This window comes from Mycolicibacter nonchromogenicus, from assembly GCF_002101775.1.
In the GTDB taxonomy this organism is placed as follows: Bacteria; Actinomycetota; Actinomycetes; order Mycobacteriales; family Mycobacteriaceae; genus Mycobacterium; species Mycobacterium nonchromogenicum.
Window position 1 is genome coordinate 55,911 of record NZ_LQPI01000032.1, and the last position, 115,343, is coordinate 171,253.

General features: G+C 68.2%; 101 protein-coding genes, 1 pseudogene and 2 riboswitches (2 of these 104 cut by a window edge). Of the genes and pseudogenes, 61 read left to right on the top strand and 41 right to left on the bottom strand.

All coding sequences use genetic code 11. The annotated features are described in order from the left end of the window. Positions 1 to 677: the 3' portion of a glucose-6-phosphate dehydrogenase (coenzyme-F420) gene (fgd, locus tag AWC18_RS05815; RefSeq protein ID WP_085138062.1), read on the top strand. It extends 358 nt beyond the left edge of the window; only the last 677 of its 1,035 coding nucleotides appear in the window; its start codon lies off the left edge, out of view; its stop codon occupies positions 675 to 677. Here fgd and AWC18_RS05820 read toward each other — a convergent pair. Genes AWC18_RS05820 through glnX form a run of 4 tightly spaced genes read right to left on the bottom strand, consistent with a single transcriptional unit; the run spans position 668 to position 5,707 of the window. Then, a complete protein-coding gene (locus tag AWC18_RS05820; protein WP_234784570.1) occupies positions 668 to 1,096 on the bottom strand; it encodes a cupin domain-containing protein in 429 nt (142 codons plus the stop codon). The two genes, fgd and AWC18_RS05820, sit on opposite strands and share 10 nt — an antisense overlap. 11 nt (positions 1,097 to 1,107) lie before the next feature. Then, positions 1,108 to 3,462 (bottom strand): serine/threonine-protein kinase PknG, encoded by a 2,355-nt coding sequence (locus AWC18_RS05825; protein WP_234806436.1) that lies wholly within the window; start codon positions 3,460 to 3,462, stop codon positions 1,108 to 1,110. After that, entirely contained in the window at positions 3,405 to 4,388 is a 984-nt protein-coding gene (locus AWC18_RS05830; RefSeq protein ID WP_064999571.1) for a glutamate ABC transporter substrate-binding protein, read from the bottom strand. Before AWC18_RS05830 ends, AWC18_RS05825 begins: the two co-directional genes overlap by 58 nt. Further along, positions 4,388 to 5,707 (bottom strand): protein kinase G-activating protein GlnX, encoded by a 1,320-nt coding sequence (gene glnX, locus AWC18_RS05835; protein ID WP_064999570.1) that lies wholly within the window; start codon positions 5,705 to 5,707, stop codon positions 4,388 to 4,390. The genes AWC18_RS05830 and glnX overlap by 1 nt, the downstream gene beginning before the upstream one ends. A 165-nt stretch (positions 5,708 to 5,872) precedes the next feature. On the opposite strand from glnX, the gene AWC18_RS05840 reads away from it, so the two are divergent. Beyond that, positions 5,873 to 6,334, top strand: coding sequence for an NUDIX hydrolase (locus tag AWC18_RS05840; RefSeq protein ID WP_064999569.1), 462 nt, complete (start codon positions 5,873 to 5,875; stop codon positions 6,332 to 6,334). A gap of 98 nt (positions 6,335 to 6,432) precedes the next feature. Here AWC18_RS05840 and thiE read toward each other — a convergent pair whose 3' ends face one another. Then, a complete protein-coding gene (gene thiE / locus AWC18_RS05845; RefSeq protein ID WP_085138063.1) occupies positions 6,433 to 7,107 on the bottom strand; it encodes a thiamine phosphate synthase in 675 nt (224 codons plus the stop codon). A 62-nt stretch (positions 7,108 to 7,169) separates the two neighbouring features. Between thiE and thiO the strand changes: the two genes are divergently transcribed. From thiO to AWC18_RS05880, 7 genes are all read left to right on the top strand, one after another. Continuing rightward, on the top strand, positions 7,170 to 8,186 hold the full coding sequence (thiO, locus tag AWC18_RS05850) for a glycine oxidase ThiO (RefSeq protein WP_085138064.1): 1,017 nt from the start codon (positions 7,170 to 7,172) through the stop codon (positions 8,184 to 8,186). Further along, a complete protein-coding gene (thiS, locus tag AWC18_RS05855; RefSeq protein WP_064999566.1) occupies positions 8,183 to 8,380 on the top strand; it encodes a sulfur carrier protein ThiS in 198 nt (65 codons plus the stop codon). Before thiO ends, thiS begins: the two co-directional genes overlap by 4 nt. Then, positions 8,373 to 9,134, top strand: coding sequence for a thiazole synthase (locus tag AWC18_RS05860; protein WP_076049746.1), 762 nt, complete (start codon positions 8,373 to 8,375; stop codon positions 9,132 to 9,134). The genes thiS and AWC18_RS05860 overlap by 8 nt, the downstream gene beginning before the upstream one ends. A gap of 90 nt (positions 9,135 to 9,224) precedes the next feature. Continuing rightward, positions 9,225 to 9,983, top strand: coding sequence for an SGNH/GDSL hydrolase family protein (locus AWC18_RS05865; RefSeq protein ID WP_085138120.1), 759 nt, complete (start codon positions 9,225 to 9,227; stop codon positions 9,981 to 9,983). 78 nt (positions 9,984 to 10,061) lie between these two features. After that, positions 10,062 to 11,519 (top strand): M28 family metallopeptidase, encoded by a 1,458-nt coding sequence (locus AWC18_RS05870; RefSeq protein ID WP_085138121.1) that lies wholly within the window; start codon positions 10,062 to 10,064, stop codon positions 11,517 to 11,519. Then, entirely contained in the window at positions 11,516 to 12,973 is a 1,458-nt protein-coding gene (locus tag AWC18_RS05875) for a M28 family peptidase (protein ID WP_085138065.1), read from the top strand. Before AWC18_RS05870 ends, AWC18_RS05875 begins: the two co-directional genes overlap by 4 nt. A gap of 134 nt (positions 12,974 to 13,107) precedes the next feature. Continuing rightward, a complete protein-coding gene (locus AWC18_RS05880; protein WP_165607262.1) occupies positions 13,108 to 14,391 on the top strand; it encodes a TetR/AcrR family transcriptional regulator in 1,284 nt (427 codons plus the stop codon). Positions 14,392 to 14,413: 22 nt separating this feature from the next. Here the strand turns inward: AWC18_RS05880 and AWC18_RS05885 are convergent, their stop codons facing one another. Continuing rightward, entirely contained in the window at positions 14,414 to 15,898 is a 1,485-nt protein-coding gene (locus AWC18_RS05885) for a flavin-containing monooxygenase (protein ID WP_085138066.1), read from the bottom strand. Positions 15,899 to 16,171: 273 nt separating this feature from the next. Here AWC18_RS05885 and fabH point away from each other — a divergent pair, with 273 nt between their 5' ends. Beyond that, positions 16,172 to 17,173 carry a beta-ketoacyl-ACP synthase III gene (gene fabH / locus AWC18_RS05890; protein WP_064999563.1) on the top strand — a complete coding sequence of 334 codons (1,002 nt, stop codon included), beginning with the start codon at positions 16,172 to 16,174 and terminating at the stop codon, positions 17,171 to 17,173. Between the two features lie 10 nt (positions 17,174 to 17,183). Here the strand turns inward: fabH and AWC18_RS05895 are convergent, their stop codons facing one another. The 3 genes from AWC18_RS05895 to thiC all read right to left on the bottom strand — a co-directional run bounded on the left by AWC18_RS05895 (position 17,184) and on the right by thiC (position 20,280). Then, the gene (locus AWC18_RS05895; RefSeq protein WP_085138067.1) at positions 17,184 to 17,801 is read right to left on the bottom strand and encodes an alpha/beta hydrolase family protein; all 618 of its coding nucleotides are present in this window, start codon (positions 17,799 to 17,801) and stop codon (positions 17,184 to 17,186) included. Next, positions 17,798 to 18,637 carry a bifunctional hydroxymethylpyrimidine kinase/phosphomethylpyrimidine kinase gene (thiD, locus tag AWC18_RS05900; protein WP_064999561.1) on the bottom strand — a complete coding sequence of 280 codons (840 nt, stop codon included), beginning with the start codon at positions 18,635 to 18,637 and terminating at the stop codon, positions 17,798 to 17,800. Before thiD ends, AWC18_RS05895 begins: the two co-directional genes overlap by 4 nt. Then, positions 18,637 to 20,280, bottom strand: a complete 1,644-nt coding sequence (gene thiC, locus AWC18_RS05905) for a phosphomethylpyrimidine synthase ThiC (RefSeq protein WP_064999560.1) — start codon at positions 20,278 to 20,280, stop codon at positions 18,637 to 18,639. Before thiC ends, thiD begins: the two co-directional genes overlap by 1 nt. Then, a riboswitch (TPP riboswitch) is annotated at positions 20,275 to 20,381 on the bottom strand. Its footprint overlaps the gene before it by 6 nt. Before the next feature lie 143 nt (positions 20,382 to 20,524). On the opposite strand from thiC, the gene AWC18_RS05910 reads away from it, so the two are divergent. Then, positions 20,525 to 22,273 carry an MFS transporter gene (locus tag AWC18_RS05910; RefSeq protein WP_085138068.1) on the top strand — a complete coding sequence of 583 codons (1,749 nt, stop codon included), beginning with the start codon at positions 20,525 to 20,527 and terminating at the stop codon, positions 22,271 to 22,273. Positions 22,274 to 22,520: 247 nt separating this feature from the next. Next, positions 22,521 to 22,689: riboswitch (M-box (ykoK) riboswitch) on the top strand. A 230-nt stretch (positions 22,690 to 22,919) separates the two neighbouring features. Beyond that, positions 22,920 to 23,129, top strand: a complete 210-nt coding sequence (locus AWC18_RS05915; RefSeq protein ID WP_085138069.1) for an Rv1535 family protein — start codon at positions 22,920 to 22,922, stop codon at positions 23,127 to 23,129. Positions 23,130 to 23,152: 23 nt separating this feature from the next. Here the strand turns inward: AWC18_RS05915 and AWC18_RS05920 are convergent, their stop codons facing one another. The 6 genes from AWC18_RS05920 to AWC18_RS05945 form a co-directional block, all read right to left on the bottom strand. Continuing rightward, positions 23,153 to 23,428: a hypothetical protein gene (locus tag AWC18_RS05920; RefSeq protein ID WP_064999558.1), complete on the bottom strand. Its 276-nt coding sequence runs from the start codon at positions 23,426 to 23,428 to the stop codon at positions 23,153 to 23,155. Next, complete coding sequence (locus tag AWC18_RS05925; RefSeq protein WP_420093315.1) at positions 23,425 to 27,885, bottom strand: cation-translocating P-type ATPase; 4,461 nt, start codon at positions 27,883 to 27,885, stop codon at positions 23,425 to 23,427. Before AWC18_RS05925 ends, AWC18_RS05920 begins: the two co-directional genes overlap by 4 nt. Positions 27,886 to 27,926: 41 nt before the next feature. Then, positions 27,927 to 28,418, bottom strand: a complete 492-nt coding sequence (locus tag AWC18_RS05930) for a hypothetical protein (protein ID WP_085138071.1) — start codon at positions 28,416 to 28,418, stop codon at positions 27,927 to 27,929. 106 nt (positions 28,419 to 28,524) lie between these two features. Then, a complete protein-coding gene (locus AWC18_RS05935) occupies positions 28,525 to 29,328 on the bottom strand; it encodes an exodeoxyribonuclease III (protein ID WP_085138122.1) in 804 nt (267 codons plus the stop codon). 109 nt (positions 29,329 to 29,437) lie between these two features. Beyond that, entirely contained in the window at positions 29,438 to 30,376 is a 939-nt protein-coding gene (locus AWC18_RS05940; RefSeq protein WP_085138072.1) for an N-acetylglutamate synthase, CG3035 family, read from the bottom strand. 5 nt (positions 30,377 to 30,381) lie between these two features. After that, on the bottom strand, positions 30,382 to 30,975 hold the full coding sequence (locus AWC18_RS05945; protein ID WP_064999554.1) for a peptide deformylase: 594 nt from the start codon (positions 30,973 to 30,975) through the stop codon (positions 30,382 to 30,384). Between the two features lie 262 nt (positions 30,976 to 31,237). Here AWC18_RS05945 and napA point away from each other — a divergent pair, with 262 nt between their 5' ends. The 5 genes from napA to AWC18_RS05970 all read left to right on the top strand — a co-directional run bounded on the left by napA (position 31,238) and on the right by AWC18_RS05970 (position 34,587). Beyond that, positions 31,238 to 31,546 carry a nucleoid-associated protein NapA gene (napA, locus tag AWC18_RS05950; RefSeq protein ID WP_024440118.1) on the top strand — a complete coding sequence of 103 codons (309 nt, stop codon included), beginning with the start codon at positions 31,238 to 31,240 and terminating at the stop codon, positions 31,544 to 31,546. A 65-nt stretch (positions 31,547 to 31,611) separates the two neighbouring features. Continuing rightward, complete coding sequence (locus AWC18_RS05955) at positions 31,612 to 32,082, top strand: LytR C-terminal domain-containing protein (protein ID WP_109470474.1); 471 nt, start codon at positions 31,612 to 31,614, stop codon at positions 32,080 to 32,082. A 9-nt stretch (positions 32,083 to 32,091) separates the two neighbouring features. Next, positions 32,092 to 32,802: a superoxide dismutase[Cu-Zn] gene (gene sodC, locus AWC18_RS05960; RefSeq protein WP_085138073.1), complete on the top strand. Its 711-nt coding sequence runs from the start codon at positions 32,092 to 32,094 to the stop codon at positions 32,800 to 32,802. Beyond that, positions 32,759 to 33,946 carry a glutamate--cysteine ligase gene (locus AWC18_RS05965; RefSeq protein WP_085138074.1) on the top strand — a complete coding sequence of 396 codons (1,188 nt, stop codon included), beginning with the start codon at positions 32,759 to 32,761 and terminating at the stop codon, positions 33,944 to 33,946. The genes sodC and AWC18_RS05965 overlap by 44 nt, the downstream gene beginning before the upstream one ends. Beyond that, positions 33,946 to 34,587 (top strand): LON peptidase substrate-binding domain-containing protein, encoded by a 642-nt coding sequence (locus tag AWC18_RS05970; RefSeq protein ID WP_085138075.1) that lies wholly within the window; start codon positions 33,946 to 33,948, stop codon positions 34,585 to 34,587. The genes AWC18_RS05965 and AWC18_RS05970 overlap by 1 nt, the downstream gene beginning before the upstream one ends. A 4-nt stretch (positions 34,588 to 34,591) precedes the next feature. Here the strand turns inward: AWC18_RS05970 and AWC18_RS05975 are convergent, their stop codons facing one another. Then, the gene (locus AWC18_RS05975; protein ID WP_085138076.1) at positions 34,592 to 35,173 is read right to left on the bottom strand and encodes a TetR/AcrR family transcriptional regulator; all 582 of its coding nucleotides are present in this window, start codon (positions 35,171 to 35,173) and stop codon (positions 34,592 to 34,594) included. A 125-nt stretch (positions 35,174 to 35,298) separates the two neighbouring features. Between AWC18_RS05975 and AWC18_RS05980 the strand changes: the two genes are divergently transcribed. The 3 genes and pseudogenes from AWC18_RS05980 to AWC18_RS05985 all read left to right on the top strand — a co-directional run bounded on the left by AWC18_RS05980 (position 35,299) and on the right by AWC18_RS05985 (position 37,416). Then, on the top strand, positions 35,299 to 36,579 hold the full coding sequence (locus AWC18_RS05980; protein ID WP_085138077.1) for a cytochrome P450: 1,281 nt from the start codon (positions 35,299 to 35,301) through the stop codon (positions 36,577 to 36,579). Positions 36,580 to 36,624: 45 nt separating this feature from the next. Beyond that, positions 36,625 to 36,972: pseudogene (locus AWC18_RS21960) on the top strand (bleomycin resistance protein); the annotation flags it as partial. Continuing rightward, complete coding sequence (locus tag AWC18_RS05985; protein ID WP_234806439.1) at positions 36,973 to 37,416, top strand: SRPBCC family protein; 444 nt, start codon at positions 36,973 to 36,975, stop codon at positions 37,414 to 37,416. Between the two features lie 2 nt (positions 37,417 to 37,418). On the opposite strand, the gene AWC18_RS05990 is transcribed toward AWC18_RS05985, so the two are convergent. Next, the gene (locus AWC18_RS05990) at positions 37,419 to 39,611 is read right to left on the bottom strand and encodes an AAA family ATPase (protein WP_085138079.1); all 2,193 of its coding nucleotides are present in this window, start codon (positions 39,609 to 39,611) and stop codon (positions 37,419 to 37,421) included. A 75-nt stretch (positions 39,612 to 39,686) separates the two neighbouring features. Here AWC18_RS05990 and AWC18_RS05995 point away from each other — a divergent pair, with 75 nt between their 5' ends. Beyond that, positions 39,687 to 40,250, top strand: coding sequence for a chorismate mutase (locus AWC18_RS05995; RefSeq protein ID WP_085138080.1), 564 nt, complete (start codon positions 39,687 to 39,689; stop codon positions 40,248 to 40,250). A gap of 9 nt (positions 40,251 to 40,259) precedes the next feature. On the opposite strand, the gene pssA is transcribed toward AWC18_RS05995, so the two are convergent. The 4 genes from pssA to AWC18_RS06015 are packed head-to-tail and all read right to left on the bottom strand — an operon-like array spanning position 40,260 to position 44,036. After that, entirely contained in the window at positions 40,260 to 41,156 is an 897-nt protein-coding gene (pssA, locus tag AWC18_RS06000) for a CDP-diacylglycerol--serine O-phosphatidyltransferase (protein WP_064999545.1), read from the bottom strand. After that, entirely contained in the window at positions 41,153 to 41,860 is a 708-nt protein-coding gene (locus AWC18_RS06005; protein ID WP_085138081.1) for a phosphatidylserine decarboxylase, read from the bottom strand. Before AWC18_RS06005 ends, pssA begins: the two co-directional genes overlap by 4 nt. A 20-nt stretch (positions 41,861 to 41,880) precedes the next feature. Continuing rightward, positions 41,881 to 43,098 carry a molybdopterin molybdotransferase MoeA gene (gene moeA / locus AWC18_RS06010; protein WP_085138082.1) on the bottom strand — a complete coding sequence of 406 codons (1,218 nt, stop codon included), beginning with the start codon at positions 43,096 to 43,098 and terminating at the stop codon, positions 41,881 to 41,883. A 14-nt stretch (positions 43,099 to 43,112) separates the two neighbouring features. Next, positions 43,113 to 44,036 (bottom strand): SDR family NAD(P)-dependent oxidoreductase, encoded by a 924-nt coding sequence (locus tag AWC18_RS06015; RefSeq protein WP_076049720.1) that lies wholly within the window; start codon positions 44,034 to 44,036, stop codon positions 43,113 to 43,115. A gap of 99 nt (positions 44,037 to 44,135) precedes the next feature. Between AWC18_RS06015 and AWC18_RS06020 the strand changes: the two genes are divergently transcribed. Then, positions 44,136 to 44,672, top strand: a complete 537-nt coding sequence (locus AWC18_RS06020; protein WP_109551961.1) for a PH domain-containing protein — start codon at positions 44,136 to 44,138, stop codon at positions 44,670 to 44,672. Positions 44,673 to 44,716: 44 nt separating this feature from the next. Next, a complete protein-coding gene (locus AWC18_RS06025) occupies positions 44,717 to 46,171 on the top strand; it encodes a PH domain-containing protein (RefSeq protein WP_085138123.1) in 1,455 nt (484 codons plus the stop codon). Between the two features lie 34 nt (positions 46,172 to 46,205). On the opposite strand, the gene AWC18_RS21620 is transcribed toward AWC18_RS06025, so the two are convergent. From AWC18_RS21620 to AWC18_RS06045, 3 genes are all read right to left on the bottom strand, one after another. Further along, a complete protein-coding gene (locus tag AWC18_RS21620) occupies positions 46,206 to 49,112 on the bottom strand; it encodes a PE family protein (RefSeq protein ID WP_208858323.1) in 2,907 nt (968 codons plus the stop codon). Between the two features lie 377 nt (positions 49,113 to 49,489). Beyond that, positions 49,490 to 52,003 carry a PE-PGRS family protein gene (locus tag AWC18_RS21420; protein WP_165757977.1) on the bottom strand — a complete coding sequence of 838 codons (2,514 nt, stop codon included), beginning with the start codon at positions 52,001 to 52,003 and terminating at the stop codon, positions 49,490 to 49,492. Positions 52,004 to 52,297: 294 nt separating this feature from the next. Beyond that, positions 52,298 to 53,998 (bottom strand): DEAD/DEAH box helicase, encoded by a 1,701-nt coding sequence (locus AWC18_RS06045; RefSeq protein WP_085138083.1) that lies wholly within the window; start codon positions 53,996 to 53,998, stop codon positions 52,298 to 52,300. 55 nt (positions 53,999 to 54,053) lie between these two features. Here AWC18_RS06045 and AWC18_RS06050 point away from each other — a divergent pair, with 55 nt between their 5' ends. The 3 genes from AWC18_RS06050 (at position 54,054) to cobU (ending at position 58,127) form a co-directional block, all read left to right on the top strand. Beyond that, the gene (locus tag AWC18_RS06050; RefSeq protein WP_085138084.1) at positions 54,054 to 54,755 is read left to right on the top strand and encodes a M24 family metallopeptidase; all 702 of its coding nucleotides are present in this window, start codon (positions 54,054 to 54,056) and stop codon (positions 54,753 to 54,755) included. A 339-nt stretch (positions 54,756 to 55,094) separates the two neighbouring features. Further along, positions 55,095 to 56,720, top strand: coding sequence for a chaperonin GroEL (gene groL, locus AWC18_RS06055; RefSeq protein ID WP_064996454.1), 1,626 nt, complete (start codon positions 55,095 to 55,097; stop codon positions 56,718 to 56,720). A 69-nt stretch (positions 56,721 to 56,789) separates the two neighbouring features. Next, entirely contained in the window at positions 56,790 to 58,127 is a 1,338-nt protein-coding gene (gene cobU / locus AWC18_RS06060) for a bifunctional adenosylcobinamide kinase/adenosylcobinamide-phosphate guanylyltransferase (RefSeq protein ID WP_085138085.1), read from the top strand. Here the strand turns inward: cobU and AWC18_RS06065 are convergent. Beyond that, the gene (locus AWC18_RS06065) at positions 58,108 to 58,509 is read right to left on the bottom strand and encodes a pyridoxamine 5'-phosphate oxidase family protein (protein WP_085138086.1); all 402 of its coding nucleotides are present in this window, start codon (positions 58,507 to 58,509) and stop codon (positions 58,108 to 58,110) included. The two genes, cobU and AWC18_RS06065, sit on opposite strands and share 20 nt — an antisense overlap. A 26-nt stretch (positions 58,510 to 58,535) precedes the next feature. Next, entirely contained in the window at positions 58,536 to 58,919 is a 384-nt protein-coding gene (locus AWC18_RS06070; protein ID WP_085138087.1) for a pyridoxamine 5'-phosphate oxidase family protein, read from the bottom strand. Between the two features lie 62 nt (positions 58,920 to 58,981). On the opposite strand from AWC18_RS06070, the gene AWC18_RS06075 reads away from it, so the two are divergent. Further along, complete coding sequence (locus AWC18_RS06075; protein ID WP_085138088.1) at positions 58,982 to 59,998, top strand: aldo/keto reductase family protein; 1,017 nt, start codon at positions 58,982 to 58,984, stop codon at positions 59,996 to 59,998. Between the two features lie 4 nt (positions 59,999 to 60,002). Here AWC18_RS06075 and AWC18_RS06080 read toward each other — a convergent pair whose 3' ends face one another. Together AWC18_RS06080 and AWC18_RS06085 are read right to left on the bottom strand one after the other, a co-directional pair. Next, positions 60,003 to 60,815: a class I SAM-dependent methyltransferase gene (locus AWC18_RS06080; protein WP_085138089.1), complete on the bottom strand. Its 813-nt coding sequence runs from the start codon at positions 60,813 to 60,815 to the stop codon at positions 60,003 to 60,005. A gap of 35 nt (positions 60,816 to 60,850) precedes the next feature. Next, complete coding sequence (locus AWC18_RS06085; protein WP_085138090.1) at positions 60,851 to 62,584, bottom strand: N-acyl-D-amino-acid deacylase family protein; 1,734 nt, start codon at positions 62,582 to 62,584, stop codon at positions 60,851 to 60,853. Positions 62,585 to 62,629: 45 nt separating this feature from the next. On the opposite strand from AWC18_RS06085, the gene AWC18_RS06090 reads away from it, so the two are divergent. The 5 genes from AWC18_RS06090 to AWC18_RS06110 all read left to right on the top strand — a co-directional run bounded on the left by AWC18_RS06090 (position 62,630) and on the right by AWC18_RS06110 (position 67,202). After that, the gene (locus AWC18_RS06090) at positions 62,630 to 63,007 is read left to right on the top strand and encodes a VOC family protein (protein ID WP_085138091.1); all 378 of its coding nucleotides are present in this window, start codon (positions 62,630 to 62,632) and stop codon (positions 63,005 to 63,007) included. An 11-nt stretch (positions 63,008 to 63,018) separates the two neighbouring features. Continuing rightward, the gene (locus AWC18_RS06095; RefSeq protein WP_085138092.1) at positions 63,019 to 63,555 is read left to right on the top strand and encodes a mycothiol transferase; all 537 of its coding nucleotides are present in this window, start codon (positions 63,019 to 63,021) and stop codon (positions 63,553 to 63,555) included. A 53-nt stretch (positions 63,556 to 63,608) separates the two neighbouring features. Continuing rightward, on the top strand, positions 63,609 to 65,129 hold the full coding sequence (locus AWC18_RS06100; protein WP_085138093.1) for an aldehyde dehydrogenase family protein: 1,521 nt from the start codon (positions 63,609 to 63,611) through the stop codon (positions 65,127 to 65,129). Next, positions 65,129 to 65,959 (top strand): hypothetical protein, encoded by an 831-nt coding sequence (locus tag AWC18_RS06105; RefSeq protein ID WP_085138094.1) that lies wholly within the window; start codon positions 65,129 to 65,131, stop codon positions 65,957 to 65,959. Before AWC18_RS06100 ends, AWC18_RS06105 begins: the two co-directional genes overlap by 1 nt. A gap of 91 nt (positions 65,960 to 66,050) precedes the next feature. Continuing rightward, entirely contained in the window at positions 66,051 to 67,202 is a 1,152-nt protein-coding gene (locus tag AWC18_RS06110; protein ID WP_064996465.1) for a hypothetical protein, read from the top strand. On the opposite strand, the gene AWC18_RS06115 is transcribed toward AWC18_RS06110, so the two are convergent. After that, positions 67,199 to 69,241 (bottom strand): prolyl oligopeptidase family serine peptidase, encoded by a 2,043-nt coding sequence (locus AWC18_RS06115; protein ID WP_085138095.1) that lies wholly within the window; start codon positions 69,239 to 69,241, stop codon positions 67,199 to 67,201. The genes AWC18_RS06110 and AWC18_RS06115 overlap by 4 nt on opposite strands. 65 nt (positions 69,242 to 69,306) lie before the next feature. Here AWC18_RS06115 and exaC point away from each other — a divergent pair, with 65 nt between their 5' ends. From exaC to lpdA, 5 genes are read left to right on the top strand one after another with little or no spacing between them, the layout of a single operon-like run. Then, the gene (exaC, locus tag AWC18_RS06120; RefSeq protein WP_064996467.1) at positions 69,307 to 70,830 is read left to right on the top strand and encodes an acetaldehyde dehydrogenase ExaC; all 1,524 of its coding nucleotides are present in this window, start codon (positions 69,307 to 69,309) and stop codon (positions 70,828 to 70,830) included. Positions 70,831 to 70,843: 13 nt separating this feature from the next. Beyond that, entirely contained in the window at positions 70,844 to 71,248 is a 405-nt protein-coding gene (locus tag AWC18_RS06125; RefSeq protein WP_064996468.1) for a DUF779 domain-containing protein, read from the top strand. Between the two features lie 29 nt (positions 71,249 to 71,277). Next, complete coding sequence (locus AWC18_RS06130) at positions 71,278 to 71,556, top strand: putative holin (protein ID WP_064996469.1); 279 nt, start codon at positions 71,278 to 71,280, stop codon at positions 71,554 to 71,556. After that, positions 71,549 to 72,097 carry a hypothetical protein gene (locus AWC18_RS06135; RefSeq protein WP_082960915.1) on the top strand — a complete coding sequence of 183 codons (549 nt, stop codon included), beginning with the start codon at positions 71,549 to 71,551 and terminating at the stop codon, positions 72,095 to 72,097. Before AWC18_RS06130 ends, AWC18_RS06135 begins: the two co-directional genes overlap by 8 nt. Positions 72,098 to 72,130: 33 nt before the next feature. Beyond that, complete coding sequence (lpdA, locus tag AWC18_RS06140) at positions 72,131 to 73,525, top strand: dihydrolipoyl dehydrogenase (protein ID WP_064996470.1); 1,395 nt, start codon at positions 72,131 to 72,133, stop codon at positions 73,523 to 73,525. A gap of 15 nt (positions 73,526 to 73,540) precedes the next feature. On the opposite strand, the gene AWC18_RS06145 is transcribed toward lpdA, so the two are convergent. Genes AWC18_RS06145 through ramB form a run of 3 tightly spaced genes read right to left on the bottom strand, consistent with a single transcriptional unit; the run spans position 73,541 to position 76,965 of the window. After that, complete coding sequence (locus tag AWC18_RS06145; RefSeq protein WP_165757978.1) at positions 73,541 to 74,995, bottom strand: DUF92 domain-containing protein; 1,455 nt, start codon at positions 74,993 to 74,995, stop codon at positions 73,541 to 73,543. A 6-nt stretch (positions 74,996 to 75,001) separates the two neighbouring features. After that, a complete protein-coding gene (locus AWC18_RS06150; protein WP_064996472.1) occupies positions 75,002 to 75,541 on the bottom strand; it encodes a carboxymuconolactone decarboxylase family protein in 540 nt (179 codons plus the stop codon). Continuing rightward, positions 75,538 to 76,965, bottom strand: a complete 1,428-nt coding sequence (gene ramB / locus AWC18_RS06155) for an acetate metabolism transcriptional regulator RamB (RefSeq protein WP_064996473.1) — start codon at positions 76,963 to 76,965, stop codon at positions 75,538 to 75,540. The genes AWC18_RS06150 and ramB overlap by 4 nt, the downstream gene beginning before the upstream one ends. A gap of 85 nt (positions 76,966 to 77,050) precedes the next feature. Here ramB and AWC18_RS06160 point away from each other — a divergent pair, with 85 nt between their 5' ends. The 3 genes from AWC18_RS06160 to AWC18_RS06170 all read left to right on the top strand — a co-directional run bounded on the left by AWC18_RS06160 (position 77,051) and on the right by AWC18_RS06170 (position 80,489). After that, positions 77,051 to 77,866, top strand: a complete 816-nt coding sequence (locus tag AWC18_RS06160; RefSeq protein WP_085138097.1) for an acyl-[acyl-carrier-protein] thioesterase — start codon at positions 77,051 to 77,053, stop codon at positions 77,864 to 77,866. A 311-nt stretch (positions 77,867 to 78,177) separates the two neighbouring features. Then, complete coding sequence (gene aceA, locus AWC18_RS06165; RefSeq protein ID WP_064996475.1) at positions 78,178 to 79,464, top strand: isocitrate lyase; 1,287 nt, start codon at positions 78,178 to 78,180, stop codon at positions 79,462 to 79,464. Between the two features lie 170 nt (positions 79,465 to 79,634). Beyond that, a complete protein-coding gene (locus AWC18_RS06170; protein WP_208858324.1) occupies positions 79,635 to 80,489 on the top strand; it encodes a 3-hydroxybutyryl-CoA dehydrogenase in 855 nt (284 codons plus the stop codon). 24 nt (positions 80,490 to 80,513) lie between these two features. On the opposite strand, the gene AWC18_RS06175 is transcribed toward AWC18_RS06170, so the two are convergent. Both AWC18_RS06175 and AWC18_RS06180 read right to left on the bottom strand, forming a co-directional pair. Beyond that, positions 80,514 to 80,969 carry a hypothetical protein gene (locus AWC18_RS06175; RefSeq protein ID WP_085138099.1) on the bottom strand — a complete coding sequence of 152 codons (456 nt, stop codon included), beginning with the start codon at positions 80,967 to 80,969 and terminating at the stop codon, positions 80,514 to 80,516. Between the two features lie 151 nt (positions 80,970 to 81,120). Beyond that, the gene (locus AWC18_RS06180) at positions 81,121 to 81,870 is read right to left on the bottom strand and encodes a TetR/AcrR family transcriptional regulator (protein WP_085138100.1); all 750 of its coding nucleotides are present in this window, start codon (positions 81,868 to 81,870) and stop codon (positions 81,121 to 81,123) included. A gap of 241 nt (positions 81,871 to 82,111) precedes the next feature. On the opposite strand from AWC18_RS06180, the gene AWC18_RS06185 reads away from it, so the two are divergent. The 6 genes from AWC18_RS06185 (at position 82,112) to deoC (ending at position 86,087) form a co-directional block, all read left to right on the top strand. Beyond that, positions 82,112 to 83,488, top strand: a complete 1,377-nt coding sequence (locus tag AWC18_RS06185; RefSeq protein WP_420093314.1) for a DUF445 domain-containing protein — start codon at positions 82,112 to 82,114, stop codon at positions 83,486 to 83,488. 87 nt (positions 83,489 to 83,575) lie between these two features. Then, positions 83,576 to 83,968: a helix-turn-helix domain-containing protein gene (locus AWC18_RS06190; protein WP_064996640.1), complete on the top strand. Its 393-nt coding sequence runs from the start codon at positions 83,576 to 83,578 to the stop codon at positions 83,966 to 83,968. 54 nt (positions 83,969 to 84,022) lie between these two features. Continuing rightward, the gene (locus AWC18_RS06195; RefSeq protein WP_085138101.1) at positions 84,023 to 84,652 is read left to right on the top strand and encodes a heparin-binding hemagglutinin; all 630 of its coding nucleotides are present in this window, start codon (positions 84,023 to 84,025) and stop codon (positions 84,650 to 84,652) included. 61 nt (positions 84,653 to 84,713) lie between these two features. Continuing rightward, a complete protein-coding gene (locus AWC18_RS06200; protein WP_207504712.1) occupies positions 84,714 to 84,974 on the top strand; it encodes a DUF2516 family protein in 261 nt (86 codons plus the stop codon). A gap of 4 nt (positions 84,975 to 84,978) precedes the next feature. Next, positions 84,979 to 85,386, top strand: a complete 408-nt coding sequence (locus AWC18_RS06205; protein WP_064996637.1) for a DUF2599 domain-containing protein — start codon at positions 84,979 to 84,981, stop codon at positions 85,384 to 85,386. Beyond that, a complete protein-coding gene (gene deoC, locus AWC18_RS06210) occupies positions 85,386 to 86,087 on the top strand; it encodes a deoxyribose-phosphate aldolase (protein ID WP_064996636.1) in 702 nt (233 codons plus the stop codon). The genes AWC18_RS06205 and deoC overlap by 1 nt, the downstream gene beginning before the upstream one ends. 21 nt (positions 86,088 to 86,108) lie before the next feature. Here the strand turns inward: deoC and AWC18_RS06215 are convergent, their stop codons facing one another. Beyond that, the gene (locus AWC18_RS06215) at positions 86,109 to 86,699 is read right to left on the bottom strand and encodes a cysteine hydrolase family protein (RefSeq protein ID WP_085138102.1); all 591 of its coding nucleotides are present in this window, start codon (positions 86,697 to 86,699) and stop codon (positions 86,109 to 86,111) included. A 66-nt stretch (positions 86,700 to 86,765) separates the two neighbouring features. After that, positions 86,766 to 87,458, bottom strand: coding sequence for a winged helix-turn-helix transcriptional regulator (locus AWC18_RS06220; RefSeq protein WP_085138103.1), 693 nt, complete (start codon positions 87,456 to 87,458; stop codon positions 86,766 to 86,768). A gap of 135 nt (positions 87,459 to 87,593) precedes the next feature. On the opposite strand from AWC18_RS06220, the gene AWC18_RS06225 reads away from it, so the two are divergent. The 5 genes from AWC18_RS06225 to AWC18_RS06245 are packed head-to-tail and all read left to right on the top strand — an operon-like array spanning position 87,594 to position 91,947. Beyond that, entirely contained in the window at positions 87,594 to 88,583 is a 990-nt protein-coding gene (locus tag AWC18_RS06225) for a ferritin family protein (RefSeq protein ID WP_085138104.1), read from the top strand. Next, complete coding sequence (locus AWC18_RS06230; protein WP_085138105.1) at positions 88,583 to 88,933, top strand: MmoB/DmpM family protein; 351 nt, start codon at positions 88,583 to 88,585, stop codon at positions 88,931 to 88,933. Before AWC18_RS06225 ends, AWC18_RS06230 begins: the two co-directional genes overlap by 1 nt. Beyond that, positions 88,930 to 90,432 (top strand): ferritin family protein, encoded by a 1,503-nt coding sequence (locus AWC18_RS06235; protein WP_064996631.1) that lies wholly within the window; start codon positions 88,930 to 88,932, stop codon positions 90,430 to 90,432. Before AWC18_RS06230 ends, AWC18_RS06235 begins: the two co-directional genes overlap by 4 nt. Further along, a complete protein-coding gene (locus tag AWC18_RS06240; RefSeq protein ID WP_133054982.1) occupies positions 90,429 to 91,478 on the top strand; it encodes a 2Fe-2S iron-sulfur cluster-binding protein in 1,050 nt (349 codons plus the stop codon). The genes AWC18_RS06235 and AWC18_RS06240 overlap by 4 nt, the downstream gene beginning before the upstream one ends. Positions 91,479 to 91,518: 40 nt before the next feature. Next, positions 91,519 to 91,947 carry a rhodanese-like domain-containing protein gene (locus AWC18_RS06245; protein ID WP_207553360.1) on the top strand — a complete coding sequence of 143 codons (429 nt, stop codon included), beginning with the start codon at positions 91,519 to 91,521 and terminating at the stop codon, positions 91,945 to 91,947. Positions 91,948 to 91,982: 35 nt separating this feature from the next. Here AWC18_RS06245 and AWC18_RS06250 read toward each other — a convergent pair whose 3' ends face one another. The 4 genes from AWC18_RS06250 to AWC18_RS06265 are packed head-to-tail and all read right to left on the bottom strand — an operon-like array spanning position 91,983 to position 95,140. Beyond that, positions 91,983 to 92,747, bottom strand: coding sequence for an LmeA family phospholipid-binding protein (locus AWC18_RS06250; RefSeq protein ID WP_064996404.1), 765 nt, complete (start codon positions 92,745 to 92,747; stop codon positions 91,983 to 91,985). A 9-nt stretch (positions 92,748 to 92,756) separates the two neighbouring features. Next, a complete protein-coding gene (locus AWC18_RS06255) occupies positions 92,757 to 93,794 on the bottom strand; it encodes an LmeA family phospholipid-binding protein (protein ID WP_234784340.1) in 1,038 nt (345 codons plus the stop codon). Then, positions 93,791 to 94,609, bottom strand: coding sequence for a carbon-nitrogen hydrolase family protein (locus AWC18_RS06260; protein ID WP_085138107.1), 819 nt, complete (start codon positions 94,607 to 94,609; stop codon positions 93,791 to 93,793). Before AWC18_RS06260 ends, AWC18_RS06255 begins: the two co-directional genes overlap by 4 nt. Before the next feature lie 9 nt (positions 94,610 to 94,618). Next, on the bottom strand, positions 94,619 to 95,140 hold the full coding sequence (locus tag AWC18_RS06265) for a DUF2505 domain-containing protein (RefSeq protein ID WP_085138124.1): 522 nt from the start codon (positions 95,138 to 95,140) through the stop codon (positions 94,619 to 94,621). Here AWC18_RS06265 and AWC18_RS06270 point away from each other — a divergent pair. Continuing rightward, complete coding sequence (locus AWC18_RS06270; RefSeq protein WP_085138108.1) at positions 95,128 to 96,225, top strand: UDP-N-acetylmuramate dehydrogenase; 1,098 nt, start codon at positions 95,128 to 95,130, stop codon at positions 96,223 to 96,225. The two genes, AWC18_RS06265 and AWC18_RS06270, sit on opposite strands and share 13 nt — an antisense overlap. A gap of 59 nt (positions 96,226 to 96,284) precedes the next feature. Further along, positions 96,285 to 97,586, top strand: a complete 1,302-nt coding sequence (locus AWC18_RS06275) for a L,D-transpeptidase (RefSeq protein WP_064996399.1) — start codon at positions 96,285 to 96,287, stop codon at positions 97,584 to 97,586. A gap of 4 nt (positions 97,587 to 97,590) precedes the next feature. On the opposite strand, the gene AWC18_RS06280 is transcribed toward AWC18_RS06275, so the two are convergent. Then, complete coding sequence (locus tag AWC18_RS06280; protein WP_064996398.1) at positions 97,591 to 98,352, bottom strand: SDR family NAD(P)-dependent oxidoreductase; 762 nt, start codon at positions 98,350 to 98,352, stop codon at positions 97,591 to 97,593. 209 nt (positions 98,353 to 98,561) lie between these two features. Here AWC18_RS06280 and AWC18_RS06285 point away from each other — a divergent pair, with 209 nt between their 5' ends. From AWC18_RS06285 to AWC18_RS06320, 8 genes are all read left to right on the top strand, one after another. After that, positions 98,562 to 99,845: an ROK family protein gene (locus AWC18_RS06285; RefSeq protein ID WP_064996397.1), complete on the top strand. Its 1,284-nt coding sequence runs from the start codon at positions 98,562 to 98,564 to the stop codon at positions 99,843 to 99,845. A 22-nt stretch (positions 99,846 to 99,867) separates the two neighbouring features. Beyond that, positions 99,868 to 101,214, top strand: a complete 1,347-nt coding sequence (gene mshA, locus AWC18_RS06290) for a D-inositol-3-phosphate glycosyltransferase (RefSeq protein ID WP_234806438.1) — start codon at positions 99,868 to 99,870, stop codon at positions 101,212 to 101,214. Then, entirely contained in the window at positions 101,211 to 101,723 is a 513-nt protein-coding gene (locus tag AWC18_RS06295) for a type III secretion system chaperone family protein (protein WP_064996396.1), read from the top strand. The genes mshA and AWC18_RS06295 overlap by 4 nt, the downstream gene beginning before the upstream one ends. A 13-nt stretch (positions 101,724 to 101,736) precedes the next feature. Continuing rightward, positions 101,737 to 102,486, top strand: a complete 750-nt coding sequence (locus AWC18_RS06300; RefSeq protein WP_085138109.1) for a phosphoglyceromutase — start codon at positions 101,737 to 101,739, stop codon at positions 102,484 to 102,486. Positions 102,487 to 102,616: 130 nt separating this feature from the next. Continuing rightward, positions 102,617 to 103,798 carry a sensor histidine kinase gene (locus tag AWC18_RS06305; protein ID WP_085138110.1) on the top strand — a complete coding sequence of 394 codons (1,182 nt, stop codon included), beginning with the start codon at positions 102,617 to 102,619 and terminating at the stop codon, positions 103,796 to 103,798. A 52-nt stretch (positions 103,799 to 103,850) separates the two neighbouring features. Continuing rightward, the gene (locus AWC18_RS06310) at positions 103,851 to 104,534 is read left to right on the top strand and encodes a winged helix-turn-helix domain-containing protein (RefSeq protein WP_064996393.1); all 684 of its coding nucleotides are present in this window, start codon (positions 103,851 to 103,853) and stop codon (positions 104,532 to 104,534) included. A gap of 170 nt (positions 104,535 to 104,704) precedes the next feature. Beyond that, the gene (locus AWC18_RS06315; RefSeq protein ID WP_085138111.1) at positions 104,705 to 111,850 is read left to right on the top strand and encodes a type I polyketide synthase; all 7,146 of its coding nucleotides are present in this window, start codon (positions 104,705 to 104,707) and stop codon (positions 111,848 to 111,850) included. Then, positions 111,847 to 115,343, top strand: the 5' portion of a protein-coding gene (locus AWC18_RS06320) for a non-ribosomal peptide synthetase (RefSeq protein ID WP_085138112.1). The gene runs 1,891 nt beyond the window's last position; 3,497 of the gene's 5,388 nt are visible here — the first part of the coding sequence; the start codon lies at positions 111,847 to 111,849; its stop codon lies beyond the right edge, outside the window. Before AWC18_RS06315 ends, AWC18_RS06320 begins: the two co-directional genes overlap by 4 nt.

Consider the following 115,343-nt stretch of genomic DNA (forward strand, 5'->3'; position numbering starts at 1 on the left):
GCGAGTGGCCCGAATTCAAGGAGCGGTTCGGGCGGCTGCGTGAGTCGGTGCGGCTGATGCGCGAACTGTGGCGCGGTGACCGGGTGGACTTCGACGGCGACTACTACAAGCTCAAGGGCGCCTCGATCTACGACGTGCCGGAGTCCGGCGTCCCCGTCTACATCGCCGCGGGCGGGCCGGCGGTGGCGAAGTACGCGGGGCGGGTGGGCGACGGCTTCATCTGCACCTCCGGCAAGGGTGCGGAGCTCTACACCGAGAAGTTGATGCCGGCGGTGTCAGAGGGTGCGGCCATCGCCGAGCGAGACTCTGCCGCGATCGACAAGATGATCGAGATCAAGATCTCCTACGACCCGGATCCTGACCTGGCTCTCAACAACACCCGGTTCTGGGCCCCGCTGTCACTGACTGCCGAGCAGAAGCACTCCATCGACGATCCCATCGAGATGGAAAAGGCGGCCGACGCCCTGCCGATCGAGCAGATCGCCAAGCGCTGGATCGTCGCCTCGGACCCGGACGAGGCGGTGGAGAAGGTCGGTGAATACGTGAACTGGGGCCTGAATCACCTGGTGCTTCATGCTCCGGGCCACGACCAGCGCCGTTTCCTGGAGTTGTTCAAGACCGACCTGGAGCCGCGGCTGCGCCGGCTGAGCACACCGTCCGGGGCGGGTCAGGCGTAACCGCAGCCGGGGTCCGGCGCATCCTCGAAGAACGGGGCGTCGATCGGCAACAGGTACACGGCTTCGAGTACCACCGGAGTCGACCCCAGATTGCGGCCGATGTGCGCATGCTCAGGCCCGCCGGGTTCGGTCATCGGGTCGCCGGGTCCGTAGATGCCGTCGAGACTGCAGTCGGCGCGGTTATGGGTCAGGGTGCCCTGTCGCACCACACCGAAGACGGTGCCCCCGTGCCAATGCCAGCCGGTGCTGCCACCGGGTTCGATGGTGATCTCCCTCAGGAAGTAGTCGCGGCCCTCGCCCGTGGTCTGCGACAGCGTCACTCCGTGGGTCTTGTCGCTCGGCGTCGCGCCGGCCGACGGCGCCAGCACGACCGCAAGAGTCGCCGAGATCGCCGCGGTTCGCCACATCCAGTCGGTCACGGTCATCGAATCTAGAACGTGCTCATCGGACGCACTGCGTTGGCGGTGTCGACCAACCGGTAGCGGTGCTCCTGGGTGGGAGCCAACCGGGCCAGGGCGCGCAGCGCCATCTCCACCCCGAGTCGGAGCCCGTGCTCGGTGAAGGGGAAGCCGAGGATGTGGTTTGTGCTGGCCTCGTGCTCGGTCAGCCAGTCCATCGCCGCCCCCAGCACCAGGGCCCGGATCTGCAACACTCGCGGTTCGGTTTCCGGCAGCGCCTCCACCCGGCGTGCGGCGTCACGTATCTGGGCCTCGGTGATTTCGCTGGACGAACGTCCCGACAGCAGCGTCACCGCACTGGTCAACCGAGCGGTGGTGAAATGCCTTGACGTGGCGGGAACTTCGTCAAGGGTGCGAACCGCGGCGTCCCGGTCGCCTTCCGCTGAGAGGGCGCGAGCCAGGCCGAAGGCGGCCGAGATCACACTGTCGTCGGTGCGCCACACCGCCTCGTAGAAGTCGCGTTCGTCGTCGGTTCCGGCCAGCTCGGCGGTGGCGGCCAAGGCCATCTTCGGTGCCAGCTCGCCCGGGAACATGTCCAGCACTTCGGTGAAATCTTTGCGGGCGGCCTCGTAGTCGCCGGTGAGCAGCTCAGCCACGCCCCGGAACCAGACCAGTCGCCACCGCCAGCCCACCTGCTCAGCGAGCTCCTCGAGTTTGCTGGTGGCTTTGGTGACGTTGCCGAGGTCGAGCAGGGCCCGCACCTCCATCAGCGGCAGTCCGATGGACTCCGACAGGTCGATGCCGTCGGATTCCAGTGAGCTGTTACGCACGGCGCGCAGCGAATCCAGGGTCTGCACCGGCTCGCTGAGCTCCATCGACGTCAACAGCGGGGCGGCGACGTCGCCCGGGTCGATCAGCGGTACCTGCAGGGCGGTCACGATCTCACGCGCGGTCAGGTTCTGGGAATGCACATGCCCGTCCAGGTAGACGTCGGTGTGCGCGACCAGCAGATGCTCGCCGAAGGTGGAACGCGAACGGGTGAACACCGTCGACAGGCCGGGTCGGGGTATGCCGGTGTCACGGGCGACCACCTCGCGCAGCACGCCCATCAGCTGTGCCGACATCTCCTCGGCGGAGGTGAACCGCCGGCGCGGGTCGGGATCGATGGCCCGGCGCAGCAGCCGGCGGTAGGAGTCGTACTTCTTCAGCACCGGGTCGTCCTCGGGCAGCCCGTCGACGTAGCGGCCGTCACGGGTGCGCAGCTTCAGCGTCAGCGCTGCCAGGGTCCGGCCCACGGTGTAGATGTCGGTCGCCACGGTCGGCCCGGTGCGGACGATGTCGGGTGCCTGGAAGCCCGGGGTGCCGTAGAGGTAGCCGAATGAGTTGGCGCGTGCCACCGCGCCCAGGTCGATCAGCTTCAGCTGCTCTTCGGTCAGGACGATGTTCTCCGGCTTGAGGTCGTTGTAGACCAGGCCCAGTGAGTGCAGATAGCCCAGTGCCGGAAGGATTTCCAGCATGTAGGCGATGGCCTGCGCAACCGGCAGCCGATTGCCGCCGCGCTGTTTGAGCGACCGGCCGCCGACGTACTCCATCACGATGTAGCCGACCGGGTCGCCGTGGGAGTCGGGGTGTTGCACGAAGTTGAAGATCTTGACGATCGACGGGTGGGTCACCTCGGCCAGGAACTGCCGTTCGGCCATCGCGATGGCCTGCGCCTCGGCGTCGCCGGAATGCACCAGGCCCTTGAGCACCACCGGGCGCTCGTTGACGTTGTGATCGACCGCCAGATACACCCAGCCCAGACCGCCGTGGGCCACGCACCCCTTGATCTCGTACTGCCCGGCCACCATGTCGCCGGGTTTCAGCTGCGGCAGAAAGGAATACGGACTACCGCAGTGCGGGCACCAACCTTCGACGTCGCCCTTCGTGTCCCCGCTGGACCGGCCCACCGGCCGCCCGCAGTTCCAGCAGAAGCGCTTGGCCTCGGCGACCTCCGGATTCTCCATGAGCGCGGCGAGGGGGTCGATCGGGGGAACTTTGGGGATCTCGACCAGGCCACCGCCCAATCGCCGCCGCGGAGCCACGGTACGCACCACGGTCGTTTCGTGGGATTCGGCGGTGCCCGGGAAGTTCAGGCCCTCCCGGGGCCGGAAGATCGCTTGGGTCGACATCGGCCGGCGTACCGACGACGATTCGGCCAACACGTCGGCCCGCTGGGTGGCCGGGCCCTCGTCTTCGGAATCGGTTGCCGATTGCTCCGTTACGTCCTCGTCGGCAGTGCCGGGCAGTTCCTCCGCGTCGCTGCGTTCGGCATCGTCGTGGTGCGCCATCAGTCCGAATACCTCGGTGTCGGGGGCACCGGCGCCGGTCCCAGCACCGTCAACCACTTGCGGTACAAGGTATTCCACGTACCGTCGCGGCGGATGCGCTCCAGCGTTCCGTTGACGAAACGCACCAGCCCGGTGTTGTTCAGGTTGATGCCGATTCCGTAGGGCTCCTCGTCCATGCTCGGTCCGACGATGTGCAGATAGGGGTCTTGGGCCATCAGGCCGGCCAAGATCGAGTCGTCGGTGCTGACGGCGTCGACCTGACGCTGTTGCAGCGCCACCAGGCAGTCGGCCCAGTTCACCACCGACACGATGATCGGCGCCGGCGCGATGCTGCGGATTCGCCGCAGCGACGTGGTGCCCTGCGCCACACAGACGCGTTTGCCGGAGAGGTCTGCGGCCTGGCGGATCGCGGAGTCGCGCGGTACCAGCAGACGCTGGTTGGCCACCAGATACACCGTCGAGAAGTTCACCAACTCCCGGCGGCTGCAGGTGATGCTCATGGTCTTGACCACGATATCGACTTCGGACTTCTGCAGGGCCGCGATCCGCTCGGCCGACGCCAGGATTCGATATTCAACCTGCGACGGGGTGCCGAAGATGTCGCGGGCCACCTCGCCGGCGATGTCGACGTCGAAGCCGGTGATCTCACCGGTGATCGGGTCGCGGAAGCTGAACAGGTTGCTGCCGATGTCCAGGCCCACGATCAGCCGGCCGCGATGGCGGATCTTGTCCACCGCCGCATCAGCCTCGGCCTTGGTGCGGAACGGACGCAGGCTGGCGGTGGCGTCGCAGTCCTCGGTGCGCGGATCGGGCGGTTGCGGCGCCTCCGGCGGCAGCTCCTGCATGCCGGCCGGGGTGGGCGGCGGCAGCGTGGGCATCGCGGACGCGGAGACGAATTCGGCGCGCCCGCAGCCGGTCAGGCCGGACAGCACCAATGCTGCGCTCAGCGCGCACAGCATCAACCGGGGCCGACGGTAACTCATCATCTGTACTCGTTCAGTCGAGGCCACAACCCGAGCGCGACCGCGATCGCGGCACCCATGCTGAGTACCGCGCCCCCCACCGGGGCCACCGACAGTACCCGGCGGGCATTGAGGACATCACCGCGCAGCTGATTGCGACTGTGCTGCAGCGCCTTGTCCAGGGCCGCATCGAGCTGATCGAAGGCGGGAGTCGAGTCGTCACCGCTGCCGCCCAGCGCCACCTGGGTGGCCGCCCGATAGTTGCCGACGCTGATGTAGGCGTTCATTCGGTCATTGGCCTGGCGCCAGCGGTCCAGCAGCTGCCCGGCGTTGGCCAGGTCCGCCCTGTCCACCGCGTCCCCTCGGACCAGGTACTCCTCCAGCTGCTCCTCCATGGAGTCGAGGCGCTGGTAAAAGGTCTGCTTACGGGTCTCCTCGTCGCCGCGCCGGATCAGCGACAGGGTCTCGTCGGCGCGTGCCTGCTGCGCGGTGATCGCCAGATTCGTGATCGCCTTGAGCGATTCGGCGCCGGTGTCCTTGGCGTTGCGGCTGCCGGCGGTGGAGATCACCAGCACCGTCCCGACCCAGATGATCATCAGCAGAATCGCCAGGCCGCCGGCCACCAGCCCGGGGTTGATCCGGCGCCGGGTGTGGCGAGCCAGCCAGCGGTGCGCGAACGCGCCGAACAGCACGGTGGTCGCGACCACCAGGATCACCGGGGCCGGCACCCGCGTCGACGCCGTCGTCTGCTGGTCCACGGTCGCCGAAGTGGCCTGATACAGGCGCTGGGCGTCGGGCAGGATGGTGTGTTGCATCAGCTCGGAGGCTTCCGACAGATACGACGAGCCGACCGGATCGCCCGAGCGGTTGTTGGTTCGGGCCGTCTCGATCAGTCCGGTGTAGACCGCCAGCTCCGCATTGATTCGGCCCAGCAGCTGCAGCAGCGGCTCGTCATCCAGGCCGCCAGAGGCCCTGGTCACCGCGACCGCGGCCGCGGTGATGGCCTGTTCGTAGCGTTCCCGCACCGCTCGCGGTTCGCCCTGCGCGATGAACGCTGTGGCTGCTGCGGCGTCGGCGACCGACAGCGTGGTGTAGAGCTGCCCGGCGGCATACGCCAACGGCTCGGTGTGGTCGAGGACCGTGGTCAGCGTGTGCTGCCGATTGTTGATGGTGCTGGCGGTGGCGAAGGCGCTGAGACCGCCGAGGGAGGCGAGGATGAGTCCGATGGCCAGAATTTTTCCGGGGGTGGTGGTGAAGAACCACCAGCGGGGTCGGGCAGGTTCGGTCGGCGACCGTAGCCCCGCCGGCTCGGTTGACGGGTGCGCCAACTCAACGGTCACGTCTGTTCAGACTCCATCCCTGCGGCTGCTCGCGGCACCAACGATAATAAAAGGATTCTAAGAGCGCGGGTGGTGTCTGCGCGGTCTCTCGCGCCGGTTGGTGTCGAAAACGTCGCGTGATCTCGCCAGAACCGAGACCTTGCCCGCCCCGATACGCTTCCATGCGTGCGTGGTGACGGCGATGGCTGGGCGTTTTCCGATACCGGCGCCCGATTCTGGGGTCGGCACGGTGCGGCAGGTCTGCTTCTGCGGGCCCCGCGCCCCAATGGCGCCCGCACCGTACTGCTACAACATCGCGCGTGGTGGAGCCATCAGGGCGGCACCTGGGCGTTGCCCGGCGGCGCCCGCGACAGCCACGAGACCCCTGAAGAGGCCGCCATCCGGGAGGCCCAGGAGGAAGCCGGTCTGCCCGCGGATCGGATTATCGTGCGCGCCGCCGTCGTGACGGCGTCGGCCAGCGGCACCAGCTGGACCTACACCACCGTGGTCGCCGATGCCGACGAGTTGCTTCCGGTGGTGCCCAACGGGGAGAGCACCGAACTGCGGTGGGTCGACGAACACGAGGTCGCCGGGCTGCCGTTACACCCGGGCTTCGCGGCTAGCTGGGAGTTGCTGCGGGGTTTGTGACGCCGGCGTTGGCATCGCTGCCTCAGCGATCGTGCACGCAGGATGAAGAACGTGGGGAAATTTCGGGCTCAGTACACGATCGGCGGGGGTAGGTCAGGTCAGTGTGTGAGCCCGGCCCGCAGTGCCGCCGCCGCGGCCCGCGGATCTTCGGCCGCGGTGATCGCCCGCACCACCACCACCCGGCGGGCGCCGGCCTCCACCACCTGCGGCAATCGCTCGATGTCGATGCCGCCGATGGCGAACCAAAGCTTGAGGTCGGGTTGGCCGGCGGCGAACCGCACCAGCTCCAGCCCCGGTGCGGTGCGGCCCGGCTTGGTCGGGGTCGGCCAGCACGGCCCGGTGCAGAAGTAGTCGACCGACTCGGCCAGGGCGGTGCCTACCTGATCGCGGTCGTGGGTCGAGCGGCCGATCAGCACGTCGGGTCCGATGACCTCGCGCGCCGCGGGCAGCGGCAGGTCGTCTTGGCCCAGGTGCAACACGTCGGCGCCGGCGGCGCGGGCGATGTCGGCACGGTCATTGACCGCCAGCAGCGCCCCGTGTCGTCGCGCGGCGTCGGCCAGGATCTCCAGTGCCGCCAGTTCGCCGCGGGCCTCCAGGGGGCCGAACCGCTGCTCGCCGGCCGATCCCTTGTCGCGCAGCTGAATGATGTCGACGCCGCCGGCCAGGGCAGCGTCGGCGAACTCGGCCAGGTCGCCGCGTTCCCGGCGGGCATCGGTGCATAAGTAGAGGCGCGCATCAGCGAGTCGGGCGAGACGGTCGGAGCGTTTGTGCACACCGCGACGCTAGCGGCTAGCTTGGGTGTGTCGACACGCGAGCAGGCGGAAGGGAGCAACGCATGCCCGGACCCTCGCTCGGTTCGCTGGCCGTGATCGGCGGTGGCGTCATCGGGCTGTCGGTGGCCCGGCAGGCCGCCCGGGCCGGGTGGACGGTGCGGGTGCACCGAACTTCTGAATACGGCGCCTCCTGGGTGGCCGGTGGCATGTTGGCCCCGCACAGTGAGGGCTGGCCGGGTGAAGAGCGGCAACTGCGGCTGGGGTTGCGTTCGCTGGAGTTGTGGCACGACTTCCTCGACGGGCTGCCGGCCCAGGTGGTGACCGCGCGTGAGTCACTGGTGGTCGCCGCCGACCGAGCCGACGTCGCCGACCTGCGTACCGTCGCCGACTGGCTGTCCGCGCAGGGCCACCCGGTGATCTGGGAGTCCGCGGCCCGCGACGTCGAACCTCTGCTGGCGCGCAGCATTCGGCACGGTTTCCGGGCCCCCACCGAATTGGCGGTGGACAACCGCGCGGTGGTCACCGCCCTGGTGGACGCCTGCGAGGATCTGGGCGTGAGTTGGGCCCCGCCGGTGCGTGACCTGGCCGAGGTGGCCGCCGACGACGCGGTGGTGATCGCCAACGGTATCGATGCCCCCGCGCTGTGGCCGGGCCTGCCGGTCCGCCCGGTCAAGGGGGAGGTGCTGCGGCTGCGCTGGCGTAAGGGCTGCCTGCCCCCGCCGCAGCGGGTGATCCGGGCCCGGGTGCACGGTCGTGCGGTCTACCTGGTGCCGCGGCCCGACGGCGTGGTGGTGGGGGCGACCCAGTACGAGCACGGCCGCGACACCGCGCCGGCGGTCTCCGGGGTGCGTGATCTGCTCGACGACGCCTGCACACTGGTTCCGGCGCTGGGGGAGTACGAGCTGGCCGAATGCGCGGCGGGTCTGCGGCCGATGACGCCGGACAATCTGCCGCTGGTGCATCGTCTCGACGAGCGGACCTATGTCGCTGCCGGGCACGGCCGCAACGGGTTCCTGCTGGCACCGTGGACTGCCGAACAGGTTGTGTCCGAACTACTTCCGGTTGGAGTGCAGCAATGATCGTAAATGTCAACCAGAAGCAGGTGGAAGTGGCCGAGTCGACCACGGTCGCGACACTGCTGGCTTCGATGGGTTATCCCGACCGCGGTATCGCGGTGGCGGTGGATCAAGCGGTGCTGCCGAAATCCCGCTGGACCACCCCGCTGGCCGACGGTGCCTGTCTCGACGTGGTGACGGCGGTGCAAGGTGGTTGATGACGCGAAGCTGACCATCGCCGGACGGGAGTTCAGCTCTCGGCTGATCATGGGTACCGGTGGGGCACAAAGCCTGACGTCGCTGGAAGAGGCGCTGGTGGCATCCGGCACCGAGCTGACCACCGTCGCGATGCGCCGCGTCGACGCCGAAGGCGGAACCGGCATGCTGGATCTGCTGAGTCGGCTCGGGATCACGCCGCTGCCCAACACCGCCGGCTGCCGCAGCGCCGCGGAAGCGGTGCTGACCGCCCAGCTGGCGCGTGAGGCGCTCGGGACCGAATGGGTCAAGCTGGAGGTGATCGGCGACGAGCGCACCCTGCTGCCCGACGGCATCGAATTGGTGCGTGCCGCTGAGCAATTGGTCGACGACGGGTTCGTGGTGCTGCCCTACACCAATGACGATCCGGTGCTGGCCCGTCGGCTCGAGGATGTCGGATGCGCGGCCGTGATGCCGCTGGGCTCACCGATCGGCACCGGGCTGGGCATCGCCAATCCGCACAGCATCGAGATGATCGTTGCGGCAGCCGGGGTGCCGGTGGTGCTCGACGCCGGCATCGGTACCGCCAGCGATGCGGCGTTGGCAATGGAGCTCGGATGCGATGCGGTGCTGCTGGCCACCGCGGTGACGCGGGCGGCCGACCCGCCGGCCATGGCCGCGGCCATGGCGGCCGCTGTCACCGCCGGGTACCTGGCCCGTCGCGCCGGACGAATCCCGAAGCGATTCTGGGCGCAGGCCTCGAGCCCGGCCCTGTGACGCCCATTCCCCGCGAGGGTGCGTGTCTGTACACGACACGCCGCGAGAATCGGTGCAACCGTGCACGGTCGCGGTCATGAAACGCTGGTCATGAAACGCTATGTCGCCCTCGGTAGTTCGATGGCGGCCGGCCCCGGAATCCGGCCTGGTGTCGCAGGCGCCCCGCGGGCTGCGCGCCGCTCGGCGCGCAACTACCCGCACCTGGTCGCCGACGCGCTGAACCTCGATCTGGTTGACGTCACATTCTCCGGCGCAACAACCGCCCATCTGTTGAGTGAGCGCCAACACGGCGTGCCGCCGCAGCTCGACGCCCTCGAGGGTTCGGAATCCCTGGTGACCATCACCATCGGTGGCAACGACGTCGGCTACGTGCCGCTGTTGATGGCCGCGACGCTGCCGGGGATTTTTCAGCGGCTGCCGGCCGTCGCCGCGCTGTTAGATCCGGAACAGCGCGAGCGGGCGCTCGGTGAGGTCGAAGCAGCGCTGCGGGCCGTGGGCGCCGCGGTGCGGGACCGCGCGCCGCAGGCCCGAGTGTTCTTCGTCGACTACCTGACTCTGCTGCCACCGGCCGGGGTGCCCGCCGGAAGGCTGCCGCAGCACGTCGTGAACCTGGCCCGGCACGTCGCCGACGAGTTGGAGCGCAGCACCGCCACGGCGGCCGCCGCGACGGGCTGTGAACTCATCCGTGCCGGAGAGGCCAGCCGCGACCACCATCCATGGTCGGCGCACCCCTGGACGGTGGGCGCCGGCCTGCCGCTGCCGTGGCGGCCGTGGCCCTTTCACCCCAACGCCGCCGGCATGGCGGCGGTCGCCGAGTTGGTCGTCGCGCGCGGTGGCGGCCGGGCCTGACCTCGTCGCGGCGGCGTACCCACTAACGTGGGGTCGGTGGACTACAAGTCGAAGTTGATCCCTGCCCTCGGCGCCGTGATGGTCGGTGCGCTGTTCAGCGCCGGCTGCAGCCGCACCCCGGAAACCACCGAGCAGGGACCAGATCCCGCCGCAGCCGCCGAATTCGCCGGCAGTCTGCGCGACAAGGTCACCGTCGACGCCATGATGGGCCACCTGCAGAAGTTGCAGGACATCGCCGACGCCCACGACGGCACTCGTGCCATCGGCACCCCGGGATACGACGCCAGCGTCGAGTACGTGGCCAACGCCCTGCGTGAACGCGGCTTCGACGTCGAGACCCCGGAGTTCGTCGCCCGGGTGTTCAAGTCCGAGCCGGGCTCGGTGAGTCTCGGCGGCAAGACGATCGAGGCCCGGGCACTGATGTACAGCCTCGGCACCCCGCCCGACGGTGTCACCGGCCCACTGGTCGCGGCGCCGGCCGACGAGAGCCCGGGCTGCAGCACCGAAGACTACGAGGGGCTGACGGTCAAAGACGCTGTGGTACTGGTGGACCGCGGCACCTGCCCGTTCAAGGAGAAGATGGCCGTCGCCGTCGAACTGGGTGCGGTGGCAATGGTGGTGGCCGACAGCATCGACGAACCGAAGATGGGCGGCACGCTCGGTGAGCAGACCGAGGTCAAGATTCCGGTCGTCAGCGTGACGAAGGCCGACGGCGCGATGCTGCGTGATGGACACGGGGCGATGACGGTCAAGCTCGACGCGCACACCGACGAGATTCCGTCCCGCAACGTCATAGCCCAGACCAAGACCGGATCGACCGAGAACGTGGTCATGCTCGGCGCGCACCTGGACAGCGTTCCGGAGGGGCCGGGCATCAACGACAACGGCTCCGGTGTGGCGGCGGTGCTGGAAACCGCCCTGCAGCTGGGAGATTCGCCCGAGGTGCGCAATGCGGTGCGGTTCGGTTTCTGGGGTGCCGAGGAGCTCGGACTGATCGGGTCGCGGAAGTACGTCGAGTCGCTCGATGAGGAGCAACTCAAGAACATCGCGCTGTACCTGAACTTCGACATGCTCGGGTCGCCGAATCCGGGCTACTTCACCTACGACGGCGACCAGTCGCTGCCGACGGACAAACGGGGCCAGCCGGTGGTACCGGAAGGTTCGGCCGGCATCGAGCGGACCATGGTCAGCTACCTCAAGTCGGCCGGCAAAGAGCCGCGGGACACCTCGTTCGACGGCCGGTCCGACTACGACGGGTTCACCCAGGCAGGTATTCCGTCCGGCGGGCTGTTCTCCGGTGCGGAGGTGAAGAAGACGCCCGAGGAGGCCGAGCTGTGGGGCGGCACCGCCGATGAGCCCTTCGACCCGAACTATCACCAAAAGGGCGACACCATCGAGAACATCGACCGCGATGAATTTGCCATCAACGGCGGCGGGGTGCCCTATTCGGTCGGGTTGTACGCCCAGGATCTCAGTGGCCGCAATGGGGTGCCGGTGCGCGAGGATCGCACCCGGCACATCCTCACCACGCCATGATCCGTCCGGCGGGCGCGCTGCTGGTCGCTGTCGGCGTACTGGCGGCCTGCTCGCCGGAGCCCGCCGTGCCACCGCTGTCGAATCGGCTGGCGAACCAGGTCACCGTCGAGGCGATACTCACGCATCTCCAGCGCCTGCAGGAGATCGCCGACACCCACCAACGGAATCGGGCTGACGGCACCCCGGGATACGACGCCAGTGTCGACTACGTGGCCAACGCGCTGCGCGACAAGGGTTTCGAGGTCGCGACACCGGAGCTCCTCAGGTTGGACACCGTCTCGGCCGGCAATCCCACGCTGACCGTCGCCGGGGTCAGCTACCCGGTCGATCAGGCCTCGCTGCTGGTGCGCACCCCGGCCGGCGGGGTCAGCGGCCCGGTGGTGCGGCCTACGCGGTCGTCGGGATGCGCACCCGCCGACTACCCGCCGAAAGTGCCCCGCGGGGGCATCGCCGTGGTCAGCGACGCAGGCTGCTCGGTGGTGGACAAGCAGAACGCGGCCGCCGAGCGTGGCGCCGCAGCTCTGGTGGTGGTGAGCCCGCCGAGCCGTAACGGTGCGCCCGCGGGGTTGTTCCCTGCCGGGTACTACGACCAACTCACCATGCCGGTGGCGGTGGCCGGACGCGACGGTGACAATGCCCTGCGTCGCGCGACGGGGACGGTGCGGCTCGTGCTGGATGCCCACACGGTGAAGATCACCTCGCGAAATATCTTGGCGCAGACGAAAACCGGTTCGCCGCGCGACGTGGTGATGGTCGGCGCGCACCTCGACAGTGCGCCCGGAGGCCCGGGGATCAACGACAACGGCTCCGGGGTCGCTGCGGTGCTGGAGACCGCGCTGCAGCTCGGTCCGGAGCCGGAGGTGGCCAACGCGGTCCGGTTTGCCTTCTGGGGTGCCGAGGAACAACAGCTCGGTGGTTCCAGTGATTACGTGTTCGGGCTCGACCGTGACCAGCTCAACGACATCGCGCTGTATTTGAACTTCGACATGCTGGGGTCCCCGAATCCCGGTTACTTCACCTATGACGGAGATCAGTCCGCGCTGCCGAGCCGTGACATCAACCCGGACGACGTGCCGGAGGGATCGGGCGGAATCGAACGCACCTTGGCCGGCTACCTCAATCTGGCGGGCGTGCGACCTGCTGATATGCCGTTGAGCAGCGACACCGGCTACAGCCCGTTCGTGGTGGCCGGGGTGCCCGTCGGAGGTATCACCACCGGTGCTTCTCAACTCAAAACCACCACGCAGGCCCGATTGTGGGGAGGAAAGGCCGGCGCGGCGTTCGACCCGAACTACCGCGGCCCCGGCGACACAGTCGAGCAGATCAACCAGCGTGCATTGGCGCTCACCGGTGCCGCGGTGGCGTTCGCGGTGGCCAACTACGCGCAGTCCATCGGCGGACCCAACGGGGTCCCGGCTCGCGACGCCCGGCACCGGGCACCGCTGGGACCATGAGTCCCGCCACGGAGCGGGGCTCATCGGGCGACGTACAGGCGGGCTCTATATATTGTGTTGCCATAGCCCGTTTTCCCAGTTGTGTTCATAATGCTGTGCACGTGACAGAGCTGGCCTGAGTTGATCGGGGGGTGGTGACCACGCTTGGTGCCACGAACGACCCTGGCGGACGCAATGGCGCCCGCATAAAGCGGCGCCCCAAAGACCGCAAGGCGCAGATCACGCGCGCTGCCGCGGAGACGTTCAGTGCACAGGGCTACCACGCGACCAGCATGGAAGCGATCGCCTCCAAGGTGGGGATCTCCGCGCCGGCGCTCTACCGGCACTATCCCAGCAAGTACGAGATGTTCGCGGTGGTCGTCGGCGCGCTCGGACAGCAGTTGGTGGACTGCACGGCGTTCGTCGACGAGTTGTCCGATGCTCAGGTTCAGGCCGACGCCGCGGCAGTGCTGGACCAGGCCGTGGACGGGCTCATCACGTCCTCGATCCTCAACCGCGAAGCCAGCGGGTTGTTCCGGTGGCAGGCGCGCTACCTGCAGCCCGAGGACCACGCCAAGCTCATGGCGCAGCTGAACACGCTCGGTTCGCGCCTGAAGCGCCCCATCAGCGTCCTGCGGCCGGAACTGAACTCGCTGGAGCAGTGGACTCTGACGGTGGCGCTGGTCAGTGTCGCCGGCAGCATCATCGGTCACCGGCTGCAGCTCCCGGACGACGAGATCAAGCCGTTGCTCATCGCGGCCGCGCGCTCGGTGGCCGCTGCGCAGCTGCCGAAAGCCGAAGACCTCGGGGTCAATCGGCCCTCGGTGTGGCGGATCTTCACGCCGGACGCCGGACCCTACGAGGCGCTGCTGCACTCGGCGGTCCTGTTGTTCGGCAAGCAGGGCTATGCCGAGACCGGTGTCACCGAGATCGCGGATGCCGTCGGCGTTCCGGCCTCCGGTGTCTACCGCTATTTCTCCAGCAAGAGCGACATTTTGACGACCGGCCTGCAGCGTGCCGTGGACCGGATAGCCGGGGAGATGGCGGCAATCGCCGGTGTCTTCGCCGAGCCGGACGAGGCGCTGCGCCGATTGATCGAGGCATACGTGGCCACCGTGTTCGCCAACCCGGAGTTGGCCTCGGTCTATGACACCGAGCGGGTGAACCTGGCGCCGGCGGAGCGCGAGCTGTTGCGCGATTCCGAGCGTGCGTTCATCGAAACCTGGGCTCGACCGCTGATGGCGCTGCGGCCCGATTTGGACGTGATGCACGCGAAGTTCCTGGTGCATGCGTTGGCGGCACTGGTGGACGACCTGGGCCGCGTTGCCCGCGGCGGCGAGATTCCGGGCCAGGGGTTCTTGGCCGGGGGCCCGGGTTACGCGCAGGCCTGCCTGCGCCGGCTGATGGAGTCCATCGTGTTCGCCGGAGTCGACGCCTGAGGCTGCCGAATCGCCTGACGGCTCAGGCGATGTCGTAATCCTCCAGCGGGAAGTGAGAGCCGTCGTGCACGGCGTCACGCACGGTGGTGGGCCGCAGCAGGGTCGCTTCGCCGCTCGGGTTGAAGTAGTAGGAGCGTGATCCTGCGCAGTTGCCGGCGTAGAACACCGAGCGGTCGAGCCGCTTGGTCATGTCGTCGAGGAACCGGGTGTTGGCAGCCTCGGTGACTTCGAAGGTGGTCGCGTTGCGGCGCTGCAGCTCGCCGAACAGCCGGCCCATGTGGCGCATCTGGTATTCCATCGTGTTGAAGAACGACAGGCCGCAGAACGCGTAGGGGCTGGCCAGGCTCAGGAAATTCGGGAAGGCCGGAATCGACACGCCCTGGTATGCCTGGAAGCGGGTTTCGCGCCACCACTTTCCGAGATTGCGACCTCCGCGTCCGACGATCTCGATCGCCGGGAAGTTGGCCTCCCACATATCGAAACCGGTGGCCAGCACCAGCGTGTCGATCTCACTCTTACGTCCGTCCAGAGTCACGATGCCGTCCGGCTCGATGTGATCGATCCCGGCCGTCTCCAGGTGCACGTGCTCCTTGGTGAAGGTGCGGTAGTAGTCGTTCGACCAGCTGGGCCGCTTGCAGCCGATGTCGTAGCTCGGGGTCAGCTTGGCGCGCAGTTCCTTGTCGCGGATCGAGATGAACCGGTGGATCTTGCACAGGTCCATCGCGCTGATCGACAGCCTGCGGAAGTAGGGGAAGTTCAGAATCCCGACGAACGTCATGAACCCCAGCAGTCCATCGGTCACATACCGCACCAGGCGCTGGGTCAGCGGGATCCGGGCGAACAGGCGCTGCACGGCGGGGGCGATCCCGAAGTCCAGCTTGGGAGCCACCCAGATCGGTGTGCGCTGGTACACCGTCAGGTCACTGACCGTCTTGGCCAGCTCCGGGATCAGCTGCACCGCGGTGGCGCCGGTGCCGATCAGACCCACCCGGCGACCGCGGAAGTCGTGACTGTCATCCCATGCGGTGGTGTGCACCACCTTGCCGGCGAAGGTGTCGATGCCGGGGATGTCCGGCGTGTGGGGCTGAGACAGGAACCCCGTCGCGGTGATCAGGTAGCGGGCGCTCAGGGTAGAGCCGTCGGACAGGCTCACCTGCCAGCGCTGGGCCTCTTCGTCCCAGCGGGCACCCTCCACCGTGGTGTTGAAGCGCATGTGGCGGCGCACGTCGTACTTGTCGGCCACGTGCTCGGCGTAACGCTTGAGCTCCGAGCCGGTGGCGAACAGCCGTGACCAGTACGGATTCGGTTCGAACCAGTAGGAGTAGGTGGTCGACGGGATGTCGACCGCCAGGCCCGGGTAGCGGTTGACGTGCCAGGTTCCGCCGAGGTCGTCTTCACGCTCGAGTAGGACGATGTCGTCGTAACCGAGCTTCTTGAGCTCGATGGCCGCGCCCATGCCGCCGAACCCCGCACCCACGATTACGACGTCGAACTGCTCCATACTCATGAAAATTAAGGTACCTGACTCACCGGTAACCAGCGAAGCTCCCAGACCGCCCGGCCACGGGGCGACAATGCGCCTGCAGGCCGGTCACGAGGTGGGGAAGGCGGTCATGACCAGCCGCGATGTCGATGCCAGCAACGCAGAACCGGCCGACCAGGCGGTGCAGCGGACTACGAGCGCTGACGGCTTGCCGGTGTGCAGGCCCGCCCGACGCGCCCGGGACGTTAGGGTTGGACGCTGCAGTAGCTGTTGGGCCCACGACCGAGAGATGTCTACTTGAGCGAGATTCGCCATCCTGCGGGAACCCGAGCGATCGGCCTGCTCGGCGTCGGCGCTGCTCGCCCGGCGCGGGTGGTCACCAACGACGAGATCTGCCTGCGCATCGACTCCTCCGACGAATGGATCCAATCCCGCACCGGAATCAAGACGCGCCGGTTTGCCGAGGCGACCGACACGGTGGCGAGCCTGGCCATCGAGGCCGGTCGCACCGCCTTGTCGCAGGCCGGACTCGACGGATCCGGGGTGGACGCGGTGATCGTCGCGACCAGTACCAACTTCCGCCAGACCCCGTCGTGCGCGCCGGCCGTCGCGGTCGCCCTCGGCGCGCGGGGCGTGCCCGCCTTCGATGTGGCCTCTGGATGCGCGGGATTCGGCTACGCCCTGGGGGTGGCCGCCGACCTGCTGCGCGGCCGGACCATCAACACCGCATTGGTCATCGGTTCTGAGGTGCTCTCCCCGACGATCGACATGACGGACCGCTCGAACTGCTTCATCTTCGGCGACGGAGCCGGCGCGGTGGTGGTGGGGGAGACGCCGGCGCAGGGCATCGGCTCGACTGTCTGGGGCAGTGACGGTGCGAACTGTGAGGCGATACGCCAAGACATCGACTGGATCAGCTATACCGAAAACCCGGACGGTCCACGTCCCTTCCTGCGCATGGACGGCGGCACGGTATTCCGTTGGGCGGCTTACGAGATGAGCGACGTCGGGAGACGGGCCATCGCGGCAGCCGGGTTGCAACCCCACGATATCGACGTGTTCATTCCGCACCAGGCCAACAGCCGGATCAACGCACTGATCGCCAAGAGCCTTGAGTTGCGCTCCGACGTCGTCGTCGCCAACGATATCGAGAACAGCGGCAACACCTCCGCGGCATCCATCCCGCTGGCGATGGAGCAACTGCTGTCGGCCGGGAGCGCCAAGTCCGGTCAGCTCGCCCTGCTGCTGGGCTACGGGTCGGGTCTGAGCTACGCGGCCAGCGTCGTCGTCCTGCCCTGATCTGCGGGACTCAGCCCAGCAGCCGCAACGCCGCGTCGACGGCCAGCGCCGGCACATCCAGCGTCTTCGATGCCAGATCGTGGCGGGCGCCGGTGATCTCGACGACCTCATGGGGCGCGGGAATCAGCGCGGCTGCAGCACGAATCTCAGCACCGGTGCCGAAGCTGTCGGAGCTGCCGTGCGTGAACACCGTCGGCACACCGATCTGGGGCAGGTGCTCGGTGCGGATGCGCTCGGGCTTTCCCGGCGGATGCAGCGGATAGGAGAACAGCGTCAGCAGGTCGACCGTTACGTCGCCGGCCGCCACCACCATCGAGGTCTGCCGCCCGCCGTACGAATGCCCGCCGATGATCAGCGGACCGCTGTCCAGGGCGCGGGCATACTCGATCGCCTCGGTGATGCCCTCACGGTCGCCGGCGCCCGACCCCGACGGTGGCCCCTTGGGGCGACGCCGGCGGAAGGGCAGGTCGTAGCGGATCGCCAGGAAGCCGCGACGCGCCCATTCGTCACAAAGACGTTGCAGCATCGGCGAATCACGATTGCCTCCGGCGCCGTGCGTCAGCAACACCACTCCGGCGGGGGCGCCGGCCGGACGGTGTTCGATGCCGGCTATCTCCTCCAGGCTCACGGGGCTGCGAGTCCCAGCCGGAACAGCGGCGAAACGGGGCCGTGGCCGTGGCCCAGCGGGTAGGCGGCACGCAGGCACTCGGTCACCCAGCGCTTGGCGAACGCCACCGCGTCCGGAACGCTGAACCCGTGGGCGAGAGCGGCCGCCGAGGCCGCGGCGAGCGTGTCACCTGCGCCGTGGTCGTCGCCCGTGGCCACCCGCGGCCCGGGGAACTCCAGAAAGTCCTTGCCGTCGTAGAGCAGATCTGGACTGTGCTCCGCCGAGGGCAGATGCCCGCCCTTGACCAGCGCCCACTGCGGTCCCAGCGCATGCAACGCGCGCGCGGCCGCACGTTGGGACTCGGCGTCGACCACGTCGATACCGACCAGGAGTCGCACTTCGTGCAGGTTCGGAGTCACCAGAGTCGCCAGTGGAAACAGGCTGTCGCGCAGTGCATCCAGCGCCGAAGTTGCCAGCAGTGCGTCGCCGTGCATGGATGCCGACACCGGGTCGACCACCAAGGGGACCGTCAATCCGAGATCGCGCCATGCCTCGGCCACCGCGGTGATGATCTGCGCCGACGCCAGCATTCCGGTCTTGGCCGCCTGGATCCCGATATCGGGCACCACGGCGGCGATCTGGGCGGCGACGGTGTCGGCGGGAACCTCATGAAAGTGCTTGACTCCCATGGTGTTCTGCACCGTCACAGCGGTAACCGCGACGCAGGCGTGAACCCCGAGCAGCGCACACGTGCGCATGTCGGCCTGGATGCCGGCGCCGCCACCGGAGTCCGATCCGGCCACGGTGAGGATGCGTACCGGTGTGGCCCGCGGCGGGGCCAGTGGCAGGAAATCCACTAGGAGGTGATGGGCAGGTACACCCGGTTGCCGTGGTCGGCGAACTCGGCCGACTTCTCTTCCATTCCCTTCGCAATGGCGGCGTCGATATCGTCCTGGGTCTGCAGCCCGTTTTCGCTGGCGTAGTCGCGCACATCCTGACTGATCCGCATCGAGCAGAACTTCGGGCCGCACATCGAACAGAAGTGCGCGGACTTGGCCGGCTCGGCGGGCAGCGTCTCGTCGTGGTACTCGCGTGCGGTGTCCGGGTCCAGGGACAATGCGAACTGGTCGTACCACCGGAATTCGAAGCGCGCCTTCGACAGTGCGTTGTCACGTTCCTGAGCGTGCGGGTGTCCCTTGGCCAGGTCGGCGGCGTGCGCCGCGATCTTGTAGGCGATCACGCCGTCCTTGACGTCCTTGCGGTCGGGCAACCCGAGGTGTTCCTTGGGGGTGACGTAGCACAGCATCGCGGTACCGGCCTGGGCGATGATGGCCGCGCCGATCGCCGAGGTGATGTGGTCATAGGCCGGGGCGATGTCGGTGGCCAGCGGTCCCAGGGTGTAGAACGGCGCCTCGTCGCACCATTCCTCTTCCAGCCGGACGTTCTCGACGATCTTGTGCATCGGAACGTGGCCCGGGCCCTCGATCATCACCTGTGCGCCGCGGGATTTGGCGATCTTGGTCAGCTCACCCAGGGTGCGCAGCTCGGCGAACTGCGCTTCGTCATTGGCGTCGGCAATGGAACCGGGGCGCAGTCCGTCGCCGAGGGAGAACGTGACGTCGTAGCTGGCCAGGATGTCGGCCAGTTCTTCAAAGTTGGTGTACAAGAAGGATTCCTGATGCCGCGACAAGCACCACGCCGCCATGATCGAGCCGCCGCGCGAGACGATGCCGGTGACCCGCTTGGCGGTCAGCGGCACGTAACGCAGCAGCACGCCGGCGTGCACGGTCATGTAATCCACGCCCTGCTCGCACTGCTCGATCACAGTGTCGCGGTAGAGCTCCCAGGTCAGCTTGGTCGGGTCGCCGTTGACCTTCTCCAAGGCCTGATAGATCGGCACGGTCCCGATCGGCACCGGCGAGTTACGCAGAATCCACTCGCGGGTCTCGTGGATGTCCTTTCCGGTGGACAGGTCCATGACGTTGTCGGCGCCCCAGCGGGTCGCCCACACCAGCTTGTCCACCTCTTCGGCGATGGAGCTGGTCACCGCGGAGTTGCCGATGTTGGCGTTGATCTTCACCTTGAACGCCTTGCCGATGATCATCGGCTCCAACTCGGGGTGGTTGTGGTTGGCCGGGATCACCGCTCTCCCGCGGGCGACCTCGTCACGGACCAGTTCTGCCGGAACCCCTTCGCGGGCGGCGATGAAGGCCATCTCGGCGGTGATCTCGCCGGCCTGGGCGCGCTGTAGTTGGGTGCCGCGATCGGTCACCACTCCGGGCCGCGGCGGCAGCCCGCGGTGCAGGTCGATCTCGGCATTGGAGTCGGTGTAGGGACCGGAGGTGTCATAGACGTCGAAGTGCTCGCCGGTGGTCAGGTTGATTCGCCGGAACGGCACCTTCATCGTCACGCCGCCGGGAGCTTCGATCTCGCGGTAGACCTTCTCGCTGTAGGGGATGGGCCCGGTGGTGACCTGCGGCTCCACGGCGACGTCAGTCATAGTTCGTCCTCTCCCTTGCCGGCATTACCCGGTCAGGTTCGTACGGTCGACGGCCCCGGCCGTCCTCTCAGCGCACTCGTTGCGCTCCCGCGGTGTCTGGCATTTCTGCACGGCTGATTCGTGCACTGCCACGCTATCGCAGCAGAGCGGCCGTTGTAAGGCACCGAGGCCGCCGGGCGCGAATTAGGTAACCGATCGTTTGCTTAGCTAACATATTCGCCGGGGTAGAGGTCGCGGGAGGGTCATGACGGTGCAGATGGAGCAGGCGGACGCCCAGGATCCGGGCGCTGTTGCCACCGATCGCCGTCGGCGACGCATCGGCCGCGACCACCCGCACTACAAGTGGGTCGCGCTGTCCAACACCACGCTCGGCATCCTGCTGGCCACCATCAACGGCTCGATCGTGCTGATCTCGATGCCGGCGATCTTCCGGGGCATCGGCCTGAACCCGCTCGAACCGGCGAACGTCAGCTACCTGCTGTGGATGTTGATGGGCTATCTGCTGGTGTCGGCTGTGCTGGTGGTGTTCTTCGGCCGGCTCGGGGACATGTTCGGCAGGGTGCGCATCTACAACCTGGGCTTTGTGGTGTTCACCGTCGCGGCGATCGCGCTGTCGATCGATCCGTTCGACATGGGCCGCGGCGCCCAATGGCTGATCGCGTGGCGGGTGGTACAGGGCGTCGGCGGGGCGATGCTGATGGCGTCGTCCGCGGCGATCCTGACCGACGCCTTCCCGGCGAATCAGCGCGGCATGGCACTCGGCGTCAACCAGGTGGCCGCGGTCGCCGGGTCCTTCGTGGGCCTGTTGATCGGCGGCGCGCTGGCGGAGTGGGACTGGCGGGCGGTGTTTTGGGTGGGGGTGCCGATCGGTGTGCTGGGCACCGTCTGGTCGATGCGCTCGCTGCGGGAACTCGGTGAGCGGGCGCCGGCGAAGCTGGACTGGGCGGGTACCGCGGCGCTCGGGCTGGGCCTGACCGTGGTGTTGACCGCCATCACCTACAGCATTCAGCCGCATGGATCGTCGCCCACCAGCTGGACCAGTCCGGCCGTCCTGGGTTCGTTGGGACTCGGAGCGGCACTGCTGGTGCTGTTCTGCCTCATCGAGCTACGGGTTGCCGCGCCGCTGCTCGACGTGCGGCTTTTTGCGATTCCGGCGTTCGGGTTGGCCAACGCGGCCGGGCTGCTGTCGGCGATCGGGCGCGGCGGTCTGCAGTTCATGCTGATCATCTGGTTGCAGGGCATCTGGCTCCCGCTGCACGGCTACAGCTACGAATCGACGCCGTTGTGGGCGGGTATCTATCTGCTGCCGCTGACGGCGGGGTTCCTGTTGGCCGGTCCGGTGGCCGGGACACTGTCGGACCGCCGCGGCGCCCGTCCGTACACGGTCGGCGGCATGCTGCTGATGGCGGCGACCTTCATCGGGCTGGTGCTGCTGCCGGTGAACTTCGACTACTGGATGTTCGCTGTGCTGGTGTTCCTCAACGGCCTGGGTGGGGGGATCTTCACCGCGCCCAACAGTGCCGTGATCATGTCCAGCGTCCCGGCCGACCAGCGTGGCGCGGCCTCGGGGGTGCGGGCGACGTTCTTCAACGCCGGCACGTCACTGTCGATCGGAATCTTCTTCTCGCTGATGGTGATTGGACTGGCCAACACGCTGCCGGAGGCTCTGGGCGCCGGGTTGCAGCAGGAGGGTGTCGCTGCCGGTGTGGCCGATGAGGTGGCCAACACCCCGCCGGTGGGCAGCCTGTTCGCGGCGTTTTTGGGCTACAACCCGATCGCCGAACTCTTGGCGCCGTCGGGAGCGCTGGACGCACCCGGGGTCAATGCCGAGGCGCTGACCGGGCACAGCTTCTTCCCGCAGCTGATCTCTGGACCGTTCCATACCGGACTCGCGGTGGTCTTTGCCGCCGCCGCGGCGATGATGCTGCTCGGAGCCCTCGCGTCGTGGCGTACACCGGGGCGCTATGCGGTCGAGCCGCTGAACACGGACTAGGACGGCGTGACGGCCCGCTCCCGACCTGCTGTGGCGCCTGCGCGGATGGTCACTGCGGCACCGTCTGTCGGCATTGCTGATTCCGTCGCGGAACTGGGTCGTCAGAGTCTCGTTCTGGTACCAAAGTGACTGATGTGACAATGCGTACGCAAGGGGTTTGGGCGCATCGCTGCACGTCAGAGGCCCTCGACACGCCCGGTTGGGGTGGAGTTGACCGCGCCCAGTCGGTAGTGCACTATGGACCGTGCAAGCACCTCGTTAGGTGAGGCGTCTGCACGGACATAGGCCACTGACCCCGAACGTCGAAAGACGCCCCGGGTCAGGACAGCTCTTCCCGGCTTAAGGGTTGAGCCCAAGTGGCTTCCCGATTTGGGACACGCCGTGCAGTGCCAAAACTCTGACGAGAGGGGTGCGGTATTCCGACGGTCGTCGGAGCTGCCCTCCTACGCATGCGGTGAAAACCGGCGCGCCGTTGCGCGCCCGCGACCGAGAGGAGGTGTGGGACGAATGAGTTCCGGTGATAGTCCGAGCCGATATCTGACGTCTGTTCCGTCCCCATCCGAACGGTCGCATACCGCCTCCAGCTGAGCCACGACTCCGGTCGCCAGCTGAGCGCGTAGCGCCGTGACGCGACTAGGAGGCCATCATGGTTGCAATCGCTTACACCGACATCACGGCTCCGGCCCCGCGCGACATCCGCACCGCGAAGAAGCTGGACCACCGTCCTGCTGCTGCCGCTCCGGCCGCGCCTGCCTCGGACCCGGTGGTCGACATGACCACTCGGCTGCTCAGCGGACCGCTGCACCAGATGTACGCATTCCTGTGGCGCGTCGGAGTGCTGACCGTCGACAACTGAAGCCCGCCGGGGCTAGACCTCTTCTAGACCTCTTCTAGGGCCTCGCCGAGTTGTTCGAGCACCTCGCTGCGGTGGTTGCTGGCCAGGATGTGGCCGGCAGCCACCGCCACGGCCACTGGCCAGTCGATGATCTCGAAAGCCGCCAGCAGTGCCAATCCGCCGTAATAGGCCAATTGCTCAGGCCGCGGCACCGTCACCTTGCCGACCAGCGGCAATTGCACAGCGAATCCCTCGGCCTCGCGAATGTGGGCTACGGCCTCTCGCTGGGATGCGCTGCGCCGCGGCTTGTCCGCCATTATGAACCTCCTGGTGGCGACGGGTCGCCGGATGATCGAGCCGCGACAGTTCCGCGGCGAGAGTCGGTGTCCTCATTGTGCACAAGCCGCAGCCGCGGCGCGGGCTGACCGTCCGATGACGCCTGCGGGCGGTCGGGCCGGCGCGGCCCGGGAACGATGAACTCTTTCGGCTGAGCCGCATGGTCCTGCGCCTTCGACAGCAGTCGAGGCACCACCGCTGCGCCGGCAGTGGCCACCGTCGCCGTACCCAGAGCCTGCGCCCAGCCCAACGGTCCGATCGGGGTGCAGCCCAGCAGCTGGCTGATACCGGGGATGGTGATCAACGTCCCCATCACACCCAGTGAACCGACTGCGGTCGCCACCACCAGCGGATCCCGCGAGTCCAGCAGGGTCTGCCCCAGCTGCGTGGCGACCAGCGACACCAACGCCACCGTCGATGCCCGCTGCTGTCGTCCGGTGAGCGAAGCCAGCCCCCAGGCGCCTACGGCGGCCGAGGCCGTCGTCACCCCGCGCACGGCCACCGTGCGCCACAGCGCGCGCTCGTCGGGGCCGTGCCCGGCGCCGGCGGCGGCCTGCTCGTTGAGCGAACTGACCGCCAACGCGGTGGCCGGCAGTGCGTCGGTCAGCATGTTGACCAGCAGCAGCTGGCGCGCGTTGAGCGGCGAGCTGCCGGTCAGCGCGCTCCCGATGATCGCGAATGCCACCTCGCCGGCGTTGCCGCCCAACAGTACCGCCACCGCCGCCTGCACCCGCTGCCACAGCTCGCGGCCTTCGTCCAGCGCGTCAAGAAGGGTGTCGATCCGCTCGTCGAGCAACACCACGTCGGCGGCGGTGCTGGCCGCCTCACTGCCGTGCGCGACCACCGCGATCCCGACGGTGGCCGCCCGGATCGCCGCGGCGTCGTTGGCCCCATCGCCGACCATGGCCGACACCTTGCCGGTGCGCTCCAGAGTCTGGACGATCTGCACCTTGTTCTCCGGAGACATCCGGGCGAACACCACCCGCTCGGCCACTGCACGCTCTTGGCCCTTGCGGGACAGCGCATCCCACTGCGCCCCGCTGATCACCTGATCGCTGTCGACCTCCAGGCCCAGTTCCCGGGCGATCGCGGTGGCGGTCAGCGGGTGGTCGCCGGTGATAAGCAGCGCGGGGATCCGGCGACGCTTGAGGTCGGCCAGCAGCTCGGCGGCCTCGTCGCGCGGGGTGTCGGACAACCCGAGCAGACCCACGAATGCCAGTCCCTCACGGCAGTATTCGGCGATCTCCTCGGGTTCGGGGTCGTCGCCGAGCGCTGCCAGTTGTTCGGGAGTCAGTTCCCGGCGGGCCACCGCGATCACCCGTAGGCCGTTGCCGGCCAAGGCGGCCACCGACTTCTTGATGTCCGGGCCGGACCCGGTGCACGCCAACACCATTTCCGGGGCGCCCTTGAGAGTCAGTTCGGTACCCCGGATCGAGGCCGAGTACGGACGCCCGGAGCGGAACGGCAGATGCGCGGCAAGCCCGGGCGGTGCCGATGCGCCGGCCGCGTCAGCGCCCTCCACGATGGCGGTGTCGGTGGCATGCACCTGGGGGGCGCCGTTGGACACCGGGGCGGCGCTCGCAGCGACGCGCAGCACGTCTTGGTCGGTGAAACCCTCCGCCGGGTGCACCTGTGCCACCCGGAGCCGGTTCTTGCTCAGGGTGCCGGTCTTGTCGAAGCAGACCACGTCCACGCGGCCCAGGGCCTCCACCGAACGCGGCACCCGCACCAGCACGCCGGCCTTGGTCAACCGCCGGGCCGATGACTGCTGTGCCAGGGTGGCCACCAGCGGCAGCCCCTCGGGGATGGCTGCGACGCTGACCGCGATCCCGCTGGCCACCGCCTGACGCAACCCGATCCGGCGGGCCATGCCCAGGCCGGTCACCAGCGCCCCGCCGGCCAGGCTGATCCGCCACGCCTTGCTGGTGAGCAGGCTCAGCTGATGCTGCAGACCGATCGCCGACTGATCGCCCGCCACCAGCTCGGCGGCCCGTCGCCCGTGCGTGTCGCCGCCGGTGGCGGTCACCAGCGCCACTGCGGTTCCGGTCACCACGGTGGTCCCGGCGTACACCATGCACTCGCGATCGGCCAGATCGGCACCGGGAGTGGCCTCCACCTGCTTGACCACCGTCAGTGACTCACCGGTCAGCGACGACTCGTCGACCTCCAGATCGATCGCTTCGATCAACCGGCCGTCAGCGGGCACCACCTCGTGGGCGCGCACCTCGATCACATCCCCGGCGAGCAGCTCCTCAGCCAGGACCTCACAGGTAGTGCCGTCGGGCAGTACTTTGCGGGCCGGGGGAATCTGGCCGCTCAACAGCACGCTGAGCCGGCGTTCGGCGATGAGTCGCTGGGCGGCGGCCAACATGGCGTTGCCGCTCAACACCGAACCGACCAGAATCGCGTCGACGGGCGAACCCAGCACCGCGCTGGCCGCGGCTCCCAGCGCCAGCACCGGTGTGATCGGGTCGGACAGTTCACTGCGTACGGCCTGGGCGAACTGCCGCAGCAGTCTCGGTGGTGCAGTTGCGTGCGCCCCGCGGCGGGCCAGATCCACTGCGGCCAGCGCGGCAGCCGTGGCCGGTGCATGGGGGGTCGTGGTCGGCTCTTCCAGCTCCGGTGGCGGCAACACGGCCCGTACCTGGTCGACCGACATCGCGTGCCATTCGTGCACTGCCGCCGGCCGAGGCGCAGCGGCGTCCACGGCGCGGCGCGCCAGCCAGTACCCCGACAGTGCGCCGGCCGCCGCACCCGTGGTCACCGGCCCCGGTCCGCGGCCGCGTACCCCGGGCAGCATCAGCAGCGAGCCCAATGCTGTAGCGCCGATGGCGATCTCGACTCCCCGGTGGCTGGCGGAGCGGGCGGCGGGCAGGGCGTGCAGCACCCGCCACGCCGCAGCCAGGTCGGTCAGCAGGACGTCGGCGCACCATGGCGGGACGCCCTGCCCCGGCAGCACGCCCAGTGCCACATCGGCCGCCGCCAGCGCCTCGACGGCGACAGCGGACAAAACTGCCACGTCATGTCCCTCGGCCTGATAGGCGGTTACCGCCGCGGTCAGCGCCTGGTCTACCGAGGCGCCATCCAGCGGCCGGATCTCGTCGAAGACCGGGCGCAGTTCTCCGAGTGACTCGGCCTCCACCGAGACCACCTCGACGTCGGCGCGTCGCGCCTCGGTCACCACTGCGGGTGCCAGGGGCAGCAACGCGGGCTGGAACGAGGCCTCCACCCCGGCACGGGGGCCGATTCGGTGCCATCCCGGGGTGAGGTCGGCGTCGGTCAGGCGGGCCTGCGCCTGCTCCCACGCGGCGCGCAGCTCGTCGTCGTCGGCACCGCGCACCTGCATCACACGCAAGGTCTCTCCGCACAGCACGCGGGGGTCGATGACCACGGTGTCGACTCGGTCGAGCTCGCGCAGACTGCCCGGCCGCAGCACCACCGTGTCGTGATGGTCGGCCAGACCGCGGCCCAGGGTGGCGGCGAACGACTCGCGGGCGGTGCGGGTGGCCTTCGGCGCCGTCACCACGGCTGCTGTCCCGGCCAGATCCGGATTGCTGGTCGCGGCGCCGATCACCCCGGCGCCCACGGCTTGCGCCCAGCCGCTGCGGGTCAGGTGGCGCTCCACCGGACCCGGCGGGCGCGGTGCCGGTCGCTGCGGGACGGGCACCGGCGGATGCTCGGCGTGAGCAGCGAGCTGCGGCTCGTGGCGGCGCCAGGCCCGTGCCTCGGCGCGTTCCTCCCCGGCGCGCATCGCCTCTACCGACAGGTCCACCGCGAGCGAGGTAGGCGCCTGGTTGAGGGTGTGCACGCCGGCACTGGCCAGCGCCAACAAGGCATCAGTGGCCTGCTTGCCGATGTTGTTCTCCAGCAGTCGGCGCAGCCGAGGCTGATAGTCGATGACGACCACGCCGGCCTCCAGGCCCAGCGGCAGGCCGGGCAACCGCAGCAGGCGGCCAACTGTCGCTGCGCCCAAGCCGGCGATATTGGCGCCGAGTGTCAGGGCACGCAGCGTTTCCGTCATCGCATCACCGGGCAGGCTCACCGCCGCACGGCCACGGGATCCCGTCTCTCGGTAGCGGCTCTCGGTGTCAGACACCACCTGGCACAGTTCACGCACCGAAACCACGTCGTTGTCGGCGGCGGCCGTGTCCAGTCCTACCACCAGGCGAGACAACGGGTGGTTCAGGCGGACCGAGACCACCCCGGGCAGCGCGCGGGCAGCATCCAGGACGGCGGTCGCCAGTTCGTCGCCGGCGGGTCCGTCGAGGCCGCGGACCTCCACCCAGGCGCGCCCCTCGCCGCGGAAACACCGTCGGGACAGCTTCGGGCCGCCATCGCCGTTCGGCAGAATCGCGCCGGCTACCCCGGTAGCGGTCTGGAACGAGGCATCGATCAGGTTTGACGTCAGGTGGACACCGAAAGTCGCTGCGCGCAGCGGCAAAGAGTGCCGAACGGCACGGCCTAAACTCACTCGCACCCCGGCTAGTGGCGGGTACGCGTGCGGGTGCTGCTGGCGGGGCCGCTGCGCGATTGCCGCGCCGCCGTCTTCTTCGCCGGCGCGCTGCGACGCGCTGCCGTCGAAGAGCTCGCCGACTTCACCGGCTTGGTGGCCTTTGCCGTCGGCGCCGTTTTCAGCGACCGCACCGCGGCAGTTGGGGCATCCGCCGGCGCGTCGCTGCCTTTGGACCGATTGGTCAGTTGCTTGACCACCAGGGCGGTGCCGCCCACCGCAACCAGCACCGGCCACTCGACCAGTCCGGTCATGCCGAGGGCGCCGAGTGTCAGCGCGGCTGCGGGAGTCGAGTGGCTGCCGGCACGCAGGCCCTGCTGCACGCCGCCGGCCGCACCCTTGACGCCGCCGAGCACTCCGCCGACTGCGGCTCCGCTGAGCGCTCCGGCTGCCTCTGTGGTCATGGTGACCGCGCGGTTCGCCGCTCCGGCCACCCTTCGTACCGTCCCTGCGACGGCGTTCATGGGAATTCCCTGCCCTTCAAATGAGCAAATTGGATAATCCGCCTATCTTATGCGCGATTTCGCGATCGGGCCGAAATCCACACGGAATTCATAGAACTGCGGGCCGTCAGTCCCGCCGGATCTCGACCAGCACCGGCGCGTGGTCGCTCGGCGACTTGCCCTTGCGTTCCTCGCGGACGATCTCGGCATGCGCGACGCGCGTCGCCAGGGCGGGCGAACCCAGAATGAAATCGATGCGCATGCCCTGCTTCTTGGGGAACCGCAGCTGGGTGTAGTCCCAGTAGGTGTAGACACCGGGGCCCGGGGCGAAGGGGCGCACCACGTCAAGGAACTGCGCGTCGGCCATCGCCTGGAAGGCCAAGCGTTCGGGTTGCGAGACGTGGGTCGCTCCCTCGAAGAACTCCATGCTCCACACGTCGTCGTCCTGTGGAGCGATGTTCCAGTCGCCCACCAGCGCGATCGGCGCGGACGGATCGTCACGCAGCCACCCCTCAGCGGTATCGCGCAGCGCGGCAAGCCAATCCAGTTTGTAGGTGTAATGCGGATCATTCAGGGCGCGTCCGTTGGGCACGTAGAGGCTCCAGACCCGCACCCCACCGCAGGTGGCACCCAGAGCACGCGCCTCCACGAGGGGATCGGCGTCGGCCTTGGCCCACGCCGGCTGGCCGGGAAACCCGATCTCGACGTCATCCAGCCCAACCCGCGACGCGATCGCCACCCCGTTCCACTGATTCAGTCCGACGTGGGCAACCTCGTAGCCCAATTCGTGAAACGGCAGCGTCGGAAACTGGGCATCGGTGCACTTTGTCTCCTGCATGGCCAGCACATCGATATCGGCGCGGGCCAGCCAGTCGGTGACCCGATCTACCCGAGAGCGAATGGAGTTGACGTTCCAGGTGGCCAGTCGCAGCACAGTCACGCAGCCACCCTAGTTCGACGGCGGCGACCCGCTGCGCGTGACTTCGTCGCGCTGGCGATCGCCGCTGGTTCGACGGCGGCGACCCGCTGCTCGCGCCTGGCTACGCCACCAGCAACCGGGCATCGAGGTAGCGCGTGCGGTGCTGGCCCGCGAAACCGATCGCCTCGAAGAAGGCGAATGCCTGGGCATCGGTGCTCGGCACCTGGGCATAGCCGCGGGTGGCGCCGTGATCAACACCCCAGGCCAGCAGTGCGGCGCAGATCGCCCGCCCGAAGCCCTGACGGCACCGGTCGGGGGCCACCCGAACAGACGACAGCCCCAGCCAGCGGGTTCCGTCCTGACCTTTGGTGACTGCGCCACGCCCGACCGCCACCCCGGGAATCGACGCGAAGATCACCTCACCGTCGACCACCGCGGCCAACACGTCCACCGGCAGCTCGTGACCGAACGTCGCCAGCCAGTCGCCATCGGGCTCGGCGGCCAGGGCCACCGCACCGGGCCCCGCGCCGCCGGCACCGAGGTCGCACACCAGGGTGCGGGTCTCGTGGCGCGTCGGGATGTCCTCGGGCAGTCGCTGGGAGTACCTGCCGCCTGCGGGGGAGAGTCGCTCTGGGACCGCCAGCGACGGCGGCAGGCCGCGCTGCGCATACCAGTCGATGATCGCCGCGATGGTGTTCGCGTGGGCAAACATGTCGAGGGGCACAGCCGAATTGGCGGCGAGGTCGGCGCCGGGCCCCGCTCGCAGCAACCAACCCTCCAGCCATTGATGCTCGCTGCCGGGCCAGGCCAGTGCGGCGGCATGTTCGACGGAACGAATCGTGGAGTTCTTCACCGGCCGATCGGTCAGCTGGCGCACGTACAGCACATCGGCGTGCCGGAACTCGTGCACCACACCGCCGGCCGAGCGGACCCGCACCAGCGGCCCGACCTGCACCAGATTCCCGATCACATCGCCCATCGGCGGGGAGGAGCCCGGGGCGCGCAGGTAGCGCAGACTCACCCGGACGCCGATCTCAGGGAGTTCGGGTGGCTGGGGCATAACGCTCAGTGACCGAATGGATCGGGCACGTCGCCCGGCATCCAGGACAGGCCGGGCACACCCCAGCCGTTGGCTTTCACCGCCCGTTTCGCGGCGCGGGCGTTCCGGCCCACCAACATGTCCAGGTAGAGCAGGCCGTCAAGGTGACCGGTCTCGTGTTGCAGCATCCGGGCGAACAGGCCGGTGCCCTCCAGCGTCACCGGGTTGCCGTCGCCGTCCAGTCCGGTGACCCGCGCCCACTCGGCCCGACCGGTCGGAAACGACTCGCCGGGCACCGACAGACAGCCTTCGTCGTCCTCGTCGGGGTCGGGCATGGTTTCGGGTCGCTCGGAGGTCTCCAGCACCGGGTTGACCACCACGCCGCGGCGCCGCGTGGTGGAGCCGCGGTCGTCGGCGCAGTCGTAGACGAAGACCCGCAGCCCCACGCCAATCTGATTGGCGGCCAAGCCGACGCCGTTGGCGGCGTCCATGGTCTCGTACATCGAGGTGATCAGCTCACCGAGGTCGGCAGGCAATGAGCCGTCTTCGCCGACGGGCACCGGGCTGGTGGGCGTGTGCAGGACGGGATCGCCCACAATGCGGATGGGTAGGACGGCCATGATTGCAAATCTTAGGTGGGCGGTTCAGCGAGGCTCGACGGAGGAGAGGCGAAGCTGGGACCGCCGGGTTGCTGGGCGGTTCAGCGAGGCTCGACGGAGGAGAGGCGAAACCCCGGCGGCCAAGTGCAGCGGCCGGCGACGCGCGGGGCAGGCTCCCCGTTCAACCCATCCCGCCGTGATTGAATATTCGCTCAGGACACGCCGCCGAAAAACAACCGAACATTTGCAGCAAGAGAACTTTCCGGAAGGGCCCAGAAACGATATGGACGGCGCCATGGCGCAGGCGAATCGCTCAGGGGACGATTCGGAACCCACCGACGGTCTGAGTCGTCGTGAACACGACATCCTGTCCTTTGAACGTGACTGGTGGAAGTACGCCGGCGCCAAGGAAGAGGCCATCAAAGAACGCTTCGCGCTGTCGGCGACCCGGTACTACCAGGTCCTCAACGCGCTGGTCGACCGGCCGGAGGCCCTGGCCGCCGACCCGATGCTGGTCAAACGGCTGCGCCGGCTGCGTTCCAGCCGTCAGAAGGCGCGCGCCGCGCGTCGTCTCGGGTTCGACATCACCTGATTGTCTGACCCCTTGATTGCTGGGCGTTTATCGGTCATGGCCCGCTCCTCGATACCATGGGCGCAATGAACGACCACGTTCCTGACTCCTCCCGACTCCCGCTCCGGGCGATGGTGATGGTTTTGCTGTTCCTGGGCACCATCTTCCTGCTGGTCGGATTCCAAGCTCTCGGATCGTCGACCCCCGACGACGACATCGACAGCCCCACGACGGCGCAGCCGGCCACCACGAGCTCGGCGCCGGCCAAACCCGAACGCCCCGCACCGAAGTCCGAGGTGCGGGTCTTCAACATCTCTGAGCAGGCGGGGCTGGCCGGGCAGACCGGTGACCGGTTGCGCGAAGCCGGCTGGAACGTGACCGAGATCGGCAACCTCGAACTGCCGGAGGTCACGCAGACCACCGTGTACTTCACCGACGCTGAGGGCGAGCAGGAGTCGGCCCATTCGGTGGCCCAAGTGCTGGGAGCGGCCGTGGAGCCGCGCATCCCGGATGTGGCCGAGCTACCACCGGGCGTCATCGTGGTGGTCGCGGGTTAAGCTCCTCGCATGGTCACAGGTCACCGCAGAGCTCTCGCCGCCGTCATCTTCGCCACCCCGATTGCGTTGCTCGCGGCATGTAGTCCCCCCAACCAGGTACCGTCTGACGTGCCCGGCACCACGCCGCCCATCTGGACCGGGTCGGCGGCACCCTCGGCCACGGAGTCCGAGTCGGGCGGTTCGGCAGCCTCGGAGAATCTCGTCGCGCACCTGACGACCGCCGACGGCGGCCAGGTCGCCACCGCAACGTTCGAGTTCAGCAAGGCGGGCGGCAAGGAGTTCGCCACCGTGACCGTGCGGACCACCAGCAGCGGGGTGCTCACGCCTGGTTTCCACGGTATGCACATCCACGGCGTCGGCAAGTGCGAAGCCGAGTCGGTGGCCCCCACCGGCGGCGCGCCGGGCCCCTTCCTGTCAGCCGGCGGACACTTCCAGGCGCCCGGCCACAATGAGCACCCGCAGAGCGGCGACCTGACGTCGCTGCAGGTGCGCTCCGACGGCAGTGCCCTGTTGGTCACCACCACCGACGCGTTCACCAAGGCTGACCTGCTGGACGGCGAGGGGACCGCGATCATCATTCACGCCGATGACGACAACTTCGCCAACATTCCGGCGGACCGCTACACGCAGGTCAACGGCACTCCCGGTCCGGATCAGACCACGCTGACCACCGGCGATGCCGGGAAGCGGATTGCGTGTGGTGTCATCGGCGCCGGATAGCACACCGGCCAGGGCTTCCTCGAGATCGGAAGCCCGAATCGAGTTCGCGCGCAGTCCCCGTCCCACCCTCGGCGTGGAATGGGAACTGGCTCTCGTCGACGCGGAGACCCGTGATCTGAGCAACGAGGCCAACGCCGTGCTGTCCGAGCTCGCCGAAAATCCGCATGTGCACAAGGAATTGCTGCGCAACACCGTCGAGCTCGTCACGGGTGTCTGTGACACCACCGGCGAGGCCGTCGAGGACCTGCGCCAGACGCTGGCGGTGACCCGGCCGATCGTGCATGCCCGGGGCATGGAGCTGTTCGGCGCCGGCACCCACCCGTTCGCGCGGTGGTCGGCGCAGAAGCTGACCGATGCACCGCGCTATGCCGAGCTGATCAAACGCACCCAGTGGTGGGGTCGGCAGATGTTGATCTGGGGCGTGCACGTCCACGTCGGTATCTCCTCGGCCTACAAGGTGATGCCGATCATCTCGTCGCTGTTGCAGCACTATCCGCATCTGCTGGCGTTGTCGGCCTCGTCGCCGTGGTGGGAGGGGCACGACACCGGCTACGCGAGCAACCGCGCGATGATGTTCCAGCAGTTGCCCACCGCGGGTCTGCCCTTCCAGTTTCAGACCTGGGAAGAGTTCGAGGGCTTCGTCTACGACCAAAAGAAGACCGGGATCATCGATCACACCAACGAGATCCGTTGGGACATCCGGCCATCACCGCATCTGGGCACCATCGAGGTGCGGGTCTGCGACGGCGTGTCCAACCTGCGTGAGCTGGGCGCCCTGGTGGCGTTGACGCACTGCCTGATCGTCGATCTGGATCGGCGGCTGGAAGCCGATGAGTCCCTGCCCACCATGCCGCCCTGGCACGTGCAGGAGAACAAGTGGCGCGCGGCACGCTACGGGTTGGACGCCGAGATCATCCTCGACGCCGACAGCAACGAGCGCCTGGTGACCGAGGACCTCGACGAGCTGCTCAATCGGCTGGAGCCGGTCGCCGCGCGACTGCACTGCGCCGATGAGCTGGCCGCTGTCGCCGACATCTACCGAACCGGCGCGTCGTATCAGCGTCAGCGCCGGGTGGCCGAGGAACACGACGGCGATCTGCGTGCCGTGGTCGATGCACTGGTGGACGAACTCGATATCTCGTGATGGAACTGCCGATGTTCCCGCTGGAGTGGGCATTGCTGCCCGGCGAGGAACTGTCGATGCGGATCTTCGAGATGCGCTACACCGTGATGGTCGGTGACCTGCTGCGCAGCGACGATCCGCGCTTCGGGGTGGTGCTGATCGCTCGGGGCCGGGAGGTGGGCGGCGGTGAGCAACGCAACGACGTCGGCGTGATGGCCGCCATCACCGAGTGCGCCGAGCTCGGGTCAGGCCGATACGCGTTGCGGTGCCTGACCGGAGAGCGGATTCGGGTGCGGGAGTGGCTGCCCGACGACCCCTACCCGCGGGCGATCATCGAGGTGTGGCCGGACGAGCCGTCGGAACCGGTGAGTGACGAGCAGTTCACTGCGCTCGAAGACCGCATCGTGGCGCTGCACAAGCGGATGGCCCAAGCGCAGCGACGGTGGGTGATGCCGGGCCGCGACAGCCTGCTGGGCGGACGCCGGCTGCGCTCGCTGGACCCGGTGCAACGGCTGTACTCGCTGGCCTGCCGGGTTCCGATGGGAGAGGCCGACCGCTATGCGGTGCTGGCGGCGCCGTCGCTGAACGACCGGTTGGCGGCGCTGTATGAGGCGATCGAGACCGTTTCCGCGCGAGTCGAATTCGACATCCCCAACGGGTAGAAAGTCAGGGGGGCGCCAACCGGGCCAATTGTCGATCGATCAGTGCGCGAATCTCATCGTGTCCTCGGGTGACGCCGACGGCGCTCTCATTGCACAGGTTGCGCGCGGTTTGGGCGATCAGGATCGAGATCGCGACCGGCGGGTATTCCTCCAGATCGACGCCGTGGGCCCGCAGTGCCACCGTGACCGCCGCGGTCTCGATGTCGCGTACTCGCTCGGCGTAGGCCTTGAGCTCGGCCTGAATGGCCTTGCGGTGGTTGGCCAGTGCCATGAACTCGGTATTCAATCTGGTCATGCGGGTGTCGCTGTTGATCTCCCACAGCGAGCGCAGCGGATCGTCGGCGGTCAGGGCGGCGCGCATCCGATCCAAGGCGACGTCGGCGCCGGCCCGCAGCACCTCGACGAACAGGTCATCCATGGTGGGGAAGTAGTAGTAGACCAGGGCTTGGCGCACGCCGGCCTCGGCGGCGACGCGGCGGGAGGTCGCGGCGGCGTAGCCCTCGTCGCGCATCAATCGTGCCGTCGCCTCGATCAGGCGATGCCGGGCGGCATTGTCGGTCGATTTTGCCTTGCGCGGAGCCACCATTCAGGCCAACCCGGGATTGTGATTGCTTGACCGTCCGGCGGCGCGCATGGTACGCATGACGCATTCTACCAATTTGGTCGATCGATCAGCATTATGGGGTCGCGGCGGGAAGGGCGTTTCGAACGATGGTGGATCTGGCTGCGGTGGACTACTTCTCCGACCCGTCCGTCACCCAAGATCCGTACGACTACTACGAATATCTCCGGGCGAACGGGCCGGTGTTCGCCGAGCCGCACCACGGCGTCGTGGCCGTCACCGGCTACGACGAGGTGCTCGCCGCCTTCAAAGACCACGACTCGTTCTCGGCGGTGAACGCCATCGGCGGACCGTTTCCGCCGTTGCCGTTCGAGCCCGAGGGCGACGACATCACCGAACAGATCGAGGCGCACCGACACCAGTTCCCGATCTTCGAGCACGTCGTGGTGATGGATCCCCCGGCGCATACCCGGGCCCGCTCGTTGCTGAGCGGGCTGTTGACCCCTAAGCGGTTGAAGGAGAATGAGGAGTTCATCTGGCAGCTGACGGACACGCAGCTCGACGAGTTCATCGGGACGGGCCGCTGCGAGTTCCTGTTCGACTACGCCAAACCGTATGCAACCCTGGCCATCACCGATCTGCTCGGCGTTCCCGAGGAGGATCGCGCCGAGTTCCGCGCTGCACTGGGCGCCGGGCATCGGGAGGGGCAACACGTCGGGTCCCTCGACGGCACCCCGGTGGGACTCAATCCCCTGGAATACCTCGACGAGAAGTTCAGCGGCTATCTCGCCGAGCGGCGGCGCGAGCCTCGGGGAGACGTTCTGAGCACCCTGGCTGCCGCGACCTATCCGGACGGTTCCACGCCGGAACTGCTGGAGGTGGTTCGCCCGGCCACTTTCCTGTTCGGTGCCGGTCAGGAGACCGTCACCAAGTTGCTGGGGTCGGCGGTGCAGACGCTGGGTGATCGACCCGACCTGCAGCAGACGTTGCGCGACAATCCCGCACTGATTCCCGCCTTCATCGAGGAGGCGCTGCGGATCCAGAGCCCCACCAAGATCGACTTTCGTCTGACCCGCAAGACCACCACGCTTGGCGGAATTCCGATCAAGGCCGGCACCGTGCTGATGCTGTGTCTGGGTGCGGCGAACCGGGATCCGCGCAAGTTCCCCAATCCCGACGAGTTCCGCCTGGATCGCAAGAATGTCCGGGAGCACATCGCCTTCGGTCGCGGCATCCACACCTGCGCCGGTGCGCCATTGGCCAGGGTCGAGGGGAGGATCACGATTCACCGGATGCTGGAGAGGATGCGTGACATCAGGATCAGCGAGGAGCGCCACGGGCCCGCCGGGCAGCGACGTTACTCCTACGAGCCCACCTTCCTGCTGCGCGGACTGACCGAACTGCACATCGAATTCGACCCGGTGGGATAACCGTGGGCCGTCGTCGTCTCGACGTACGCTGACGCCATGGCCGACATTGAGTTCACCGCGGTCGCACCGATCATCTCCGTGCGAGACCTCGACGCTGCGCTGGACCGGTATCGCAGGCTCGGGTTCACCGTCAACCACTACGGCGGGCCGGCCCGATACGGATTCGCCGACCAAGGATCGGTTTCCCTGCACCTCACCGAGTGGGCTGACCACGATCCGCGGCGTACCGCCGCCAGCATGTATTTCTATGTCGACGACGCCGACGCCCTCTACGCGCAATGGTCGGCGGCGGGTGTGCCGGGACGCTTCGTCGAACCGGCCGACACCGACTACCAGCTCAGGGAATTCGCCTATGTCGATCCCGAAGGGACCCTGCACCGTGCCGGCTCGCCACTGCCGGCGAAGATCGTCAGTGCCAGCAGGGTGATTGCGGCGCCGGCGACGCGGATCTTTGAGTTGATCGCCGATCCGGCGCTACAACCGCGCTGGGACGGCAACGAAAACCTGGCCGAAGCCGCACCCGGCCAGCGGGTTCAGGCCGTTGGAGACGTCTTCACCATGCGACTGAGCATGGGCGGGGTGCGCGACAACCATGTCGTGGAGTTCGAGGAGGATCGGCGTATCGCCTGGCGCCCAGCCGATCCCGGCCAGCCACCCGCAGGGCACCTGTGGCGATGGGAACTCGAACCGCTGGACTCGGCACGTACTCGGGTCACACACACCTACGACTGGTCGGCACTGTCTGATCCGAATCGTCTGGCACGGGCCCGGTCCACCACCGCCGATTCGCTGGCAGCGTCGCTGTCCCGGTTGGCCACCCTGGCCGAGGACTCCTGACGTCAGCGGTTGTCGGCGAAGGATCGCAGCGCGTCGATCTGCACAGGATCCAGTGAGGGGCGAACGTTTTCGCGTGCTGCGGCGATGTCGGAAACGGTGACATCAGCGGCGTCGATACTGCGGCGCATCGCCGTCAGGGCAGCCTCACGCAGCAGCGCCACGCAGTCCGCGGCGCTGTAGCCCTCCAGATCCGCGGCCAGCGCGTCGAGGTCGACGTCGTCATGCAGCGGGACGGATTTCCCGGACACCCGCAGGATCTGTCGACGGGCATCGGCGTCCGGCGGCTCGACGAACACCAGCTTCTCCAGCCTGCCCGGGCGGGTCAGCGCCGGGTCGATCAGATCGGGCCGGTTGGTGGCGCCGACCACCACCACGTCGCGCAGCGGGTTGACGCCGTCGAGTTCGGTGAGCAGCGCGGCCACCACTCGGTCGGTCACCCCGGAATCGAAGCTCTGGCCACGTCGCGGTGCCAGGGCGTCGATTTCGTCGAGGAACACCAGCGACGGCGCCGAATCGCGGGCGCGCTGGAACAGATCTCGCACCGCCCGCTCGCTGCTGCCCACCCACTTGTCCATCAGTTCTGCGCCCTTGACGGAATGCACGCTGACTCGCCCGGACCCCGCCAGGGCGCGCACCACAAAGGTCTTGCCGCAGCCGGGCGGGCCGTAGAGCAGCACGCCGCGCGGCGGATCAACGCCCAGGCGGGTGAACGTGTCCGGGTGCTGCAGTGGCCACAGGACCGCTTCGGTCAGTGCTTGCTTGGTGGCGGCCATGTCGCCGACGTCGTCGAGGGAGACCGAACCGACGGTCACCTCCGCGGCCGCCGAGCGGGACAGCGGCCGGATCACGCTGAGCGCCCCGAGCAGGTCCTCCTGGGTGAGTCGGGGTTCCTCAGAGGTGTCGCTGGCCCGCGACGCCGCCCGCAGGGCCGCCTCCCGAACCAGCGCAGCAAGGTCGGCAGCTACGAAACCCGGTGTACGTTCTGCGATCTCACTCAGTGTCAGGTCTGCGGTGGGAACCGAGACGAGCAGGGTGGCCAGCAGTGCCGAGCGGGTGGCGCCGTCGGGCAGGCTCAGCCGGATCTCGCGGTCGCACAGTTCCGGAGCCCGCAACCGGGCATCGACATGGTCGGGAAGCGCCGATGTCGCAATGAACGCCACACCTTCGGTGGCCACGAGGCTGCGCAGTTCGGCGAGGATCAGCGTTGCCACCGGCTCCGGCGGTTCGGGCAACAGCCGGTCGACATCGGCGATCAACAGCACTCCGCCGCCGTCGCAGACCTGGGTGGCCGCGGAACGTACCGCGGCCAGCCGTTCGTCGGCGGCCAGCGCACCGATCTCCGGCCCGTCCAGTTCGATGAGCCGCCGGCCCTCACACACCGCCCGGACCAGCGTCGTTTTACCCACCCCGGCGGGGCCGGAGACCAGTACACCGAGATTGGTTCCCGCACGCAGGGTTTTCAGCAGCTGTGGTTCGTCGAGTGCGAGCTTGAGCCATTCGGCGAGCTTGGCGGCCTGCGCCTCGCAGCCCTTGAGTTCGTCGATGGCGATGCGGGCCGGCGCGGGCGGCTTGGCGACGGTCGCCGCCGGCGCGGTGACGGCGCTGCCGAAGGTGACCAGCGAGTTGGGCTGCACGCTGACCGGCCCGGCCGGATCCACGCCGGTGACCGTCAACAACTCCGAGGTCCAGCGGATACCGACGGCCGATGCCAACGCGGTGGTGGCCGCCGACGTCGACGTGCCGGGCCCGAGATCGCGCGGCAGCAGGGAGACGGCGTCGCCGACCGTCATCACCTTGCCCAGCAGCGCCTGGCGCAACGTGGTGGGCGACAGCGTCTGGGAGGCCAGGGCGGAGCCGCTCAGCGTCACCGACCGGGCGCCATAGACCGTGACCGCGGCCACGACGACCTGCGTGCCGTCGCGCAGGCCCGCGTTGGACAGCGTCACGTCGTCGAGTAGCGCCACACCGGTCGGGGCATCCGGCCGCGTCAGTGCGGCTACCGCCGCCGTCGTGCGCGAACCGGTGAGCGAAACCGCATCCCACTCCCGAATGCCCAGCGCGGCAACGACTTCGGGGTGCAACCTCACCACTCCCCGGCGGGCGTCGACGGCGGAGGTGTTGAGCCGGGCGATCAGGGTCAGGTGCCGGGAGGTGTCGACCCGGCGTTCTTCTTCGCGCTCTTCGGTGGAACCCACCCGGCCATTATCGGCATAGCGGCCAACGACCTCCCCGGCAACAGGCGGATCGCCCACGAACGCTTGAATAGAGCCATGCGGTCCGGCGTGCCGATTTCGGCTATCTGTGCAGTGGCCACCGTGCTGGCCGTCTCGGCCCCCGCCCGGGCCTACGACGCATCCCCGTTATCCGACCTGGTGGACGCCGCGGCCCAGCGGCTGCAGGTGGCCGACGATGTGGCGGCGATCAAGTGGCGGACCGGCGGCGCCATCGAGGACCCCGCCCGGGTCGGCCAGCAACTGGAGCAGCTGGCCGCCGCCGCTGCCGGCAACGGCCTCGATCCCGACTATGTGCGGCGGATCTTCGCCGACCAGATCGCGGCCACCGAAGCCGCCGAGCACTACCGATTCGCCCAGTGGAAGCTGGACCCGGCGGCCGCCCCGTCCACCGCTCCCGAACTGGCGGCCTCGCGGGCCCGCATCGACGGCTTCAACCAGACCATGCTCGCCCAGATCGGTCAGCGATGGGAGCTGCTGCACGCAGCGGACTGCGCCGGACAACTCGGCGAGGCAACCCGGGCCGTCGCCGACGCACGCCGGCTCGACGAGTTCTACCGGCGTGCGCTGTCGACTGCGACGGCCGATTACTGCACCCGCTGAATCGCGCCGCTACCGACTCGGCTTACGCAGTCGCAGCCGGGCCATCGACTTCCCGCTGGGCCGACGGATGCGTCGCACGCCAGGGCGGCGGCCCGGCTGTGCGCGGCGGATGGCCCGCCGCGCGGCCCGGCGCTCCTTGGGGGCGTCTTCCCAGGCCTCCGGGTGTGCGGCAACCCAACGCTGGCTGCGCACCGAGAACGGAATGGTGCACAGATACGCCCCGATCAGCACCAGCACCAGCACGTAGGGGAACAGGAACGCCGCCGCGGCGACCAGCGCCAACACCGCCAGCAGCACGGCGGCCAGATGCGGCGGTACCGACACGGCGTGCATCTTGCGCATCGGGATGCGGCTGACCAACAGCATCGACGTGCCCACCACCCAGGCGCAGGTGAACCACTGCGACGTCCACCATCCGTCGCCGAACTGGAGCTTGGCGGCCAGCAGGCCCATCAGGGCGATCGCACCGGCCGGGGCGGGCATCCCGACGAAGAACTCCCGGGTGTAGGCCGGCAGGGTGGCGTCGTCGAGCAGGGTGTTGAACCGGGCCAGTCGCAGCACCACGCACACCGCGTACAGCAGCACCACGATCCAGCCCGCCGGCTGGGTGGACAGCAGCGACACGTAGATCACCACCGCCGGCGCCACCCCGAAATCGACCGCGTCGGCCAGTGAATCGATCTCGGCGCCCATCCGCGATTCCGCGTCCAGGATGCGTGCCACCCGGCCGTCCAGTCCGTCGAGGATGGCGGCGGCGGCGATCAGCGCCATCGCCACGTGCGGCTGACCGTCCAGCGCATATTTGATCGACGTCAGACCGGCGCAGATCGCCAGCACCGTCATCGAGCTGGGCAGGATGTGCAGGCCGACCGGACCCCGGCCGCGTTCCTGCTGGGCGGTGCTCATGACAGGACGGCCAGGACGGTCTCGCCGGCCACCATGCGCTGGCCGACGCTGACCAGCGGCTGCGTCCCGACCGGCAGGTAGACGTCGAGGCGCGACCCGAAGCGGATCAAGCCGTAGGTGTCGCCGATCGCGACATGATCACCGGGCCGGATTTCGCAGAGGATGCGTCGCGCAACCAGGCCGGCGACCTGCACGGCGATCACCTCGGCGCCGTCGACGGTGCGGATCCGCACGCTGTTGCGCTCGTTGTCCTCGCTGGCCTCGGTGCGGTCGGCGGACCCGAACCGGCCGGCGCGGTGCAGCACCTCGATCACCTCACCGCCGACCGGAGCTCGTTGCACGTGGGCGTCGAAGACCGACATGAAGATGCTGACCCGCGGCAGCGGGGTGTCGGGCAGATCCAGTTCCGGCGGCGGGGGAGCCGAGTCGACCAGGCAGACCTGGCCGTCGGCGGGGGCCACCACCACGCCGGAGCGCGTCGGCGGCACCCGGGGCGGATGCCGGAAGAACCCGGCGCAGGCGCCCGCAGCCACCAGCCCCGCCCCGCGCAGCCACGGCTGCCTGCGGCCCAGCAGCGCCACGCCCAGCGCGCTGCCGACGAACGGCAGCCCGGCGCTGTGCATCGGCGGCACTGTCGAGCGCGCCAGCTCGATCAGGTGGCGAAGACCGCCGGGATCATCTGCTGCACGGGGGCGTCTGGCCATTGGGCCATCTTAGAAGGGGTTTATCCGGTCAGGTCCCAGACTTCCACCTGGGTGCCCACCGGCAACTCCGTCACCTCGTCGGCGATGTCCAGCAGGCAGTTGGCCGACGCCAGGTAGCGCAGATGGTGTGATGCCGGCGGCCCGTAGTTGGTGACGGTCCCGGTCTCGTGGTCGAGCAGGCCGCGCCGGAACTGCCGCTTGCCGGCCGGTGAGACGAGTTTCTCGCTCAGAACAGCGGTGCGGCGCGGGCGATCCTGCGCAGGCAGGTCCATCGCCCGGCGCAGCGCGGGCCGGACGAAGACCTCGAAGGACACCTGGGCGCTGACCGGGTTGCCCGGCAGCGTGATGATGGCCGCGTCGCCGACCCGGCCGACGCCCTGCGGCATCCCGGGCTGCATCGCCACCTTGACGAAGTGCACTCCCTGGTCGCCGTCGCGGCCGAAGACATCCTTGACCACCTCGTAGGCGCCCGCGCTGACCCCGCCGCTGGTGATCACCAGATCCACCGCCCCGTCATGCACGCCGTAGCGGTCGAGGACTTCGGTGAACGCAGCGGTGTCGTCGGCGACCGTCACGGCGGCCACCACCGCGGCGCCGGCCTCACGGACCGCGGCGGCCAGCATCACCCCGTTGGATTCATAGATCTGGCCGGGCGCCAGCGGCGTGCCGGGCTTGATCAGTTCGGATCCGGTGGAGATCACCAGCACTCGCTGCCGGGGACGCACCGTCAGCTCGGCCAGACCGAGCGCCGCGGCCAGACCGGCCACGGGGGCGCTGACGATTTGTCCCGCCCAGAGCACGGTGGCGCCTTCGGCGACGTCGCCGCCGGCCCGGCGGATATGACGGCCCCGGGCGATCGGGGAGCTGATCGCCACCACGTCGACGCCTCCGTCGGTGGCCTCGACGGGAACCACCGCGTCGGCGCCGTACGGGATCGGTGCCCCGGTCATGATGCGGTGCGCGGTCCCTGCTGTCAGCGTGGGGATATCGGTGCGTCCGGCCGGAATATCCTCGGTGACAGGCAAACTCACCGGATGGTCTGAACTCGCACCGGCCACGTCGTCGGCGAGCACGGCATAGCCGTCCATCCCGGAGTTGTCGAAGACCGGCAGCGTGATCGGCGCGATCACGTCCGCGGCCAAGACCAGTCCCTCGGCATCGGCCAGAGCGACAGTGACCGGCAGCCGGGCCTGGACCAGATCGGAGACGGCCCGCTGGTGCTCTTCGACGGATCGCATTCCGACAGTGTGACTCAGACCGGGAAGGTGATCCCGGTCAGCTCCTCCGAAACAGCCCACAACCGCTGCTGCAACTCGACGTCGTGCGCCTGCTTGCTGGCGTCCACCAGCTTCGGATATCCGCGCTGCTCACCGATACCGCTCGGACCGTAGTACTGCCCACCGGTCACCTCGGGATCGGTGGCGGCCCGAACCGTGGGCAACGCGCCCATCGCGGCGCTCTGCACCACCAGGGGCGTCAGCAGGCGGTCCGCGGGACGCAGGAACGGCGGGAGATGGCGGGCCAGTTCGGTATGGGCGGTGCCGGGGTGGGCTGCGACGGCGATGGTCGAGCGGCGCTTGGCGGCCAGTCGGCGCTGCAGTTCGTAGGTGAACATCAGGTTGGCCAGTTTGGACTGTCCGTAGGCCGCGATCCGGTTGTAACCGTGCTCCCACTGCAGGTCGTCGAAGTGAATCGCGGCCATGATCCGGTGCGCCATGCTGCTGACGGTCACCACCCGGGAGCGCTTCACCCGCAGCATCCGAGGCAGTAGCAGACCGGTTAAGGCGAAGTGCCCCAGATGATTGACACCGAACTGCATCTCGAAGCCGTCGACGGTGCGTTGTTTGGGCGTATACATGACGCCGGCGTTGTTGATCAACAGATCAATCCGGGGATGGGCGGCGCCCAGAGCTTCGGCGGCTTGGCGAACCGACGCCAGCGAACTGAGATCGAGTTCCTGCACCTCAACGCGTGCCTGCGGACTGGCGCGGTAGATCCGTTGCGCGGCGGCGTTGCCCTTCTCGAGGTCGCGCACCGCCAGCACCACCAGCGCGCCGTGCCCGGCAAGTATCTCCGCGGTGTGATACCCGATGCCCGTGTTGGATCCGGTGATCACCGCGACGCGGCCGGTTTGATCCGGAACGTCTTCCGCAGCCCACTTATCCCGGCTACTCATGTGACAAACGATACTGTGGTGACGCATTTTGCGCCGGACGAGATTTCGTCCGTGCGGTCGACGATGCGGCGGGGTCCGCGTCCTGACATTCTCTCCTACATGGCGCAGCACGAAAACCAGTCCGACGAGATCATGTTGCTCGATCCCGTCACTCCGCCCAGCTCCCGCGCACCCCTGGTGTGGGCCATGGTCGGTGCGGTGCCGTGGCTGATACTTGCCCTGCTGCAGTTGGGCTGGGCGCTCGCCGACGAACAGGTGGCCGAAGCGACCGTGCGCTACCCCCATTGGCTGCACACCGTCGCCCTCGTCGTCACAGCGCTGGGCCTGCTGGTGTCGGTGCTGATCGCGCCGTTGTGGCGCTACCGCGTGCACCGGTGGGACATCAGCGACCGTGCGGTGTACACCCGCACCGGTTGGTTGGTGCAGGAACGCCGGATCGCGCCGCTCTCGCGGGTGCAGACCGTCGACACCTACCGAGGCCCGTTGGATCGCCTGCTGGGGTTGGCCAATGTGCGGGTGACGACGGCCTCCTCCGCTGGTGCGGTGCACATTGTCGCGCTGGACGCCTCGGTCGCCGACTGGGTTGTCGAGCAGTTGACCGACATCGCGTCGCTGGGTGCAGGAGATGCCACGTGAGCGCCGCCGCCGAGGAGCCGGCCTGGCAGCGGCTGAGCCCGCGGATGTTGTTGGTGCATCCGCTGCACGAAGTTCTGCGTGAACTGCCCCTGCTGATCGCCGTGGTGGTGTTCGGCTCGGCGACCGACAACCGGCCTTGGGTGCTGGCGGTGATCGTGGTGATCGCCGTTGTGGGTGTCACCCGCTGGTTCACCACCAGCTATCGCATTGAACCCGACCCCGAAGCCGGCCGGGTGCAGCTGCGCTCGGGTCTGTTGCGCCGCAAGGTACTTTCGTTGCCGCGCAACCGGATTCGTTCTGTGGAGACCGATGCGCGGCTGTTGCACCGCCTGCTGGGTCTGGCCGTGTTGCGGGTCAGCACCGGCCAGCGCGCCGCCACCGCCGACACCGTCTTCGAACTGAATGCGGTCAAGAGCAGTGAGGTCCCCCAACTTCGGGCGATGCTGCTGTCCCACACCGGGCAGGCCGCCGCGACTGCGACCGAATCGGCGGCGGTCCCGGCTCCGGTGACGGTGCTGGCGCGGTGGCGGCCGTCGTGGTTGGGCTACAGCCCGCTGAGTCTGTCGGGGCTGGTGATGGTCGGGGCCGCCGTGGGTGCGCTGTACCAGAGCGGACTCTGGGCGGCCCTGGAGGAGTCGCCGGTGAGCCGGTCCTGGCTCGAGGCCGCCGAACAGTACGGCGTCAAGCAGAGCCTGACGCTGACCGCCGCAGTGCTGGTGCTGGTGTCCATGCTGTTGGCGGTGCTGCGCTCTCTGGTGACGTACGGAAACCTGGTGCTGTCGCGCAGTACGGGAGCCGACGGAGACGTCCTGGCGTTGAGCTACGGCCTGCTGCGGGTGCGCGAGCACACCTACGACATGCGCCGGTTGCGCGGCGGGACGCTGCGCCGGCCGCTGCTGGTGCGGTTGTTCGGCGGGGCGCGCCTGGACGCGGCCATGACCGGTGTCAACGGGGAAGGCGAGTCGTCGATCCTGCTGCCGCCCTGCCCGCGGGCCACCGCCGAAGACGTCTTGACCGGGTTGGTCGCCGACCCGGATGCGGTCACCGGCCCGCTGCGCAGGCACGGCCCGGCGGCGACTCGTCGGCGCTGGACTCGGGGGCTGTTGCTGCCGGTGGCCGTCGCGGCCGGGCTGGCGATCGCGACAAGGTTTGTCGAAGTGCCGCAGTGGTGTTGGCCGGTCTGGGCGGTGATGACCCTGGGCGCCGCGCTGATGGCCGTCGATCGAGCGCGTTCCCTGGGCCACCGCGTCGACGCGCACTGGCTGTCGGCCCGCACCGGCAGTTGGGAGCAGCGCCGCTACTGCATCGCCACCGCCGGCATCGTCGGTTGGACGGTGCGCCAGAGCTGGTTTCAGCGCCGCGCGGGGGTGGCCACCCTGATCGCGGCCACCGCCGCGGGCGTCAAGGCCTACCGGGTGATCGACGTGCCGCAGGAGTGGGCGTGGTCGGTGGCCGCGCAGGCATCGCCGTGGGTGGCGGACAGTAAGTGGGCCGGCTGAGGGATCGGTACTTCGAGCTGGCCGTGTCTTACGTCTAGGGCGCCCCGTCGGGCCCCGGACTGCCGGGAATGGCGTTCCCCGTCCCGATGGTGACCGCGTCGCCGCCGTTGCCGCCTTTGCCACCGCCGGCGGCTCCGCTGCCGCCACCCCCGCCGTCGCCGCCGATGGCGTCGTGGGTCGAGGAGAGGTTGAAGATGATCGCGTTGCCGCCGTCACCGCCGGTGCCGCCGGTTCCGGTACTGCTGTCGGCGCCGTTGCCGCCGTCGCCGCCGGTGGCTGCGCCCGTGCCGTAGTTGATTGCGGCGCCTCCGTTGCCGCCGTCGCCGCCGCTTCCGGTACTGCTGCCGCCGCCGTTGCCGCCAACGGCGCCGATGGCTGCGCCCGTGCCGTCGTTGATTGCGGCGCCGCCGTTGCCGCCGTTGCCACCGCTGGTGGCTCCGCTGCCGCCGGCCCCGCCGTCGCCGCCGACGGCGTCGTGTGCAGAGTCGCTGCGAAGGATGGCCGCTTCGCCGCCGTTGCCACCGTTGCCGCCGGGCCCGATGCCACCGTTACCGCCGTCGGCACCGTTGGCGGCGATTGCCCGGCCAGTGCCCCAGGTGGCCGCATTGCCGCCGTTGCCGCCGTTGCCGCCGCCGGTGGCTCCGTTGCCGGCGTTTCCAGCCTGGCCGCCGATGGCGTCGTGCGCCGAGGAGTGGTTACTGATGGTGGCGTTGCCTCCGTTGCCGCCGTCGCCGCCGGTTCCGCCGTCGGCGCCGTCAGCGCCGTTGGCGGCGATGGCTTGGCCGGCGCCCCGGTTGCTGGCGTTGCCGCCGTTGCCGCCGTTTCCGCCGCCGGTGGCGCCGCTGCCTGCCTTTCCGGCCTGGCCGCCGATGACGTCGTGCGCCGAGAACTCGTTGTCGATCTCCGCGTTGCCGCCGTGGCCGCCGTTGCCGCCGGTTCCGGTGCCACCGTTTCCGCCGTCGGCACCGTTGGCGGCGATCGCCTGGCCGGTGCCCCAATTAATCGCGTTGCCGCCGTTGCCGCCGTTTCCGCCGCCGGTGGCGCCGCTGCCGGCGTTACCGGCTTGACCACCGATGGCGTCGTGCGCCGAGAATTCGTTGTAGATGATGGCGTTGCCGCCGTGCCCGCCGTTGCCGCCCGTTCCGTTGCCGCCGTCGGCGCCGTGGGCACCATTGGCGGCGTTCGCCTTGCCGGTGCCCCAATTGGTCGCGTTGCCGCCGTTGCCGCCGTTGCCGCCGCGGGTGGCGCCGCTGCCGGCGTTGCCGGCTTGGCCGCCGATGGCGTCATGTGCCGAGTCTTCGTTGAAGATGGCCGCGTTGCCGCCGTGGCCGCCGCTGCCACCGGTTCCACTACCGCCGTTGCCGCCGTCGGCGCCGTTGGCGGCGATGGCGTGTCCGGTGCCCCAGGTGGATGCGTTGCCGCCGTTGCCGCCGTTGCCACCACCGGTGGCTCCACTGCCGGCTTTCCCGGCTTGGCCGCCTATGACGTCGTGTTCGGAGAAGTCGTTGTTGATGGTGGCGTTGCCGCCGTGGCCGCCGTTGCCTCCGGTTCCGGTACCACCGTTGCCGCCGTCGGCGCCGTTACCGGCGATGGCGTGGCCGGTTCCGAAGGTGGTCGCACTGCCCCCGTTGCCGCCGTTTCCGCCGCTGGCGCCGCTGCCGCCGTGGCCGCCCTGGCCGCCGATGGCATCGTGCGCCAAGGAGTCGTCGTTGATGTACGCGTCGCCGCCGTTGCCGCCGTTGCCTCCGGTTCCAATACCACCGGAACCACCGTGCCCGCCGTTACCGGCCTGAGGGTGTGCATTGTTGCCGGCAGCGCCGTTGCCACCATTGCCACCGCGGACTCCACTGGTGATGCTGGATGCGCCACCGGCTCCGACCGCGCCGCCCGTGCTCCCAGAGCCGCCGGAACCACCCGCGCCCGGTGTGCCGGCGCTGCCTGCATTGCCCCCGTCGCCGCCTGCTCCCTCGGCTCCGCCGGAACCGGTGTCGCCCCACTTCCCGGCGGCGCCGTTGCCGCCGCTGCCGGGTGTGCCCGCATCACCGCCGTTGCCGCCGTTGCCGCCTACGCCCTCGGCGCCGGTAGCCCCGAACAGGCCGCGGCCACCACCGCTACCACCGCTACCGCCATTGCCGCCAGCGCCGCCGTTGCCGCCGTCACCGCCGTCTTGACCGGCACCGTCGAAGGCGGCAAGCGAACCTATTGCGCCGTCGAGGCCCGCACCGCCGTTGCTGCCGTTGCCCCCGGTCCCACCGGCGCCACCGTTGCCGCCAAGGCCGTACCACCAGCCGCCATGACCACCTGCGCCGCCATTGCCCCCGCCAGCGCCATCCAGTCCGGCGCCACCCGAATCACCGGCAAACGCCCCATCAGCGCCGTCGGCACCAAACGCGCCCGTGCCACCGTCACCGCCGTCACCGCCGTTGCCGAACAACCAGCCGCCGGCCCCACCCGCCCCGCCGTCACCGGCGACGCCGTTGTTGTCCCAGGCGTCGAGGCCGGCGCCGCCGTCGCCGCCGTTGCCGAACATGCCGGCCATTCCTCCAGCGCCTCCGCTGATGCCGAGGCCGCCGTCGCCGGCGAGGAATCCGCCGTCGCCGAAGTCGCCGAACCATCCGGTCCACCCCAACAGGGACGTGTTGGCCCCGTCGAACTCGTCAATGCCGTCACCGATCAGATCGCGGCCGAACAGCACCGCGTACGGCAGGTTGACCAGGTCCAGCCACCAGGAGTTGGCGGGATCGGCGAGCAATGCGTCTACCTGGCCATGCACGTTCAGATAGAAGTCGCCCAGCCAGTTCGTCCCGTCCGCGGGCAGGGCATCGACGGGCTGAGTCTCAGCGGAAGGCCCCCAGGTGGCGGGATCGAGCCAGGTGGACCACACGGTCGGATCGAACAGGTCGTCCAGAAAATCTGCCTGTGCAGCGGGACTAGTGGTCAAGGGTGTTACGGCGAATGCCAGGAGCGGCGCCACTGCCGCACCGGCACCGACCCGCGCCTTACGCCGTCCCGCACGCTTTATGGCCATGGTCGCTGAACCCTTCCTATATGAGTCCTCTATATCTCCTGAGCAGAGACTAGGAAGGCTAGGGGTCGGCGATACAGGGTATTACCGCATTTCCTGACACAACCGGATGAGATCACACCACGCGACTGTGCGGTTTGGCCGGAAGAATCAGCGAAAGCGGCGACGAAACCGCACACTCGGCGGCCGGGGCCGGACAGGGGCGACCGCTCGGCACCTACGACTCGCGCTTGAGCCGCCGGATGGCCGCGATCCGCCCGCGCAGCTGGTCCGAAGCCAGAGCTGGCCTACGGTCAGGGTGTGCCGTCGGGTCCCGGGCTGCCGGGAATGGCGTTCCCCGTCCCCTCGGTGTAGGCGTCGCCGCCCGCCCCGCCGGTGCCACCGCCGGCGGCTCCGCTGCCGCCGGCCCCGCCGTCGCCGCCGATGGCGTCGTGGGTCGAGGAGTCGTTGTTGATGGTCGCCCAGCCGCCGCGGCCGCCGTTGCCGCCGGTTCCGGTCCCGCCGTCACCGCCATCACCGCCGTCGGCGGCAGTGACTTGGCCCGTCCCGGAGGTGTATGCATCACCGCCGTCGCCGCCATGGCCGCCGCCGGTGGCTCCGCTGCCGCCGGCCCCGCCGGCGCCGCTTATGGCCTCGCTTGCCGAGGAGCTGTTGTAGATGTCCGCACTGCCGCCGTGGCCGCCGTTGCCGCCGGTTCCGGTCCCGCCGTCGGCTCCGTCGGCGCCGTCGGCGGCGATGGCCTGGCCGGTGCCGGTGGTGCGTGCGTTGCCTCCGTTGCCTCCGTTGCCACCGTCGGTGGCGCCGGTGCCGGCTTTGCCGGCTTGGCCGCCGACGGCGTCGTGCGCCGAGGAGCTGTTATGGATGTATGCGCTGCCGCCGTGGCCGCCGTTGCCGCCGGTTCCGGTCCCGCCGTCGGCTCCGTCGGCGCCGTCGGCGGCGATGGCCTGGCCGGTGCCCCAGGTGATCGCGTTGCCTCCGTTGCCCCCGTTGCCACCTCCGTTGGCGCCGGTGCCGGCTTTGCCGGCCTGGCCGCCGATGGCATCGTGCGCCGAGGAGCTGTTGTCGATGGTCGCCGTACCGCCGTTGCCGCCGTTGCCGCCGGTTCCGGTCCCGCCGTCCGCGCCGTCGGTGCCGTTGGCGGCGATGGCCTGGCCGGTGCCGGTGGTGTATGCGTTGCCGCCGTTGCCTCCGTTGCCGCCTCCGTTGGCGCCGGTGCCGGCTTTGCCGGCTTGGCCGCCGATGGCGTCGTGTGTCGAGAAGTCGTTGTAGATGGTCGCCGTACCGCCGTTGCCGCCGCTGCCGCCGGAACCGGCTCCACCGTCGGCGCCGTCGGCGCCGTTGGCGGCGATGGCCTGGCCGCTGCCGTGGGCGGTCGCGTCACCGCCGTTGCCTCCGTTGCCGCCGCCGTTGGCGCCGGTGCCGGCTTTGCCGGCTTGGCCGCCGATGGCATCGTGGGCTGAGAGGAAGTTGCCGATGGTCGCGTTGCCGCCGTGGCCACCGTTGCCGCCGGTTCCGGTTCCGCCGTCGGCTCCGTCGGCGCCGTCGGCGGCGATGGCCTGGCCGGTGCCGTAGGTGGCGGCGTCACCGCCGTTGCCTCCGTTGCCGCCGCCGCTGGCTCCGGTGCCGGCCCTTCCGCCCTGGCCGCCGGTGGCGTCGTGCGCCGAGGAACTGCTGTAGATGTATGCGTGGCCGCCGTTGCCGCCGCTACCGCCGGTTCCAATCCCTCCGTCGGCACCGTCGGCTCCGTTGGCCGCGATGGCCTGGCCACTGCCGAAGGTGGCGGCGTCACCGCCGTTGCCGCCGTTGCCGCCGCCCGTGGCTCCCCGGCCGGCGCTACCGCCCTGGCCACCGACGGCATCGTCCGCAGAGGAGCTGTTGACGATGATGGCCCAGCCGCCGTCACCGCCGTTGCCGCCGGTTCCGATACCGCCGTGGCCCCCGTGGCCCCCGTTGCCGGCGATGGCCTGACCGGTGCCGTAGGAGTAGGCGCTGCCGCCGATGCCACCGTTGCCGCCCCCGCTGGCCCCGCTGCCGGCGTTACCGCCCTGGCCGCCGATGACATCGTGCGTCGAGGAGCTGTTGTAGTTGTATGCGTCGCCGCCGGCGCCGCCGTTGCCGCCGAACCCGTACCACCAGCCGCCGTGACCGCCGGCACCGCCGTTGCCCCCGACAGAGTCGGCCAGTACGTCGCCCCCAGAGTCGCCCGCAAGGACCCCGTCAGCGCCGTCGATGCCGGCGGCCCCGGTCCCGCCCGTTCCGCCGTCACCGCCGTTGCCGAACAACCAGCCGCCGGCCCCACCGGCCCCGCCGTCGCCGGCGATGCCGTCGTTGTCCCAGGAGTCGAGGCCGTTGCCGCCGTCGCCGCCGTTGCCGAACATGCCGGCGAATCCGCCGGCGCCTCCGCTGACGCCCAGGCCGCCGTCACCGGCGAGGAATCCGCCGTCGCCGAAGTCGCCGAACCATCCGGTCCAGCCCAACAGCGAGGTGTTGGCGCCGTCGAACTCGTCGAGACCGTCACCGATGAGGTCGCGGCCGAACAGCACCGCGTAGGGCAGGTTGACCAAGTCCAGCCACCAGGAGTTGGCGGGGTCGTCCAGCACGGCATCGAGGTGGTCGTGCAGGTGCAGGTAGAACTCGCCCAGCCAGTCGCTGCCGAACGCCGGCAGGGGCTCGACCGGCAGGGTCTGCGCGGCAGGCGCCCAGGAGTCGGGATCCAACCAGGTGGACCACACGGTCGGATCGAAGAGATCATCGATGAAATCTGCCTGCGCTGCGGGAACGCCGGTGCTCAGCGGAGTGATGGCCAAGGCCAGCAACGGTGCTACTGCTGCACCGGCCACCCGCGTCGTACGCCGTCCCGCACCCCTAGTGGCCATATTCGCTGAACCCTTCCTGGGAGGAATCCTCAATACATCCTAAGTGAATGCAAATAACACGGGAAGGATCACTGAGGCAGGGGATTTCAATGGAAGTACCCAGAATTCGGCCCGGGAACTGGCGTGGGCACACCTCGACTGTGCGGATTGATCGCCACAATTCAGCGCATCGGCGGCCAAACCGCACACTCGGCGCCAGGGACGGCCAGGGCAGCCGCTCGGGAACTACGACTCGCGATTGAGCTGCCGGATGGCCGCGATCCGTGCGCGCAGCTGGTCCGATGTCGCCGCCGCCACCGGGGGCCCACCGCAACGCCGGCGCAGCTCGTTGTGAATCCAGCCGTGCGGCTTGCCAAGCCGATGATGCGCCGCCGACACCAGCGCGTTGAGTTCGTGCCGCAGCTCGCGCAGCTGCCCGTGCGTGGTGGCCGGTACCGGAACCGCGCCGGCGTTGACCGCTTTGGAACGCCGGTCCAACTGCTCTTCCTGTCGGCGACGCAGCAGGTCCCGCATCTGGTCGGCGTCGAGCAGCCCGGGGATACCCAGGTAGTCGGCCTCTTCTTCGCTGCCGGCGGGTGTGGCGGTGCCGAAGGAGGCGCCGTCGAAGATCACCTGGTCCAGTTCGGCGTCGGCCCCCAGCGACTCGAACTTGTTCTCCAATTCCGAGGGCTCGGTGCGCCGCCGCTCGGCCAGCTCGTCGTCGCCGAACGACTCGCGGTGCGGCTTGCCCAGCACATGGTTGCGCTGCTGCTCCATCTCGCTGGCCAGGGCAAGCAGCGACGGCACCGACGGCAAGAAGATGCTGGCCGTCTCACCCGGCCGCCGCGACCGCACGAACCGGCCGATCGCCTGGGCGAAGAACAGCGGGGTAGACGCGCTGGTGGCGTAGACGCCCACCGCCAGCCGGGGCACGTCGACGCCCTCGGAGACCATCCGCACCGCCACCAGCCAACTGGTGGTGGCCGCGGAGAACTGCGCGATCTTGTCTGAGGCGGTGGGGTCATCGGAGAGCACCACGGTGGGTTCTTCGCCGGTGTGGCGCTTCAGCAGCACCGCATAGGCGCGGGCCGCCTTCTGGTCGGTGGCGATGATCATGCCGCCGGCATCGGCCATGCCACCCTCGCGCAGCTGGCACAGCCGCTTGTGCGCGGCGGTGATCACCGCGGGCATCCATTCCCCGGTGGGGTCCAGCGCCGTGCGCCACGCCCGCGCGGTGTGCTCGGCGGTCAGCGGTTCGCCGAGTCGCGCCGCGTGCTCCTCGCCGGCACTGTCCCGCCAGCGTGCCTCGCCCGAGTAGGCCATGAACACCACCGGGCGCACCACGCCGTCGGCCAGCGCGTCGGTGTAGCCGTAGGTGTCGTCGGCGACCGAGCGCAGCCTGCCGGTGCCGTCGGGCTCGTAGGTGACGAAGGGGATGGGGCTGTCGTCGCTGCGGAACGGGGTTCCGGTCAGCGCCAGCCGGCGGGTGGCGTCGTCGAACGCCTCGCGGATGCCGTCGCCCCAGCTTTTGGCGTCGCCGCCGTGGTGGATCTCGTCGAAGATCACCAAGGTCCTCGCGGCCTCGGTGCGCACCCGGTGCCGGCTGGGGTGGCTGGCGACCTGGGCGTAGGTCACGACCACGCCGTGGTACTCCGAGCTGGTCTGCGAATCGGAATTGGAAAACCGTGGGTCCAGTGCGATGCCGTGCGAGGCCGCGGCTGCGGCCCACTGCACTTTGAGGTGTTCGGTGGGCACCACGATGGTGATCCGCTCGACGGTGCGGTCGGCGAGCAGTTCGGCGACGATCCGCAGCGCGAACGTGGTCTTACCGGCACCGGGGGTGGCCACCATCAGAAAATCACGTGGCTTGGCGGTCAGATAGCGCACCAGAGCCCGGCGTTGCCAGCCCCGCAAAGCCCGGGTGCTGGGCGCTGCTTCAGCCCGCACCCGGTCTCCTATCTGATCGAGATGCAGTCTAGGGCAAGCCGATAGGATCGCTGGTGTGTCCACCCCGCGTGAGCCGGAATCCATCCGTGTCGAGCGGCTCCGCGATGCGCAGGCCCAGGCCATCGCTTTGTTCGACGAAATCGAGCGCCGCGGAATGGTTCGTCCCGGAGTCGGTGAGCGCCAGCTCTCCGATGAGATCCGGGATCTGGCGGCCGACCTGTTCGGGGTGACGCGGCACTGGCATCGCCGGGTGGTGCGGGCGGGGGAGAACAGCCTGCTGCCGTTTCACGCCGACCCACCCGACCGCGTCATGGCCGACGACGACATCGCCTACCTCGACCTGGGGCCGATCTTCGAAGAATGGGAGGCCGACTTCGGTCGCACCTTCGTGCTCGGCGACGACCCGGACAAGCTGGCACTGCGCGACGCGTTGCCCGGGGTGTGGAGTGCGGGGCGCGCCTTCTTCGAGAGCCACGCCGATATCACCGGCGCTCAGCTGTTCGAACACGTCGTCGGCCTGGCCCAGGACGCGGGATTCGAGTTCGGCGCTCCCATCGCCGGGCACCTACTGGGGGAGTTTCCGCACAAGAAGATCTCCGGTGACGACGCCAGGTTCTACGTCGCGCCGGGATCCGATGAGCCGATGCGCCGCACCGACCCCACCGGCCGGGTCTGTCACTGGATCCTGGAGGTGCACTTGGTGAACCGCGCCCGCGGGTTCGGCGGTTTCTACGAGCAGCTGCTCGACGTGGCGTGAGGTTGGGTCGGCTGATCAGGCAGACCACCTGGTAGGTCGCGGCCCTGTGCCTGATGGTCCGGCTCCTCAGCGCGTCGCTTCGCTCCGCGCATCGTCACCGGACGAAGCTGATGGTCCGGCTCCTCAGCGCTTCGCTTCGCTCCGCGCATCGTCACCGGACGACCTTGCACTCTCCATGGGCGAGTGCTAAAAATGACGTTGGCACTCGCGACCGGTGAGTGCTAGGTCGGGACGGTGAGGTACGGGGCCGCACCTGCGGAGCACACCCACAGCCGTCCGTCGCGGGCACTGACCCGACCGACAAGACGTGCACCCCCTAACCGGAGGAATCACTTCGCAATGGCTAAGCAAATTGCGTATGACGAAGAGGCCCGTCGCGGCCTCGAGCGGGGTCTGAACGCCCTCGCCGACGCGGTCAAGGTGACGCTGGGCCCCAAGGGCCGCAACGTTGTCCTGGAGAAGAAGTGGGGCGCCCCCACGATCACCAACGATGGTGTGTCCATCGCCAAGGAGATCGAGCTGGAGGATCCCTACGAGAAGATCGGCGCTGAGCTGGTCAAAGAGGTCGCCAAGAAGACTGACGACGTCGCGGGTGACGGCACCACCACCGCCACCGTGCTCGCCCAGGCCCTGGTCAAGGAAGGCCTGCGCAACGTGGCCGCCGGCGCCAACCCGCTGGGTCTGAAGCGCGGCATCGAGAAGGCCGTTGAGAAGGTCACCTCGACCCTGCTGGCTTCGGCCAAGGAGGTCGAGACCAAGGAGCAGATCGCGGCCACCGCCGGTATCTCCGCGGGTGACCAGAGCATCGGTGACCTGATCGCCGAGGCCATGGACAAGGTCGGCAACGAAGGTGTCATCACCGTCGAGGAGTCCAACACCTTCGGCCTGCAGCTGGAGCTCACCGAGGGCATGCGCTTCGACAAGGGCTACATCTCGGGTTACTTCGTGACCGACGCCGAGCGTCAGGAAGCCGTCCTGGAGGACCCCTACATCCTGCTGGTCAGCTCGAAGATCTCGACCGTCAAGGACCTGCTGCCCTTGCTGGAGAAGGTCATCCAGTCCGGCAAGCCGTTGCTGATCATCGCCGAGGACGTCGAGGGCGAGGCCCTGTCGACCCTGGTCGTGAACAAGATCCGCGGCACCTTCAAGTCGGTGGCCGTCAAGGCTCCGGGCTTCGGTGACCGTCGCAAGGCGATGCTGCAGGACATGGCGATCCTCACCGGTGGCCAGGTCATCAGCGAAGAGGTCGGCCTGTCGTTGGAGAGCGCCGACATCTCCCTGCTGGGCACCGCCCGCAAGGTCGTCATCACCAAGGACGAGACCACCATCGTCGAGGGCTCGGGTGACTCCGACGCCATCGCCGGTCGGGTGGCCCAGATCCGGTCCGAGATCGAGAACAGCGACTCCGACTACGACCGCGAGAAGCTGCAGGAGCGCCTGGCCAAGCTGGCCGGCGGCGTTGCGGTGATCAAGGCCGGGGCTGCCACCGAGGTGGAGCTCAAGGAGCGCAAGCACCGCATCGAGGACGCCGTGCGTAACGCCAAGGCCGCCGTGGAGGAGGGCATCGTCGCCGGTGGTGGCGTGGCCCTGCTGCAGGCCGCTCCGTCGCTCGACGAGCTCAAGCTCGAAGGTGACGAGGCCACCGGTGCCAACATCGTGCGTGTCGCGCTGTCGGCTCCGCTGAAGCAGATCGCCTTCAACGCGGGCCTGGAGCCCGGCGTTGTCGCCGAGAAGGTCACCAACTCCCCCTCGGGCACCGGCCTCAACGCCGCCTCTGGCGAGTACGAGGACCTGCTCAAGGCCGGCGTTGCCGACCCGGTGAAGGTGACCCGCTCGGCGCTGCAGAACGCGGCGTCCATCGCGGCACTGTTCCTGACCACCGAGGCCGTTGTCGCCGACAAGCCGGAGAAGGCGGCCGCACCCGCGGGCGACCCGACCGGTGGCATGGGCGGCATGGACTTCTAAGTCTGAGCGCAACGACGAGGCCCGGCCCCTCACGGGGGCCGGGCCTTCGTCGTCAACGAGGATGGGGGCATGGAGATCCTGCTGCTGGGCACCGGCAGCGCCGACGGCTGGCCGAACCCGTTCTGCCGATGCGCGTCATGCAGGTCAGCGGCGACGCGGGTTCGCGGACAGACCGCCGCCCTGGTCGACGACGTATTGCTCCTCGACTGTGGCCCGGAGGCGCCACGTGCCGCGATGCGCTGGCAGCGGTCGCTGTCGCAGGTCCGCCACATCCTTTTCACCCACGGCCACCCCGATCACGTCGGGCCGGCGGCCCTGCTGATGCGGCACTGGACCGGGGCGGTCGAACAGTTGGACGTGGTCGGCCCGCCCAGCGCCCTGGAGCAGTGCCGGGACTGGGTGGGGCCCGACGACCCGGTGCGGTTCGTGACCGTGCAGGCCGGCGAGCGCATCCGGGTCGGCGACTACGACGTGCGGGTGCTGGCCGCCGCCCACGGCGCCGACATCGGCGGCGACGCAGTGCTCTACGACCTGGAATCGCAGGACGCCCGGATCTTCTGGGCCACCGACACCGGTCCGCTGCCCGAGGAGACCTACGCCGCGGTGACCGGGGCAGGCTATGGCGCGGTGTTTCTGGAGGAGACGTTCGGGACCTACACCGAACACGGCACCGAGCACCTCGACTTCCCGGCCTTCGCGGCGACGGTGGGACGGCTGCGTGACTGCGGCGCCGTCACCGACACCACCGATGTTGTCGCGGTACACCTGAGCCACCACAATCCCCCCGAGTCGGAATTGACTGCCGTACTGTCAGATTCAGGCGCCCGACCGGGACGTGACGGCGAGGTGGTGCGAGTGGGTGCAGCAGCCGGTCGCGCCACCCGCACCCTGGTGCTGGGCGGTGCACGCTCAGGCAAGTCAGCGCACGCGGAGGCGCTGCTCGCCGTCGAGCCGGCAGTGACCTACCTGGCCACCGGCGGAGTGCGCGAAGGTGATCCGGAATGGGTCGAGCGGGTGCGGCAGCACCGGTCGCGGCGGCCCCGATCCTGGCGCACCGTGGAGACCGTCGATGTCGCCGAGGAACTGCGGTCGGCCTCGGACGCGGTGCTGCTGGACTGCCTCGGCACCTGGCTCACCGCGCGGATGGACCGGCACCACGTGTGGGACGGCGGCGACGGCATGAACGCCGTCTCGGCCGACATCGACGAGCTGGTTTCGGCCTGGCGTGCCTGCCCGGCGCCGGTGGTTGCGGTGAGCAACGAGGTGGGCAGCGGAGTGGTCCCGCCCACCGCGTCCGGACGGCTCTTCCGTGACCTGCTGGGAGTGCTCAACACACAGATCGCCGCGGCCTCCGACGAGGTGGTGCTGATGGTGGCGGGACGGCCCCTCAGCCTCCCTGCGGACTGACTGTGAGGTCGATGCAGTCGCTGTAACAGGGTGTCTCGCCCGGTGATTCGGGGGTGGCGACCCGGATCAGGACGGCACGTGTGGGGGAGATCGTCACACTGGCCAACTCACCGGCATCAGACACCCGGGCAGTGCCGTCGACGATCACGGTGTAGCCACCCGGAACCGGTGGGGGCCACATCACGGTCACATCCGAAGTGCGGGCCAGGTTCGCCCGACTGCGCCGACCGCCCAGCGCACCGATGTGCACGGTGTCGTCGCGCAGCACTGGCATCACCGGCACCGGGTGCGGTCGGCTCTCGGCATCGACGGTGATCAGGTAGGCGTAGTCGTGGCCCGCCAGCTTCTGCGCGAGTCGATCGAAATCCACGGTGGAGCTCATGGATTCGAGGCTAAGCCGCCAAGCTGTCAATCTGCCTTGAGTTGCACGCAGTCATGGGCAGTGCCCACCGCCCGCTGTGTCCCGGGTTCGAACACCGGGCGGTGCAGCAGGGCCTTGGTCGGCGTCACCAGCACCGGGTCAGCCGGATCCTCGGGAAGCTCGGCGTGGCCGTCGACCAGCAGCGAGTATTCGCCGACCTCGCGAGCGGGCCAGACCAGGCTGACGGCGTTGTGGCTCGACAGGTTCGCTCGGCCGTGTGCTCCCACCGCGCCGATGTTCAGGCGGGCGCCGTCGAAGGTCGGGGTTATCGCGGTGGTGCGGGCCCGGTAGTCATCACCGACGGTGACCAGGAAGGCGAACCGATAACCGCTCAACAACTCAGCCAGGCGTGCGAGGTCGACGTTGGCCATGGTGTCCAGGATAGTGACCGGCGCAGGAGACACGCTCGGACGCCGTGAGCCATGATGGCCCTATGGAATTTCGCTACCTGGGCAACTCCGGCCTGCAGATTTCGGAAATCACCTACGGCAACTGGCTGACGCACGGTTCGCAGGTTGAGAACGATGTCGCGACCGCGTGCGTGCACGCCGCGCTCGATGCGGGAATCACCACCTTCGACACCGCCGATGTCTACGCGAACGGCCGCGCCGAGGAGGTGCTGGGCGCCGCGCTGAAGGGGCGGCGGCGTGAGTCGTTGGAGATCTTCACCAAGGTGTACTGGCCCATCGGACCGGCCCCCTTGGGCCGCAACGACACCGGCCTGTCCCGCAAGCACATGATGGAGGCCATCAACGGGTCGCTGCGCCGGCTGGGGACCGACTACGTCGACCTGTACCAAGCGCACCGTTATGACTCCTTCACCCCGCTGGAGGAGACCATGCAGGCCTTCGCCGATATCGTGCGGGCGGGTAAGGCGCTCTACATCGGTGTCAGTGAATGGACCGCCGAGCAGATTCGCCAGGCCCACGGGCTGGCACGCCAGCTCGGCATATCGCTGATCTCCAGCCAGCCGCAGTATTCGATGCTGTGGCGGGTGATCGAGCCGGAGGTGATCCCCACCTGCCAAGAACTGGGGCTGAGCCAGATCGTCTGGTCGCCGATGGCCCAGGGCGTGCTGTCCGGCAAGTACTTGCCCGGTCAGCCGCCGCCGGCCGGCTCGCGTGCCACCGACGAGAAGGGCGGCGCGAACTTCATCAAGCGGTTCATGACCGACGACGTGTTGACCCGGGTCCAGCAGTTGGCGCCGATAGCCGCGGAGCTGGATCTGACCACCGCGCAATTGGCGATCGCCTGGGTGCTGCAGAACGACAACGTCGCCGCTGCCCTGGTCGGGGCCTCGCGCCCGGAACAGGTCACCGAGAACGTGAAGGCCTCCGGCGTGCGGATCCCCGACGAGCTGCTGGCCCGCATCGATGAGGTGCTGGGTGACACGGTGACCAGTGACGCCGACATGGTGGCTCGCTCCACCCCGGCCAAACGCTTGATCTAAGTGATCACACCCGGCACAGGATCTGGCTGTGCGGGATCATCAACCAGCCGTCGGGGTTCTCGGCCCAGCTCCGCCATGCCTGCGAAATCGCCTGCAATTTGGCCTGATCGGCGGCGCCACTGTCGAGCAGCTGTTGGGCGATGGCCGATTGTAGGATTCGGTCGGCCCACATGCCGCCCCAGTGCGCGCGTTCGGCGGGTGTGCCGTAACACGTCGCACTCGCCGTCGGGAGGACGTCGGTGAAACCGGCGGCGTGCGCCCATGCCAGCAGACGCCGCCCCGCATCGGGTTCGCCGCCGTTGGCCCGCGCGGCGTTGCGATACAGGCGCAGCCAGTCGTCCAGCTCCGCCGACGCCGGATACCAGGTGAACGCCGCGTAGTCGCTGTCGCGTGCGGCCACCACGCCGCCGGGTTTGCATACCCGCCGCATCTCGCTCAGTGCGGTCACCGGGTCGGCGACATGCTGGAGCACCTGATGGGCATGTACCACATCAAAACTGTTGTCGGGGAACTGCAATGCGTGCACATCGGCGACCACAAAGTCGATGTTGTGCTGCCCGCGTTCACGTGCGCAGTCGCGGGCCAGATCAAGTGCTGCGGGGACGGGCTCGATGGCGGTCACGCGGCCCGGCGCGACGAGGGCGGCCAGATCCACCGTGATGGTTCCCGGCCCGCAGCCGACGTCGAGCAAGTGCAAGCCCGGTGTCAGCGAACCCAGCAGATAGGCCGCGGAGTTCTCCGCCGTGCGGGAGCGGTGGGCACGCAACACCGATTCATGGTGGCCGTGGGTGTATTTGGGCGCTGCAGGCTCAGTCACACCGGAAACGGTACGCCGCCGAAGTCGGCAGACGATCAGGCCGGCGCGGGCTGACGGCCGCGCACCAGCCTGCCGGGCCGGGCCGCGGTCGGCTTGCCGTTCTCCGCGATGATCTCGCCGGAGACCATCGTCGCGACGTAACCGTCGGCGGTCTGATCCAACCGGCGTCCACCGGCGGGAAGGTCATAGGTGACCACCGGCTTGTGCAGCCTGAGGTTCTGGTGGTCGATGACGTTGAGATCGGCCTTGTAGCCCACCGCGAGGCGGCCCCGATCGTGGAGCCCGGCAATCCGGGCCGGCGTGGACGTCAATTCCCGCACCGCCGCTTCGACGCTGAGCCGGTCGGACGCACGGTCTCGAGCCCAATGCGTCAACACATAGGTGGGAAAGCTGGAGTCGCAGATCATGCCGTAGTGCGCTCCGCCGTCCCCCAGGCCCAGTACGACGTCGTCGCGGCGCATCAATGTGCTGACGGTGTCCAGCGAGTTGTTCTCGAAATTCGCCAGCGCGTCGAGCAGGATCGCGTGCCCGCCGTCGTCGAGCAGTCGGTCGTATGCCTCCTCGGCCGGGGAGACGCCGCGCGCCCGCGCTCGTGCCGCAATACTTTTCGAGGGGTCGGGTTCGTAGTCGGGGTCGTCGCCGAGCGGGAAGATCCAGTCCCAGGACTGGGCGAGATAGGCCAGCGGATTGGCCGGAACGATCGTCGGGCGGTCGGACAGAATCTGTTGCCGCACCTCCGGTTTCCGCATCTCGGCGACCCGTTCCGCCAACGGCAGACCAGTGATCTTCTGGTAACTCGGGCACAGCACGAAGGGGTGGATGCTCAAGTCCAGTCCAACCATCAGCCCGATGGGGCGGGGGAAGACCTGTGCGCTGATCGCGGCACCTGATCCGTTGGCCTTCTCCACCATGGCCATGGCATCGCGCCACAGCGGTACACCGGAGTTGGCGATCAACAGGCTGAACGTGACGGGTAACCCCACTTCGCTCGCCGCGTCGAAAACCTGTTGCAGCACAGTCTGGTACGTGCCTTCGGGGAGATCCGGGACAAACTGGATCAACCCGCCCCCGCCGTCGGCCAAGCCGCGGCTGATCGCCAGGATCTCCGCGTAGGCGGCGTCGTAGCTGGGAATTCGGGTGCCGGTCCTGGTGCGGTGGGTCATCAGTCGTGAGGACGAGAAGCCCAGAGCGCCGGCCTCGGCGGCTTCTTGGGCCAGCAGGCGCATCTGCGCCAGGTCCTCAGGGGTGGCCGGTTCGCGGTCGACACCGCGTCGGCCCATCACGTAGACGCGCAGCGGCGAATGCGGCAAGAACGTCGCGACATCGATATCGCGGGGACGCTTGTCGACAGCATCCATGAACTGCGGGAAGGTTTCCCAGGTCCATGGCAGCCCATCGGTCATCACCACGCCGGGAATGTCTTCGACCCCGGCCATCAGATCCACCAGCACGTCGTGGTCGTCGATCCGGCACGGTGCGAACCCCACTCCGCAGTTGCCGATCAGTGCGGTCGTCACGCCATGCGCCGAGGACGGATTGAGCCGATCCGACCAGATGGACTGCCCGTCGTAATGGGTGTGCAGGTCCACGAAACCCGGTGTGACCAGCAATCCGGTCGCGTCGATGACGCGGTGTGCCGCACCGTCCTTGCCGGACAGCGCACCGATTTCAGTGATGACGCCGTCGCGCACCGCTACGTCGCCGACGTAGGGTTGCCCGCCCAGTCCGTCGACAATCGTGCCGTTGCGGACCACGACGTCGTGGGTCATTCAGATAATCTACGACCCTGCGGTTCCCCGTGCCAGGATGTTCGTGTGATCGACCACGTGGGCATCAACTGCACTGACTACGCCAGATCCCAGAAGTTCTACGACGCGGTGCTCGGAGTCCTGGGCTACACGCGGCAGCTGGATGTCGGTGTGGCCCTCGGCTACGGGCGCGACGGCAAGCCGACGTTCTGGATCGCCGACGCCGCCGCGGGCGATGCCTCGGGCCCCAATCGCGAGGTCCACATCGCGTTCAGCGCCGCAGACCCCGAGCAGGTGCGGGCGTTCTACGACACCGCCGTGCAACAAGGCGCCGAGTCGCTGCACGCGCCGCGACTGTGGCCCGAGTACCACCCCGGCTACTTCGGCGCCTTCGTCCGCGATCCGGACGGCAACAACGTCGAGGCGGTCTGCCACCAGGCGTAGCGTCGGGCGGTATGACGGAGAACGACCCGACCGCCGCTCTGCGGGCCCTGCTCCGCGACGCTTTCACCCGGCTGATCGAGCACGCCGACGAACTCACCGACGGGCTCACCGACGAGGTGGCCGATTATCGGCCGACGGCGCAGGCCAACAGCATCGCGTGGCTGCTCTGGCACAGCACCCGGGTGCAGGACATTCAGGTCGCCCAGGTCGCCGGTGTCGAGCAGGCGTGGACCCGCGACGGCTGGGTGGAGCGGTTCGGCCTGGACCTGCCGCGTGATGACAGTGGGTATGGCCACAGCCCCGCCGATGTCGCCAAGGTTCGGGCTCCTGCAGCCCTGCTGGCGGGCTACTACCGCGACGTGCACCGGTTGACCCTGGACTACCTGGAGCGCGTCACGGCCGAGGAGTTGGCCCGGGTGGTCGACACCCATTGGGATCCGCCGGTGACGGCGGGGGTCCGACTGGTCAGCGTCATCGATGACTGTGCTCAGCATCTGGGGCAGGCCGCGTACCTGCGTGGCTTACAAGCACAGGCACCCGCGACTTGACACCTGTCTAGGCCCGGTGCGATCCGGATCACAGCCGGGACTAGCATGGCGCCATGACCGCCACCAATTCAGTTGCCGGCTTCACCGGCACCGGAACCGTGTTCAACCCCGCTACCGGGGAGATCGCCGGCGAAGTGCAGTGGACCGACCCCTCCGACGTCGAAAAGATCGCGGCCGGACTGCGCACCGCTCAGCGGGAATGGGAGCAGCGCGGCGCCAAGGGGCGGGCCAAAGCCCTGGCCCGCTTCGCGGTGTGGCTCGGTGACAACCGGGACGAGATCGAGAAGTTGCTGATCGCCGAGACCGGCAAGTCCAGCACCGACGCCGCGCAAGAGGTGCCGTTGCTGATCATGATCCTGTCGTACGTGATCAAGGTGATGGAGAAGGCGGTGGCACCGGAGGTCCGGCCGGCACCGTCGGCGGTGCTGAGCATCAAGAAGATCGCCATCCATTTCCGGCCCCGACCGGTCGTCGGTGTGATCGCGCCGTGGAACTACCCGGTGGCCAACGCACTGATGGATGCCATCGGCGCTTTGGCGGCCGGCTCCGCGGTGTTGCTCAAGCCGTCTGAGCAGACCCCGCTCACCGCGGAACTTCTTCGTCAGGGCTGGCTGGCCTCCGGCGCCCCGGACGTGTTCGCAGTGGTACAGGGTGCGCGAGAGGTCGCCGAAGCGGTGATCGACAACTCCGACTACGTGCAGTTCACCGGGTCGACCGCCACCGGGCGCAAAGTCGCCGAGCGGGCTGCCAGCCGACTGGTGCCGTACAGCCTCGAGCTCGGCGGCAAGGATCCGATGATCGTGTGCGAGGACGCCGACATCGACATGGCTGCGCACGCCGCGGTGTGGGGTGCCATGTTCAACGCCGGGCAGACCTGCGTGTCGGTCGAGCGGGTGTACGTGCTGGAGTCCGTCTACGACAAGTTCGTCGCCGCCGTCGTCCGCGACGTCGAGGCATTGCAGATGGGCGCCGGTGAGGGCAAGCACTTCGGGGCTCTGATCAGTGAGCAGCAACTGGCCGTCACCGAGCGGCACGTGAAGGAAGCCTTGGCTGCCGGGGCGCGTGCCCTGACCGGCGGTGAGCGTGCCAGCGGTCCGGGCAGCTTCTACCAGCCGACGGTGCTGGTCGATGTCGATCACTCGATGGCCTGCATGACCGAGGAGACCTTCGGACCCACCCTGCCGATCATGAAGGTCGCCAGTGTGGATGAGGCGATCCGATTCGCCAACGACAGCGCCTACGGGCTGAGCGCCTCTGTTTTCTCGCGCGACGTCGCGCGGGCCAAAGACATTGCGCTGCAGTTGGACTGCGGAGCGGTGAACGTCAATGACGTGATCTCCAACCTGATGTGCACGACGGCGCCCATGGGTGGCTGGAAGACCTCGGGTATCGGTGCGCGTTTCGGTGGTGTGGACGGTATCCGCAAGTTCTGTCGGCAGGAGACCGTCGTCGCGCCCCGCACCAACCTCGGTGCGGGCGGAAACTTCTACCACAACTCGCTGAAGACACTGGCTCGAAGCAACCAGGTGCTCACCAAGCTGGCGCTGGCGCGGCCGCGCCGCATCGCGAAATAGTGCGGGTCTTCACCGCGACGCTGTTCTGGTTGCTGGCCACCGCAAGTCTTGCGGTGGCGCTGCCGACGGCATGGGCGCAGTACAACCTCATCGACGCCGACGGCTACGCGCGGTTGGCCGCCCGGGCCGCGGCTCAACCGGCCCTACAGGACGCGGTGGCGGCTGAACTCAGCGCTCAGACGGTGCAACTGATCAGGGCCAGCGGCTTTGGCATCGACCCCTCGGAGGTGCGGCGGGCTGCCCGCGCATTCACCAGGGGGCCGTCGTTTCCGCCAGAGTTCGTCAAGGTCAATCGGGACGGGCACGCATGGCTGCTCAACGTCGGCGATCCGGGCCCCTGGGAGATCGACGTGATGCCGATGCTGCGTGACGACGCGTTCGCGCAGCTGTTGTCCGACTACCCCGTAATGCTGCCGGCCTCGCTGACGGTGCCACTGACCTCGACGTCCACTGAGGTGATGCGTCCAGGTGGGTTGCACCGGCTCTCGGTCTGGGGGCCGTTGCTCACCGTCGTACTGGGCGCCATGGCCGCACTGTGCGCGATCCTGACGCTGGTCGCGGCGCGGCGCCGCGGCCGGGCCCTGGCGAGCCTGGGTGTTTCGGCGCTGGTGGTGGGCGCGGTCGGGTGGGCAGGAGCCGAAGTTGCCCGGCGTCTACTCGATCAGTTGCTCAGACAGGCGACCGGCGACATCCGCCGGATCACCAATGCCCTGGCCGATGTGGCCGAGGGGAACCTGCACCTGTGGCTCAATGTGACCCTGGCGACGGGGGCGGTGTTGGTGCTGGTCGGGGTGGGGATCGCAGTGATGGGCGGCCTGCGTAAATCCTGACTGTCGCCCGAACGGTCGATACCGAATGGGCGTTGACTTTTGGGATGATCTCGGCGAGGAATTTCTTTCCCCCGAGAGGCGGCTTCGTTGGATGAGTGATCACAACGAGCCCTCGGCTGAACCGAACCCGGAGGACCCCGTCTCACTGCCGCCGCTTCGTGAGACCCGGTTCGACTTCCAGCCTTACCATGTGCTGCGTGTTCTGGCCGCAGCGTGGGCGGTGGCGGGGCTGATCGCCTGGCCGGGTATCGGTTGTTGGGTCGCCGCCGTGGTGTCGGCGGGGGCGGACTGGTACACCCACAGGAACCGCATCGGTTGGCCCACTGATGTGGAGGATTACCTGGTAGAACGCGGTTGGGCGACGCGTCGCCCCCCGAGCCGGCCTGCGGACGAGCGGCCGCCGATCCCGTTTCGGCCCATGACGGTCTCCGAGCTCTACGGGGGGGCTTGCAAAATCCTGCTGCGGAATTGGCCGACCCTGGTCGGTGTCCCGGCCGTCTTCATGCTCGGTTTCGTGGCGGTTCTGGGCCTGCTCACCTACAACCTGGATTTGCCGACTCCGGCACAGGTGGGGCTGTTGATCTTCAGTGGCGGCGAGAACCTGTTCGCTGCGTTGACCGTCGCCCTGGCCGTACTGGCGGTGTTCTACGCGTTATTGCCGGCCGATGCGGTGCTGGTCCTGTTGGGGGTGGAAGCCGCCGACAAAGTGATCGCCGGCAAGCAAGTTCGAATCGACGAGATGTTATCTCGCGTCACCCAACGGGTGTGGTCAGTGAGTCGGCTGGGATACGCGTACTACTCGATAGTGGCGGCGATGGTGGTGTTCCATGTGATCGCGCGCCACAGCGGCTTCTATCCCGCGCTGATCCCCCTCATCGTGGTGTGCAGCATCGCCGCCTTCGTCTTCGGAATGCTGCTCACCTTGTCGCCCATCGTGTCGGTACTCGAAAATCGTGGAGTCGCCGACTCCTTCATCCGATCGATACAGCTCTGCAGTCCTGCGGCGGGAAGGATCATCGGCATCCACACGCTGTGGCTCGTCGGTATGGGGCTGGTGGCGCTGGTTTCTGCAGCTTTGACCTGGGTGACCGTCATCATCACCTATCCGGTCCTGATCGGCCTGATCAGCTGCGTGCACATGATGATCTACACCGACCTGCGGATTCGCCAAGAGAACTACGGACCGGAACTGCTCGACGAGTGGATGCGCAACATGGGTCGCGAGGGGATGGCCAGCGGTTAGTGCTCGGCGCCACCCAACATTCGCCACAGGAACGAAAAGCTCAGCGCTGACTTGAACGCCGCCTGGGCGTTGTCGGCCGCCCCGCCGTGTCCGCCCTCGATGTTCTCGTAGTACCAGACGCGGTGCCCGGCGTCCTGCAGTGCCGCGGTCATCTTGCGGGCGTGCCCCGGATGCACCCGGTCGTCTCGGGTGGAGGTGGTGATCAGCACCGGCGGGTAGTCGGCATCGGCGGAAATGTTCTGGTACGGCGAGTACTTGCTGATGAACTCCCATTCAGCGGGGTCGTCGGGGTCGCCGTATTCGGCCACCCAGGACGCACCGGCGAGCAGCAGGTGGTATCGGCGCATATCCAGCAGGGGCACCTGGCACACCAGCGCGCCGAACAGGTGCGGGTAGGCGGTGAGCATGATGCCCATCAACAGCCCGCCATTGCTTCCGCCCACGGCGCCGAGCTGTTCGACTCGGGTGATACCGCGGTCCACCAGATCTGTTGCCACCGCGGCGAAGTCCTCGGCCACCAAGTGCCGGCCGGCGCGCATCGCCTGGGTGTGCCAGCCGGGGCCGTACTCGCCGCCGCCCCGGATGTTGGCCAGTACGTAGGTTCCTCCGCGCTCCAGCCACAGTCGGCCCAGCACGCCGTCGTAACCCGGGGTGCGCGCCACCTCGAATCCGCCGTAGCCGCCCAGCAGGGTTGGGCCGGTGGCGTTTGCCGGACGCACCACGAAGTACGGGATGGCGGTGCCGTCTTTCGAGGTGGCGAAGTGCTGGCTGACCTGCAGCCCGTCGGCATCGAAAAATGCCGGAGCAGATTTGATCTCGGTCAGGTTCCCGTCGACGACGCCATGCAACAGCCGCGATGGTCGGTCGAATCCGCTTGAGTCCAAAAAGATCTCGCCGTCGGTGGCGTCGGAGTCGTCGACGGCTGCGATCACGGTGTTGGTGTTGGCCGGCACCTCGGCAATGGGTCGGCGTTGCCAGTCTGCGTTCGAGGGCGTGACCACTTCCACGCGACTGGCCACATCGTGCAGGGTGACCAGGATCAGCCGGTCGCGGGTCCACGCGTAGTGGTGCAACGCGGTGTGGTCATCCGGTTCGAAGACGACGCTGCACTGCGCTGTGCCGGCGAGGAATTCGTCGTAGTCGGCGGCCAACAGTGAGCCGGCCCGATAGGACGCGGTACCGGTGTCCCAGTCGCTGCGCAGATCGATCAGGATCCACTGGCGGTGCACCGACACCGAGGCGTCGGTCGGCGCGTCAATGCGGATCAGCTCGCCGTCGCGCAGTTCGTAGACCTCGTCGTTGAAGAAGTCGATCGCCCGTGACACCAGGGTCCGTTCGAATCCCGGGGTGCGGTCCCGTCCTGCGGCGACCACCACATCGGTGGCCGACCCGGTGAACACCGTCTCCGCCTGCGCCAGGTCCTGGCCGCGACGCCAGCGCTTCACCATGCGGGGGTATCCCGATTCGGTCAGCGAATCGGCGCCGAAATCGGTGCCCACCAAGACGGTGTCGTCGTCCTCCCAGCCGATCCGGGTCTTGGCCTCTGGAAGGTTGAAGCCCTCCGGGCCTACGAATTCCCGTGTGGTCATGTCGAATTCACGCACCACCACGGCGTCCGATCCGCCACGCGACAGCGATATCAGGGCCCGGGTGTGGTGGGGTTCGATCACGTTGGCCCCGCCCCAGACCCAATTCTCGTCGTCGGCGCGGGCCAGCTCGTCGAGATCGATGACGACATCCCACTCCGGGCTGTCGGTGCGGTAACTGTCCAAAGTGGTGCGCCGCCACAGTCCTCGCGGGTTAGCGGCATCACGCCAGAAGTTGTAGAGGTACTCGCCACGACGCCGCACGTAGGGGATACGGGCGTCGGTGTCGAGCACCTCGCGCGCGGTGGCGCGCATCGCTTCGAAGTCGTCGCCGGCGAACTCCTCGACGGTCGGCTCGTTGTGGGCGCGCACCCAGTCCAGTGACCGCTCGCCGGTTACGTCCTCCAGCCACAGGTACGGGTCGTCAAAGTCCTTAGCAGGCTGGGTAGACATGGAAGTCATTGTGACCTCGACGGTAATGTGAGGTGAGTAACACCCACGGCTAAGGAGCAACATCGATGACCGTTTTCGCACGTCCGGGTTCCGCAGGCGCGCTGATGAGCTACGAGTCCCGGTACGGGAACTTCATCGGGGGGCAGTGGGTGGCACCGGTCGGCGGTGAGTACTTCGAGAACACCACTCCGGTCACCGGTCAGCCGTTCTGTGAGATCCCGCGGTCCACGGCCGCCGACATCGAGCTGGCGCTCGACGCCGCCCACGCCGCAGCCCCGGCCTGGGGCAAGGCCTCCCCGGCGCAGCGGGCGGATGTCCTCACCAAGATCGCCGACCGGATCGACCAACACCGCGAACAGCTGGCGGTCGCCGAGGTGTGGGACAACGGCAAGCCGGTTCGGGAGACGCTGGCCGCCGACATCCCGCTGGCCGCGGATCACTTCCGGTACTTCGCCGCGGCGATCCGCACCCAGGAGGGTGCGCTGAGCCAGCTCGACGACGACACGGTCGCCTACCACTTTCACGAGCCGCTGGGCGTGGTCGGTCAGATCATCCCGTGGAACTTCCCGCTGTTGATGGCCGCCTGGAAGCTCGCTCCTGCGCTGGCCGCCGGCAACGCGGTGGTGCTCAAGCCGGCCGAGCAGACCCCGGCCTCGATCCTGTTCCTGATGAGCCTGATCGGCGACCTGCTGCCGGCGGGAGTGGTCAACGTGGTCAACGGCTTCGGCGTTGAGGCGGGCAAGCCGCTGGCGTCCAGCAACCGGATCGCCAAGATCGGCTTCACCGGCGAGACCACCACCGGGCGGCTGATCATGCAGTACGCCAGCCAGAACATCATTCCGGTCACCCTGGAGCTGGGCGGCAAGAGTCCCAACATCTTCTTCTCCGATGTGCTGGCAGCCAACGACGACTTCCAGGACAAGGCGCTGGAAGGGTTCGCCGGGTTCGCCCTCAACCAGGGCGAGGTGTGCACCTGCCCGTCACGGTCTTTGGTCCAGGCCCCCATCTACGACGAGTTCCTGGAGCTGGCCGCGATCCGCACCAAGGCGATCCGCCAGGGCGATCCGCTCGACATCACCACGATGATCGGCGCGCAGGCCTCCAACGACCAGCTCGAGAAGATCCTGTCCTACATCGCGATCGGCAAAGAGGAGGGCGCCACCACCGTCACCGGCGGGGAACGCGCCGAGTTGGGCGGCGACCTGTCCGGCGGCTACTACGTGCAGCCGACGATCTTTGCCGGCCACAACAAGATGCGGATCTTCCAGGAGGAGATCTTCGGTCCGGTGGTGTCGGTGACGTCGTTCACCGACTACGACGACGCGATCGCCATCGCCAACGACACCATCTACGGACTGGCTGCCGGGGTGTGGAGTCGCGACGGCAACACCGCCTACCGGGCCGGCCGCGACATCCAGGCCGGGCGGGTGTGGGTCAACTGCTACCACGCCTACCCCGCACATGCGGCGTTCGGAGGCTACAAGCAGTCCGGAATCGGCCGGGAGACCCACCGAATGGTCCTGGACCACTACCAGCAGACCAAGAACCTGCTGGTGTCCTACTCCCAGTCGGCGCAGGGTCTGTTCTGATGGGCCGGTTCTGATGAGCGCACCGGACCGGGTGCTGATCACCGATGCCGCCGCCGAACTGGTGGCGCGTCTGGTGGCGCGCCACGGTCCGGTGATGTTTCACCAGTCCGGCGGCTGCTGCGACGGGTCGGCACCGATGTGCTACCCCGACGGCGACTTCATCATCGGTGACCACGACGTGCTCCTGGGTGTACTGGATGCTGCCGGCAGCGAGGTGCCGGTGTGGATCTCCGGTCCGCAGTTCGCCGCGTGGAAGCACACCCAACTGATCATCGATGTGGTCCCGGGCCGCGGGGCAGGGTTCAGCCTGGAGGCACCCGAGGGCATGCGCTTCCTGACGCGTGGCCGGGCCTTCACCGACGACGAGAACGCGCTGCTGGAATCAGTCCCCGTGATCACCGGGTCGTTACCGCGCTGACCCGCGCGATCGCCGTAAAATCTGGTGGTGTGATTCCGCTGCCACGCCCATGGCTGTTGAGCAGCGCCATGCTGGTCGGGGTAGCGGTCGGTGTCTTGGCCGGGATCGGCCTGAGCCTGGTCATCACCGCGCCGCTGCGCCCGGACGTCGCGATCACGCTGGTGCTCGGCGGGCCCAGCATCGCGGGCCTGGTGCTGGTGTTCGTCTCCTCGCGTCGGTGGGTAACCGCCCTGGGTGCGTTTCTGCTCGCGATGGCGGTCGGGTGGTTCGGCACATTGGCCGCGATTCAGGTGGTGTCGGGTGTCTGAGACCACTGACACCGGCGCGCTGCCCATCACCGAGCCGCACATGGCGCCGATCTTCGACACCGGTCCGCACCCCACGCCGCTGCCCGGGCCGACCGAGGCACTGGACGAGCCGCACACCGGTGTCGAGCCGCTTCCAGAGTCTGAACCGCAGGGACCGATGCGGGTGTCCGCGACGGTACCGGCCAAACCGCCCAAACCGGTGGTCCTGACCGGCCAATACCAATTCCTGAAGTGGTGGCAGCTGGCCCTGGCGCTGCTGGTGGTGTGGATTCCGGCAGCAGGGATCGGCCTGGGCCTGTTTGCCTGGTGGTACACCCTGGCCGACAAGACACCCGCCGTCTTCGTGGCGCTGGCCTACACCGTGGTGTGTGTGGTCGCGGGGCTGATCGTGGCGATGGTGGGGGAGAGGCCGGTGCTGTCGGCAGTGGCAATCGCGTTGATGTCGGCGGTGTTCGCCGCCGCGGTCGCCGCGGCGCCGCTTTATGGGCACTACTACTGCCAGCATGTGAGTCGTTGTGTCGCCGGAATCATCCCGTACTGAGCCACCACGGCGCCGCCCCGTTAGGGTGAAACCGTGAGCCACTTTGACGTCGTCGTTCTCGGAGCCGGTCCCGGCGGGTATGTGGCGGCCATCCGCGCCGCCCAGCTGGGCCTGAACACCGCCATCATCGAGCCGAAGTACTGGGGCGGGGTCTGCCTCAACGTCGGCTGCATTCCCTCGAAGGCGCTGCTGCGCAACGCCGAGCTGGCCCACATCTTCACCCGCGAGGCCGCGGCCTTCGGGATCAGTGGCACGGCGACCTTCGACTACGGTGCCGCGTTCGACCGCAGCCGCAAGGTGGCCGAGGGCCGGGTGGCCGGTGTGCACTTCCTGATGAAGAAGAACAAGATCACCGAGATCCACGGCTACGGCACCTTCACCGACCCGAACACGCTGTCGGTGGCGCTCAATGACGGTGGCACCGAGACGGTTACGTTCACCAACGCGATCATCGCCACCGGGGCGAGCACCCGGCTGGTGCCGGGCACCTCGCTGTCGGACAACGTCGTCACCTACGAGCAACTGATCCTGAGCCGGGAGCTGCCGAGCTCGATCATCATCGCCGGCGCCGGCGCGATCGGCATGGAGTTCTCCTACGTGCTGGCCAACTACGGCGTGGACGTCACCGTGGTGGAGTTCTTGCCCCGGGCGCTGCCCAACGAGGACGCCGACGTGTCCAAGGAGATCGAGAAGCAGTTCAAGAAGCTGGGCGTCAAGATCCGCACCGGCACCAAGGTGGAAAGCATCACCGACGACGGATCCACGGTGTCGGTCGTGGTGAGCAAGGACGGTCAGACCGAAACGCTGCAGGCCGACAAAGTGTTGCAGGCCATCGGGTTCGCCCCCAACGTCGACGGCTACGGGCTGGAGGCGGCCGGTGTCGCACTGACCGAACGCCGCGCCATCGGTGTCAGCGAGTACCTGCAGACCTCGGTGCCGCACATCTATGCCATCGGCGACGTCACCGGACTGCTGCAGTTGGCGCACGTCGCCGAGGCGCAGGGTGTGGTGGCCGCCGAGACCATCGGCGGGGCAGAAACCATGTCGCTGGGCGATTACCGGATGATGCCGCGGGCCACCTTCTGCCAGCCGCAGGTGGCCAGCTTCGGGCTCACCGAGGAGCAGGCCAAGGCCGAGGGTTACGACGTCAAGGTGGTCAAGTTCCCGTTCACCGCCAACGGCAAGGCGCACGGTGTCGGCGACCCGAGCGGGTTCGTGAAGTTGATCGCCGACGCCCGCTACGGCGAGCTGATCGGCGGGCACCTGGTCGGACACGACGTGTCGGAATTGCTGCCGGAGCTCACCTTGGCGCAGAAGTGGGATCTGACGGCCAACGAGCTGGCCCGTAACGTGCACACCCACCCGACCATGTCCGAGGCGCTGCAGGAGTGCTTCCACGGGCTGACCGGCCACATGATCAACTTCTGACGGCGGGTTTCGCGGCTAGGACGCCAGCGCGAACACCACCAACCCGGTGGCCATGCCGGCCACGTTCGCGAACGCGTTGACCGTGTCGTTGCCCACCCAGCGCCAGCCCGCGGAAGGCTGCGTCGGCGTGCCGCAGTGCGCGCTGTCCTCCACGGTGGCGTCGCATGTCGGGCAGCGGAACCGGGCTTGCACGGTGGCGCCGATAGTGGTGTCGACCAGGGAGCCGACGACGCCGGCCACCAGACCCACCGGCAGCATCACCAGCCCGGCGAACAACGCACCGAACGCGCCGACGGCCAGCGCTCCCAACACCGTCGCGGCCGTCCCCAGCGGCGATACCGCCCCCGAAGTGCCCTTGGGCACCCGTGTCCAGGAGCGCAGCGACAGCGGCTCTCGGGAGGAGAAACGGCCGATCTCCGAGGCCCAGGAGTCGGCGATGCCGGCTGCGATCCCGCCGATCGACATCGCGTACCACAACGGGTCGCGGGTGAACGCATAACCGATCACCGGAATCAGCACCGGAAGGCCGGCGTTCACCGCGACCTGGCTCATGGTGCGCATGCCCCCGGTCCGGACGGGCCGGCGGTATGCGGTGAGCAGGCTGGTCAGTGAGAAGAACAGCGCGGCGGGGATGATCCACGCCCACCCACCGAGGCCGACAGCGACCCCAGCTATCAGGCCACCGCTGAGCGCGCCGGGCAGGTCCAGCCACCGCATCCGCAGCATGAACGGCACGATGGCGCAGCCGAAGACCAGTGCGGCCAGCCACCGCAGCGCGTCGTCGGTCGACAGCTCGCGTGCCACATGCAGCAGCAGCGCCACCCACGGGGTGATCAGCAGGTTGTCTGCCGCGGGCAGGACGAGAAGTTCCACGGCCGCTGTGGTCATCGCGACGAACAGCGAAACCGACACCGCCATAAACATGTTCAGTTCAAGGCCGAATCGGCAGAACGCCCACGACACCGCGAATGCGATGACAACGAAGGCCACGGACCCTTCCAGGGAGCGCACACCGCCACCGGCTTCGACCCGGTGCCTGCCGTAGCGGTCCCCGATCAGCGCCGCGCCGGCGTCGGCCAGCCCCAGCACCACCACACCCGCTGCGATGGCGACCCGGTCCGGCCAGAATGCCAGCACCGCGAGCAACGCCCCGGCGGCGAAGCCCACCAGCCCGTAGTCGCGGGACCGGGTGCCCTCGAAGACTCCGGGCACCGGCATCAGGCCGCGCTCCACGATGATCGTCAAGCCCACCGTCGCGGCGGCCAGCACGCCGGCCACCGTCGCCTCATGCGACAACTGGAAGGCCGCCAGGCCGGCGAACAGACCGCACAGCGCGTGCGGGATCTTGCGGGTGACCAGGGGACTGGCCCCGTGTCGTGCCAGGGCACGCCCGACCACGATCAGGACGGCCGCGATCAACACCACCCCGCCCCCGGCGACGACCAAGTCGTGGCTCACGGTAGCGGTCACGCGGCACTACTCATCGAAGTCCAGCGGCACCCGCAGTGCGCTCAAGGTGGCGGCCAGCGCGTCATATTGGCTGGCCAGCATCACGAATTCGATCAGCCGCGGGCGATCCAGGTGTTCGGCCAGCTGCGCCCAGGTGGCATCGGAGAGCGTGCGCGTCTGCAGCAGTTCGTCGACACCGGTCAGCAAGGCGCGCTGACGGTCGGTGAGTCCCGCTGCGCCGGGGCCTTCGAAGATCAGTGCCTGGGTGGCGTCGTCGATACCGACCGCCCGGGCCATCCGGCGGTGGTGCTGCATTTCGTACTGACTGTCGCGCAGGTGCGCCACCCGCAGAATCACCAGTTCGGTGTCGCGGGTGGAGAGCTTCCCGCCCCGCATGAGCACCCCGCCGAACGGCAGCCAGGACCACATCAATCGCCGGTGCTGGCCGAGTGTGGTGAACAGGTGCGCCCGCGGTACGCGCTGGCGTAGGGCGACGACCTTGCAGACCAGCCAGTTCGTGATGCCGAGGTCACGCAGGCCGGGGGAATCGGGGATACGAAGAGTCACCGCTGTTGCTTTACCAGATACGGCGAGACGGTGCTGCGATGTTCGTTGAGATCCAGGTCACGGCCCAGCGCGGGGAAGGCCCGCTGCGGACAGTTGTCGTGGTCGCAGACTCGGCAGCCCACCCCGATCGGTGTGGCGGGCACGTCGTGGCCGGCCGCCAGATCCAGCCCTTCGGAATAGACCAACCGGTGGGCGTGGCGTAGTTCGCAACCGAGCCCGATCGCGAAGGTCTTGCCCGGCTGCCCCCAGCGGGAGGCGCGGCGTTCGACGGTGCGTGCCACCCACATGTACTTGCGGCCGTCGGGCATCTCGGCGATCTGCACAAGAATCTTTCCCGGGTTGCCGAATGTCTCGTAGACGTTCCACAACGGACAGGTACCGCCACTGGACGAGAAATGAAAGCCGGTGGCCGACTGCCTTTTCGACATGTTCCCGGCGCGGTCCACCCGGACGAAGGAGAACGGCACGCCCCGCATGGACGGCCGCTGCAGGGTGGACAGCCGGTGGGCGATGGTCTCGTAGCTGACCCGGTAGAACGCCGACAGGCGTTCGATGTCGTAGCGGAACCTCTCCGCGCTGTCGTGAAACTGCCCGTAGGGCAACACGATCGCCGCCGCGAAGTAGTTGGCCAAGCCGAGCCGTGCCAGGGTGCGGGAGTCCTTCGAGGTGAACTTGCCCTCCTCGACCATGGCGGAGATCTGATCGTCGTATTCCAGATACGCCAGTTCGGCCGCCATCTTGAACACGCGCTGGCCCCAGGACAAGTGGTTGGAGATGTCCAGTGTCCGGGTTTCCGCGTCGTAGCGGTGCAGCACTGTTTCGCCCAGATCGATGCGACGGTTGATGTGCACCCCGTGCACCTCGGTCAGGCGATTGGCCAGCTCGACGGCCAATTCGCCCTGATGCCTGCGCATTCGGGTGGCCAGTTCTTCGGCGGCGGTGTCGAGTTCGTGCAGATAGTTCTGACGCTGATAGAAGTAGTCGCGGACCTCCTCGTGCGGCATCGTGATCGCGCCGGTGCCGCTGCCGTCGGAGAAGCGTTCCTCGGTGGCCGCGGCGAGTTGTGCTGTGGTGATCCGGTAGCGGCGGTGCAGGTTGACCATCGCCCGGGCCAATTTGGGGTGGGCGCTGACCAATTCGGCCACTTCGGCCAGATCCACATCGATGTCGAGGTCGCGGTCCATGGCGACTTCGCGTAACTCGGCGACCAGCCGGGTGTCGTCCTGGGAGGCGAAGAAGCTGGCATCCACGCCGAAGACCTCGGCGATCCGGAGAAGCACCGCGACGGTCAGCGGACGAACGTCGTGCTCGATCTGGTTGAGGTAGCTCGGTGAGATTTCCAGCATCTGGGCCAATGCAGCCTGGCTGAACCCGCGTTCGCTGCGCAGCTGGCGCACCCGGGCGCCGACGTAGGTCTTGGCCACCTCATCGAGCCTACCGCTGCGAAGGCGGCATTCGCATTGTTGGCATGGCATGATCCGCGGGGGGAAAGACCATTGGGGAGCACCGATGCAGCAGACACAACAGCCGTCCGGCCTCGCCAAGGATTTGATGCCGGTGCCGGATCCGCATCCCGACGTGTTCGACCGGCAGTGGCCACTGCGGGTCGCCGACATCGACAGGTCAGGCCGCCTGCGGATGGACGCGGCGGCCCGCCACATCCAGGACATCGGCCAGGATCAGTTGCGGGAGGGCGGATATCAGGAGACGCACCCGCTGTGGATCGTCCGCCGCACCATGATGGACCTGATCCGTCCGATCGAATTCCAGGACATGCTGCGGATGCGGCGGTGGTGTTCGGGCACCTCCAACCGCTGGTGTGAGATGCGGGTCCGCATCGATGGCCGCAAGGGCGGGCTGATCGAATCCGAGGCCTTCTGGATCAACATAAACCGCGAGACGCAGGGGCCGGCGCGGATCTCCGAGGACTTTCTCGCCGGGCTCAAGCGCACCACCACTGTCGACCGGCTGCGCTGGAAGGCCTACCTCAAGGCCGGTGACCGGCAGGACGCGGCCGAGATCCACGAGTACCCGATTCGGTTCACCGACATCGACCTGTTCGACCACGTGAACAACTCGGTGTACTGGAGCGTGGTCGAGGACTACCTGTCGAGTTACCCGGAGCTGCTCAAGGCGCCGTTGCGGGTCACCCTGGAACATGACGCGCCCGTCGCGCTGGGCGACAAACTAGAGATCGTCTCCCACGTTCACCCGCCCGGGTCGACCGACTTATTCGGGCCCGAACTGGTCGATCGCACTGTTAGAACGCTCACATACCTGGTCGGCGATGAGGTCAAAGCGGTCGCCGCGGTAACCCCGTTGTAACACGTTCTAGTCAGTACGAGCGTACTGCTAAAACGTGCGCTGACCTGTGCGGATATGTTACCGGCCGGTAGCTTGTCGGCTGATTTCAACGAAGAATTTTCCCATTCGTTCTTCGCAAACTTTGCAAATTGTTGGCGTTGTGTGGCTGAAATTGGCAACAGAAACGGCTGGACCTGGGGAGATGTCCTGTGCCAAGGTCGCATTAACACACCAGTGAATCGATCGGGGTGTTAGCAAAGCCGGGAAGCGCGTTCGCAGGGCTAGACCGGCGTTGGCCTCCGACCGATCGAGAACGCAAAGGAGCGAACCCAATGTCGACCGTTGGCACGCCGAAGAGCCCCGAGCAGATCCAGCACGACTGGGACAACAACCCGCGCTGGAAGGGTGTCACCCGTACCTACACCGCTCAGGATGTCGTCGCCCTGCAGGGCCACGTCGTCGAGGAGCACACGCTGGCCCGTCGCGGCGCCGAGGTGCTGTGGGAGCAGCTGCACGACCTGGACTACATCAACGCCCTGGGCGCGCTGACCGGCAACATGGCGGTCCAGCAGGTCCGGGCCGGCCTCAAGGCCATCTACCTGTCCGGGTGGCAGGTCGCCGGCGACGCCAACCTGTCCGGCCACACCTACCCCGACCAGAGCCTCTACCCGGCCAACTCGGTGCCGCAGGTGGTTCGCCGCATCAACAACGCGCTGCTGCGCGCCGACGAGATCGCCAAGGTTGAGGGCGACACATCCGTGGAGAACTGGCTGGCGCCGATCGTCGCTGACGGCGAGGCCGGCTTCGGTGGCGCGCTCAACGTCTACGAGCTGCAGAAGGCGATGATCGCCGCCGGTGTGGCGGGTTCGCACTGGGAGGACCAGCTGGCCTCGGAGAAGAAGTGTGGCCACCTGGGCGGCAAGGTGCTGATCCCCACCCAGCAGCACATCCGCACCCTGACCTCGGCCCGTCTGGCCGCCGACGTGGCTGACGTGCCCACCGTGGTGATCGCCCGGACCGACGCCGAGGCCGCCACCCTGATCACCTCCGACGTCGACGAGCGCGACCGGCCGTTCATCACCGGGGAGCGGACGGCAGAGGGCTTCTACTACACCAAGAACGGTCTGGAGCCGTGCATCGCACGGGCCAAGGCCTACGCGCCTTACGCCGACCTGATCTGGATGGAGACCGGTACTCCGGACCTGGAGCTGGCGCGCAAGTTCGCCGAGGGTGTCAAGGCGGAGTTCCCGGACCAGATGCTGGCCTACAACTGCTCGCCGTCGTTCAACTGGAAGCAGCACCTGGACGACGCCACGATCGCCAAGTTCCAGAACGAGCTGGGCGCCATGGGCTTCAAGTTCCAGTTCATCACGCTGGCCGGCTTCCACGCCCTGAACTACTCGATGTTCGATCTGGCCCACGGCTACGCCCGCAAGCAGATGAGCGCCTACGTCGAGTTGCAGGAGCGCGAGTTCGCCGCCGAGGAGCGCGGCTACACCGCCACCAAGCACCAGCGCGAGGTCGGCGCCGGCTACTTCGACCGGATCGCCACCACCGTGGACCCGACGTCGTCGACCACGGCGCTGGCGGGCTCGACCGAAGAGGGCCAGTTCCACTAGGCCTTAACTTGCCGCGAGCGTGCGCAGTCGTACGCCCTGATGCGGCGTGTCGACGGACAGACACGCACGCTCGCGCAAGTGAGAGATGCCCCCGGGGGAGTTGACAGCGCAGGCCCCGCCCAGCCAGCCTGGGCGGGGCCTGTTGCTGGGCGTTGACTGAAAGGGAGACCGTGTCGATCCAACGAGTAGGTGTTGTCGGAGCCGGCCAGATGGGTGCCGGAATTGCCGAGGTGTCGGCGCGCGCCGGCGTCGAGGTGAAGGTCTTCGAGACCACCGACGCACTGGTCACCGCGGGCCGCAACCGCATCATCAAGTCGCTGGAGCGCGGCGTGAGCGCGGGAAAGATCACCGAGCGCGAGCGCGACGACGCCGTCGGCAACCTGACCTTCGTCACCGACCTGGGCGAGTTGGCGGACCGTCAGCTGGTGATCGAGGCCGTGATCGAGGACGACACGGTCAAGTCGAAGATCTTCGCCGAGCTGGATCGGGTGATCACCGACCCGGACGCTGTGCTGGCCTCCAACACCTCGTCCATTCCGATCATGAAGATCGCCGCCGCCACGCAGAACCCGCAGCGGGTGTTGGGCCTGCACTTCTTCAACCCGGTCCCGGTGCTGCCGCTGGTCGAGTTGGTCAGCACGCTGGTCACCGAGCCCGCCGCCGCCGACCGCACCGAGGAGTTCGCCAGCGTGGTGCTGGGCAAGCAGGTGGTGCGCTGCTCGGACCGCTCCGGCTTCGTGGTGAACGCGCTGCTGGTGCCCTACCTGCTTTCAGCGGTCCGCATGCTCGAGTCCGGCTTCGCCACCGTCGAGGACATCGACAAGGCGATCGTCGCCGGACTGTCGCATCCGATGGGTCCGCTGCGGCTGTCCGACCTGGTCGGTCTGGACACGTTGAAGCTGATCGCCGACAAGATGTACGAAGAGTTCAAGGAGCCGCTCTACGCCGCGCCGCCACTGCTGCTGCGCATGGTCGAGGCCGGCCAGCTCGGCAAGAAGTCCGGCCGGGGCTTCTACACCTACTGAGCGGCTAGTGCGTCTACTGAGCGGCTAGTGCGTCGGCGTGACGCCGTACACCGCCCAGCAGGGCCTTCCCTCCATGGGGGAGTCGAACGGCGTTGCCGTCCGGGACAGGCCCTCCGGCGGCACCAGGGTGGGAACGCCGTTGAAGATGACGCACTTGGTGTTGGTGATCAGGTCCTCCGGTGGACGGTCAGCAGGTGCTGCCTCCTGGCCGGCCTGATTGGCGGCGCGGTTGGCCTGCTCGGCCGCGTTCTGGGCCTCGCTGACCGCCCGGTTGGCGATTCCGGCGCCGCAGGCCAGCTGTTGCTGTTGCTGCTCTTCGGGTGTCTGGCCCTGATCACCGGCTGCGCAGGCGTCCTGCGTCTGCCCGCCGGGCTGTTCGGGGTCGTCGGCGCTGGCCAGCGGAGGGCTCAGGAAGGCTCCTACTGCGATCAGCGCCGAGACGACTGCCTTGGCGGCCGGTTTGTAGCCCGTTGCGGCCATAGTGAGACACCTGCCTTCCATTGATAGGTCTTCGGTCAATGGTCGGATCCGACCATCCGCTTGCGACCGTAGGATATTTCGTGGTCGGGGAGATACAGGGGTTTCCCTGGTAATTGGCGGGTAATCGGCGGCACCGCAGGGCGAGGCCAGGTCAGCGGGCAGACTGCGTCGAATCGGCGGTGTCGCGCGCGGGCGCCCCGGCCGCCCGCCGCCACGGCAGCACGGGCGACGGATGCGGGCCGGCGTTGAACTTTTCCAGCGAGCCGCCCACCTCGACAATGCCGCACAGGGCATTCCAGCTCAGCATCGTCAGGTAGTCGATCAGATCGTCGGCGGTCATCCGCGGATCCAGCAGCCACGAGTGGGTGGCCAACTGCACCCCGCCGACGATCATGTAGGCCCACGGCTCCACGCCCTGGGTGTCCATGCCGACCGCCTTCATCCGGCGGCGCAGCATCACCGCGAGCATCCGGGCGATGATGCGCTCGGAGTCGGCGATCACCTTGCTCTTGCTGGCGGAGCTGTTGGCCATCACGAACCGGTACGGCTCGGGCTCGTTGGCCACGGTCTGCACATACACCCGGATTATCTCGCGAACCAGGTCGAACCCGTCCAGGTTCGCCGACAACGCCGCCGCCATGTTCGGGATCAGGGTGGTCTGCGCGAAGCGCATCATCACCGCGGTGGTGAGGTCGTTCTTGTCGACGAAATACCGGTAGAGAACGGTCTTGGACACGCCGATCTCGGCGGCGATCTCGTCCATGCTCACATAGCGCCCGCGGCGCCGGATCGCCTCGATCGTTCCGTCGATGAGGTCATTGCGGCGGTCGACCTTATGTTGGTGCCAACGCCGCTTGCGACCGTCTGTCTTGGCGGTGCCGGGCTGGAGCTGCTCTGCCACTATCGCGGATTCCCATTCCCTAGACGAAATAGATAATACGGGCTGGTGCAGCAAACTCTGGGGCCCGGTAACAGTTACCGGCGGTTCAGCGAGGCTCGACGGAGGAGAGGTGAAGCTGGAGCCGCCGCGTGGACCGGGCGGTTTAGCAAGGCTCGGCGAAGGGAAGTTGAAGCTGAGCTGCCGCATAGACCGGGCGGTTCAGCGAGGCTCGACGAAGGAGAGGCGAAGTTGGCGCCGCCGCATGAACCCGTCTCCTGTCGCGCCGATGGCGGATGATGGTGGCGTGGTGCTTCCAGAGAACCAGTCGAGTTGGCCGGGGGCCGCGCAGACCATGCACTCCTTAGCGGAGTCGTTCGCGGGTGCCGATCCCGAGGCGGACGCGATCCGACAGCGTGATCTGCGCCGGATGAAGGTGGTGGCGCTGAGTTTCCTGCTCGGCGCCACTGTGGTGTTCCTGCTGTGTCGGTGGGCGCAGACCGGTGGCACCGCTCCCGTCTGGGTGGGCTACGTCGGCGCCGCCGCGGAGGCCGGGATGGTCGGTGCGCTGGCGGACTGGTTCGCGGTCACCGCACTGTTCAAACACCCGCTGGGCATTCCCATTCCGCACACCGCGATCATCAAGCGCAAGAAGGATCAGCTCGGCGAGGGGCTGGGCACCTTCGTGCGGGAGAACTTCCTGTCACCACCGGTGATCGAGACCAAACTGCGCGACGCGCAGGTCGCCGGCCGGGTCGGCAAGTGGTTGTCGGAGCCGGCGCATGCCGAGCGGGTGGCGGCTGAGACCGCGACCGTGCTGCGGGTCATGATCGAAATGCTGCGCGACGAGGACGTCCAGGACGTGATCGACCGGATGATCGTGCGACGCATCGCCGAACCGCACTGGGGTCCGCCGGTCGGGCGGGTGCTGGGTTCCCTGCTGGCGGAGAACCGACAAGAGGCACTGATCCAGCTGCTGGCCGACCGCGCCTTCCAGTGGTCGCTCAATGCCGGCGAAGTCATCCAGCGGGTGGTGGAGCGGGATTCGCCGACGTGGTCTCCGCGGTTCGTCGACCACCTGGTCGGCGACCGCATCCACCGCGAGCTGATGGATTTCACTGACAAGGTTCGGCGTAATCCCGATCACGAACTCCGCCGCAGTGCGACCCGATTCCTGTTCGAATTCGCCGACGATCTGCAGCACGACCAGGCGACCATCGCGAAGGCCGACGCGGTCAAAGAGCAGTTGATGGCCCGCGAGGAAGTCGCCAACGCGGCGGCTACAGCCTGGCGGACGCTCAAGCGGCTGGTGCTCGACGGTGTCGACGACCCGTCCAGCGCGCTGCGGACCCGGGTGGCCGCGACTGTGGTTCAGGTCGGAGAAGCGTTGCGCGACAAGGCCGAATTGCGCGACAAGGTCGACAACTGGATTGTGCGGGGCGCCCAGCACCTGGTGGGTCGTTACGGGGTGGAGATCACCGCGATCATCACCGAGACCATCGAGCGCTGGGACGCCGCGGAGGCGAGTCGGCGAATCGAACTGCATGTCGGCCGCGATCTGCAGTTCATCCGGATCAACGGTACGGTGGTCGGCTCGCTGGCCGGCCTGGCGATCTACACCATAGCCCAGCTTATGTTCTGACCTGCGCTAGCAGGTGCTTGCAAAAGTTAGCACTAGGCCGTATCGTGGTGCGTGTCAGCAGTCGCCAGTCCACGAAAGGGGTCACCGGTGTCGCAGGATGACAAGCTCGCCGCAGTGGTCTCCACGGCAGCGGCGGATATCGGTAGCTTCATCCGGTCCCAGCGCGAAGCCGCGCAGGTGTCCATGCGTCAGCTGGCCGAAAAGGCCGGCGTCAGCAACCCGTATCTGAGCCAGATCGAACGTGGACTGCGTAAGCCTTCCGCTGACGTCCTCAACCAGATCGCCAAGGCCCTCAGGGTTTCCGCCGAGGTGCTCTACATCCGGGCGGGAATTTTGGAGCCGAGCGAGAAGAGCGAGGTCCGTGACGCCGTCATTGCCGACGCGGCGATCACGGAACGGCAGAAGCAGGTTCTGCTCGACATCTACACCTCCTTCGTCCAGCAGAACGAAGCCGACGGTGAGGAGACGCCACCTGACTGATCCTCTCTCGTCCTCCTGACCGAATCACCGATTTCAACCCGAAAGGAACCCGACATGGCCGAGAACCCGACCATCGAAGAACTGAAGGCCCCCCTGCTCGCCGCGCTCGGCGCTGCCGACCTGGCACTGGCCACCGTGACCGACCTCGTCGCCAACCTGCGCGAGCGCGCCGGCGAAGCCCGTGAGGACGCCAGCACCCGCGTTGAGGAGAGCCGCGCTCGCCTGACCAAGCTGCAGGAGGAGCTGCCCGAGCAGCTCGCCGAGTTGCGGGAGCGCTTCACCGGCGACGAGCTGCGCAAGGCCGCCGAAGGCTACGTGGAGGCTGCCAGCGAGCGGTACAACGACCTGGTGGCGCGCGGCGAGGCCGCCCTGGAGCGGCTGCGCACCCAGTCCGGTCTGGACGACGCCTCGGCGCAGGTCGAGGGCTACGTCGACCAGGCTGTCGAGCTGACCCAGGAAGTGCTGGGCAACGTCGCGTCGCAGACCCGCGAGGTCGGCGAGCGTGCCGCCAAGCTGGTCGGCATCGAGCTGCCCAAGAAGGACGAGCCTGAGGCTGTCCCGGCTCCGGACCCGGCCCCGGCCAAGAAGGCTCCGGCTGCCAAGAAGGCTCCGGCCAAGAAGGCTCCGGCTGCCAAGAAGGCCCCGGCCAAGAAGGCTCCGGCCAAGAAGGTCACCCAGAAGTAGTCGCAGTTCGACGCCCAGGACGGTGCCCGCCTAGGCTTGCAGCGTGATCGCTGCGAACCTGGTGGGTACCGTCCTTTTCGTTCTGCAGATCGCCGTGTTTGCGACGTCGGTGTACGCCTTCGTCCACGCGGCGATGCAACGTTCTGACGCCTACACCGCCGCCGACAAGCTCACCAAGCCGGTCTGGCTGGTGATCCTCGGGGTGTGCGGGCTGCTGGCACTGGTGTTGCAGGTGATGGGGATGGCGATCGCGGCCTGCGCGGCCGGGGTCTACCTGGTGGACGTGCGGCCTCGGCTCCTTGAGGTCCAAGGCAAGTCCTAGCGCCATGCTGCGTGCATTCATTTTGGCCGCCTGCAATGCCGCGGCCGTGGTGTTGGGCGCGGCGCCGGCCACTGCCGACACCGGGTATGTCGGCTATGTCGATCACACTGAGTGGGTCAGTTACGACGGCCGGGTGAGTCTGCGGGTGTACCCGACCCTGGCTGGGCGGTTGGCGGCTCTGCGGCTCGACAGCGAGGCTGCGGGCGAACAGGCGTGGCAAGAGGTGCTCGCCGATGCTCCCGATGCCGACAGTCCCGGCATGCGCGACCAATTCCTCTGCCACTGGCGCTATGCCGAGTTCGCCCGGCCCGGCAAGATCAGCTGGAATCTGGAGCCGTGGCGCCCCGTCGTCGACGACGTGACCATGTTCGAGTCCGGATGCAATCCGGGTGCGGCCGAGGAGGCCTTCTGATGACCCTGACGCCCCGGCGGCGGTGGGACCGTGACCAGGTGGCGCAGCTGGTGGACCACACGCTGCTCAAACCGGAAGCCACTGTCGCCCAGGTCGAGGCCGTTGTTGCCGAAGCCGCCGAACTCGGTGTCGCCGCGGTCTGTGTGTCGCCGTCGATGGTGGCCGCGGCGGCAGCAGCTGCCGCGGCAATCGGTGCCGAGATCCCCATCGCGGCGGTCGCGGGTTTCCCCTCCGGCAAGCACCTGTCGGTGGTCAAGGCCCAGGAGGCGGCGCTGGCCGCAGCGGCTGGGGCCGCCGAGATCGACATGGTCATCGACGTCGGCGCGGCACTGGCGGGCGATTTCGCCGCGGTGGGCGCCGACATCGCGGCTGTGCGCGCGGCGGTGCCGCACTCTGTGCTCAAGGTGATCGTCGAATCCGCCGCGCTGCTCGAGTTCGGCGGGGACGCCACGGTGGTCGCTGTCTGCAAAGCCGCCGAAGACGCCGGAGCGGATTTCGTGAAGACATCCACCGGCTTTCACCCGTCAGGCGGGGCGAGCGTGCACGCGGTGTCCCTGATGGCCGACACCGTCGGTGACCGGTTGGGGGTCAAGGCCAGCGGAGGAATCCGCAGTGCCGAGGATGCGCTGGCGATGCTCACAGCGGGGGCCACTCGACTGGGGTTGTCCGGCACCCGCGCGGTACTCGACGGGCTGGAGTAGCGGCGTCGTGCCGCCGGGCTGTCAGTCCGGGATCGCCGATGGGGATTCGACCACGACGGCGAACAGATCCGCCACCGCCGCGAGGCTCGCGGCCTGCACGGCTGCGGCAGAAACGGTGCCCTGCGTACCGGGCAGAGCCCGCGTGGCGGTGGCGGAAGCCACCACCGTGGGCGCGTAGCCGAGGTTGAAAGCCCCACGGGCCGTTGAATTGACGCACATATGGGTCATGAAGCCCGCCAGGATCAGGTTCGTCGCGCCCTGTTTCTGCAGGATGTCGTTCAATTCGGTTTGGACAAAGGAATTCGGGTAGGCCTTGACCACTACCGGCTCGGCGCCGCGCGGCGCGACCGCGTCGACGATGGCACCGGACTCACCGTCGATGTCGTAGGGCGAGCCGGGTCCGGCGTTGTGCTGGATGTGGATGACGGGAATGCCCGCAGACCGGGCCCGGTCGAGCAGGACCGCAGTGTCGCGCAACGCGTCCTGGACGCCCTCGAGTTCCATGATGCCGCGGGTGTAGGTGTTCTGACAGTCGATGAGTACCAGCGCGGACTCACTCAGAGCGGCGGGTGTGGTGGGCAGTCCGGTGAGGGTGCGCAGGGTCTCGGTCATGGGGTCCTCTTCTTCGATGGGTGGGTGGTGATGCGGGTGGAGTGGCAGTGTGACCGTGCCGCCCGGTTACTGGCCAACGGCCTTTGCGGCGCGGACGTCACCGGAAAAGGGGCTCATCCCGAACCATTTGGGCAGTGCACGGACGAGCTTCGGTGGGCCTTCCACCAGGATCTCGCCGGTGGTGATCGCCTCGTCGAGCTGACGATGTCCGAACCAGATCTGGTGCCACAGCCGGCCACTGCCGGTCACATTGAGATCGACCGCAAAACCGGGATCGTGCAGGCACACCGACACCTCGGTGTTCGTGGCCACGAGCCAGCCACGGCGTACGTCCCCGTCGGTGAAATCGAACTGAATGGTCGTGCGCCCGCTGGGCAGGAGGGTAGTGATCCCAGAACGCATGCGCCACAACAGCAATGCATTGTTGACCTGATCGGGTTGCGGTTCGGGAAACCACCATCGCACCGTCCAGCGTCCCAGTTCGTGGATCAGTTCGTGGAGGTCCTCACCGGCTTCGGTAAGCCGGTATTCGTGGCTGCGTCCGCTGCCGCTGGGTACGCGGGTGAGCACCCCCACTCCTTCCAGGTGTCGCAGCCGTGCGGTCAGCAGGCTGCGTGACAACCCTGGTAAGCCGCGCAGGATCGCGCTGAACTGTGTTGAGCCAACCATGATTTCGCGAACGATCAAGAGACTCCACCGGTCGCCGAGAACGCTCGCGCCGATAGAGACTGGGCAGTATTCCGCGGGGACCACTGGCATGGCAGCGACCTTACACCCTCAATGTGGTTCAAATTTAGAACTAAAATAGTCGTGATTCTAAACCTAGCGCCGGGGCTCTGCGCTTGGTTGGCTTGCGCTCGACATCGCAACCGCCCGCCATGAAGACAGGCCCACATGACAACGTTTACCGACGCCTACGAGGATCTGACCCTGCACCAACAGATCTCTCCGGAAGCCGATGCCGTGCAGGGGTGGCCACTGCACTTTCCGGACGGATCCCCACCGCTGGCATCAGAATCCACCGCCGTGCGGTCGCAGGATTGGTATGGGTTCCGTGACCCGAACCAATCGGTCTACGTCGGCTGGGTGGCCTCGGCGCACGAGGCCGAGACTGCCCTGGCCGATGGGTTGGCGCGTCTGCGGGAGGCGGCGTCGTCCGGTGACGTCGACTCCGACTGGCTGCGCCACGGTGTTGCCGGTGTGGCCGCGGTGCTGCCCTATGCGGATCGCACCTACTTCCGAGTGCTCAGCCGTGCCCAGCGACTGGCGCTGTCCGACACCGTGACCTTCGCCCTGGTGTTCGGCGCCGCGGACGCGCTTCGTCACGTCGAACATGCCGCGGCCGGGCGCGCAGTGATCGAGGACATCGTGGGCGAAGAGGTGTTCGCCGATGTCGAAGGCGACTGGAGCGCCGGCGAAGGCTGGCAGCCCCTGCGTGCGGCGGCAGAACAACTGCTGGCCACCACCGACTGGGTGGAGGCACTGGTCGCAGTGAACGTGATACTTGAACCCCTGCTGGGGGATTTCCTCCGCGAGCACTACCTGGATTCCGGCGCCCGCCGGCACGGGGACGCCTACACCGCCGCCGCCACCGCGACGTGGCGCTCGGACAGTGACCGCGCACGGCGATGGACGTTCGCGCTGATCGATCACCTGCTCGCCGACCCCGTGCACGGTTCGGCCAACCGGGCAGTCATTGCTGAGTGGGCCGATCGCTGGGAATGGTGGGCACATCGGTCGGTCGCCGCGCTCACGGCTTATCTGAGCCAATTCAGCACCACCGCAGTGAATCTCGACCAATCATGGGCCGACTTGCTGCAGGCCTATCGTCAGGATGTCGGTGACCGGTGGTCGCCGCTTCTGATCGCAGATGGGGCGCTCTGATGGCGCGCATCACGGCGCGCCCGGCCGCGCGGGGAGTGGGCGCCAGCCTCATCAAGGGCCCGGAGACCGACGCCATCATCCGGTACGTCGGCCGCACTCAGCCGACGGTCAATGTCACCGATCGCGGCGTGTACCTCAAAGTCGACGCACCCGACGAGATCGTCATCGATCTTGCCGAGTTGTCCACCGAACTCGGTCGCCTCGTCGATATCGAAGACGTATTGCTCGTGCTGGCCAGCTATTTCGGAGAGATAGACCCGCAACGCGGACCGACGCCCGGAATCGGACGGCTGGTGTTGCGCGCCGAACCCCTCGACGACCGCCCCAAGACGGATGAAGGTGACCGATGACCGCTCCCGCGACGCGCACCCACGACCTGACCAAGCAGTACACCTGGACTCCGTCGGGACCTCCGCCCGCCGCGGTGTTCCCGAGCCGCTACCAGATCCCCGAACGCGGCAGAGATCCCTTCAAACTTCTGTTCCGCGACTATGCGCGCATGGAGGTGGAGAAGGACCTTCGGGTGCAGGCAGCCATGGAGGCGGCCGCATCTGCGCGTACCACGGCGGGGATCGAGCCGCGGTGGGTTGAAGGGCTCAAGCTCGCACTGCCGATCACCGCCGAGGCGGAATACCAGGCGATGAAGGGCGCGGGGTTGCTGATCTCCTCGATCAACAACCCCGAGTTGCAGCAGGGCTACGCGGCGCAGGCCCTCGACGAGGCCCGCCACCTTCAGCTCGTCGGTGCGCTGCGCCGCCACTACCTGTCGCACGCGTCCGATCCCGATGGCCTGCAATACGGATCCCGGGCGCTCGCCCGGCATCCGATCGGCGCGGTCGCGCGTGCCGCGTTCGCGCCCAACTCGGTCAATGACCCGATCGATGCGGTGATCGCGCTGAACGTCGTGCTCGAGACCGCTTACACCAACCCGCTGACCGTCGCGCTGCCGCAGGTGGCCGCCGCAAACGGCGATGACGCCTACGCCACGGCGTACCTGTCGATCCAATCCGACGAAGTCCGTCATATGGCCAACGGTCACGGCACCCTGCGCGCGGTGGCCGAGATACCCGAAAACATTCCCCTGGTTCAGGGGTCGCTGGATCGTGCCTTCTGGCACCAGCATCAGGGTGCCGACACTGCCACCGCGGTGGCCGCCGAGTACTACGTCCGCAACCGGCCCTGGGCCTACCGGGATGCCTGGGAGGAATGGGTCGTCGACGACTTCATCGGCTCGTTCTCCCGCCGGTTCGGGCCCTTCGGGCTGCGTGAGCCCGCGCGCCTGGCCGATGTCGCCCGTGGCGTGGAATCCCAACACCATGCCGTCGCAATCGGATTGGCTGCGCTGTGGCCGCTGAACTTCTTCCGCACCGATCCGCTTGACGCCGCGGACTTCGAATGGTTCGAGGCGAACTACCCGGGTTGGTCGGCGGTCTATCAGCCGCTGTGGGAGGCGTATGCCGCGCTGTCCGACCCGGCCAACGGGCGGCTGCTGCTGCAGGAACTTCCCGGCGTGCCGCCGTTCTGCCAGGTGTGCCAACTGCCCTGCATCGTTCCTCGCTTCGAGGAGCCCGAGACCCGCATCATCGAGTACCAGGGGACCCGCTACGCATTGTGCAGCGAAGGATGCGAGGTCAATTTCTCGTGGAACCCGCGGTCCTACACGTCATTCGGGACATTCTGGAGCCGATACGACGGCTGGGATCTGGCTGACGTGGTGCTCGACCTGGGTTTCCTTCGTGCCGACGGGCGGACCCTGGTCGGACAGCCGCATCTGCGATCCGAGGGCTTGTGGACCATCGACGACATCCGTGCAATCGGGGTCACGATTCGGGACCCGTTGGCCTCGTGAGTGAGAGCGTGTCGCAGTCGGGCGCCCTGACCGTCGAGCCGTTCGGGGTGAGCCTGAACGTGGCGCCAGAGGAGAAGCTGCTGCAGGCGATTCTGCGCAACGGGAACTACGTGCCGTTCGGCTGCAATCACGGCGGCTGCGGTACCTGCGCGGCCCGGGTGATCGACGGTGACCTGGAGCAGGATCCGCGCACCCGAGCGACGCTCGACGAGCAGGCCCGGGCAACCGGGCACGTCTTGTTGTGTTCCACCCGGCTGCTCAGCGACACCGCCACCATCGACGTCACCGCCAGCGGAATCTCCGAAGAGGAATTCGCCGGCGCCCCAACGCATGACGTGACTCTCGTCGTCGAGCGTCTGGTGTCTTTCACCCCGGAGCTGCACACGCTGACGCTGAGCGCCCCGCCGCCGCCCTGGGCGCACCGGCCCGGGCAGTTCCTGCACATCGAACTGCCCGACCGCACCGGATGGCGCGCCTATTCGATCGCCTCGCACGACCAGGAATCCAGCCTGGAATTCGTGATCCGATCTGTGCCGGGCGGGGCGTTCACCACGGCACTCGATGACATCCGCCCCGGCGACACCTTACGCATCCGGGGCCCATTCGGATCGTTTCAGCTACGTACCTCCCATCGGCCCAAACTCTTCATCGGAAGCGGTGCCGGCATCGGCCCGATCCGCGCCTTGGTCCACAGCCTGCTGCAGGTCCCCGGCCACCCTCCTGCCGAGCTAGTCCATATCGCACGCACTGCAGCCGAACTGGTGTTCCAGGACGAGTTCGCCGCCCTCGCCGACGCTGACGACGACTTCACCTACCACCCGCTGCTGCCGCCGGCCGGCGGCAGAAGCGCCGATCACGTGACCGCGTGGATCTCCGGCCGCACGGCGGCTGCGCAGCTGCGGAGCGCCGAGGCCTATCTGTGCGGTCCGGATCGGTTCGTCGACACCGTCGCCGAAGCCCTATGCACCGCGGGGCTGCGGTCCCGCTATCTGGCTGCGGATCGCTTCACGGCGTCCGCCGGCCCCGCGCTGGCCCCATCTGTCTGACGACCCCAATGCCCTGCCCCGATCGACCAAGGAGATGACCGTGACCGACACACCCACCAGCCGCACCCTTGAGATAGTCCATGCCGCGCAGGAGAAGCTCGACCGTCTCACCCCGCAGGAGGCGGCCGCCGCTCTCGACCAAGGCGTGCTGTTCATCGATACCCGCACCAGCGAGGAGCAGGCGGCTGACGGCGTCATTCCCGGGGCGATCTCGGTGCCGCGCAACGCCGTCGAAGCCTTCCTCGACCCGACGCACCGGCCGCTTTTCACACCCGAAGAAGCCGCTGACCTCCCGCCGGTGCCCGAGCCGGACCAGCAGGTCATCGTGCTGTGCAATCTGGGACTGGCCTCCAGCCTGTCCGCGGCCTCGCTGCAGCGCATCGGGCTGCGCGGCGCCACCGACGTCGAAGGCGGGTTTCAGGCCTGGAAGGCCGCCGGCCTGCCCGTCGTGGACGCAAGCTCAAGCTGATTCGCGCGGCACCCCGACGCGGGGTGCACTGACCCCTACAGCGAGTCGAAGCACTGACTCGACGAGGACCCCTCGAGGGCGGCATCGCGGCTGGAGAACTTCACCGCCACACCGGTGTCGGTGACTTCCACGCTGTCGAGGTGGATGCCCAGCGGAAGGTCATCAGTCACCTTTGCGGTGAGTTCGTCGAGGCGGCGTTGCACGGTCTGGGTGTCCAGATCGTGGCCCAGCGCCTCCAGATCGACCACTTGCAGCGACAGTCCGTTGTTGACCAGCTGCGGCTTGACGGTGGCCTTGTTCAGCAGGCCCTTGAGCTGGACGGTGCCGGCACCCGGGTCGGCGGTGACACTGCCGGTGACGATGCTGCCGATCATCGGAACCACGTCCTGGATCGACTGCTTGATGCCGTCGGCCGGCCAGGTGATGGTGCCGTCCAGCGACCCGATAGTGCCCTTGGGGTCGGATGCGCCCGCACTCTTGTTCAACCGGACGTCGCGGATGTCCAGCTCCAGCTGCATGCCCTTGGCCTGCCGGATCTGGTTGCCGGCCGTCTTGACCGAGATGTGGGAGTACTCGCTGTTGAAGTACTGCGCCAGCACCGGGGGAGTGGTCCCGAAGGACACCGTGGCGCTGTCCTGCGCTTCGCATTCGACGGCTTCGGCGACCAAGGTGTTCGCACGGTGGCGGGCGTAGAGCTCACCGCCGAGCATTCCGACCAGCGCTACCGCCAGCACGGCTGTCAGGGCCAGCATGATCGCCGGCAGGCCGGAAAACCGATGTGTGGATCCGGGTGCGCTCATTTCGCAAGGTTACAGATTTGCGAAGCAGGGGTCATCCGTCCGCGGAATGGAAGCGTTGCGGGTGGAGAACCGCGCCACCACGCCGGTGTCGGTGACCTCGACGCTGTCCGCGCGCAAACCAAGCGGATAACGCTTGGTCAACTGCGAGGCGAACCTGTCCAACTCGGGCTGCAGCGACTCGCGCGGCAGGGTCAGTGCGCCCAGGCCGGTCAGCTTCTGCACCTGCAGCGACAGGCCCCCGTTGACGACTTGGGGCTTGACCACGACGCTGGCAAGGCCGAAAGCACCCTTGAGCTCGACGGTGCCGTCCTGCGCATTGGTCTTGAGGTCGGAGACCAGGTTGCCCAGGATCGGAACCATGTTCTGAACGGTCTCTTTGATCCCGGCCGATGGCCAGGTCAGCGTCGCCTGCAGCGAACCGATGGTGCCCTTCGAGTTGTCGGTGCCGTGCAGATCGACATCGGAGATGTTCACGTCGGCGGTCATCTGCTTGGCGTCTTTGACCTGATTGCCCGCGGTGTGGATGGAGATGTTGGTGTAGTTGCCGGTGATGTGCTGCCACAGGAACGGCGGTGTCACCCCGAACGAAGCGGTGGCCTTGTCGTTCACCACGCATTCGGTTGCCTTGGCCACCTTGCTGTCGCCGATACGGCGGGCGATCAATTCGGCGCCGATCAATCCGGCCAACGCCAGTGCGACCACCGTGACCAGGATCAGGACCACGGCCAGTGGGTCACGCAGCACCGACCGCGACCGCGAGGGCTCCGTCGGCGGGCCTGCGATGACGGAGGTCGAGGCCTCATCGGCGGGTGCCGGCGGCGAATCCACGGCCGGTGGCGCGGCGGCCGGTGGGGGCGGCGCGGCCTGTGGTGGCGGCGCGGGAATTCGGGTGGTGGGCTCTTCACGACCACCCACCGGCATCTGCCGGGTGGGTGAGGCGGAGGGCTCCGGTGGGCCAGACGGCGTAGCGCCACTCTGCGGTTCGGGTTGGCCGGTGGGGCGAGCCCAGGGCGACTCGTCTTGGGGAGGTCCGGGCGGATTGCTCACCCGCGCGATTCTGCCTTACCGACCTGAAGGAAAGCCGCGCGATTGCTCAACACGGCCAGCGTCCGGCGGGCCGCGGCGACCGTGTCGAGGTCGATGTCGCAGACCAGCAGTTGCGGTGAAGCGCCGGCCGAGGCGATCACCTCACCCCACGGCGAGGTGACCAAACTGTGGCCCACCCCGGTCGGGGCGCCGGAGAAATCCTCGGCGCCTCCCGGGTCGGCCTGCCCGACCGCGACGACGTAGCTGGTCGAATCCAGTGCCCGGGCCCGGGCCAGCAGCTCCCATTGGGCCAGCTTCCCGGGGCCGGCACCCCACGAGGCGCAGACCACCGTCAGTTGTGCCCCGCGATCGGCCAACTCGGTGTACAACGCCGGGAAGCGGATGTCATAACAGGTCGACAGCCCGACGCCGACCCCGTCGACATCGATCACCACCGGCTCCAACCCGGGTGCCACCGTACGTGATTCGGTGAAACCGAAGGCGTCGTAGAGGTGGACCTTGTGATAGTGCGTGTCGGTTCCGGGGCCGACTGCCAACAAGGTGTTGGTGACGCGTCCATCATCGGCCGGGGTGAACATCCCGGCGACCACGGTGATCTGAGCCCGCGCGGCGACCTCGCGAACCCGCGTGGCCCACGGTCCGTCGAGTGGTTCGGCCACCGGTCTGAGCGGCACGCCGAAGCGGCACATCGCCGCCTCCGGGAACACCACCAGCGACGCCCCCTGATCGGCGGCTCGCTCGGTGTAGTCGATCACCAATCGCAGATTCTCGGCCGGGTCGGCGCTGCTGAGTATCTGCGCACACGCAATCCGCATGAGACCAGCCTATTCCGTCCCTGTAGCGCCGCCCTGCTTCAGCCAAATCGAGGTGAACCGCTGCTCGGCGGTGATCAGCTCGGCCAACTGCCCGCCGATGAAGTTCTCGATCTTGCCGCCCACCAGCGGGATATCGACCTGCACCGTTGCGGTCAGTCGCAGCTCACACCCGTCGGCTGCCGGCGCCAGCACGGCATCGCCGGACAGTTTCGCCGGCGCACCGACCACCTTGCCGGTCACCTGGGCGCGGGCCTGGCCGTCGCGCACCGGATGCCACGTCTCGCGCCGCGTGACATCCAGATTGCCGGGATGGAATTGGGCCGCCAGCGCGGGCAGCTTCTCGCGGCGAATGCTCTGAGTGGTCGCGACGTAGACGCGGCCGTCGGGGCTGACGGTCATCGAATCCAGTGCCACGACATCGGCTCCGGAGTCGGCCAACCGGGCCCGCCAGTAGTGCTCATCGGCAAAGGCGGCATATACCTGCTCGACGGTTGCCGGGTAGTGCTCGAAGAGCGTGAATGTACGCGGCATATCCGGTCACGCTACCGTTACCGGCCGTGGCGGGTTCCGAGTACGCGGGCGCGCGTGTCGCCGAGGCGGTGCCGCTGGCGCCCCTGACCACCCTGCGGGTGGGACCGGTCGCCCGACGGATCATCACCTGCGCCGACACCGAGCAGATCGTGGCCGCGCTGGGCGAACTCGATGCGGCCGGGGACCGTCCGTTGCTGCTCGCCGGGGGCTCCAACGTGCTGATCGCCGACGACCTCGAGGACCTGACCGTGGTGGTCCTGGCCAGTTCCGCCATCACCATCGAGGGCAATCTGCTGCGCGCCGAAGCCGGTGCGGTCTGGGACGACGTCGTCGCCCGCGCGGTCACGGCGAAGCTGGGTGGCCTGGAGTGTCTGTCGGGCATTCCGGGCTCGGCCGGGGCCACCCCGGTGCAGAACGTCGGGGCCTACGGTGTCGAGGTCGCCGACCGCCTGACCCGGGTTCGGCTGCTGGACCGGCGAACCGGCGATGTGCGCTGGACACCGGCGGCCGAGTTGGACCTCGGCTACCGCACCAGCGTGCTCAAGGGCTCGGATGCGGTGGTGGTGCTGGAGGTCGAGTTCGACCTGGACCCGACCGGGCGCAGCGCACCGCTGCGGTACGGCGAGTTGACCGCTGCGCTGCAGGCCGCCGACGGTGAGCGACGAGATCCGGCAGCGGTCCGCGCCGCGGTGCTCGCGCTCCGGGCTGCAAAGGGCATGGTGCTCGACGAATTTGACCATGACACCTGGAGTGTCGGCTCGTTCTTCACCAATCCGGTTGTGCCGCAGGAGACATACCTCAGCGTGGCCGACCGGGAAGGCGGCTCGGTACCGCACTGGGAGGCTCCGGGCGGGGTGAAACTGGCTGCCGGCTGGCTGGTGGAACGCTCCGGTTTCAGCAAGGGCTATCCCGGCCCTGATGCGGCGGCGCGACTGTCCACAAAGCATGCGCTGGCATTGACCAACCGGGGCAGCGCCACGTCCGCCGACATCGTGGACCTGGCCCGCCTGGTGCGGGACGGGGTGCGCGACACCTTCGGCATCACCCTGCACCCCGAGCCGGTGCTCGTCGGGTGTGCGCTGTGAGCCAGGCGTAATCCAGCGTCAAAGGTGGTCAGGCGGCTGGGCCGGTATCTTGGAATGCCGTGACTCTGAACCGGCGACGTGCGTTGGTGGCGCTGGCCACCGGGGCTCTGGCGCCGACCGCCCTGGCGGGGTGTTTCAGCCGGACCGAGCAGAGCGCTGAGAACGGGCCGGCGTCCGCGCCGGCCCTGACATTCGAGCCCGCCCTGGAACAGGGTGCGGCGGACGACGTGCTGCCCACCGCCGCCATCGGCGTCGCGGTCCGCGACGGCTGGTTTCAGCGGGTGGCCCTGACCAATCCGGCCGGCAAGGTACTCGCCGGAAGCTTCAATCGGGAGCGCACGCGCTACACCGTCACCGAACCGCTGGGCTATGACTCCGTCTACACCTGGAGCGGCTCGGTGGTGGGCCACGACGGCAACACGGTGCCGGTCAGCGGCACCATCACCACGGTCGCACCCACCGTTGTCATCGACGGGGGCTTCCAATTGGCCGACGGGCAGACGGTTGGGGTGGCCGCACCGGTGATCCTGCAGTTCGACGGACCGATCGCGGATAAGGCGGCTGTCGAGCGAGCCCTGACCGTCGTCACCGAACCACCGGTGGAAGGCAGTTGGGCCTGGCTGCCGGACGAGGTGCAGGGCGCCCGGGTGCACTGGCGCAGCCGAGACTATTTTCCGGCCGGAACCAAGGTCAGCGTCACCGCCAAGCTGTACGGCCTGCCGTTCGGCGACGGCGCCTACGGGGCCCAGGACATGTCCCTGGACTTCACGATCGGCCGCCGCCAGGTGGTGCGGGCCGAAGTCTCATCTCACCGGATTCAGGTGGTCCGTGACGAGGGCGTCATCATGGACTTCCCCTGCAGCTACGGCCAGGCCGACCAACCCCGCAACATCACCCGCAACGGCATTCACGTGGTGAGCGAGAAATACGCGGACTTCTACATGTCCAATCCGGCCGCCGGCTACAGCAACATCCACGAACGCTGGGCGGTACGGATCTCCAACAACGGAGAGTTCATCCACGCCAACCCGGCCAGCGCGGGCGCGCAGGGCAACACCAATGTCACCAACGGCTGCATCAATCTGTCGACAGACGACGCCGAGCAGTATTTCCACAGCGCGATCTACGGCGACCCGGTCGAGGTGACCGGTAGCTCCATCGAGTTGTCCTACGCCGACGGCGACATATGGGACTGGGCGGTGGACTGGGACACCTGGGTCTCGATGTCGGCGTTGTCGAAGTCTGAACAGACTCGGACATCGCTGCCCAGCGCCGCGCCGGCCACGCCGACCGATGCACCGACGCTGTCGGGCACACCGACGACGACGACAACCAGTACGCCGAATCAGCCCGGCGGTTAGAGCGTCAGCTCTCCCGGTGAGCGCGGGTCGCTGATACCTGGTCGCGCGGGCGGATGACGATCTGGTCGAGGTCGACATGTGGCGGCCGGGAGGCCACGAACCCGATCACCTCGGCGATGTCAGCCGCCGTGAGCGGTGTCAGACCGGAGTAGACGGCATCGGCGCGTTCTTGGTCGCCGCCAAATCGCACAAGGGAGAACTCGGTGTCCACCATGCCGGGAGCGATTTCGGTGAGCCGCACCGGCTTTCCCAGCAATTCGCCGCGCAGCGTGCGGTGCAGCGCACTCTGGGCGTGCTTGGCCGAGGTGTATCCGGCCCCGCCGTCATAGATTTCGAATGCCGCGATCGAGGTCACGGTGACCACCAGGCCGTCTCCGGAGGCGACGAGTTTCGGCAGCAGCGCGCGCGTCACGTGCAGTGTGCCCAGCACGTTGGTCTCCCACATCCAGCGCCAGTGCTCGAGGTCGGCATCTTCCACAGATGCCAGACCCTTGGCCCCGCCGGCGTTGTTGACCAGCACATTGAGCGAGCCGCCAACCCGGTCGCAGGCATCCGCCAGCCCCGCGACCGCGGCCGGGTCAGTGATATCCGTCACTACCGCGGTACCGCCGATCTCGTCGGCCAGGGCCGCGAGGCGATCGGCACGACGTGCCACGACGATTACGTGAAAGCCTTGTCCGGCAAGTGTTCTCGCTGTCGCCTCACCGATGCCAGAACTGGCGCCGGTGACTACGGCGATGCGCTGATCGCGCGTGTGTGTCGTCATCGCCACAACCTTAGTGATCGTGTTAGATTCTCAGCTATGTCTCGCAGTGCCCGCTATCTGACAGCGGTCTGTCTGGTCGCCGACGGCGCGTGTTGTCGCGTCTGTCGTTGCGCCTGACCTGCTGCGAGTAGCACTCCTTAGGAGAATTCGCCGGGTCGTAGGCGCAAATCCGGCCCCCTTTAGGAATTTCTCCGAATTAAGGACATTTCGTGCGTACTACCTCTCTCACCGCTCACCTGGCCAGCCACCGAACGGGCCGTCCGCGCTCCCACCCGCGAGTGATAGCCCCGGCTCTGCAGCTCGCCGACAGCGCCGGCGCCGAGGTCTTCGCTGCGGTACGGCAGCACGGCCCGGTTGCTCGTGAGGCCATCGCGGGCGCCACTTCGCTGAGCGTGGCCACGGTTAACCGCCAGGTCAGCGCACTGCTGGAAGCCGGCTTACTGCTGGAGCGCGCCGACCTGGCCACGTCGGGGGCGATCGGTCGGCCGCGTCGGCCGGTGGTGGTCAATCACGAACCGTTCCTCACCCTGGGCCTGCACATCGGGGCCAAGACCACCAGCATTGTGGCCACTGACCTGCTGGGCCGCACGCTGGATGTCGTCGAGACCCCGACGCCAAACAATGGTGCGGGCCCGGCACTGGCCTCGCTGGCCGCCAGTGCCAGCCGCTACCTGACCCGGTGGCAGAAGCGTCGGCCGTTGTGGGTGGGCGTGGCGATCGGTGGAGCGGTGGACGGGGCCACCGGCCACGTCGACCACCCGCGCCTGGGCTGGACGGCAGCGCCGGTCGGGCCCGTGCTTGCCGAGGAGTTGGGCCTGCCCGTATCGGTGGCCTCCCACGTGGATGCGATGGCCGGGGCGGAACTGCTTTTCGGGGTGCGGCGACCGACGGCGAACAGCACCACCAGCCTCTACGTCTACGCCCGCGAGACGGTCGGCTACGCCCTGGTGATCGGCGGCCGGGTGCACAGCCCGGCCAGCGGTCCCGGCACCATCGCCGGCCTGCCGGTGTACTCAGAGCTGTTGGGCGGCACCGGACATCTCGAGACCACCGTCAGCGACGAGGCGGTGCTGGCCGCGGCTCGTCGGCTGCGTCTCCTGCCGGAGGGCAACGGCGGCGTGTCGGCGGCGGTGACCACCCTGGTGCGCGAGGCGCGCGGCGGTGACGAGCGAGCGGTGGCACTGCTGACCGAGCGGGCCCGCGCACTCGGTGAAGCCGTGGCGCTGCTGCGCGACGTGCTCAACCCCGATGACTTGGTGCTGGGTGGCCAGGGATTCACCGAATACCCCGAGGGCATGGCCGAGGTGGAGCGGGCATTCACGCAGCGTTCGGTGCTGCCGCCGCGCAACATCCGCGTCACCGCGTTCGGCAACCGGGTCCAGGAGGCCGGCGCCGGCACCGTATCGCTGGGCGGGCTCTACGCCGACCCGATCGGGGCGATGCGTCGGTCCCGCGGACCGGTCGCCCGCGTGGTCCCGGAAGTGTCCGCCTGACCCGACCTGTCAAGATGGCGGGGTGGGCTACGGGGCTGCAGGGGGCGGAAACGTCAGATCCGATGTGCACCGAGTAGCGCTGCTGTCGGTACACACCTCACCGCTGGCCCAGCCCGGCACCGGTGATGCCGGTGGAATGAACGTCTACGTCCTGCAGAGCGCGCTGCACCTGGCGCGCCGTGGGGTGGCCGTGGAAGTGTTCACCCGCGCCACGTCGTCGGCCGATCCGCCGGTGCAGCACGTGGCGCCCGGTGTTCTGGTGCGCAATGTGGTCGCCGGGCCGTTCGAAGGTCTGGACAAAAACGACCTGCCCACGCAGCTGTGCGCCTTCACGGCCGGGGTGTTGCGGGCCGAAGCCGCCCACGAGCCCGGCTACTACGACATCGTGCATTCGCACTACTGGCTGTCCGGTCAGGTCGGCTGGCTGGCCGCGGACCGGTGGGCGGTGCCGCTGGTACACACCGCACACACCCTGGCGGGGGTGAAGAACGCGGCCCTGGCCGCCGGGGACACCCCGGAACCGCCGCTGCGCTCGGTCGGCGAGCAACAGGTTGTCGATGCCGCGGACCGGCTGATCGCCAACACCGACGACGAAGCGCGGCAACTGGTCGCCCTGCACCAGGCGGACCCGCGCCGGATCGACGTGGCACACCCGGGCGTTGACCTGGAGGTGTTTCGGCCCGGCGACAAGCCGGCGGCCCGCGAGGCGTTGGGATTGTCGCCGCGCGAACCCATCGTGGCGTTCGTCGGGCGCATCCAGCCGCTCAAGGCCCCCGACATCTTGTTGCGCGCGGCCGCCAAGCTGCCCGGGGTGCGGGTGGTGGTGGCCGGCGGGCCGTCGGGCAGCAGTGGCTTGGCGGAAGCGGGCGGACTGGTTCGGCTGGCCGCAGAACTGGGTATCACCGACCGGGTGACGTTCCTGCCGCCGCAATCCCGGGAGAATCTGGTGACCCTGTTTCACGCCGCCGACCTGGTGGCCGTGCCGAGCTACTCCGAGTCGTTCGGTCTGGTTGCGCTGGAGGCGCAGGCCTGCGGGACACCGGTGGTTGCCGCCGCCGTCGGTGGGCTGCCGGTCGCCGTGCGGGACGGGGTCACCGGACGGCTGGTCGACGGGCACGGGATCGAGGCCTGGGCGACGGCCCTCGATGAGATGCTGCGGTTGGGTTCGGGGCCTCGCGGATGGGCGATGCGCCGGGACGCGGTCAGCCACGCGGCCCAGTTCTCCTGGGAGCGCACGGTGGACGCTCAGTTGGCCAGCTACACGCGGGCGATCGAAGACTTCACCGCGGCCCGGGGCGGGCGGATGCGGGTGCTCGGATCGGCACGCCGGACTCGCCGCTGGCCGACGCGACGCGGGGCACGCGCGTGAACCGCGACGAGGTCCGTGAGCTCATCGAGAGCACGCTGCGGGCAGCCGAGCTGACCTACTCACCCACGCCTGGTTCGCACGGCGGGCTGCCGGGGCTGATCGTGGAGCTGCCCGGCGAGCGCAAGCTCAAGACCAACACCATTCTGAGCATCGGGGAGCACTCGGTGCGCGTCGAGGCGTTCGTCTGTCGCCAGCCCGACGAGAACCACGTCGGCGTCTACCGCCACCTGCTCAACCGCAACCGCCGGCTTTACGGGGTGGCCTACACCTTGGACAACCTCGGTGACATCTACCTGGTCGGGCGGATGTCTCTGGCGTCGGTGACCGCCGAGGAGATCGACCGCGTGCTGGGTCAGGTGCTCGAAGCCGTCGACTTCGACTTCAACACCTTGCTGGAGTTGGGATTTGCCTCCTCGATCCAGAAGGAATGGGAGTGGCGGGTATCCACCGGTCAGTCGCTGAAGAACCTGCGGGCATTTGAGCATTTGATCGACAGCGACGGTGACTGACACACTGACGCCCATGTCTGACACTGCCACTCTGGTGCTGCTGCGCCACGGGGAAAGCGAATGGAACGCCAGCAACCAGTTCACCGGTTGGATGGACGTCAACCTGACCGACAAGGGCCGCGCTGAGGCGGTTCGCGCCGGTGAACTGCTGGTCGAGCACGACCTTCTTCCGGACGTGGTCTACACCTCGCTGCTGCGTCGGGCGATCACCACGGCGAACCTGGCGCTGGACGCTGCGGACCGGCACTGGATCCCGGTGCACCGCACCTGGCGGCTCAACGAGCGTCACTACGGCGCACTGCAGGGCCTGGACAAGGCCGCCACCAAGGCGCGCTACGGCGACGAGCAGTTCATGACATGGCGGCGCAGCTATGACACCCCGCCGCCGCCGATCGAGGCCGGCAGCCGCTACAGCCAGGACACCGACCCCCGGTACGCCGACATCAGCGGCGGCCCGCTGACCGAGTGCCTGGCCGACGTGGTGGCGCGCTTCCTGCCGTACTTCACCGACGTCGTCGTCCCGGACCTGCGGTGCGGCAAGACGGTGCTGATCGCGGCACACGGCAACTCGTTGCGAGCCCTGGTGAAATACCTCGACGGCATGTCGGACGAGGCCGTGGTCGGACTGAACATCCCCACCGGCATCCCGCTGCGTTACGACCTGGACGCCGACCTGCGGCCGAAGGTTCCCGGCGGTGTCTACCTTGACCCCGAAGCCGCCGCCGCCGGTGCCGCGGCAGTGGCCAGTCAAGGCGCCAAGTAGCGGTCTTGGGCCCGCGCAGCGTGAATACGCGGTGGAGCCCGAGTGAAATCTTTGCGTTGAATTCACATTCCGCGCCCGCCATGGTCGAACGGCGGTCAACTCAGGGTCGCAGAATGCGTACGATTTGGCCGTGGCCGCGACCTCGGCGCTGACGCTTGCTGCAGCGTCGGCAATTCCTGCTCTGGCGGCGGGCGTGGCGGCCGGCGTGTGGTTGTCGCCGCGCCTGGCCGAACGCCGACGGAAAGCAGCCACCGAGCGGTCCGGGATCACCGTCGCGGAGATGCTGCAGCAGATCGTGTCGCACGCCTCGCTGGGCATCGCGGTCGTGGACTCCCACCGCGACGTCGTCTACCTCAATGAACGGGCCACCGAGCTGGGACTGGTGCACGGCCGGCTGCTCGACGACGAGGCCTGGGCGGCCGCGCAACGCGTCCTGGCCGGCGAGGACGAGGTCCTGTTCGATCTGACGGTGGCCAAGCGATCCCCCGGGGCCACCCGGTCGGACCTGTCGGCGGTGCGCGGTTATGCCCGCCTGTTGTCCGAAGAGGATCGGCGCTTCGCGGTGGTGATCGTCGACGACCAGTCCGAGCAGGCCCGGATGGAGGCGAGCCGGCGCGATTTCGTGGCCAATGTCAGCCATGAGCTGAAAACCCCGGTGGGAGCGATGGGGCTGCTCGCCGAAGCACTGCTGGCGTCCGCCGACGATCCTGAGGCGGTCCGGCCATTCGCCGAACGGGTGCTGGTGGAGGCCAACCGGCTGGCCAGCATGATCGGCGAGCTCATCGAACTGTCCCGGCTGCAAGGCGCCGACCCACTGCCCGACCTGGGCGTCGTCGATGTCGACGCGGTGGTCAATGAGGCGATCGCCCGGCACAAGGTGGCCGCCGACAACGCCGAGATCACGATCACCACCGACGCTCCAAGCGGGCTGCAGGTACTCGGCGACGAACCGCTGCTGGTCACCGCGCTGGCCAATCTGGTGTCCAATGCGATCGCCTATTCACCGCACGGTTCGCCGGTGTCGATCAGCCGGCGCCGCCGCGACGGGTTCATCGAGATCGCCGTGACCGACCGTGGCATCGGCATTGCGCCCAAGGATCAGCAGCGCGTGTTCGAACGATTCTTCCGCAGCGACAAAGCCCGCTCGCGGGCCACCGGGGGAACCGGGCTGGGTTTGGCGATCGTTAAACACGTCGCGGCCAATCACAACGGCACCATCACGTTGTGGAGCCAGCCGGGCACCGGTTCGACATTTACCTTGGCGATTCCCGCATACGAGGGCAGTCTGAACCCACAGAAGGAGGAGCAGTGAAGAGACCCGCTGTCGATCACACAGAGGGTGGCTACCGGGAGGGGCAGCGTCGATGACACACGTCTTGATCGTTGAGGACGAGGAGTCGCTGGCCGACCCGTTGGCATTTCTGCTGCGTAAAGAGGGTTTCGAGGCCACCGTGGTGGGCGACGGAACCGCGGCCCTGGCCGAATTCGACCGGGCCGGCGCCGACATCGTGCTGCTGGATCTGATGCTGCCGGGGATGTCGGGGACCGATGTCTGCAAACAACTCCGGGCGCGGTCCAGTGTGCCGGTGATTATGGTCACTGCCCGAGACAGCGAGATCGACAAGGTGGTCGGCCTCGAGTTGGGCGCCGACGATTACGTGACCAAGCCGTATTCGGCTCGGGAGTTGATCGCCCGGATCCGGGCGGTGCTGCGCCGCGGCGGCGACGACGAAGGCGGTGTGGGCGAGGGCATCCTGGAGTCCGGCCCGGTTCGCATGGACGTCGAACGGCATGTGGTCATGGTCAACGGTGAACAGATCACTTTGCCGCTCAAGGAGTTCGACCTGCTCGAGTACCTGATGCGCAACACCGGGCGGGTGCTGACCCGCGGCCAGCTGATCGACCGGGTCTGGGGTGCCGACTACGTGGGCGATACCAAGACATTGGATGTCCACGTCAAACGACTTCGGTCCAAAATCGAGGCCGATCCTGCCAATCCGGTGCACCTGATTACCGTGCGCGGGCTCGGCTACAAGCTGGAGGGTTAGCTCTTCGTCAACCCGTCGTCGGGTCTCCCAACTTGCTCGGCGGGGTCTGCGTCGCCGAGAATCACGGACTGGACGTCCACCTTCTTAAGGTAGTCTTAGACAAGGTTGCCTACGGAATCCTTGGGCCCCATCCAGAACCTTCTTCGTCAGTTACACGGGAGACGCGATCGATGAGCGGGCCGGACGAATCAGCGCACACCTTGCGCACGCTGGTGGACCTGCTGACCCAGCGCGCGGCGCAGTACGGCGAGAACCTGGCGTTCACCTTCTCGCGTGACGGCGACGAGCACGAAATCAGCCAGGTGACCTATGGGGAGCTGGACCGGCGCGCCCGCCAGATCGCCGCTGAACTGCAGGCCCAGGGGACAGCCGGGGAACGCGTGCTGGTGTTGTGCCCACCGGGGCTGGACTTCATCGCCAGCTTCTTCGGCTGCCTGTACGCCGGATCCATCGCGATCCCGGTGCATCCGCCGATGCGCGAACACCTGCTGCCCCGCGTCGAGTCGATCATCGGCGACGTCGAGCCCGGCTACGCGCTCACCAATAGTGAGATCGAGTCCAAGATCAGGCCCGCGATCGAAGGCCTGCCCGGCGGGCAGGCGTTGCGCTGGATGATCGTCGACGCCGAGGCCACCGGCAGCGAGTCGTCCTGGGTGGCGCCGCAGATCGATGCCGACAGCATCGCGATGCTGCAGTACACCTCGGGGTCCACCAGTGCGCCCAAGGGCGTCGTGCTGACCCACGGCAACCTGGTGCACAACCTGAAGACCATCGCCGAGGCCTGGGAGGCCAACACTGACATGCCGGACGTGACCGGCGTGTTCTGGCTGCCGCCGTACCACGACATGGGCCTGATCGGTGGTCTGCTCGAGACGATCTACGTCGCGGGCCGTTCGGTCCTGATGCCGCCGACGGCATTCATCAAACGGCCGATGCGGTGGCTGGAGGCGATCTCCCGGCACCGGGCGAAGATCACCGCCGCACCGAACTTCGCCTTCGATCTGTGCGTCGAGCTGAGCACCCCGCAAGAGCGCGCCGCGCTGGATCTGTCCAACTGGACGGTGGCGCTGTGCGGTGCCGAACCGGTACGTACCGCCACCCTGGACGCGTTCGCCGAACTGTTCGGCCCGTCCGGTTTCCGGGCCGAGTCGTTCTACCCCGTCTACGGCTTGGCCGAGGGCACGCTGCTGGTGTCCGGAGGGTCGGATCTGCCGGTGCCGATGGTGCAGCACATCGACCGCGTCGCGCTGGGTGACAACCGGGTGGTCAACGTCGCCCCCGACGATCCCAACGTGGCGACCATGGTCGGTTGCGGCAAACCGCGCGGCGGCCAGCGGGTGATCATCGTCGACCCCGAGACCCGGCTGGAGTGTGCCGCAGACCAGGTCGGCGAGATCTGGGTCGCCGGCGGCAGCGTCGCGCACGGTTACTGGGGCGCTGCGGAACTGTCCGACGAGACCTTCGCCGCGACCTTGGCCGACACCGGTGAGGGCCCGTTCCTGCGCACCGGCGACTTGGGGTTCCTGCACTCCGGGGAGCTGTTCGTCACCGGCCGCCGCAAAGACCTGATCATCATCCGCGGCACCAACCACTATCCCAACGACATCGAGCTGACCGTTCAGAACACCAATCCCGCGCTGCTGCGCGGCCGTGGTGCGGTCTTCTCGATCGCCCCGGAACCGGGGGCCTCCGAGCAGCTGGTCGTGGTCCAAGAAGTGGACCCGAGCCGCTTGAGCGGGGAGCAGGCCGACGAGGCCATGCAGGTCATCCGCACCGCGGTCACCGAGAACCATTCGGTGCGTACCCACGCCGTCGTGCTGGTCCAGCCGTTGCAGCTGCCCACCACCTCCAGCGGGAAGATTCAGCGCAGCACGTGTAAGCAGCGCTACCTCGACGGCGAGCTGCCGGTGGTGGCGCAGTGGCCCTCGACGTCCGCAGCCGCCCAGCCGCAGGCCCCGGCCGAGCCGGCCCCGGCCGCAGCGCAGACCGAACCCGGCGCCCACAGCGCGGCCGAGATCAGTGCCTGGCTCATCGAGCGGCTGGCCCAAGACCTCGAGCTGCCCCGCGCCGAGATCGACCCGGCCAAGCCGTTCGCGTTCTACGGGCTGGACTCCATCCACGCCGTGCGGCTCTCCAACGCCCTCGAACAGTGGCTGGGCTGCGAGCTGGCGCCGACCATCGCCTACGAATACCCCTCCATCGACATCCTGTCGGCGCATCTGGCCCGGGTCGCAGCCAAGACTCCCGCGGCTGTCGATGCGGCCGCCGGCCCCGAACGCACCGAGCGGCCCGCCGCCGACGAGCCGATCGCGATCGTCGGCATCGGCTGCCGATTCCCGGGCGCTGACGGCCCCGACAGCTTCTGGCGGCTGCTGTCCGGCGGCGTGGACGCCACCAGCGACGTCCCGGCCGACCGGTGGGATGTCGAGGCGTTCTACAGCCCCGACCCGTCGGTGCCGGGTACCGCGGTCACCCGCCGCGGTGGCTTCCTGGGCCAGGTCGACCAGTTCGACTTCCAATTCTTCGGAATCTCGCCGCGCGAGTCGGCGCAAATGGACCCGCAACAGCGCCTGCTGCTCGAAGTGGCGTGGGAGGCGCTGGAGGACGCCGGCCAGGTGCCGGATCAGCTGGCCGGCAGTCGCACCGGCGTCTTCGTGGGCATCTCCACCAACGACTACGGCTTCCTGCGGCTGGGCCAGCCGCAGCTGGTCGACGCCTATACCGGTACCGGCAACGCGCTGAGCATCGCCGCCAACCGGCTGTCGTACACGTTCGACTTCCACGGCCCCAGCATGTCGATCGACACCGCCTGCTCGTCGTCGCTGGTCGCCGTGGACTTGGCGTGCCGCAGCCTGCGGGACGGCGAGTGCTCCATGGCGCTGGCCGCCGGGGTGAACGTGATCCTCTCGCCGGCGCTGGCGATCAACTTCAGCAAGGCCCGGGTGATGGCCCCCGACGGCCGATGTAAGACGTTCGACGCCGACGCCGACGGCTACGTCCGCGGTGAAGGCGCCGGGGTGGTGGTGCTCAAGCCGCTGAGCCGGGCGCTGGAAGACAACGACCCGGTGTATGCGGTGATCCGCGGCAGCGCCACCAACTCCGACGGCCGGACCAACGGCCTGATCGCCCCCAGCGGGCGCGCGCAGGAGAGTGTGGTCGTCGAGGCGTTCCGCCGGGCGGGACTGCCGGCCGGCGCTGTTCAGTACATCGAGGCGCACGGCACCGGCACCGCGATCGGCGACGCCATCGAGGCCAATGCCCTGGGCACCGTGCTCGCCGAAGGGCGGCCCGAGGGCAGCCGCTGCCTGGTCGGCTCGGTCAAGACCAACATCGGCCACCTGGAGGCGGCGGCCGGTATCGCCGGCCTGATCAAGGTGGCGCTGTCCTTGCAGCACCGGCAGATCCCGGCCAGCCTGAACTACACCGAGCCCAACCCGCACATCGGATTCGACCGCCTGCCGCTGGAGGTGGTCCAGACTCTGACCCCGTGGCCGGCGGGCAGCCGGGCAGTCGCCGGCGTCAGCTCGTTCGGGTTCGGCGGCACCAACGCCCACGTGGTGCTCACCGAGGCCCCGCAGGCTCGCAGCAGCCACCCCGACGACACCGCACCGCGCGCCGAACTTCTGGCGCTGTCCGCGCGATCGCCGGAGGCGCTGACCGCGTTGGTCGGCGAGTACGAGATGGCTTTATTTTCCGGCGGTCTCGCGGGGGCTCTGATGGGCGGCGCCGCGCTGACCGACCTCTGCTACACCGCCGGTGCCCGCCGTGCGCATCACGACTATCGCCTTTCGGTGGTCGGTGACTCCCCGGCGGCGATGTTCGAGTCGCTGTCGGCCTACCGGCAGGGCGAGTCACGGCCGGGATTGTCGGTGGGCCACTGTGTCCCGGGCCGGCCCGGCACCGGTGTCACGTTCGTGTTCTCCGGCCAGGGCTCCCAGTGGCAGGGCATGGCGCGACAACTACAGGCCGACGAGCCGGTGTTCGCCGATGCCCTGGCCGCCTGCGACGACGCGCTGTTCCCCCACCTGGGGCACTCGATCCTCAAGGAACTGGCTGCCCAAGGCGGCTCAGACGGTTCCGAGGACCGTTCCAAGCTCAGCGACATCGGCATCCTGCAGCCGACCATCTTCGCGATTCAGGTGGCGCTGGCAGCGCTGTGGCGGTCCTGGGGCATCGAGCCCGCCGCCGTGGTCGGTCACAGCCTCGGCGAGGCGGCTGCCGCCCATGTCGCGGGCGCGCTGAGCCTCGACGACGCCGCCCGAGTGATCTGCGCCCGCGCGCGGATGCTGCGCGGCGTTCGGGGCCGTGGGGCCATGATGGTCACCGAGACCACCCTGGCCGAGGCCCAGGATCTCATCGCCGGCCACGAGCGTGAGGTTGCCGTCGCCGCGAGCAACAGTTACCGATCGACGGTGCTCGCCGGTGAGCGCGCGGTGCTCGAAGAGCTGATGGCGAAACTGCAGCAGCGGGACCGGTTCTGCCGCTGGATCGATGTCGATGTCGCTTCGCACAGCCCGCAGATGGAGGCGCTCGCCGCCGGCCTGCGCGGCAGCCTGGTGAAGCTGAAGCCGACCGTGCCGACGGTGCCGATGTATTCGACGGTCACCGGGGAACTGGTGGGCGACACGCTGCTCGACGCCGACTACTGGGTGGCGAATCTGTGCTCGCCGGTGCGGTTCTCGCCGGCATTGCGGCGGCTGCTCGAGACCGGGCACGACACATTCGTCGAACTCAGCCCGCACCCCATCCTGCTGACCGGGGCACGCGAGGACGCCGAGCATCTGCACCGCAGCGCCACGCTGCTGCCCTCCATGCGCCGCGACGAGGGCGGGCGGGCCACCATGCTGGGCTCGCTGGGCGCCCTCTACACCCTGGGGCACCGGGTGGCCTGGGAGCGGATCTACCCGGAAGGCAGCCGCTGTGTCCCGGCTCCGACCTACCCCTGGCAGCGGGTGCACTCCTGGCTCAACGCCGGCTCTATCGCGGCACCGCGGCGAGGCGGCGCTGTCGTCAACGGCGGCGGCTGGCGCGGACCGATCCGGTCAGTCACGCAGCCGGGAACCGTGCTGGCCGAAATCGATGTGACCACCGCGGCGCTGTCGGCCGAGCAGCTGGCCGAGTTGGCGCTGTCCGCGGCGGAGGTCGCATTCGGTCCCGGCACTCGTTCGGTTGCCGAGCTGACCCTGCGTGCGGGCCTTGATCAGGCACGCACCCTGCAGTTCGCCCTGACCGGAGACGCATTCGACTGCTACGGGAGCGCCGGTGAGGACTGGTCACTGCTGGCCACCGGCACCCTGTCCGCCGCGGCGTCGCATGCGCCGACCGTCATCAGTGTCCCGGCCGACCCACGGGGACACAGTTACCAGATGCGTTGGCAGCCGGCGTCGTTGGCGACCGATGGCGAGGTTCGAGCCGCCGAGCCCGGCAGCTGGCTGATCCTGTCCGACGGCCCGATCGCCGACACACTGCGCGATCACCTCGAGGCGCAGTCGCAGTCCTGCGTGCTGGTGGAACCGGTCAGGGGGCTTGCCGAGCTGGGCCGGGTGAGCGCCGACAGCTATCGGATCGACCCGGGCCGCCCGGAGCACTTCGCCGAGCTGCTGCGTGCCGCGTTCGGCGGCGACCGGCCGCCCTGCCGGGGTGTGGTGCACCTGTGGAACCTGCTGGCCGCGGCACCAGCCGACACGACTGAAGAGTCGCTGGCGGCGGCCACCGATCTCGGATCGTTGAGCGTGGTCCACCTGATTCAGGCGCTGACGCTGGCCGGGTGGCCGGAATCGCCGCGGCTGTGGCTGGTGACGCGCGCGGCGCAGCCGGCCGGCTGGGACGACCAGCCCGGGCCACTGTCGATCGCGCAGGCTCCGGTCTGGGGCCTTGGCCGCTCCATCGACCACGAGTACCCCGAGCTGCACCCCACTGGTGTCGACCTGTCCGCCGACGGTGGCCCCGAAGAACTGCGGGGGCTGTTCAGTGAGATCTGGTCGGACAATTCCGAGACGGACGTGGCGCTGCGCGGCCACCGTCGCTATGTCGCCCGGCTGGAGCCCTACCCGGCGCCGTCGCAGCAGGCCGACGAGCTCACGCTGCACGACGACGCCACCTACCTGGTCACCGGCGGGCTCGGCGCGGTGGGTGCCAAGGTGGCCGGCTGGCTGGTCGAGCGCGGGGCTCGCCACCTGGTCCTGATGGGCCGTAGCGCGCCTTCGGCGGAAGCGCAGTCGACGCTGGAGGGTCTGCGTGCCGCCGGCGCCGAGGTGACCATCGCCCAAGGCGATGTCACCAAGTCCGCCGATGTTGTCGCGGCGCTTGCCGCAATCGATGCGTCGATGCCACCGCTGCGCGGTGTGGTGCACGCAGCCGGCACCGTCGACGACGCGATTCTGGCGCGCCTGGATGCGGACAAGCTGCGTTCGGTGATGGCACCCAAGGTTCAGGGCGCCTGGAACCTGCACACCCTGACCGCCGGCGCGAAGCTGGACTTCTTCGTGCTGTTCTCCTCGGCGGCCTCGGTGCTGGGTTCGCCCGGTGCGGCCAACTACGGCGCCGCGAACGCCTTCCTGGACGCGCTGGCCTGGCATCGCCGGGCGGCCGGGCAGCCCGCGTTGAGCGTCAACTTCGGTCCCTGGGCCGGACTGGGCATGTTCACCAACTCGGAGTTGCACCGGCATTTCTCGCACTACGGCGTGGAAGGGCTGTCGGCGGAGAGCTACTTCGCCGCGCTGGAGGCGCTGCTGGCCGATGGCGCGTCCGAAGCGATGGTGCTCGACATCGACTGGTCGCGGTGGCGTCCGAGTGCCCAGTCGCCACTGCTGCGCGATCTGCAGGTCGCATCCACCGGCGAGCAGGGCGGCGGGTCCGGCAGCGGTCTGTTCGAGGCGGTGCAGGCCGCCGACGCGCAGGAGCGCCGGCGGCTGCTGGAGACCTACCTGCGTGACCTGGTCGCCGGGAAGCTGGGATTGGCTCCGGCCGGCCTGGACATCCAGGCACCGCTGAACAGCCTCGGGGTGGATTCGCTGATCACCCTGGAACTTCGCATCCAGGTCGAGCGGGAGCTCGGTATCGTGGTTCCTGTTGCCCGGTTGTTGGACGGGCCCAGTGTGGTCAGTCTTTCCGGTTGGCTCAGTGAGCAGTTGGCCGCCGCGCCGGAACGGATCGCTGCTGAGGAGGAATCCGCAGCACCGGATGTTGCCCCGGAAACCGTGGGAGCGGCCTCCTCGCAGGAGATGGAACTGCTGGCACAGGTCACCGAGCTCTCCGATGAAGCGGTGGACGCGCTGCTGGCGAAGATGATGGCCGAAGAGGGGGGTGGCGCGTGACGGATCGTCCGGACGTCCCCGCCGACCTCGCCGACCTGTCCCCGGAGAAGAAGCGCGAGCTGCTGGCCCAGTTGCTGCTGGCCAAGGCACAGGACGCGGCATCCGAACACGAACTGTCCTACGGGCAGCGCGCGATGTGGTTCGTGCACCGGCTTGCGCCGGACAGTGCGGCATACACCGTCGCCTACGCCGGACGCATCGACGGTGGCCTGAATGTGCCGGCCCTGGAGCGGGCCGCGCAGGCGCTGGTGGACCGGCACCCCATGTTGCGGACCACCTACACCGAACGCGACGGCCAGCCCGTCGCCCTGGTCCACCCCCGCTGGCCGCTGCGCATCGCCACCCACCGCATCGGCGCGGACGAGGCGGAGCTCGATTCGTGGATTCAGACCGAGATCGACCGGCCGTTCGACCTGCGTACCGGCCCGGTGCTGCGACTGACTCTGCTGGAGCGCCCCCACGACCACGTGTTGCTGCTGACGGTGCACCACATCGCCGTCGACTTCTGGTCCATCGACATCATCCTCGACGAGCTGCGTGCGCACTATGCAGCCGAACACGGCGCCACCCCGCCGGAAGCGACGGCAGATCGCTACGTCGACTACGCCGCGCAGCAGTCTCGGATGCTGGCCGGGCCCGAGGGCGAGCGGCTGTGGGAGTACTGGCGCGAGACGCTGGGCGGCGATCTGCCGATCCTGGCGCTGCCCACCGACCGGCCCAGGCCGGCGATCCAGACCTACAACGGTGCGCTGCATCGGTTCAGCGTCGACGCCCAGGTCACGGCCGGGATCAAGCAGGTGGCGCGGGGCGTCGGAGCAACGCCCTACATGACCCTGCTGGCGGCCTACGCGGTGCTGCTGAATCGCTACAGCGGGCAGGACGACCTGATCATCGGTTCGCCGTTCGCCTGCCGCGACCGGGCCGGACTGATGGGCATGGTCGGCTATGTCACCAACCCGCTGCCGTTGCGCGTCGATGTCAGTGGCGACCCGAACTTTGCTGCGCTGTTGGGTCAGGTCAAAGACACCGTGCTGGGTGCGATCGGCCACCAGGAATACCCGCTGCCGCTGCTTGTCGAGCGGCTGCGACCGGTGCGCGACGCCGGACGCACCCCGCTGTTCCAGGTGTCGTTCGCCTGGCAGCAGGTCCGGCTCTTCGACGAAAACACAGACAGCGCAGGCGGATCCGACGGCATCCTGCGTCTGGAAACCCTCTACATCGGCCAGGGCGGCTCACCGTTCGACTTCACCCTTCAGGTCGGCGAGCAGGACGACGAACTTCAGCTTGCGCTGCAGTACAACACCGACCTGTTTGACGCCGCCACCATTGAGGCCCTCGCGCAGCACTTCGCGCTGCTGCTGACCGAGCTGGCCCAGCCCGGGGCGGCGCAAGTTCCGGTGTCTCAGCTGACGCTGCTCACCGAGGCCGAGCGTGCCACGTTGGCGGCCTGGAACGACACCGCGGTCGACTACTCGTCGGCGCCGGCCTGCCTGCACGAGATGGTCGCCGCCGCCGCGGCGCGCACGCCGGATGCCGTCGCCGTCAGCTACGACGGGCGCGATATCAGCTACGGCGAACTGGACCGGCGGGCCAACGGCCTGGCGCATCGGTTGCGTCAGTTCGGTGCTGGCGCCGGTCCCGGTCCGGCGGTGGTTCCGGTGCTGCTCGAGCGCTCCGAGGATCTGGTGATCGCGTTGCTCGGCGTGCTCAAGGCCGGCGGTGCCTTCCTGCCGTTGGACCCCGCGCAGCCCACCGGCCGGATGGAGGCGATGTTCGCCGACATCCCCGAGGCTCCGGTCTGTGTCACCCACCGCGCGCATTTGTCGCTGGTGCCAACGGGTTTCACCGGTGCCCGACTGTGCCTGGACCAGCCGTCCACGGCTCCCGCCGAAGAGGCCTCGGCCCCCGAGACGGGCACCACCTCGGCAGATCTGGCCTACCTGATGTACACCTCGGGTTCCACCGGCACTCCCAAGGGTGCGCTGAATACCCACGCCGGCATCCGCAACCGGCTGCTGTGGATGCAGGACGCCTACCAGCTGACCGGCGAAGACCGGGTTCTGCACAAGACTCCGATCAATTTCGACCCATTCGTCTGGGAGATCTTCTGGCCGTTGACGGTCGGCGCCCGAGTGGTGATCGCCAAGCCCGAGGGCCACAAAGACGCCGCCTACCTGGCCCGCACCATCGTGGAACAGCGTGTCACCACAATGCATTTCGTTCCGTCGATGCTGCGCCGCTTCCTCGCGGAGCCGCAGGCGGCCTCCTGCACCGGCCTGCGCAGGGTGTTCTGCAGCGGCGAAGCACTCACCGCTGATCTGCGCGACAGCTTCTTCGCTGCCCTGCCCGCCGAGCTCTACAACCTCTACGGGCCGACCGAAGCCGCCATCGACGTCACTCATTTCCACTGCGAGCGTGGGGCAACCGAGCCGATCATCCCGATCGGACGGCCGATCGCCAACATCGCGATCCACCTGCTGGATGCGGCGGGCAACCCGGTTCCGGTCGGCGTGCCCGGCGAATTGCACATCGGCGGCGTGGGAGTGGGCCGCGGCTACCTGAATCGGCCCGAGGCCACCGCGGCGGCGTTCCTCGACGACCCGTTCAGTTCCGTTCCGGGTGCGCTGCTCTACCGCACCGGCGACCTGGCCCGCTATCGGCCGGACGGCAACATCGAGTACCTGGGCCGTCGCGACGACCAGGTGAAGATCAACGGTTTCCGGATCGAGCTCGGTGAGGTGGAGGCCGCGCTGGCCCAGCACCCCGGCATCGCCGAGAACGCCGTCGTGGCACGCAAAGACGCTTCGGGCAACACGCAGCTGATCGCGCATATCGTTCCGGTCGCAGCAGCTCCCGGGACGGCCGAGCTGCGTCGATTCCTGTTGGACTTGGTGCCGGCGGCGATGGTTCCGGCGGTGTTCCGCACCACCGACCTGTTGCCGTTGTCGGCCAGCGGCAAGGTGGATCGCCGGGCGCTGCTCGCTCGCGACAAGGACCTCGACGCCGAACCCGCGGAATTCGTGGCGCCCCGCGACGCAACCGAACAGGCGCTGGCCGAGATCTGGCGCGAGGTGCTCGGCGTGGACCGGGTCGGCGTGACCGACGACTTCTTCGCACTCGGCGGTGCCTCCACCCAAGCGCTGGAAGTTGCGGTGCGAGTGGGGGAGCTGGGCCTGGAACTGCGGCCGGAGTCATTGTTCGTCTACGGCACCATCGCCGAGTTGGCCGCCGAGTTCGGGCCGATCGGCGGGGCCGCCAAGGACACCCAGCCCGCCGAGCAGCCTGCGGCGCAACCCGAGGCGGCCGTGGTACCCGCGGCGCCCAAGGCCGCTCCGGCGCCGGTGATCAAGCCCGTGCAGAACGGTCCGGCGCGCAACGTCGTGATCGAGAGCCTGGGCGTGTACCTGCCGCCGCGAGTGGTCTCCACCGAGCAGGTGCTGGCCGACTGCGTCAACGAGGTGAAGATCCCCCTGGAGCGGCTCACCGGGATCAA

Coding starts and splice junctions, on each gene's coding strand:
- AWC18_RS05830 (WP_064999571.1), bottom strand. CDS start 4,388: ATGAGTTACCGTCGGCCCCGGTTGATGCTGTGCGCGCTGAGCGCAGCA.
- thiO (WP_085138064.1), top strand. CDS start 7,170: ATGCCCGGACCCTCGCTCGGTTCGCTGGCCGTGATCGGCGGTGGCGTC.
- thiS (WP_064999566.1), top strand. CDS start 8,183: ATGATCGTAAATGTCAACCAGAAGCAGGTGGAAGTGGCCGAGTCGACC.
- AWC18_RS05865 (WP_085138120.1), top strand. CDS start 9,225: ATGAAACGCTATGTCGCCCTCGGTAGTTCGATGGCGGCCGGCCCCGGA.
- AWC18_RS05870 (WP_085138121.1), top strand. CDS start 10,062: ATGGTCGGTGCGCTGTTCAGCGCCGGCTGCAGCCGCACCCCGGAAACC.
- AWC18_RS05875 (WP_085138065.1), top strand. CDS start 11,516: ATGATCCGTCCGGCGGGCGCGCTGCTGGTCGCTGTCGGCGTACTGGCG.
- AWC18_RS05885 (WP_085138066.1), bottom strand. CDS start 15,898: ATGAGTATGGAGCAGTTCGACGTCGTAATCGTGGGTGCGGGGTTCGGC.
- thiC (WP_064999560.1), bottom strand. CDS start 20,280: ATGACTGACGTCGCCGTGGAGCCGCAGGTCACCACCGGGCCCATCCCC.
- AWC18_RS05910 (WP_085138068.1), top strand. CDS start 20,525: ATGACGGTGCAGATGGAGCAGGCGGACGCCCAGGATCCGGGCGCTGTT.
- AWC18_RS05915 (WP_085138069.1), top strand. CDS start 22,920: ATGGTTGCAATCGCTTACACCGACATCACGGCTCCGGCCCCGCGCGAC.
- AWC18_RS05930 (WP_085138071.1), bottom strand. CDS start 28,418: ATGAACGCCGTCGCAGGGACGGTACGAAGGGTGGCCGGAGCGGCGAAC.
- AWC18_RS05940 (WP_085138072.1), bottom strand. CDS start 30,376: ATGCCCCAGCCACCCGAACTCCCTGAGATCGGCGTCCGGGTGAGTCTG.
- AWC18_RS05945 (WP_064999554.1), bottom strand. CDS start 30,975: ATGGCCGTCCTACCCATCCGCATTGTGGGCGATCCCGTCCTGCACACG.
- napA (WP_024440118.1), top strand. CDS start 31,238: ATGGACGGCGCCATGGCGCAGGCGAATCGCTCAGGGGACGATTCGGAA.
- AWC18_RS05955 (WP_109470474.1), top strand. CDS start 31,612: ATGAACGACCACGTTCCTGACTCCTCCCGACTCCCGCTCCGGGCGATG.
- sodC (WP_085138073.1), top strand. CDS start 32,092: ATGGTCACAGGTCACCGCAGAGCTCTCGCCGCCGTCATCTTCGCCACC.
- AWC18_RS05965 (WP_085138074.1), top strand. CDS start 32,759: ATGCCGGGAAGCGGATTGCGTGTGGTGTCATCGGCGCCGGATAGCACA.
- AWC18_RS05970 (WP_085138075.1), top strand. CDS start 33,946: ATGGAACTGCCGATGTTCCCGCTGGAGTGGGCATTGCTGCCCGGCGAG.
- AWC18_RS05975 (WP_085138076.1), bottom strand. CDS start 35,173: ATGGTGGCTCCGCGCAAGGCAAAATCGACCGACAATGCCGCCCGGCAT.
- AWC18_RS05980 (WP_085138077.1), top strand. CDS start 35,299: ATGGTGGATCTGGCTGCGGTGGACTACTTCTCCGACCCGTCCGTCACC.
- AWC18_RS05995 (WP_085138080.1), top strand. CDS start 39,687: ATGCGGTCCGGCGTGCCGATTTCGGCTATCTGTGCAGTGGCCACCGTG.
- pssA (WP_064999545.1), bottom strand. CDS start 41,156: ATGAGCACCGCCCAGCAGGAACGCGGCCGGGGTCCGGTCGGCCTGCAC.
- AWC18_RS06005 (WP_085138081.1), bottom strand. CDS start 41,860: ATGGCCAGACGCCCCCGTGCAGCAGATGATCCCGGCGGTCTTCGCCAC.
- moeA (WP_085138082.1), bottom strand. CDS start 43,098: ATGCGATCCGTCGAAGAGCACCAGCGGGCCGTCTCCGATCTGGTCCAG.
- AWC18_RS06015 (WP_076049720.1), bottom strand. CDS start 44,036: ATGAGTAGCCGGGATAAGTGGGCTGCGGAAGACGTTCCGGATCAAACC.
- AWC18_RS06020 (WP_109551961.1), top strand. CDS start 44,136: ATGGCGCAGCACGAAAACCAGTCCGACGAGATCATGTTGCTCGATCCC.
- AWC18_RS06025 (WP_085138123.1), top strand. CDS start 44,717: ATGTTGTTGGTGCATCCGCTGCACGAAGTTCTGCGTGAACTGCCCCTG.
- groL (WP_064996454.1), top strand. CDS start 55,095: ATGGCTAAGCAAATTGCGTATGACGAAGAGGCCCGTCGCGGCCTCGAG.
- cobU (WP_085138085.1), top strand. CDS start 56,790: ATGGAGATCCTGCTGCTGGGCACCGGCAGCGCCGACGGCTGGCCGAAC.
- AWC18_RS06065 (WP_085138086.1), bottom strand. CDS start 58,509: ATGAGCTCCACCGTGGATTTCGATCGACTCGCGCAGAAGCTGGCGGGC.
- AWC18_RS06070 (WP_085138087.1), bottom strand. CDS start 58,919: ATGGCCAACGTCGACCTCGCACGCCTGGCTGAGTTGTTGAGCGGTTAT.
- AWC18_RS06075 (WP_085138088.1), top strand. CDS start 58,982: ATGGAATTTCGCTACCTGGGCAACTCCGGCCTGCAGATTTCGGAAATC.
- AWC18_RS06085 (WP_085138090.1), bottom strand. CDS start 62,584: ATGACCCACGACGTCGTGGTCCGCAACGGCACGATTGTCGACGGACTG.
- AWC18_RS06095 (WP_085138092.1), top strand. CDS start 63,019: ATGACGGAGAACGACCCGACCGCCGCTCTGCGGGCCCTGCTCCGCGAC.
- AWC18_RS06100 (WP_085138093.1), top strand. CDS start 63,609: ATGACCGCCACCAATTCAGTTGCCGGCTTCACCGGCACCGGAACCGTG.
- AWC18_RS06110 (WP_064996465.1), top strand. CDS start 66,051: ATGAGTGATCACAACGAGCCCTCGGCTGAACCGAACCCGGAGGACCCC.
- AWC18_RS06115 (WP_085138095.1), bottom strand. CDS start 69,241: ATGTCTACCCAGCCTGCTAAGGACTTTGACGACCCGTACCTGTGGCTG.
- exaC (WP_064996467.1), top strand. CDS start 69,307: ATGACCGTTTTCGCACGTCCGGGTTCCGCAGGCGCGCTGATGAGCTAC.
- AWC18_RS06125 (WP_064996468.1), top strand. CDS start 70,844: ATGAGCGCACCGGACCGGGTGCTGATCACCGATGCCGCCGCCGAACTG.
- AWC18_RS06160 (WP_085138097.1), top strand. CDS start 77,051: ATGCAGCAGACACAACAGCCGTCCGGCCTCGCCAAGGATTTGATGCCG.
- aceA (WP_064996475.1), top strand. CDS start 78,178: ATGTCGACCGTTGGCACGCCGAAGAGCCCCGAGCAGATCCAGCACGAC.
- AWC18_RS06175 (WP_085138099.1), bottom strand. CDS start 80,969: ATGGCCGCAACGGGCTACAAACCGGCCGCCAAGGCAGTCGTCTCGGCG.
- AWC18_RS06185 (WP_420093314.1), top strand. CDS start 82,112: ATGAACCCGTCTCCTGTCGCGCCGATGGCGGATGATGGTGGCGTGGTG.
- AWC18_RS06195 (WP_085138101.1), top strand. CDS start 84,023: ATGGCCGAGAACCCGACCATCGAAGAACTGAAGGCCCCCCTGCTCGCC.
- AWC18_RS06205 (WP_064996637.1), top strand. CDS start 84,979: ATGCTGCGTGCATTCATTTTGGCCGCCTGCAATGCCGCGGCCGTGGTG.
- deoC (WP_064996636.1), top strand. CDS start 85,386: ATGACCCTGACGCCCCGGCGGCGGTGGGACCGTGACCAGGTGGCGCAG.
- AWC18_RS06215 (WP_085138102.1), bottom strand. CDS start 86,699: ATGACCGAGACCCTGCGCACCCTCACCGGACTGCCCACCACACCCGCC.
- AWC18_RS06220 (WP_085138103.1), bottom strand. CDS start 87,458: ATGCCAGTGGTCCCCGCGGAATACTGCCCAGTCTCTATCGGCGCGAGC.
- AWC18_RS06225 (WP_085138104.1), top strand. CDS start 87,594: ATGACAACGTTTACCGACGCCTACGAGGATCTGACCCTGCACCAACAG.
- AWC18_RS06230 (WP_085138105.1), top strand. CDS start 88,583: ATGGCGCGCATCACGGCGCGCCCGGCCGCGCGGGGAGTGGGCGCCAGC.
- AWC18_RS06235 (WP_064996631.1), top strand. CDS start 88,930: ATGACCGCTCCCGCGACGCGCACCCACGACCTGACCAAGCAGTACACC.
- AWC18_RS06250 (WP_064996404.1), bottom strand. CDS start 92,747: ATGAGCGCACCCGGATCCACACATCGGTTTTCCGGCCTGCCGGCGATC.
- AWC18_RS06260 (WP_085138107.1), bottom strand. CDS start 94,609: ATGCGGATTGCGTGTGCGCAGATACTCAGCAGCGCCGACCCGGCCGAG.
- AWC18_RS06270 (WP_085138108.1), top strand. CDS start 95,128: ATGTACGCGGCATATCCGGTCACGCTACCGTTACCGGCCGTGGCGGGT.
- AWC18_RS06265 (WP_085138124.1), bottom strand. CDS start 95,140: ATGCCGCGTACATTCACGCTCTTCGAGCACTACCCGGCAACCGTCGAG.
- AWC18_RS06280 (WP_064996398.1), bottom strand. CDS start 98,352: ATGACGACACACACGCGCGATCAGCGCATCGCCGTAGTCACCGGCGCC.
- AWC18_RS06300 (WP_085138109.1), top strand. CDS start 101,737: ATGTCTGACACTGCCACTCTGGTGCTGCTGCGCCACGGGGAAAGCGAA.
- AWC18_RS06310 (WP_064996393.1), top strand. CDS start 103,851: ATGACACACGTCTTGATCGTTGAGGACGAGGAGTCGCTGGCCGACCCG.
- AWC18_RS06315 (WP_085138111.1), top strand. CDS start 104,705: ATGAGCGGGCCGGACGAATCAGCGCACACCTTGCGCACGCTGGTGGAC.